Source organism: Roseateles sp. AC306 (assembly GCF_979253795.1).
This window is the reverse complement of the sequence record NZ_CEEDEB010000005.1, coordinates 1-115,343: the sequence shown is the minus strand read 5'-3', so window position 1 is coordinate 115,343 and position 115,343 is coordinate 1. Positions and strand designations below refer to the sequence as shown.

The window sequence follows — 115,343 nt, the reverse complement described above, 5'->3', positions numbered from 1 at the left end:
CGAACGATGAACCTGTACTCGGCACTGCGCGCCGGCTTCCCCGCTGACGTCGATTCGACCGCGATCGACCACGAAGGCGCGTTGTATTCCTGGCGTGACCTCGACTGCGGCAGCGCGATGCTGGCCAACTGGCTGGGCAGGCTGGACCTGCCGGCCGGCAGCCGCGTCGCCGTGCATGCGGACAAGAGCGTCGAAGGCTTGATGCTTTATCTCGCCGTGTTGCGTGCGGGTTTCGTCTATCTGCCGCTCAACCCGGCGTATCAGGCCAGCGAGCTTGAGCACTTCATCGCCGACGCGGCGCCGGGCGTGGTCGTCTGCGCGGGCCGCAACTTCGGCTGGGTCAGCAAGCTCGCCTTCCAACGCGGCGTGCGCTGGGTGTTCACGCTGAACGACGACCGCACCGGCACGCTGCTGGACCGCGCGGCACAGATGCCGCTGGCGCACGAACCGGCCAATCGCGGCAGCAACGACCTCGCCGCCATCCTCTACACCAGCGGCACGACCGGGCGCAGCAAGGGCGCGATGCTGAGCCACGGCAACCTGCTGAGCAACGCGCAGACGCTGAAGTCCTTCTGGGATTGGAGACGAGACGACGTGCTGCTGCACGCCTTGCCCATCTTCCACGTCCACGGCCTGTTCGTCGCCTCGCACGGCGCGCTGCTGAACGGCAGCCGCATGCTGTGGTTCAACAGGTTCGACGCCACGGCCGTGGCGCGCCGCCTGTCCGAGGCCACCGTCTTCATGGGCGTGCCCACGCTTTACGTGCGCCTGCTGCAGGAACGCACGCTGGACACGAAAAACATCCGCCTTTTCATCAGCGGGTCCGCGCCGCTGCTCATCGAAACCTGGCGCGAATGGCAGGCACGCACCGGCCACCTGATCCTGGAGCGCTATGGCATGAGCGAGACGCTGATGCTGACGTCCAACCCCTGCCGCCCCGAAGACGGTGAGCGCATCGGCGGCACGGTCGGGCCGGCCCTGCCCGGCGTCGGCCTGCGCATCCTGCGCGACGACGGCGAGCCGTGCGCCGCGGACGAGATCGGCCATGTGCAGGTGCGTGGTCCCAACGTCTTCAGCGGCTACTGGCAGATGCCAGAGAAGACGGCCGAAGAGTTCACGGCCGACGGCTGGTTCAGGACCGGCGACGTCGGTCGCGTCGATGCCCGCGGCTACCTGACGCTGATCGGCCGCAGCAAGGACCTCATCATCAGCGGCGGCTTCAACGTCTACCCGGCCGAGGTGGAGGGCTTTTTGAACGAGCTGCCCGGCGTGGGCGAGTCGGCCGTCATCGGCGTGCCGCACGCCGACTTCGGCGAGGCCGTCGTCGCCGTCATCACGCCGCTGGGCCAGCCCGACCCCGAGGCGCTGATCCGCGAACTGAAGGGCCGCATCGCCGGCTTCAAGGTGCCCAAGCGTGTCATCGTCGTGCCGGAGCTGCCGCGTAACGCGATGGGCAAGGTCCAGAAGAAATTGCTGCGCGAGCAGTACGGGGCGCTCTTCACGCCGTCCGGCTGAAACCCCTGGGCTGCCGCGAGGTCGCGCAGCGGCGTCAGGCGGTCACGTTCTTGATTTCACCCAGCGCCAGCTGCAGCACGCGTGCATCGCTGCTGGCACGGTGGCGGGTCAACTGCTGGCGCGCCCGCACCGCCTCTGTGACGCCCTTCCAGCGCTGCGCCTCGTCCTCGTTGAGCAGCTTGCGCAGGTCGTCGAGCTTGAAACTCATGCGCAGCTCGACCGCGTCGTAAAGACGTGCCAGCCAGGTGTAGTCGTGGCCCCAGCCGTCGCAGTAGACGACCTGGCCGCGCAGCCGCGCGTTGAGCTGCTCGGCCATCCAGCGCGCCGAGCGGCCGTGGGTGTGCAGCAGGTCGCGGCTGATGCCGTGCAGGGCCTCGGCGTTGGCGTCCCAGTGCAGCCAGTCGGCCTCAGGCAGGATGAGGCCGCAGAACAGCCCGCCCTGGCTATCGCTGAAGCCGATCTCGATGGGATAGCTGCCGCGCCCGAAGCCGGAGGCTTCGATGTCGAGGATGGTGGGCAACGCGTCCATCGGCCGGAGTGTGTCAAAGCCGGCGCGCAAGCTACACAGGGTTGTCGATCACCTGCTCGGCCTCGAAGAGCTGCAGCGCGGCGCGGCCGACCTGGCGGGTGTCCCACCAGGCATAGGCGCCGACACCGGCCGCGCCCACCAGCGGCACCCAGCGCGACAGCGCCTTTGTCGCCACCTTGCGGCCCAACTGCATGCCCACCGCGCCGGCCACCCGCTGGAGCACGACCTGGGCGGCCGGGCGCACGATGACGCGCTCGCCCACGCGCACGGTCAGGTCGCGCAGCGCCTGCGCCGCCGTGTGGCGGAACAGGCACCACATCATCTGCGTGGGGCCGAGCTGGGCGCTGCGGCCGTAGAGGGCGGCGATGTCGGCCACGAGCTGGCGCTGGATGTGCCAGACGGCCAGCATCTCCGGCGCGATGGTGGCCCACCCCAGCGGCCCCAGCGGCAGGGCCAGCGTGCCGGCGGCCAGCGCCGCCTTGGACGCCGCGCTCTCGATGGCCTTGGCCGCCGCTTCGGCCGGCCGCGGCACAGGCGTGAAGCGCGCCTGCGGCGGCTGGCTCACCAGCGCCAGAACCTTGTCACCCAGACCCGCATCGCTTGCCATGTCGGTATTCCTTGGCCTTTCAATGCACCATTAAGGCACAACGCGCCTTGCGTTGGATCAGCCCAATGGAACAGACTTGCAGAGGAGTACCCCGGCACGTCAGATGCCTGGGCCTCTCAGGGAGTGTCGCCCCAGCAGGAGACCAACCATGAACGTCCTTACGAGCATGCCCATCGGCCGGCGCCTCGGCCTCGCATTCGCCATCTCCATCACCTTCACCGTGCTGCTGGCCGCCTATGCCAGAACGGCGCTCATCGGCATCAATACGGAGCTTGAGCTGATGGTGGATGACCGCATGGTCAAGGTGGCACAGCTCGAACAGATCAAGGACAACGTCAACATCAACGCCCTGGCCGTGCGCAACGTGCTGCTGCTTGCCGACGCCGACAGCAAGCGCAAGCAGCTGGACAGTGTCGACGCCGCCGCCAAACGCACTGCCGAGCTGTTCGGCAAGCTCGATGCCAGCATGGCCGCAGGACCGGGACGCGAGATGCTGGCCGGCGTCGTGCAGGCGCGCGGGCTCTTCGTGGCTTCGGTGCGCAACGTGATCGACCTCGGCATGAAGGGCGAAACAGAGAAGGCCCGCAACCTGTTGCTCAGCGAGACCCATGACATGCAGGTCAGGTATTTCGAGAAGCTGGACGCGCTGGTCACCGCGCAGACGGCGTTGATGCACAGCTCGGCCAAGGACGCGGACAGGACAGTCGATTTCGCGGCCCTTGCTGTCGTCGTTGCGGCGGCTGTCGCGCTGGCCCTCGGCGCGGCCATGGCGTTGCTGATCACGCGCTCCGTGGTCGGCCCGATCCGCCAGGCCGTCACAGCGGCGGAGACGGTGGCAGCGGGGGATCTGCGTCTGCAACTGGCGACCGACCGCAAGGACGAGGCCGGCCAGTTGCTCAACGCGCTGCAGCGCATGAACGACTCCCTGGTGGGCATCGTGGGCGCGGTGCGCGGCAATGCCGACAGCGTCGCCACGGCCAGCGGGCAGATCGCCCAGGGCAACGCCGACCTGAGCCAGCGCACCGAGCAGCAGGCCAGCAACCTGCAAGAGACCGCCGCGTCCATGGAGGAGTTGAGCGCGACCGTCAAACACAACACCGACACCGCCCGGCAGGCCGCTCAGCTGGCCGGCAGTGCCGCCCGCGTGGCCGAGAGCGGTGGCCAGGTCATGGGCCAGATGGTCCACACGATGGACGAGATCACGACCAGCTCGAAGAAGATCGGCGACATCATCGGCGTCATCGACGGCATTGCCTTCCAGACCAACATCCTGGCGCTGAATGCGGCCGTCGAGGCGGCGCGCGCCGGCGAACAGGGTCGCGGCTTTGCCGTCGTGGCCGGCGAGGTGAGGGCATTGGCCCAGCGCAGCGCCCAGGCCGCACGGGAGATCAAGGCGCTGATCGGCGCCAGCGTCGAGCGCGTGGAGGCCGGCAACACGCTGGTGGGCGAGGCCGGCCGCACGATGGACGAGGTGGTGGGCCAGGTCAGGCGCGTCTCCGACCTGATCAGCGAGATCAGCGCCGCCAGCAGCGAGCAGAGCAAGGGCATCGGCCAGATCGGCGACGCCGTCAACCAGCTGGACCAGGTGACGCAGCAGAATGCCGCCCTCGTCGAGGAGAGCGCTGCGGCGGCCGAGAGCCTGCGCATCCAGGCCGGCCAGCTGGCCGAGACGATGGCCGCCTTCAAGCTTGATGCCGCAGCCTCGCCGACCGCCAGGCCGAAGGTCGCCAAGCCGAAGGCCGCCGCCGCACGCAAGGCTGCGCCGGCTCGACCGGTGCCCGCACACGCTGTCGCACCGAAGGCCGCCGCCGCCGCCTCTGGCGCCCAGGCGGAGTGGGCGTCCTTCTAGTTGAGCGAACATGGGGCTCCTTCAGCGCAGGAGCTCCAGCGATGCATCACACCCCCTGGCGCGGCGTCTTCCCTGCCGTCACCACGAAGTTCCATGCCGACGAGAGCCTGGACTTCGCCGGCACCGCGCGCCACATCGACTTCCAGATCCGCAACGGCATTCACGGCGTCGTCTGCTGCGGCTCGCTCGGCGAAGCCAGCACGCTGGCGCTGGACGAGAAACTGGCGGTGGCGCGCTGCGCGCTGGATGCAGCGAACGGCCGCGTGCCGGTGCTGGCCACCGTGTCGGAGAGCAGCACGCGCGAGGCGCTGCGCTTCATCGAGGGCGCCAACGCGCTGGGCGTGGCCGGCTACATGGTCATGCCCTCGGTCATCTACGTGGCCGACGCTCGCGAGGCCATGGCCAATGTGCGCGCCTACGCCAACGCGGCGCAGCGGCCGCTGATGGTCTACAACAACCCGGTGGCCTACCGCGTGGACTTGCGGCCCGAGCACTTTGCCGAAATGGCCCAGGGCCCGCACAGCGAGCACATCGCCGCCATCAAGGAGAGCAGCGGCGACGTGACGCGCATCACCGACCTGCGCAACCTGCTCGGCGACCGGTATCAGCTCTTCATGGGCGTGGACGACCTTGCCTTCGAGGGCCTGGCCCTGGGCTGCGACGGCCTGCTGGCCGGCGTGGGCTGCGCCTTTCCTCGCGAGACGGTGGCGCTGTTTGATCTGATGCAGGAGGGCCGCTGGCAGGAGGCACGCGACATCTACCGTTGGATGACGCCGCTGCTGCACCTGGACGTGTCGACCAAGCTGGTGCAGAACCTGAAACTCATCGACGCGCTGGTGGGCGTGGGCAGCGAGCACATGCGCCGGCCGCGGCTGCCGCTGGTGGGTGCGGAACGCGAGCGCGTCGAGGCGCTGGTGGCCACGGCGCTGGCGACGCGGCCGACCGAATGGCAATCGCAGCCATGAACTTCCTCCACGTCATCGATTCGCACACCGGCGGGGAGCCGACGCGTGTCGTCATCGACGGCTTTCCGGACCTCGGCGCGGGCCCGATGGCCGAGCGCCTGGAGCGACTGCGTCGCGAGCACGACCGCTACCGCCGCGCCACGCTGCTGGAGCCGCGCGGCAGCGACGTGCTTGTCGGCGCCCTGCTGTGCGCGCCGCTGAACCCGGCTCACACGGCCGGCGTCATCTTCTTCAACAACGCGGGTTATCTCGGCATGTGCGGCCACGGCACGATAGGCCTGGTCGCGACGCTGGCCCACCTGGGGCGCATCACGCCGGGCGAGCATGTCATCGAGACGCCGGTCGGCGACGTGCGCGCCACGCTGCACGGGGACGGCCGGGTCAGCGTGCGCAATGTGCCGGCCTGGCGGCTCGCGGGCGACGTGGCCGTCCACCTGCCCAAGGGCCAGACGGTCACCGGCGACATCGCCTGGGGCGGCAACTGGTTCTTCCTGTGCGCCGATCATGGCCAGGTCATTTCGTCCGAGCGCGTCGCCGCACTGACCGACTACGCCGCCCTGCTGGGCGAGGCGCTTCAGGCGCAAGGCCATTTCGGCGCCGGCGGTGCGGTCGTCGACCACATCGAGCTCTTTGCCAACGTTGACCCGGCGCTGGCCGACAGCCGCAACTTCGTGCTCTGCCCCGGCCGCCAGTACGACCGCTCGCCCTGCGGCACCGGCACCAGCGCCAAGCTGGCCTGCCTGGCCGCGACGGCGAAGTTGAAGCCGCGCGAGGTGTGGCGCCAGGCCAGCGTCATCGGCAGCGTGTTCGAGGGCTGGTACGAGACCGACCCTTCGACACCCGCAAGCGTTGTGCCGACCATCCGTGGCCAGGCCTTCATCACCGCCGAGGCGACGCTGATCATCGACCCGGCCGATCCTTTCGGCTGGGGCCTGCCCTGATCTATAGCGCCCGTCTAGGCTATTGAAGTTTGGGAATGCGGCATGGCGGCCGCACCGGCAAACTTGAGCCACGACGCCCACCCACGAGGCAGGCGTCGTTGCAAAGGAGTTGTCGAGCATGCAGGTGGAGCAAGCCACGCTGACCCGGCCGCAAGGCCCCCGACCCCGACCGGCGGCGCACCCGCCCGAAGCGCTGCGCGAGCTGCTGGCCCGCGCGGATGTGCAGATCAACGGCACGCGAGCCTGGGACATGCGCGTGAATGACGCGCGCGCCTACCGCCGCATCCTGACCCAATGGTCCCTGGGCGCCGGCGAGGCCTATGTGGATGGCGACTGGGACTGCGAGCGGCTGGACATGATGTTCGAGCGCCTGCTGCGCGCCGACCTGGACCGCACCGCCCCCGGCCCCGCCCGACTGAGGCTGCTGCTGGAGAGCCTGCGCCAGCGCCTCTTCAACCTGCAGACCGAAGAGCGCGCCCACCAGGTGGGTGAGCGCCACTACGACGCGGGCAACGATGTTTTCGAGGCCATGCTGGACTCCCGCATGGTCTATTCCTGCGGCTACTGGGCCCATGCGTCGGACCTGGAGCAGGCGCAGGAACACAAGCTGGCCATGATCTGCCACAAGCTGGAGCTCAGGCCCGGCGACACGCTGCTGGACATCGGCTGCGGTTGGGGTGGGCTGGCGCGCTTTGCGGCCGAGCGCTTCGGCGCCCGGGTGACCGGCATCACCATCAGCAGGGAGCAGCTCGCCGTGGCCAAGGCGCGCAGCGTGGGCCTGCCCGTCACGCTGCGGCTGCAGGATTACCGCTCCGTGCAGGGGCGCTTCGACAAGATCGTGTCGGTGGGCATGTTCGAGCATGTCGGGCTGAGGAACTACGCCACCTACTTCGACGCCGCACGCCGCCTGCTCGCGCCGGACGGCCTCTTCCTGCTGCACACCATCGGCGTGGACCGCCGCGCGCCGCACACCGACCCGTGGATAGAGCGCTACATCTTTCCCAACGGCAAGCTGCCCTCGCCGGCCGAGCTGGCCGAGGCGCTGGAGGGCCGATTCGTCCTGGAGGACTGGCACAACTTCGGGCCGGACTATGACCGCACGCTGATGTGCTGGGCCGAGCGCTTCGAGGCGGCATGGCCGCGGCTGGCGTCGCGCTATGAAGAGAGTTTCCGGCGCATGTTTCGCTACTACCTGCTCAGCTGCGCGGGCTTCTTCCGCTCGCGCCAGGGCCAGCTGTGGCAGCTGGTGTTGAGCGGGCCGGAGCGGCGCGGGGCTTACCGATCGGTGCGGCCCTAGTCGCCCCGGCCGATGTAGGCGCGGATGGCGGCGATGCGGCCCTGCGCATCGAAATCGAACACGTCGACGACGTAGAGGGTGTCACGCCCATCGACGACGATCTTCAGCTCCGCCGCCACGCCGCCGCCGCGTTCATAGGTGGCCAGTACATCGATCTGCAGCTGCTGCACGGACTCGAAGTTCTTGCGCGTTTCGGCCAGCGCCGCCGCCTTGCCGACGACGCGGATCTTCCAGTCGCGCAACGTGATGGCGTCTGCAAACAGGGTTTCGATGGCCGCGAGGTCGCGGGCGGCATAGGCGGCCAGGTAGGCGCGCACGAGGTCGAGTGGCGGAAGGCTCACGGGGGCTAGGAGACTGAAGATGGCGGCGATGCTAGCCGCGCGAACGCCGCAGTTGGGCCAAGCCTTGCCCGCCCTGCGGCACATGCGCGGCAAGCTCTGTCGGGGTAGGCTGCGCGCATGACTGCCACCTGCATCAGCCCGCGCGCCGCCCCGTCGCCGCCATGGCTGTCGCGTTGGCTTCGTTTCCCGGTCCTGGCCCTGCTCGCCGCCTTGCTGGCCAGCGCAGCCTCGGCCCAGGGCGAACCGGCACCCGGAGGCTCGCGGCGTGTCGTCTTCCTGGCGCAGGACTTCCGCAATGGCGGCATCACCGCCGTCTATCGCGGCTTCGAGCAGGCCTGCATCGAACTGGGCTGGACCTTGAGCGTCGTCAACGGCAAGGGCGACCGGGCGACCATCCGCCGCCTCTTCGACGAGGCCGTGGCGTCGGGCGCACACGGCGTGGTGCTGGGAGGCTTTGACGAGGCCGACATCGCCGACCGGTTGGCAGCCGCGGCGCCGCCGGTGCTGGTGGGTTGGCATGCCTCACCGATGAGCGGTGGTGCCTCCAGGCTGTTCGTCAACGTCAGCACCGACCCCGAGGTGGTGGCCGACATGGCCGCCGCGCTGGTGACCGGCGCCGGCGGCTCGCGCGCCGGCGTCGTCATCTTCAACGACAGCCGCTTCGACATCGCCAACATCAAGACCCTGCGCATGCGCAAGACGCTGTCGCGCTGCGCCCATTGCGAACTGCTGGCCGTCGAGGACATGCCGATCGGCAACGCCGCCAGGGAGATGCCGAGGGCGCTGGAGCAGTTGCAGCGTCGCTTCGGCACCCGCTGGACCCATGTGCTGGCGATCAACGACGTTTACCTGGATTCCATGCACTTTCCGCTGTCCGACCTGGGCCGGCGCGACATCGTCGGCATCGCCGCAGGCGACGGCTCGCGCACGGCGCTGAGCCGCATCCGCTCCGGCCGCTCCCAGCAGATCGCCACCATCGCCGAGCCGACCATGCTGCAGGGGTGGCAACTCGCTGACGAGCTGAGGCGGGCCTTCGCGAGACAGCCGCCCAGCGGCCGGGTGGCACGGCCGATTGCCGTCACCACGGAGCTGCTGGGCCGGCTCGGCAAGCAGGACATCGACGACGCTCTGCCCTACCGCGCCGAATACCGTCAGCAGTGGTTTGGCGGCACAGCCAGCGGCGTGAGAGCGCCGTAAACGGCTTGGCACCCGGGCCGCGGGGGTCCTGCCCCGACGGCCCGGTTCAGCGGATTCCGTGCCGCCGGCATGTAAGCGGCACAACGTCCTACAGCCATGCGCCTGCCGCAGAGGCATCGTTCAGAGGCGCAAAGGTTGCGCGGACCGAGGTTTCAGCATGAGAACCCCTTTCAGACTTGCGGTGCCCAACTGGTTCGTCAGCCTTGGCCCGGCACCGGCCTGCTCGCGCACCGCTGTCCGGCCACTGTGGCGCTGCCACTCCCAGCGCGTGCGGCGAGCCGCGAACGCCTTCCCCATCGCTGGTGGACTGACCCAACGCGCCACATCTCGACAGTGAAATGAGCTTCTGGATCTCCACGCCGTATTCCCAGGAGCCCAGGCTCACCCTGGTTCGCTGGCGGGCATGGGAGGTCCAAGTGCCCAACTACGACGCACCGAGCTGGCATCTGGTGGGCTATCTGGCCAACGACCACTGTGCAAAGGTGTCGTCGGCCGTAGCTTTCGTGCATCCAGACACCGAGGAAGTGACCACCAAGACCGGGCGTACCTACGCCCTCGACGGGCCGCCCGGTGTCGACGCCCATGTCGCCGAGCTCTGGGAGGCCTGGCAGAGGCAGCATCGGGTCACCGTGCTGCGGGAGGTGACGACCGACGTGCTCGACGGGCGCCAGCCGTTGCCCGTGAAGCTGATCACACCGCCTGGCTAGGCGGCGGGCCGCTTCGTCGTCAGCCGCACTGCCCCACATACCCACAGGCCGTGCAGAAATCGCAGCCGTCCTTGTGGATCATGGTCGCGTTGCCGCACTCGGGGCAAGGCTTGCCGGCCTGCACCTGCAATGCGCCGGTGGCAGCGGCAAGCTTCGGAGCCGGTGTCTGCAACAGGCCCATGTCGGTCAGCGGCTGGCCGGCTTCGTCGAGGATGCCGAGCATGGCGTAGCGGTGGATGACGAGGCGGGCCACATAGGCCACCGTCGACGGCCAGACCTGCTGGCGGCGCTCCCCATTCAGCGTCGGCACCGGCGCCATGAAATGGCCCAGCGGCTCGCCGACATTGAGCAGCTTGCGCAGCTTCATCGCGATCCAGCCGGGGTCCATGACACGCATGTCCAGCGACAGCAGGCGCGCCAGGCCGTCCAGCGCCTTGGGATAGTTGCCCGAGAAGCCCATCGCGCAGGGGCGCGTGACCGAGCCGCCGTCGGGGGTGGGCAACACCACCTCCTTCAGCGTCAGCGTGAATTGCTCGTTGGTGGCCGGGTTGTCCACGTCGACCGCCCACGCCAGCGTGCCCGAGGTGCCTGTACGCGGCTCGTTGCGGCTGAACATGGCGTCGACCACGGGCGTGGGGCCGCCCTCCTGCAAGGCGCCGAGCTGCTCGCAGCGCCAGCGGATGACCGCGGCCGTGGCGGCGACGACGCCGGGGAAGAGGCGCTTCTCGCCGCCGGGCGGCATGGGCATCTCGAAGGCGCGCTCCTCGGCCACCGTGGCCAGCGCATCGAGCTTGAGGCGCAGCCAGGCGGCGTCGTTGGTGCGCAGGTCCATCGACAGCGTCTTGGCCAGCGCCGACAGGCCACGCGGCTGCTCGGCACCGTTGACCCAGACTTCGAAGGGCAGGTTGCGACCGAACAGGCCGCCGTCCGGCCCTTCCAGCGGCAGCTCGCCGATGAACAGGGCGAAGTCGCCGTGCGGATGCTGGATCAGATAGCTCCAGGCCGGGTTGCCGCCGGGCATGTCGGGGCGGCTGGGCCAGCGCAGCGAGGCGACGACGGCGGTGGGCAGGCGCTCGACCTTGAGGCGCTGGTTGGTGCCGTCCACGTCCGCTCGCAGCGGCTCGGGCTGTTTGACCTCCGGTGTCACGCTCAACACCGACCCCAGCACGCTGTTGGGCCGGTAGGTGGCCAGGCCCTTGAGCTTGGCTTCCCAGGCCTGGATGTAGAGGTTCTGGAAGTCTTCGTACGGATAGTCCGCCGGCACGTTGACCGTCTTGCTGATCGACGTGTCGATGTAGGGCGCGACGGCCGCAACCATGGACGCGTGATCGGCCGCACTCAGCTCCAGCGCCGTGACGAAGGCGTCGCTCAACGGCGCGTCGGCACCGAAGAGATGCCTGTACAGGCGCCAGGCATGGTCCTCGACCGCGTACTCCTTGAAGCCCCCGCCCTCGGCCTGGCCGAGACGCTTCTTGCGCGTGTAGGTCCATGAGAACGCCGGCTCGATGCCGTTGCTGGCGTTGTCCGCAAAAGCCAGGCTGATGGTGCCGGTGGGGGCGATGGACAGCAGGTGGGAGTTGCGCAGGCCCTGGGCGCGGATCTTGTCCTTCAGGCCCTGCGGCAGGCGAGACGCAAAGCTGCCCCCTGACAGGTACAGGTCGGCATTGAACAGCGGGAAGCTGCCGCGCTCGGCGGCGATGTCGCTGGAGGCCGCGTAGGCCGCGTCGCGCATGACCTCGCTGATGCGGCTGGCCATGTCGCGCGCGGCGGGTGTGTCGTAGCGCAGGTTCAGCATGACGAGGGCGTCGCCCAGGCCGGTGAAGCCCAGGCCGACGCGGCGCTTGTTGGCGGCCTCCTGCCGCTGGGCGGGCAGCGGCCAGGGCGTCACGTCGAGCACGTTGTCCAGCATGCGCGTGGCCACGGCCACGACTTCGCCAAAACCCACCTCGTCAAAGGCCGGCTTGGCACTGAACGGGTCGCGCACGAAGCGCGTCAGGTCGATGGAGCCGAGGCAGCAGCAGCCGTAGGGCGGTAGTGGCTGCTCGGCACAGTTGTGTACGTACAAGCCGTTCGCATCGAAGGCATGGACATGCTCGACGGTCACGTCGTAGACCGCCTCGATGCCATCGGGCTCGACGGCATCGACCGTGGCCGTGAAGCGCTCGCGGTTCAGCTCGCGGCGATAGGCGCCGAGCAGTTCCTCCAGGCGCGACTGCTTGGCGCTGTCTTCGAAACCCACTTGCTCGGCATAGCGCCGCAGGTTGTCGCCGCTGATGACCAGCTCATGCACGGCACGGCGCTCGTAATCGGCCACGCCGCCACGGCCGTCGGGCATGCGCTGCACGCCCGCAGGATGGCGGTCGCGGTAGATCGCAGAGGCAATGCCCAACCGCGCCAGCATGCGTTGAGCGGCTTGCAGCTGCGCGAAATTGGCCTGCGTCAGGCGAACGCTGACACCCTTGTCCTGCGCGCCCTGCACGGAACCGTCGGCATCGAACAGACCGCGCAGCAAGCCTCGATGGAAGTCCGACGAAGTGGCTTCCATGGCCGGCGTGATGCACTTGTTGCCAGGCGTCGCGCCTAACACCTCCGCCAGATCACGCAAGCCAGTGGAGGCAAGTCGGAACTCGCCACGGCCGGCTATCGGTCGCTGCCAGCCTTTGAAATCAGCGCGACTGACGATAGCGAGCTGCATCGCCGTCTCGGCGGCGCGCATGACGCTGTCGACACTGGCCGGCCGGTGGCTCACATCACTGCCGACGGCCTTCAGCTCAGGCGCCCATACGGACAACACGGCCTTGTCGACCTTCAGCGTGCCGTCGCCGATCAGCAGACCCAGCAGATAGCCTTCGGCCTCGCTGCGCGGGCCGTCCCAGCCTTGCAGCGCACGGTGGTCGTGCAGCATCAGCTCGTCGCCGGAGCGCACATCGGCAGCAGGTACCCATTCGGCTTCGACGAGATAGCGCGTCTTGCGCGTGACGCGGCGTACCGGGTGGTCGCCGGTCAGGCGCAGCGCTTGGCCTTCGCGGGTGCACAGTTTCAACACCGGCTTCACGCCTGTGGCGAAGAAGCCGGCCGACTCCGTCGCATAGGCCTTGCCGTCGACGATGGCATGAAAGGGCTTGCCGATCAGCGCGCTCACCTGGCGCGGGCCTTCGCTGGTCATCGTCCACGTATCCGCGGTCACGCACGGATTCGTCGCCGCAATCGTCTCGCAGTAATGCAGGTTGTTGTCGGCATTGATGCGGTCCAGGAACAGCACGCCCGGCTCGGCGTGGTCGTAGGTGGAGCGCATGACCTGGTCCCACAGGTCCCGGGCGCGCACTTTGCGGTAGACCCATTGGCCGTCGCCGCGCTGGTAGGCCCCGGCTTCGATCTGGCCGGCGCTGGGCTGGGCCTTGTGCGCCAGCTCCACGGTGCCGTCGGCCTGCACCGCCTCCATGAAGGCATCGGTCACGCCGATGGAGATGTTGAAGTTGCGCAGGTCGCCCTGGTCCTTGGCGTGGATGAAGGCTTCGATGTCGGGGTGGTCGCAGCGCAGCACGCCCATCTGCGCGCCACGCCGGCTGCCGGCGCTTTCGACCGTTTCGCAGCTGCGGTCGAACACCCGCATGTAACTGATCGGGCCGGAAGCATGGCTGCGCGTGGAGCCGACCCACGCACCCATCGGGCGGATGCGGCTGAAGTCATAGCCGACACCGCCGCCACGGCGCATCGTCTCGGCCGCCTCGGTCAGCGCGGTGTAGATGCCGGGCACGCCGTCCTCGGTCGTGGCGATGGAGTCGCCCACGGGCTGCACGAAGCAGTTGATGAGGGTGGCCGACAGCTCGGTGCCTGCGGCCGACATGATGCGGCCGGCCGGCACGAAACCGCGCTTCTGTGCGTCGAGGAAGGCGGCCGCCCAGCGGGCGCGGTCGGCCGGTTTCTCGGCCTGGGCCAGGGCACGGGCGACGCGCTCGCGCAGCTCGTCGGGCGTCTGCTCGCCGCCCTTGGCGTACTTTTCGATCAGAACTTCGCTGGAAATGTCCTGCACGGGCAGGTCGGTGGTGGTACTCACAATCACCTCGCAATGCTGTATGGAAATACAGTCTACGCCCGCCTGTGGCGCGACTCAGCGGTCAGAACGGATTGATGCTTTTCTCACGCCGGTAGTGCAGATAGCCCACGCTGGCGCCAGCGCGCAGGCCCACGCCCAGGCGGATCGGTGCCAGCGTGATGCCGTTCAGGCGCTGGTAGTTGATGCCGGCGCCGCCGATGTAATAAAGGCTGCCGTCCACGCCGGGGAAGCGCTGGTAGATGGCGCTGGCCTTGGGCAGCTTGTAGACCAGCGTGAAGACCTTGGATGCATTGGCGCCCAGGTCGAAGCCGATGGACGGGCCGGCCCAGTAGACCTTGGAGGCGCCGCCGCCCTTCATCATCAGTTCGCCGTTGCCATAGCGCAGGCCGACGGTGATGGCGGCGCCCGCCTCCTCGCCCTTGATATAGGCATTCGGGCGGCCCTGCTCCTTGAAGGCCTTCTCGATGACCTTGGCCAGGCCCTCGGTCGTCTGGCCGAAGAAATCGGTGGCAGCCTTGACGATGGAGTCCTCGTCGTAGGTGCTGTCCATGTCGTCGGCGGCCATCGCAGGCAGGGCCGAGGCGGTGGCCAGGGCGGCGAGGTGTTGCAGGTGCTGGCGGCGGTCGAACATTCGGGAGCTCCTTAGGGCATTCCTTGAGCGGGCCAGCATAAACAAAGCAGCGTGAAGTCCGGCCGAGCGTTTCCGATAGACACGGCCTAGACTGGGCCTAGAAACGGCAATGGACCGCTCTCCAGCGCATGCAAGCTTTTGCCTCATCACCCGATTGGCCCCACGGCAGCGTTCACCATCCGGGTGACGACGCTGCACGCCCGCCTGGACTGCGCTGGCGCACGCTGGCTGCGTTGTTCCTTCTCGCGGGCACGCGCCTGCAGCGCCGTCACGCCTTGCCAGCGCGCCCCTTAGCAGCCCCTGCGGTCGCGCTCCACTGCCGTTTCTAGGCCCACCCATGTCACCCAACCCCGACCTCCAGCGCCTCTCGGCCGCCCTTGAATACGTCGACCTCGCTGCCGGCCTGTATCTGGCCGGCGGGGCGGACCAGGCGGCGCACCTGCTGGCTGCTGCGGCCGAGCAGCAGCTGGGCGACCTCGTGCGGCTGATCGACGCACCGAGCGCGACGGTGGACATGCGCGAGCTGTTGGCACGCATCGCGCGAGCGCACCGGCCCGCCGTCGTCGCGCCGCGCCAGACGCAGGCACGCGACTGGGACGAGGAGCCCGCCCCGGCCGACGCCACCCGCGAGGAGATCGTCGCCTACCTGCGTGCCGCCTGGTTCATGCTCGAAGCCATGGGGCTGGCCTCGCTGGCGCCCGACCGGCTGCAGCAGGCCGTGGAGCACAGCACCGTTTTTGGCGCGGCTGGCGCGCTGGAGCCATTTGTCTAGCATCGGCAGACCCGACGTCGGTCGCCCACCGGGAGAACATCATCAGCACCGAACGCCGCCAATTTGCCCGCGTCGCCTTTGCCGCCGGCGCCGAACTGATCACCACGCAGGCGCTGCTGCACTGCCAGGTCGTCGACATCTCACTCAAGGGCGTGCTGCTGCAGCTGCCTGATGGCGAGGCACCGCAGGCCGGCATGCCCTGTCTCGTCAAGCTGACGCTGGGCGCTGATGCCGGCGAGACCGGCGCGGACATCGTCATCGCCATGGCCGGCGAGCTGGCCCACGTGGAAGGCCACCACGCCGGTGTGCTCTGCCGCAGCATCGACCTGGAATCCATCACCCATCTGCGCCGCCTCATCGAGGTGAACCTCGCCGACCCGGCCGCGTCGGAGCGGGAACTCAAGGCGCTGATTGCCGCAGCGGGCGCCGCCTAAGCCCAGTCCGTCGCATCCCTCCCCGGGCGCCCGGCAGCCGCCGAGAATCGCCGGCATGGAGGACATGACCCCGCTGCAAGCCTTTCGCCGCGTCTGCAATCTGCGCATGCTGGCGGGGGTCTACTACTTCTGCCTGCTGTACGCCATCTCCCGTTCGTTGAGCTGGTTCGATGACGACGGCGCCGCGAATCTGAGCGGGGCGCTGTTCGACCTGGTGCGCTTCAGCCGCCAATGCCTGCTGACCGGGCTGTCGCTGATGCTGCTGGTCGCGCTGGCCGAAGCCCTGCTGGCCGGGCGGCGCTGGCCGCTGCCGGTCAAGCTGGCCGTGCAGGCCCTGGCCGTGGGCCTCGGCGCTGCCTTGGGCACCTGGCTGCGCTATGCGGTGTCAACCTTCGACGAAACCATGCCGGTCAAGCTGGGCTGGGCCGTTTCGACGATGTCCGTCTGGACGCTGCTGGGCGGCATGGCCTATGCGCTGTTGCTGGTCAGCCGGGCACAGCGACAGGGGCGCGATCAACTGGCCCAGCTCTTCCGCGAACGCGAGGCGCTCAAGACGCAGCAGACCGAGGCCCAGTTGTCGGCGCTGAACGCGCAGATCGAGCCGCACTTCCTGTTCAACACGCTGGCCAATGTCAAGCGCCTGTACGAAACCCGCCCCGAGCGCGGCCGCGACATGCTGGTGGCCCTCATCGCCTACCTGCGAGCCGCGTTGCCGGGCATGCGCCGGCACGAGTCCACGCTGGCCGACGAGCTGGAGCTGGTGCGCCACTACCTGGCCATCCTGCAGATGCGCATGGGCGAGCGCCTGACCTTCGACATCGCCGTGCCGCCCGAGCTGCTGCATGCCCACCTGCCCACGCTGGTGCTGCCTACGCTGGTGGAGAACGCGGTCAAACATGGCCTGTCGCCGCTGCCCGAGGGCGGGCGCATCGAGATCCGTGCGGCGCCTGCGGACGGCGGCGGCCTGACGGTGGAGGTGGCCGACAACGGCCAGGGTTTCGGCGCAGCCAGTGGCGGTGCCGGTGTGGGCCTGGCCAACACGCGGGCGCGGCTGGCCGCCCGCTTTGGCGACGCGGCCGCGCTGGAGCTGGAGGCCGCGCAGCCGCGCGGCGTGGTGGCCCGCGTGCGGCTGCCAGCGGAGGCCTTCCAGTGATCGGCCATGTGCTGCGCTCCTGGCGCTCGCTGCGCTTCCACGAGGCGCTGACCTTTGTGGCGGCAGCGCTGTTGTTCGGCGCCATCGACCTGACCTCGTTGGTCGAGGTCGACGTGGGCGACCGCCTGCCCCAGCTGCTCGGCCGCCACCTGGGCCTGCCCGTGGTGAGCTGTGCGGTGCTGCTGCTGTGCTGGCTGCCGGCGGCGCGCAGCAGCCCCATCCATCCGGCGCGGCGTGCGCGCCTCGTGGGCGCCACGCTGCTGGGCTCGGCGCTGACGATGGCCATCATCTACCCGCTGGCCGCCACGCTGCCCTGGCCCTCCATGTGCGACCTGTACGCCGCCAAGCATGGCAAGCCCAGCTGCAACTTCTTCCGCATCTCGGCCCTTGTCGGCGACACGCTGTGGGTCTTCATGCCGGCGCTGATGCTGGTAGGCATGCTGGAGTTCCGCACGTTGCGGCGCCGTCAGGACCAGGCCGCGCAGGACCTGCTGCGCGAGCACAGCCAGCTGCGCCGCCACGCGCTGGGCGCCCGGCTGGCGGCCCTGCAGGCGCAGATGGACCCGGCCCTGCTTTTCGACGCCCTCGTCTCGGTCGAGCAGGCCTATGCGCGTCAGGACCCGACCGCCAGCGCGAGGCTGGAACGCCTCATCCGCCACCTGCGCGTGGCCCTGCCGCGGCTGCGCGAATCGGGTGCCACGCTCGGCGGCGAGGCCGAGCTGATCGCCAGCTATCTCGATTTGCTGCGCGACCTGAACGGCCAGCCGCCGGACTTCGACTGTGAGCTGGGATCACGCGGCGCCACATCGCTGCCGCCCATGCTGCTGCTGCCGCTGGTGCAGCGCGCGCTGCGCCTGGGGCACCCGCAGCGCTGCTGGCTGAAGGGCGACGGCCGGGACATCACGCTGGGCTTCGACCAGGAAGGCCTGTGCAGCGACGATGCCGACCTCGCTTCGCTGCGCGAGCGCCTGACCGTGCTGGGCGCGAAACTCGTCTGCACCAGCGGCCAGGGCCGCACAGAATTCACACTTGAGTTGCCGTCATGAGCTTGTTCGCTCCCACCGCCGTGGTCGCCGAAGACGAAGCCGCGCTGCGCGGCGAACTGGTCGAGCAGCTCGACCGGCTGTGGCCTGAACTCAGCATCGTCGGCGAGGCGGCCGACGGCCTGGAGGCGCTCCGGCTCCTGGACCGGCATCAGCCCGACATCCTCTTCCTCGACATCGAGATGCCCGGCGCGACCGGCATCGACGTGGCCCGCCAGGTGGGCGGCCGCTGCCACGTCGTCTTCGTGACCGCGTATGACCAATACGCCGTCGCCGCCTTCGACCAGGGCGCGGTCGACTATCTGCTCAAGCCGTTGGCCGGCGCGCGGCTTTTCACGGCCATCACGCGGCTGAAGGCGCGGCTGGGCCAGGGCCAGCCCCCGGCGCCGCTGGGCGGCGTGCTGGAGCAGCTCAGTGCCCGCCCGGTGCCATCGGCGTCACGCGCGCCGCTGCGCTGGATCAACGCATCTGTGGGCCAGACCCTGCGCCTCATCACGGTCGACGAGGTGATGTTTTTCCAGAGCGACAACAAGTACACGCGACTGGCGCTGAAGGACGGCGAGGCCTTGATCCGCAAGCCGCTGAAGGAGCTCATCGATGAGCTGGATCCGCAGCAGTTCTGGCAGATCCATCGCTCAACACTGGTGAACGTGAATGCGATCGGCAGCGTGAGCCGCGACTTCCGGGGCCGCATGCAGATCAAGCTCAAGCACGGCAGCGAGATGCTGCTGGTGGCGGAGAGCTGCGCGCATCTGTTTCGGCAGATGTAGCGATCAGCGGCATGTCGAGCGGCTTTACAACATCCACTTACGAATAAAACCGGATTCCGACAAGCCGTTGATTCGCATGGCTTATCGGCGCCGGGCCTGGAACTTGCGCATGGACCGGAAACTTCAACCGAGAGCCGCCATGTTCGCCACACACCTTCTTCGCAACAGCTTCTCCGCCCTGGCGGTTTCGGTCGTGGTGGCGGCCAGCGCACACGCCGCGCCCATCCTCGGCCTGTTCGGCACGGGCCTGGATGCCGCCGGCAACCCGCAGGCCGGCGCCGGCGTCGATGCGCACTACTTCCTGCAGCCGACCGGCGGCCCCGTCATCGTGCGCACCGCCTTGCCCGGCAGCTACGCCGCCAACAATGCCAGCTCGCAGTGGGTCTGGGCGCAGGCCAACGGCCTACCGACCAGTACGACGCTGACCTTCCGCACCACGTTCGACCTCACAGGTCTGGACGAAACCTCTGCGCTGATCAACGGCCTCTGGGGCGCTGACAACACCGGCATCAACATCTTGCTGAACGGCAGCAGCACCGGCATTTCGCTGCCGGGCGTCTCGATCAGCAACTTCTCGTCGCTGCATGCCTTCAGCATCAGCAGCGGCTTCGTGGCCGGCATCAACACGCTGGAATTCGTCGTGCAGGACACGGGCAGCGTGGGCGCATTCCGCGCTCAGCTCAGCGGCACGGCCAACACCGTGCCCGAGCCCGCCAGCCTGGCCCTGGTCGGCCTGAGCCTGCTGGGCCTCGGCCTGGCGCGTCGTCGTCGCTGAGACAGCCTCCGCCCTGCTTGAAAAGCCCGGCACTGCCGGGCTTTTTTTTTGCCGCTGCAGACGCGCCCCTCGCGAGGCAGCCTCAGGCCATCAAGCCGCCTGCTCCACATGCGCATGCCGCGTGTACAGGAAGTCGATGACCTCCTTGCGCGCCGCGATGTAGCGCGGGTTCTCGGCCAGTTCGACGCGCAAGCGGGGGCGCGGAATGCCGACCTCCAGGATCTCGCCGATGGTCGCCGCCGGGCCGTTGGTCATCATGACGATGCGGTCCGACAGCAGCACGGCTTCGTCCACGTCGTGCGTGACCATGATCACCGTGCTCTGCGTGCGCGCCACGATCTTCAGCAGCTCGTCCTGCAGCTTCGCGCGTGTCAACGCGTCCAGCGCACCGAAGGGCTCGTCCATCAGCAGCACCTTGGGCTCCATGGCCAGCGCGCGGGCGATGCCGACGCGCTGCTTCATGCCGCCCGAGACCTCGTGCGGACGCTTGTGCAGCGCGTGGCTCATGCCCACCAGCTCCAGCGCAGCGCGGGCGCGCACCTTGAGCTGGGCGGCGCTTTCCTTGCCGCCGAAGACGGACTCGACCGCCAGCAGCACGTTGTCCAGACAAGACAGCCACGGCAGCAGCGAATGGTTCTGAAAGACCACGGCGCGCTCGGGCCCGGGCGCGGCGATCTCGCGGCCGTCGCAGAGCAGCACGCCGTCGGTGGCCTTCAGCAGGCCGGCGATCAGGTTGAGCAGCGTGGACTTGCCGCAGCCGGAGTGGCCGATCAGCGTGATGAACTCGCCGCGCTGCACATCGAGGTTGACGTGCTGCAACGCATGAAAGCGGCCCTTGCGGGTGGTGAACACCATCTCGGCGTCCTGCACTTGGATGAACGGCTTGGTCATGGCATCAATCCTCGAACGTGAAGTGCTTGGCAAGGGTCATCAGCGCCCATTCGAGCAGCAGCCCGACGGTGCCGATCACGAAGATGGCGATGATGATGTGGGCGACGTTGAGGTTGTTCCACTCGTCCCAGACCCAGAAGCCGATACCGACGCCGCCGGTCAGCATTTCAGCCGCGACGATGACGAGCCAGGCCGTGCCGACCGACAGGCGCACGCCGGTCAGCACATAGGGCAGCACCGCCGGCAGCAGGATGCGCGTGATGACCTTCCACTCGCTGAGCTTGAGCACGCGGGCAACGTTGAGGTAGTCCTCGGGCACGCGTTGCACGCCGACCGCCGTGTTGACGACCATGGGCCAGATCGAGCAGATGAAGATCGTCCAGATCGCGGCCGGGTTGGCGCTCTTGAACACCAGCAGGCCGATGGGCAGCCAGGCCAGCGGCGAGACCGGCTTGAGCAGCGCGATCAGCGGCGACACCATGCGGTTGGCGAACTCGAAGCGGCCGATGATGAAGCCCAGCGGAATGCCCACCAGCGCCGCCAGGCCGAAGCCCATGCCGACGCGACCCAGCGAGTTCAGGATGTTCCAGCCGATGCCCTGGTCGTTCGGGCCGTTGCTGTAGAACGGATCGGAGAACAGCTTCACGGCGGCGTCGAAGGTGGCGGCCGGGGTGGGAAAGCTGCCACCCTTCATCGTGGCGATGCCCCACAGGCCGATGAGCACGGCCATGCCGAGCACCGGTGGCAGCACGCGCAGCGCCAGGGCGCGCCAGTCGAACGGCGTGCGCTTGCGCGCCGCCTTGGGCGGCTCGGCCGCAGTGGCCACGGCCGGGCGGGTGATGGCAACGGGGTTGACCGGGGCGACTGCGTCGCCGGGGGAATGAAAGACTGCGGAGACCATGATTTACGCCTTGATCTTGAAACCGTCGGCGTACTTCGCCGGGTCCTTGCCATCCCAGACAACGCCGTCAATCAGCTTGCTGGTGCGGAAGTCGCTCTTGGGGATGCTGATGCCCAGGGCACCGGCCGCCTGCTTGTAGAGCGCTGTCTGGTTGATCTGCTTGGCTACGGCCAGGTAGTCGGGGTGGGCCTTGAGCAGGCCCCAGCGCTTGTGCTGGGTCAGGAACCACATGCCGTCGGACAGGTACGGATAGTTCACCGCGCCGTCGTTGAAGAACTTCATGTGGTTGGGGTCGTCCCAGGTCTTGCCCAGGCCGTTCTGGTAGCGGCCCAGGATGCGCTGGTTGATCGCGTCGACACCGGTGTTGATGTAGGCCTTCTGCGCCACCGTCTCGGCCATCTTCAGCTTGTTGGACAGGCTGGCGTCGATCCAGCGGCTGGCCTCGAGCACGGCCATCATGACGGCGCGCGTGGTGTTGGGGTACTTGGTTGCGAACTCGGCCGTCGTGCCCAGCACCTTCTCGGGGTGGTCTTTCCAGATGTCCTGCGTCGTGTTGGCCGTGATGCCGATGCCGTCCATGATGGCGCGGTGGTTCCAGGGCTCGCCGACGCAGAAGCCGTCCATGTTGCCCACGCGCATATTGGCCACCATCTGCGGCGGCGGCACGGTGATGAGCTTTGCGCCCGACAGCGGGTTGATGCCCGCAGCGGCCAGCCAGTAGTGCATCCACATCGCGTGGGTGCCGGTCGGGAAGGTGCCGGCAAACGTGTATTCACGCGGGTTGGCGGCCATCACCTTGGCCAGCGACGGGCCGTCGATGGCGCCCTTGTCGGCCAGGGCCTTGGACAGCGTGATGGCCTGGCCGTTGTTGTTGAGGTGCATCAGCACCGCCATGTCCTTCTTGGGGCCGGCCGTGCCCAGGTGCACGCCGTAGACCAGGCCGTAGAGCACGTGGGCCATGTCCAGCTCACCGTTGACGAGCTTGTCACGCACGCCGGCCCAGGAGGCTTCCTTGGTGGGGATGATCTTGACGCCGTACTTCTTGTCGAAGCCCAGCACGGAGGCCATGACGACGGAGGCGCAGTCGGTCAGCGGGATGAAGCCGATGCGGACTTCTTCCTTCTCGGGCTTGTCCGATCCTTGGGCCCAGGCACCACCGGCCAAACCGGCGAAGGGCAGTGCGGCGGCAGCGGCGAGCAGGCTGCGGCGTTGCGGGTGGGGCGTGGTGGTCGAGTTATCGAAGGCGGTCATCACAGGCTCCTGGGTCATGCAGGGTGCAACGGCGGCCACGCTCTCGCCGACGCAGCGGGTCGCGAAGACGAATAGGGGAGGTCGGACGTCGTTGTCCCGAAGTGCCAACCGATTCAAAGCCGGTCGGCCCGAGAGACCTGCGCCATTGCAGGTCTCAAGCCTCTTTCAGCAGGTTGCGTGCCAGCTTTTTCGGCTGGCCGACCGTGAGGATTTGCACGCGCACGGCGCACGGCTGGCGCTGCGGCGTGCCGTTTGCGTCGCGCCGGTGCGTGGTGCGGAAGTGCTTGTGGTGCGCCGCGCCCCAAGGCGGCGAGCTGAGCCCCAGCTCAGCGTGCGCGCAGCAGCTGGTCGGCGTCGATGAGGCGTGTGGCCACGTTGGCCATGGTCTGGCCGCCGGTCATGGCGAGCTGGCGCAGGCGCTGGAAGGCAGCCTCTTCATCCAGGCCCTGCTCGCGCATCAGGATGCCGCGCGCACGCTCGACGAGCTTGCGCTCGGCGAGCTGGGTCTGGGTCTGGCGCAGGTCCTGGTGCAGGGCCTGGTCGTGCTCGAAGCGTGCCAGGGCCAGCTGCATCAGCGCGCCCAGGCGCTGCGGCGGCAGGCCGGCAAGCTGCAGGGCGCTGGCACCGGCGCGCAGCGCGGCGCGCATCTGCTCGGGCGCCATCTGCTCGGCCACCAGCAGCACCGGGCGTGGGCGCTGCAGCTGGGCCAGGGCAAGCTGGGCGAGGAGCTCGGGCGCGGGCTGCTCACAGTCGATCAGCAGCAGTTCGGGCGCCATGCGTTGCAGGGCGTTGCCCAGCGCATGGGGCTCGGCGACGAGGTCGAGCACATCCACGAGCTGGCAGCGCAGCCGGATCAGCTCAAGGCGGATGACGGGGCTGCGGCGCTGGCCGGCGTCCGCCAGCAGCACGCGCAGGCCGGCCAAAGGGAACGGGGGCGTGTCCATGCCCCGGGCCAGTGCAAGTTGCGTGCCTCAATGGCGCCCCGCTGGGCCAGCTTCCGTCGCGGCACCACGGCGGTGCCGCTGGCCGCCATAACGGCACCGGCACGCGGCGCGTGCACTAGCGCGGCGCGACGAAGCTTGCCGCCTTGTAGGCGGCCGCGATGGTGGCCTGGCCCACGCGCGAGGCCATTTCCTGGTGGACGGGCATCAGCGCCTTCTTCCAGGCATTGGTCTCGGCCGGCGTCGGCGTGTGGATCTGCGTGCGCCCGCTGGCCTTGATGCCCTGCAGCGCCGCAGCGTTCTCGGTGCTGGCGATGGCATTGGCGTAGACGGCGGACTCCCGGACCGCCACCTCCAGCGCGCCGCGCACGTCGGTGGGCAGCCCGTCCCAGAACTTCTTGTTGACGATGACCGCATAGGCCAGGTGGCCGTGGTTGGACAGCGTCATGTGCTTCTGCACCTCGAAGATCTTCTGCGTGTAGAGGTTGCTCGGCACGTTCTCGGTGCCGTCCACCAGGCCGGTCTGCAGCGCCTGGTAGAGCTCGCTGAAGGCCATCACCTGCGGCACGGCGCCCAGGGCGCGCATCTGTGCATCCAGCACCTTGCTCGACTGGATGCGCATCTTCAGACCCTTGAAGTCGGCCACCTGGCGCAGCGGCCGGTTGGCGCTCATGATCTGGAAGCCGTTGTCCCAGTAGGCCAGGCCGCGTATGCCCTTGGGCTCCAGTTGCCGGAACAGCTCGGCGCCCAAAGGGCCGTCGGTGACGGCGCGGAAGGCCTCGGTGTCCCTGAACAGATAGGGCAGGTCGAACACCTCGAACGCCTTGACGCCGAGCGGCCCGAACTTGGCCAGTGACGGCGCCAGCATCTGCACGCTGCCCAGCTGCAGCGCCTCCATCTCTTCCTTGTCCTTGTAGAGCTGGCTGTTGGGGTAGAGCTCGATCCTGACGCGCCCGCCGGTCCTGGCCTCCGCCAGCTCCTTGAAGCGCTGCGCCGCCTTGCCCTTGGGGGTGTCGGGCGCCACGACGTGGCTGAACTTGATGACGATGGGGGTCTGGGCCAGCGCCGGGCCCAGGGGCAGGGCGAGCGCGGCGGCCAGCAGGAGGCGACGGGCGGAGGTCATGGCCGCATCTTCGCGCCCGCGCGTGACGCACGGCATGTGGAGTTCCACAACCTAGACTTTGCGCATGAAACCCATGATGCCGAGCCGCACCGTCGTCACCCTGCTTGTGGCGCTGACCGGCTTGTTGCCCGGCGCCGTCCATGCCCAGGCTGCCGCCGCGGTGGAGGCGCAGCTCGCCCGCATCCGCATGCTTCAGCAGCAGCGCCCTGGCGACGGCCTGCTCGTCCATTACGAAGCGATGACGCAGGCGCAGGCCGGTGACCGCAGCGGCGCCGTTGCCACGCTGCTGCGGCTGCAGGGTCGCGGCCTGGGGCTGCTGCCGCTGGCGGACCTGGGCTTCGACACGCTGGCCGATGAACCGGGCTTCAGCGAATTGCAGGCCAGGCTGCTGTCCGAGACGCCGCGCACGCCCAATGCGCCCGTCGTGCTGCGCCTGCCGGCGAACGCGGCGCGGCTGATCCCCGAGGGCGTCGCCTACGACGCCAGGCGCCGTAGTTACTACCTGGGCAGCATTGCCGAGCGGCGCGTGCTGGCGGTGGACATGAAGGGCCGCATGCGGGCGCTGTCGACACCGGCCGACGCGCTCGACGCCGTGCTCGGGCTGGCCGTCGACGCCCCGCGCGACCAGCTTTGCGCCGTCAGCACCAACGGCTTTGAAGACAGTGCCAAGCAGCAGCGCCGCAATGTCGTCGTGTGCTGGTCGCTGGCCAACGGCCGCCGCGTGCTGCGCGTGGCTGTGCCCGAGTCGCAGCAACTCAACGACCTGGCTTTCGCGCCCGACGGCAGCCTGCTCGTCACCGACTCGATGGCCGGCAGCCTGTGGCGCATCGGCAGCGACGGCGGCCTGCGTCGCGTCGGTGCTGACGGCGCCTTGCGCGGCGCCAACGGCGTGGCCCTCGCGCCTGACGGCAGCGCTGCCTATGTGACGGGCAGCACGGGCATCCTGCGCGTCGGCCTGCCGGGCGGCGACGTCACGCGCCTGCTGCAGCCGGATGACGTGGTCAGCGGCGGCCTCGACGGGCTCTACTGGGCGGACGGCGCGCTGGTGGGCATCCAGAACACCGTCAACCCCGGCCGCGTGCTGCGCTTCGAGCTGGCAGAAGGCGGCACGCGCATCGCCTCGGCCCGGGTGCTGCAGTCCCACCACCACCCCGACTTCGACGAGCCGACCACCGGCGTCGTCGTCGCGGGCGCGCTGCATGTGCTGGCGAACTCGCACGTCCGGCTCTGGCTGCCTGGCGGGCGCATCGACGCCGGTCGCCCGCCGCCGCGCCCGCCGGTCATCGTGGCGGTGCCCTTGCGGGGCTGACATCGCGCTCAGCCCGGGGTTGTGGAATTCCACAGTGAAGGCCGCCCCACCAGTCCATAGACTCCACGGATGAAGCCGCGCACGCTCCTGTCCCGCAGCCTGTGGCTGGCACCGCTGGTGCTGTCCCTCATCTTCGTGGGCGGCGTGCTGGCCTGGGTGCGGGCCAACGGCATCGAGGAGCAGGAGCTGCAGCGCCAGACGCTGATCTCCGATGCGCTCAGCACCGAGTCCCAGCTGCGCGCCCGCATCGACGACGAACAGGCCCATCTGCGCCAGCTCGCCGCCGGCCTGGCCGGCCAGGCGCCGGGCGAGGCCGTTCTGGCCGCCCATCCGGAGGTCAACGCCGGGCTGCGGCGGTTGTGGTTGTCGGTCACCTGGCTGGACGCGCGAAACCGCGTGCTGGCCGAGGTGCCGGCCGAGCCGGGCGCCAACCGCTACGAGGACGGACTGTCCCTGCACCTCACCGCGCGTGTCGCACCCGACGGCGTGCTGGTGGTGCGCTACGCACCGGCGCTGCTGCTCAAGCGCGGCGTGCCCTGGTGGCTGGCGCGCAAGTACGACCTGCAGCTGGTGGACAGCGCCGACCAGGTCATCGCCTCCAGCACCGAGTCGCCGCTGCGCGCCGCCCAGGGGCCGCGGCCCAGCTACCGCGTCGCGCTGACCGGCCCGCTGCGCGCCAGCCCGCTGGCCGACGAGACGCTGACCGATGCTGCGCTGGAACTGACGCTGCGCGAGCCGATGCCGGACGGCATACGGCCGCTGGCCCTGGTGCTGGTGGCCGGCTTTCTGCCGCTGATCGCCGTGGCCAGCTGGCTGCTGCGTCGCCAGATGCGCCAGGTCGAGCGTGCCGAGGTGGCCGGTCGCACGGAGGCCGCCTGGCGCCGCGCGATGGAGGACTCGGCCCTGGTGGCGCTGCGTGCGCGCGATTTCGACGGCCGGCTGCTCTACGTCAACCGCACCTTCTGCGACATGGTCGGCCAGCCTGCGGAGGCGCTGGTGGGGCTGCTGCCGCCCATGCCCTACTGGCCGCCCGATGCGCTGGACGAGCTGACCGAGCGCAACCGCCGCAACCTCGCCGGCCAGGCGCCGCGCGAGGGTTTCGAGGCGCGCTGGCAGCACGTGTCGGGCCGTCCGGTGGACGTGATGGTGTTCGAGTCGCCGCTGGTGGACGCCAGCGGCCGACAGATCGGCTGGATGGGCAGCATCGTCGACATCACCGAGCGCAAGCGGCTGGAAGAGCGCGAGCGCCGCGAGGTCGAGATGCTGGCCCACAACGCGCGGCTGACCATGCTGGGGGAGGTCGCGTCCACGCTGGCCCACGAGCTCAACCAGCCGCTGACGGCCATCGCCAGCTACAACGCCGGCATCACCAACTCGCTGGCCAAGCTCGGCGTGCAGGACGAACTGGTGCTCGGTGCCCTTCAGCGCCTGGGCCAGCAGGCCCAGCACGCCGGCCGCATCGTCGCCCGCATCCGCGAGTTCCTGACCCGGCGCGAGCCGCGCCACGAGCGCTGCGACCTCAACGACGTCATCAGCGCGGCGCTGGACCTGCTGCGGCGCGACCTGCAGCGCCGCGGCGTCACGCTGGACCTGCACCTTGCCGCCAGCGTGCCGCCGGTGCTGGCCGACGCCGTGCTGATCGAGCAGGTCGTCATCAACCTGGTGCGCAACGCCGCCGACGCGCTGCAGGCACGTGAGGCCGGCCGGCGCATCGCCGTCAGCAGCCATGTGGCGGGCGAATTCGTGCGCATCGACGTGCGCGACAACGGCCCGGGCCTGGCCGGCCGGCGCGTCGAGCAGCTGTGCGCGCCCTTCTATTCCACCAAGTCCGAAGGCATGGGCATGGGCCTGGCCATCTGCCGCTCCATCGTCGAGGCCCACCAGGGCTTGCTCGACGCCGATGAGGCGGCCGGCGGCGGCGCTCTGTTCTCCTTCAGCCTGCCTTTGAGCCGCGAATCCAGCCGGGAGCCCGCACATGCATGAGCCGCAGATGGGCACCGTCCACCTCGTCGACGACGACCCGGGCGTGCGCGACGCGCTGGCCTTCCTGCTGCGCTCGCGCGGCCTGGACGTGCGCACCTTCGCCAGCGGCCCGGCCTTGCTGGATACGCTGGCGCTTGAGCAGCGGCCGCCCAGAGGCGTCTTCCTGCTGGACGTGCGCATGGAACCCATGAGCGGCACGCGCCTGCACGACGAACTGCTGGCGCTCCGGCTGCGCAACCCCGTGCTCTTCCTGACCGGCCATGGCGACATTCCCATGGTCGTGGAGGCGCTGAAGAAGGGCGCCTTCGACTTCCTCGAGAAGCCCTACAGCGACAACGCGCTGGCCGACCGCATCGAGCAGGCACTGGCCGTGGACGCCGCCATGCAGGCCGAAGGTGCCCAGGCGGCGGAGCGCAGCGCGCGCCTGGCCAGCCTGACCGAGCGCGAACGCGAGGTCATGGCGCGTGTGGCGGCCGGCAAGCTCAACAAGATCATTGCGGACGAGCTGAACGTGTCCATCCGCACCGTGGAGGTCCACCGTGCGCGCGTCTTCGCCAAACTGGGCGTGCGCTCGGCGGCCGAGGTGGCGACGCTGATCGCCGGACGGTGAAATCTCGCCCCCCCACGAATCGCAGCCCCTCAAACATGGGATGCAGCGCCGGTCGCTGACACAAGGCGCTGTCAGCATTGGCAGCCTCGCCAAATAGAACAACCGCCGGAGACACACATGCGCATCCTCGCCTCCCTGCTGCTGGCCGCAGCCATCGGCCCTGCGACCGCTGCCGTCGTCACTTTCGATGACTACATGCCGCGCTACGACTACTCAATGACCAACGTCGAGACCGATGGCTTGAGCTTCACGGTGGCGTGCCAGAACTGCATGGGCATCGAGGACCGACCGCCGGAGGACATCAACGGCAACCCGCTGCCGGGTGCCTACAACGGCACGGCCTCGCTGCTGTACAGCGAGGACCCGCTGCGCATCACGGCCGTCGGTGGCGCTGCCTTCTACCTGGACCGGCTCGATCTGGGCCAGAGCTGGTATGTGCCGGACGCCGATGTCGGCGGTGTCATCACCGTGTCCTATCTGCTAGCCATGGGGGGCAGCGGCAGCATGGATGCGACGCTGGACCGCAGCTACAGCACGCTGGTGATTGGCCAGGATGTGCTCAGCGTCAGCATCTCTGGGGGCCGTGGCTTCGGCTACATCTCGCTGGACAACGTCGTCTTCAACAACCGCCTGCCCGAGCCGCAGTCGGCGGGCCTGGCCCTGGTCGCGCTGCTGGGCGCGGGCGGCGCGTCGCTGCGCCGCCGGGCGCCATCGCGAGGCATGACTCCCTAAGGCGGCGCAGCCCGACCCAGCGCTGGGGCAAGAATTGAGGATGAGGGCGGGTAAACACTGGTTTAAAAGCTGGCATGGGCTTTGCACTAGGGTTTGTGCCGAGGCGACTGGCCTCGGAGAACCCAAGGAGTACCCACACCATGAAGACCTGGACGAATCTGCGACCGCTCACCCTCTCGGCCGCTCTGCTCGCAACCCTCACGCTCACCGCGCCCGCGAGTGCCCAGGAACCCACCGTGCCCGCCGTGTCGGCCCGGTCCATGCTGCGCCTGGCCCAGGGCGAGTACCTGCTGGATGACGGCCGCACGCTGAAGGTCCACGTCGGCGCCAGCCGGCTTGGCATCGCTCTTGATGAGAGCCCGCTGGAAGCCTGGAAGGCCGAGAACAACGAGTTGCTCATCAGCCCCGACGGCCTGCGCCGCGTGCGCCTGTATCGCAACGTGGACGGCAGCGTCGACCGCATCGCGCTCGAGACCGACCGGGTTCGTTGAGTCGGGTCGCATGGCCAGTCGCGCTGCTCGATCAGGCGCGATCGGTCGTTCACCCTGGCGGCGCGAAACCCGCGCCCGCCACCTACTTGAAAAGCGAAGTGCCACCGCGCCAGGCCGGCGCCTCATGCTGGCCTGGCGGTGTTTCATACGTGCCATGACGTGAGTCGCCGCCCGGGAACCGGCCCGCCCGACAGCCGCACCTAGAGTGCGGCCCATGGACACACCCAACCCCCTCGCCCACGGCAACCGCTTCCAGCGCCGCTACTACCGCTGGGCGCTGCCGTACTACGAGCGCATGGGCGGCGACGACCCGTCGCTGCGCGAGCGCGTCGAGCTCACCGACATCTACCTCTACTCCCGCCAGGGCCTGGGCGCCTGGGCCGGCTGGCTGCTGTGCCTGGTTGGCGGCGCTGCCTGGCTGCACGGCCGGGGCATGGGCCTGGGCGCTGCCCTGGGCGTGGCCACGCTGATCATGCTCGGGCTGAGCATCGCGTTGCTGGGCGTCTGGCTGAAGCCGCAGCAAAAGCCCGGTCGCGTCGTCGGCGGCTTCATGTTCGGCATGGTGATAGGCGTGGGCGCCATGCTGCTGGGCCTGAGCTTCGGGCGCGGGCTCAGTGGCAAGAGCCTGGACATCGGCAGCGCGCTGACGGCCCTGCATTCATCGGCCTACACGGTGGTGCCGCTGGGCCTGAGCTTTTCGCTGCTGCTGGTGGGCGTGGCGCGGGCCGGGCAGTCTGCACGCGACCGCCAGCTCGCCCGTTTGAAGCTGGTCGCCGAGCGCGACGCCGCCGCGCGCGCCGCCGCGGAGGCCGACCTGCGCCTGCTGCAGGCACAGATACACCCGCACTTCGTCTTCAACACGCTGGCCACGCTGCAGCACTGGGTGGACCGCCGTGACGAGCGTGCCGGCCCGCTGCTGCGCGAGCTCACCGGCTTCCTGCGCCGCAGCACCGAACTGCTGGGCCGCAGCGTCGTGCCGCTGGCCGACGAGGCGCAAGCCGTGCGCCACTACCTCGCCATCCTGACCGCACGACTGGACGGACGCGTGCAGGGCGAGGTCCACATCGCGCCGGGCCTTGAAGCCGAGCCGCTGCCGCCGGGCCTGCTGCTGACGCTGGTGGAGAACGCCGTCGAGCACGGCCTGGAGCCCAAGATCGGCGGCGGCCGGCTGACGCTGGCTGCGGGCCGCGAGGCCGAGGGCCGCTGGTGGCTGCGCGTGGACGACGACGGCCTGGGCCTGGCGGACGACGCCGAGGACGACGTGGGCCTGGCCAACCTGCGCCTGAGGTTGAAGCACCATTTTGGCGAGCGTGCCCGCTTCACGCTGCAACGACGCACCGAAGGCGGCACCCGCGCCGAAATCCTCATTGAGGAGACGCCATGACCCGACTGCTGATTGCCGACGACGAGACGGCGCCACGCGAGCAACTGGCCGACGCGCTGGCCCAGGCCTGGCCCGAGGCCCGCATCGTCGCCAGCGCCGAGCACGGTGCCGACGCCTGGGACCAGTGGCTGGCCCACGAGCCCGACGCCTGCTTCCTCGACATCCGCATGCCCGGCCTGTCGGGCATCGACGTGGCGCGGCGCATCGCGGGCCGTTGCCCGGTCGTCTTTGTCACCGCGCATGGCGACCATGCGCTGCAGGCCTTCGATGCCGGCGCGGTGGACTACCTCGTCAAGCCGCTGGACCCGGCGCGCCTCGCGCAGACGGTGGCGCGGCTGCGGCAGGGCCTGCAGCGGCCCGCTGCGTCACCCGAGGCCTTGCAGCAGCTGCTGGCGCAACTGGCCACCCAGCAGCGCCGCCCCGCCTGGCCCGACACGCTGCAGGCCGGCGTGGGCAAGGAGGTGAGGCTGATCCGCGTCGAGGACGTGATCTATTGCGAGTCCGACAGCCGCTACACCCGCGTCGTCTACGCCGAGGCCGGCCGGCAGTGCGAGGCCTTGCTGCGCACGCCGTTGAAGGACCTGCTGGCCCAGCTCGACCCGACGCGCTTCCAGCAGGTGCACCGCTCCACCGTCGTCGCCAGCGCGCAGATCGCCAGCGCGCTGCGCGACGACGACGGCGGCATGCTGCTGCGCCTGCGCGGCTCGCCGGACACGCTGACCGTGTCGCGGCCGTTTCAGGGGCTGTTCAAGGGGCAGTGATCTCCACCGCCACGCCGCTCAGCACCGCGTTGCCGCTGAGCGGGTCGCGGGCCGCGTCGTCCAGCAGCGCATTCATGTTGACGCCCGGCCGCTCGCGGGCCACACCCAGCAGCACGCCGTCCAGGTCATGCCCCCAGCCATGCGGCAGGCTCACCACGCCTGGGCTCATGTCGGCGCTGCGTTCGACGCGCGCGATCAGTTCGCCCACGGCGCTCTTGACCTTGGCGAACTCGGCCAGGCCCAGGCGATCCGCATCGGCCGGGTTGACCAGCAGCGTGCAGCGCTCCGGCCCCTTGGCGAGCACGGGCAGGTTGTGCATCCAGCTGTTGCCCGAGCGCGTGTCGCGGCGGCCGATGAGGCTGAATTCGGGCGCGGGCTCGGCCTTCACCTGGGCCAGGTCGGCCAGGATGGACGGCGGCGCCAGCTCGATCCTGCCGCTCGGCGTGCGCAGCACCTCGGGGATGCGGGCGGTCAGCGCGCCCAGGTCCACGCCGCCGCCTTCGACGGTGCTGGCCGCCTTCACCTTGGCGAGGTTGAGACCGCCGGACTTGCGGCCGAACTGGTCACCGTAGGGCCCCACGCGCAGCTGCAGGTCGATGAGGCGCTCGGGGCCGCGCCAGGGCTCCAGCGCGGCGAGGATGGCGGGCGTGTTATCGCCGGCAAAGCGGCGCACGTCGGATTCGATGGCCTCGTCGTCCAGCTGGCCCACGTCCACCCCCAGGCCGCGGCCTTCCAGCAGCGCGCAGAGCTTGAGGATGGTCTGCCACTCCTGCGGCGTGCCGGCCGGCGCGGCCAACACCGGGCCGGAGAAGCGCGCATGGTTGCGGTGGCTGAGCTGCGGGAAGGCGACGTCGAAGTGCAAGTCTTCCAGCGGCGACAGGCCGGGCAGGATGACGTCGGCATGGCGGCTGGTCTCGTTGACGTAGATGTCCAGGCTGAGCATGAAGTCCAGGCCTTCCAGCGCCTGGGCGATGCGCGGGCCGTTCGGCGCCGACAGCACCGGGTTGCTGGCGATGGTGATCAGCGCCTTGATCTGGCCCTCACCCGGCGTTTGCATCTCCTCGGCCATCACCGTGATGGGCAGCTCGCCAAAGACCTCCGGCGCGCCGGACACGCGGCTCTTGCGCCGGCCGGTCGTGATGCCTTTTCCGCTGCCCGGCTTGCCCTGCGTGTTGGACGCAAATGCCGCCGCCTTGGCAAACATCGCGCCGCCCTCGCGGTCGAGGTTGCCCGTCAGCACGTTGATGAGGTCGACCAGCCAGGAGTTCACCGTGCCGAAGCGCGTCGTGCAGGTGCCGATGCGGCCGTAGACGGCGGCGCGCGGCGCAGCGGCCAGCTCGCGGGCAATGCGGCGCTGCGTCTCGGCCGGGATGCCGCAGCCAGCGGCGGTGAGCTCGGGCGGGAAGGGCAGCACGGCGGCGCGAGCTTCTTCCAGGCCGTTGACGTGTTCTGCCAGTCGGCCCAACTGCACCAGCCCTTCGTCGAACAGCGTGTGCGCAATGCCCAGCAGCAGCAGCGCATCGCCGCCGGGACGGATGGGCAGGTGCTCATCGGCGGCAGCAGCCGTCTCGCTGCGGCGCGGGTCCACCACGACGATGCGCCCGCCGCGCGCCCGCATCGCCTTGGCCTTGCCGCGGTAGTCGGGCACCGTCCACAGGCTGCCGTTGCTGATCATCGGGTTGCCGCCGAGGATGAGCAGGTAGTCGCAGCGCTCGATGTCGGGCAGCGGGATGGACAGCCAGTGGCCAAACATCAGGCCGGCGCTCAGCTGCTTGGGCATCTGGTCCAGCGTCGAGGCGCTGAAGACGTTGCGTGTGCCTAACGCGCGAACCAGACGGGGCGTGTAGGCCAGCAGGCTCACCTTGTGCGCGGCCGGGTTGCCGATGGTCAGCGCTATCGAGTCCGGCCCCTGCTCGCGCCAGACGGGCAGCAGGCGTTTTTCGATCTCGGCAAAGGCTTCGTCCCAGCTCGCCGCAACGAAGGCGCCATCGCGCTTGATCAGCGGCGTGCGCAGGCGGTCGGGGTCCTCGTGCAGGTCCTTGAGGCTCACGCCCTTGGGGCAGAGGTAGCCGTGGCTGAAGACGTCGTTCTCGGCACCGCGGATGGCGATGACCTTGGCGCCTTCGGTCTTCACCTCCAGCCCGCAGCAGGCCTCGCAGAGCGGGCAGATGCGGTAGTGGCTGTCGGGCATGGCGGTCTCCTGGCGTTCCTGTGCAGCCAGGCAGCTTAGTCGTCACCCCCGGGCGGGGTCCGTCGCGCAGGCGACGAACCGGGAGGCGCGGACGGCGGCCAGGCGAGGTCGCGGCCGTCGCGCCAGCGCAAGGTCCAGATGCCGCGGTCGACGCCGGCGCGCAGCTCGTCGGTGCCGGGGTGCTCGCGGGCGCGGCTCGCATCGCGGTCGACGACGCCGACCCAGAGGTCGCGGCCGCTGGCCTTGGCGACGTACAGGCATTGGTCGGCCAGGTCCACGGTGGCGTTCCAGTCTGCCGGCGGTTGTGCTGCGGCATCCCGCCGAAGCGGATGGCAGGCGTAGCCGATGGAGCAGGTCTTGCGCAGCACCTGGCCGTCGTCCAGCGTGAAGCCGTGCGTGGCGATGCTGGCGCGCAGGCGTTCGGCCAGCAGATGGCACTCCTTCGCGTTCGCCTGCCGGACGACGACGAGAAACTCCTCGCCACCCCAGCGCACGAGGGTGTCGGACTCGCGAAGCTGCCTTTGCAGCACGTCGGCGCACTGCTTCAGCACCGCGTCGCCGGCAGCATGGCCGTGCACGTCGTTGACCGCCTTGAAGTGGTCGATGTCGATCATCATGAAGACGATGTCCACGTTGGCGCTCGCGCGGCCGGCACCGACAGTCTCAAGCCGACGCCGGGCCAGCGCCAGGTCTTCGTGAATGGTGCTGACGAGGTGGCGGCGGTTGCGCAGGCCGGTCAGCGGATCGGAGAACGCCATGTCGCGCATGGCGCGATAGGCGCGCTTGACGTGGTGTCGACTGACGGCCGCAACCACCGCCGCGATCAGCCCTGCCGCCGCTGCCAGTGCCAGCATCCAGCGGAAGCGCTGCTGGTGCCGGTGCTCCTGCTCCAGCGCATCGATCTGGCGCTGGCGCCTGTCGGCCTCATAGGCCGCGTTGGCCTCGGCGATGCGCTTCTGGTCTGCGGCCTTGCGCACCTCGCCGGTGAGGCGATTGAACTCCATGGCAGCCGCGTAAGCCTGTGGGTAGTCATGCTTGAAGGCCAGCTCTTCCGCCAGCACGCCCTGGAATTCGGCCGCGCTGGTGGCCATGCCCGGTGTCGCGGCAAAGGCGGTGACGGCCCTGCGTATCCATTCGATGCCGCCGGGCTGCCCGAGCCGGTTCAGCGCAATGCCCTTGTTGATCCAGCTGACCCACAGCGACTCCTTGTCGCCGGTGCGCTCCACCAGCGGGATGGCCTCCTCGGCGTGGCTCAGGGCGCTGCGGTAGTCCTTCTTCTGCAGGGCGACGTCGGCCAGATTGGTCGCCGCGACCGCAAGGTTGTAGTTGTTCTGCTCCTCCTGCGCCGAGGCGCGGGCCTTCAGCAGCGCCTCGTACTGCTCGTCGGCGCGACCGAGCATGGCCAGGAAGTGCGCCTTGCGCAGGAAGTAGTTGGACAGGCTGGAGCGATCTCCTGCGGCTTCCGAGACGTCGATGGCCTTCTGCACGCTGCGCAGGGCTTCGTCGACGCGGCCGGACCGCGAATGCACGAGAGCCATGGCGGTCAGCGCATGCGCGAGCTCGTAGACAGCGTCGGGCCTCTCATCGAGGATGCGCAGCGCTCGCGTCAACAGCTCGGCGGCCTCAGGCAGACGGCCGAGCCGGGTCATCGCCATGCCGGCAAGGCGCCAGGCGTCCGCCGCAATCAGCCTGCCGGAGGTATCGGCGTTATCGCCGCCCAGCGCCGGCACCCGGCTTTCGATGCGCTGGTAGACCTTGAGCACCTCTGCCGGGTTGCCGGCTTCCGTCCATGCCGACATCTGCAGCCGCTCAAAGTGCAGGCGCTCGCGCTCTTCGGGCGCCTCCCGCTGGCCGAGGACTGCATGGGCGATGGCCTCGTCGGTGCGCTGAACGCGAATCAGGTCCCGTACCAGGCGCGTGCGCAGCCAGGTCCGATCTTCGGGTTTCAGAGCGGTGGCCGAGAGCGCCTGGCGGGCCAGGGCGATCGAGGCGACGGGCCGGCGGCGGTCGTCCGACGTGATCGCTGCCTTCACAGCCGCGATGTCCACGGCCGGGGCCTGGGTGCCAGGCCCGGTGGACGAGCTCGCTGCGGCGGACGGTGACTCTGCCAGCGCCGTCAGCGCTGACACCGTGAATGGCATGCCGAGCGCCGCGCACAACACCAGCCGCATGCCTGCCCGCGCTAGCGTTCCTTGATCTGTGAGGGGCCGGTCCGGCCCTTTTTCTGTCTGCGCCATACCTGCGGCGATGGAGTGCACTGGATGCCGGCATCGGCACGGCGACGCTCGTAAATGCGGCTGTCCCAGTCTATGGCTTGCCCACCTGATGGACTCGGGTGCGTCGGCGCAGGGCGGAACGGATGCGTGCAGCTTTGCGCGTTCGGTGGCGTCCTGGCTTCTGCGTGGCCCTGCCGGCGGTGAATCTCACGTCACCTGTGGCCTGAGCCCAGCCAGTCCTGTAGCTGCTTGAGCACGGCGGCATCGGTCTGCAGGCCGAGGTGGCCCAGGCCGGTGAAGACGGCGGTGTCAGTGAAGGCCAGCCGGCGCGCGGCCTCGCGGTGCTGGCCGAGCGCGCTGGACACGGGCACCAGGCCGTCGCCCAGCCAGCGGGCTGGCGGGCCGCTCGGCTTCTTGGCCGTCGTTGCGGCCACGGCATAACAGGCCACCCCAGCGGGCAGCGGAATGCGGCTCGCAACGCCCTCGTCCACTTCGAGCAGGCTGCCGTGGCGCAGGTCACGGATGCCGGCGCTGCGCCGCGCGGCCAGAGCGGCCAGCGGACGCGAATAGGCGCTGACGCCGAGCAGCTGCTGCACCTGCTGGCCGCCGCGCTCCAGCGGTGCGCCGAGGTGGGGGCTGCCCAGCGTGATGAGGCTTTGCAGGCGCTTGGGCCAGCGTTTGCGTTGTGCTTGCGCGATGGCGCTGCGGGCGACGAGGCCGCCCATGCTGTGGCCGAGCAGCGTGATGGGGCCGGGCACGCGGGTCAGGAGTTCGGCCAGCTCGGCGCCGTTGCGCCAGATGGCGCGGCCGGTGTTGTAGCGCAGGCCGAGAGGCTGGTAGCCGAGGGCGGCCAGCGCAGCGGGGAAGTCCGCACCGTCGCGCCGCCACTGCGCCTCGTTCATGCACAGGCCGTGCAGCAGCACGATGGCCGGGCCGGTCGCGCCGTCCACGAGCGGGTGCAGGCTCATGGCCGTGGCGAGCGGGTTGGCGGTGGCTTCGAGGTAGTCGCCGAGCACGCCGTTCAGCGCGGCCAGTGTGGCGTTGGCGCGGGCGGGTGTCGCCTGGCCGAGCAGCGGGGTCAGCGCAGCCAGGGCGAGATCCAGCCCGCCGCCGACCAGCCTCGTCACGCCGCGCACGCTGCGGTAGACGAGGCCGGTGATGCCGGAGGTACGGTCACGCGGCGCGGTCAGCGGCAGGCGCGTGATCTCGGCGTGCATGGCCTCGACGAGGTTGGTCACGCCCGTGACGGCGTCCGTCGCGAGGCGGCTGCTGCCGCGCAGGTGCTGGGCTTTGCTCATGGGGCGATCATGCGCCGTGGCGTTCATCCGCCCTGGAACACCACCTCCGCCCGCAACCCACCCGCCACGCGGTTGCTCAAGACCAGCACCGCCTCCCTGCCGCCGCACCAGTTGCTGGGGGATGTACAGCGGCTGCTGCCGGAGGACGACGATGAGCCGGTGGTGCCGTCGTCGCTGCTGCCGCCGCCACCACAGCCCGCCAGCGCCATGGCACCGGCGCCACCCAGCGACAGGGCGCCCGCGCTCATCAGCCAGCGCAGCGCTGCGCCGTTCCAGGGCCTGCTGCTGCAGGCGGGTCAGGTCATGGGCAAGGCCCAGGTCGTGGTCGTGCTGCATCGGGTCTCCATCGGGATGTCGGATGGAGGCATTGCATCGCTGCGATGTATCGGGCGAATCGGCAGATTGTGTCGGTGGACATATGGAGTGCGGTTTTCCAGAACCATCACTGAGCCGCAGACGTCTTCCTCGCAGCGGCGATGCCGAACACACTGCGGCGCTTGATAGACCGGAGGTCGTGCCATGGTGATCGTTGCGGGATGGGTGCTGGTGTTGCTGCTGCTGGCGGTGTGGTCAGCGCTGGTGTGGTCGGGCGAGGCGTTGCTGGCGGCGGCGCTGTCTCATGCCGGCACGTTGAGTACCGGCGACTGGAATCTGCCCGAGGCGTTGACCGCCTGGCTGCCGGTGCCGGTGGCCGAGTGGCTCGCGGGCACGCTGGAGACGCTGACGCCTCAGTTGCAGGCACTCGCGGGCACGCTGCCGTGGCTGTCGGGCGGCGTCACCGTTTTGGCCTGGGTGGTGTGGAGCGTGGGTGCGCTGTGCCTGCTCGGCATCGGCGTGGCCCTCCATGTGGGCGTGGCGCTGTACCGCAAGTCCAGGGACTCGACCGTGACGAACAGGCCCGGGGCGATGGTTTCCTAGAATTCGGCTGCCCCTAACCCTAGGGGGCGTTCAGGAGACCCCTTGAAGCCCGTGAATCTCGCTGCCGCCGGCAGCCTGGCCCTTGCCTTGGCCTTTTCGGCCGCCGCCCCCTTGCAGGCGCAGACCGCCGTCAACCCGTCTGTTCCCACGCTCGAACAGATCTTCCGCGCCGAACCCTATCGCGGCGAGAACGCCAAGGAGGCCGCCTTCAGCCGCAGCGGCCGTTATCTCGCCTACCTGTGGAGCCCCTTCGGCGAGCCGGGCAGCGATCTCTGGGTGCACGACACCCGGACCGGCAAGACGCAGCGGGTCACTTCACCCCAGGTCATGGCCGCGTTCGAGGCGCCGGAGGACCTGGAGCGCTTCGACAAAAAACTCAGGCAGCGCAACGACGAATATGCCGAGCGCCAGGCCCGCGAACTTGCACAACAGGCCTATCTGCGCGGCGACAAGGTCGACCTGTCGCAATGGGAAGCCGCCCAGCTGGCGGTGCTGAAGAAGGAACTGGCCGAGAAGAAGGCCAGGGACGATGCGCAGAAGGCGGCCGACAAGGCCGAAGCCGACGCCGAAAAGCAGGCCATGGCCGCGCTCGCCGCCCGGCGCGCCGGCAAGCCCGTGCCTGCCGCGGCGCCCGCATCTGCTGCGTCCGCCGCCGACAAGAAGGACGACAAGGAAAAGGAGCTGTGGGAACTGCGCGACGAGCTGAAGAAGAAGCTTGCCCGCGACAAGCTCAAGCCGGCGGACCTCTACCCCGGCCCATCGCAGTTCGCCTGGGCACGCAAGGCCGACGAACTGGTGTTCCAGTACCGGGGCGGCCTGTACCGCTGGAGGGCGGACGACAAGGCGCCTGCTGCGGTCGTCGCGACGCAGCGCGAGCTGCGCCTCGTGGGCTACACGGCCGACGACAGCGGCGTGCTGTTCTCCGACGACACCCGCGTGCTGCGCGCCAGCTTCAGGCAGCCGGGCGTGCAGGTGGTCAACCGCGAACTGATCCACCCGGACGACGAGCAGAAGAAATACAAGATCGCAGAAACCGCGATCAGCGAGGACGGCCGGTGGATGTCGCTGCTGGCCAAGGCGCCGCTCAAGGGCGCTGACGACAAGCCGGCGCCGCCGCCCAAGCAGGTCGAGATCATGAATTACAGCGAGCGCTGGGCCACGGCCAAGAAGGTCAACCGCGAGGTGTCCGACGACAAGCGCACGCAGCAGCCTCTCGCCCTCTACATCCGCCAACTGCCCACCGGCAACGAGGCGCCGCGCAAGCAGCCCGCGCCGGTGTTCACGCAGGCCGGCGGTGATGTGTGGTTCGAGATGAGCGACGTCGCCTGGGCGCGCGATGGCAGCCGCTACGCGTTCACGACCTGGGAGCGCGACAAGGAGCTGCTGCGGGTCTACATCGGCTCGGCCAATGAAGAGGCCAAGCCCGAGCTGGTGCTGGAGCGCCGAGGCGATGTCGGCCACGAAGTCGTCAACGTGATCAAGCCCCGCTTCACACCCGACGGCAAGACGCTGGTGCTGGCGCTCGACGAAGCCGGCTGGCGCCAGCCCTATGCCATCGACGTGGCCAGCAAGGCGCTACGGCCGCTGGTGAAGGGCGAGTTCGAGGCCCACCAGATCGTCGGCTTCACGGCCGACAGCCAGGCGGTGTTCGTGTTGGCCAATCAGGGCGACGCGGCGGCGATGAACCTCATGCGTGTCGACATGGCCAGTGGCGCCATGCAGGCGCTGGGCTCCGTCGGCGATTTCCACCGCAGCGCGGCGGCGTCGGAGGATGGCCGCTGGGTCAGCGCCAATGCCGGCAACTGGGCTCGTCGACCGGAACTCAAGCTGCTGGCCACTGACGGCAAGACCGCGCCGCGCACGCTGACCGACAGCAGCGACCCGGCCTGGGCCACGCTGAACCTGCTGCGCCCCGAGCGCTTCGCCTTCACCAACCGCCATGGTGACCGCATCGAGGCCTATGTCTTCAAGCCGGCCGGCTGGCAGGCGACGGACAAGCGCCCGGGCATCGTCTACGTCTACGGCGGCCCGCTGAACGACCGCCACATCGTCGAGGTCGACAGCTTCCAGAACACGGCCTACCTGTTCGGCCAGTACTTGGCGGCGAAGCATGGCTACGTCACCGTCGCCGTCGACCCACGCGGCCACAGCAACTACGGCCGCAAGTTCTCCGACGCCAACTGGGAGCGCCCTGGCGAGCCGCAGGCCGAGGACCTGGAAGACCTCGTCAAGCTGCTGCCCGCCTACGGCGTGGACCCGGCCCGCATCGGCCTGAACGGCTGGAGCTTCGGCGGCTTTCAGACCCAGTACACGATGTACACGCGGCCCGATCTGTTCGCCGCCGGCATCGCCGGTGCCGGCCCGACCGAATGGGAGAACTACAACAGCTGGTACAGCGGCCGCACCATCGGCAAGGCCACCGACCGCAGCAAGCCCGTGCTGCGCAAGTATTCGCTGCTGCCGCTGGCCCGAGGCCTGCGCAAGCCGCTGATGCTGGTGCACGGCATGCAGGACCCCAACGTGCTCTACCAGGACACGGTCAATGTCTACCGCGAACTGCTGGACTCGGGCAAGGAGTCCCTGGTCGAACTCTTCCTCGACCCGGACGGCGTGCATGCCATGGGCGGCGTCGTCAAGCCCGCTGGCTGGCACCGCAAGTACGAGGCCTTCTGGCTGCGCAACCTGGGCCGCGCGAACCCTTAAGGCAGGGGCCGCAACTGCGTCGCCAGCACTTCCTCGGCCACCTTCTGGCCCAGGCGATAGCCCACGTCGACGGAGTTGCGGAAGTGCACGCCGCTCCAGACGCGTGAGTTGGCCAGCTCCAGGCCCATGGCCTCGGGCGTGGGCCAGCTGCGCGTCATCGACAGCGCGCTGTTGACCCAGACCAGCGGCGCCTGGCTGTCGCCACGGAAGGCCGTCATCAGCGTCGCCAGCGTGCCGCCGCCGACAGCGCCGCCCGACGGGTAGTCGCTGTTGGGCGGCGTGTGGATCAATGGCTCCCAAGCCGCGTCGCGCAGCTTGGCATCGGCAAAGGCGCCGCGCAGCGCGTTGTAGGGCCGCCAGTGGCGGTACTTGGTCTTGATACCGGTGTAGACGATGCGCGAGTCCAGATCGGCCATGTCCATCAGCGCCAGCATGCGGGCGAACTCGAGCGGCGTGGCCTTGTTGTGCTCGGCCAGCTTCTTGAGCATGGCCACGGCGTCCTCGCCCTCGCCGGAGTTCCAGAACAGCGCGATGACCGACTGCTCGCCCGTGCGCTGGGTGCTGACGCGCCCGCCCAGAGCCTTGACCTCGGCGAGGTCGCGCTGGGCGACGGCGCTGCCCACGGCCGGCGGCGGGCCGGGGTCGAAGGCGGCCGTGTCCTTGATGCCGAAGGGCTTCATGCGCGCCGAGCCGACGCCGGACTCCTGCTTGTGCTCGGGTGTCAGCACGTGCACGCCCGGCGCGGGCTCGATCTTGGGCGGATCGACGCGGCTGAAGCTGTCGTCCGAGCGAGCACTCAGCAGCGCCAGCGCCACGCGCCGGCCCAGTGCAACGCCCTTGCTGCGCGCGGCGGCATCGGTCACGCCCTTCAGCGAGGCTTCGTAGGTCTTCTCGATAAAGGCCTGGTCCGCGCCCGGCACGCTGCCCAGCACGACGCGAGCGGCGGAGGCCACGGCCGCTTCGGGCGAGGCGTCGGGCACCGGTGCGGGCGCCACGCCATAGGCCTGGTAGCGCGGCGTGATGGCGTTCAGCGCATTGAACATCGCCAGGTCGGTCAGCAGCGTCGTGTGCAGCAGCTGCGAGCGCGGCGACTTCGCCAGCACCTTGGGCGTGGCCTCGGCCCAGTCGCTGACGATGTCGGCACGTGCCGGCATGGCCGCCAGCAGGGCCAGGAGCAGGGCGCCCGTGGCGCGAAGGATTCTGGACATGGGGCTCCCCGGAGTGAAGCCGGGACGCTAGCCATGTCGCTGCGGGGCCGCAACCCCAACCGGAATGACGCGGCTCAGCTGCTGCGGCGGCGCCGCGCCATCAGGCCGACGCCGGCCAGCCCCGCCAGCATCAGCGCGTAGGTGCCCGGCTCCGGCACGGGCGCCAGCGCGAACAGCGCAGTGCCGGCGCCCACGCCATCGGCGCCTTCGGCCGACACGGCCAGGTAGTACATGCCGTCCATGGCAAAGCCCTTCAGGCCCTCGGGCGCGATCTGGCCGTTCATCGTCAGCATGCGCACGAAGCTGGTCTTGCTCGGGTCGTTGGCGTCGATCTCGAACACCGCCACCGCGCCGGTCGTCGTGCGCTCCAGGCCGATGAAGGCGAAGGTCTTGCCGCCGATCTCCATCAGCTCCACGCCCTCGGGCTCAACGCCCTTATCACGGCTGCGGCCATCGTTGTAGATGCCGGCCAGGTTGGCCTGCACGTCCAGGATGTTGCCGCTGTCATAGACCAGGTTGCCGTCGGCGTCGCGGATGGAGAAGGAGCGCGCACCCGCGGCAAACAGGTTGCCGGCCGACGAGTCGGTGTTGGAGATGCGCAGCGTGCTCGTCGGGCCGGTCGCGCCGACGCTGGTGGCGGCGGAGCGGTCGGCGTCGTCCTCGCGGTAGTCGCCTTCGTTGGCCATCACCACATAGGTCTTGCTGCCGTGGCTGAAGCTGGCCATGCCGTCGGGCATGTACAGGCCCTTGGCCGCCACGGCCTGGAAGCTCACCTGGCCGTCGTTGTAGACGGCGTCGATGGCGTTGCCGGCCTGCGAGAAGTCCTTCGCGCCCAGGCCGACCACCTTGGTGAACTGGCCGCTCTGCAGGTCCAGCACGCCCATGGCGTTGGCTTCCTGCAGGCTCACATAGGCCTGCGTGCCGGCCTTGTTGACGGCGATGTATTCCGGCTCGAAGTCCATGCCGGTGTTGGTGCGGATGTTGTTGCCGCTTTGCGCAACGCCGGCCAGGGTCGCTGTCGAGACGACCGCGCGGCTGGCCACGTCGATGATGCTCACGCTGCCGACGGGATCGGCGGCGCCCACACCATAGTTGCGCGGCACGGTCGTGCCGATGCGGGCGCCGTAGCCGCCCGCGTTCGGCGTGGCCTCGTTGGCGACGAGCAGGCGGCTGCCGTCCGGCGTGAAGGTCAGCATGTCGGGCAGCGAGCCCACCGCGATGGTGTTGGTGCCGGCCAGCAGCGAGCGGCTGGTCGTGTCGTAGAGCTGCACGACGCCGGGCAGCTTGCGGTCGCTGGCCTCGATGGCGAAGGCGGCGACGCCGTTGTGGATGGCCACGCTGTTGATGGCGCCCCAGGCGCTGACGTCGATGAAGCTCAGCGAGGCGCCGGTCTTCGCGTCCAGCACGGCGACGCCCTTGACGCCGGCCACCCACAGCGTCTTGCTGGCTGCGTCGAAGGCGACGATCTCGGACAGGAAGCCGCTGGGAGTGCCGGCATGGGCGTTGGCCCAGACCTGGCTGGCGCCGTCCAGCACGCTGGCGGCATGGGCTGCGCTCATGGTCACCACGCTCAGGGCAAAGGTGGCGGCAAGGGCCTGGATCAGTCGAGTGCGCTTCATGGGGGGCCGTTTGGTAAAGCCGCAGATGCTGTGCCGGCGGCGTGACAAGGTCATGACGACGATGACCGTACGCCGCAAATCGGGCGATGAACAGGCCCTAAGCTGGCGCCCATGTGGACCGCCGCCTCCTTGCCGCCCGACGAAGACCGCCGCCTGGCCCGACTGGCCGCGCTGGCGGTCATGGACAGCGAGCCCGAGCCGCTGTTCGACCACCTCACCGCGCTGGCCGCGCAGATCTGCGGCACGCCCGTGGCCCTGCTGGGCCTGCTGGACGACGAGCGCCAGTGGTTCAAGGCAGCCATCGGCTTTGGCCGCAGCGAGACGCCCCGGGGACAGACCTTCTGCGCGCACACGCTGCTGGCCGACGGCATGTTCGAGGTGTGCGATGCGCGCCTGGACGAGCGCTTCGCCGATCACCCCGACGTGCTGGCCGACCCGCCGCTGCGTTTCTATGCCGGCGTGCCCATCCGCCTGGACGACGGCAGCCACCCGGGCACGCTGTGCGTGGTGGATTTCCGCCCGCGCGAGCTCAACGATGCCCAGAGAGAGGCGCTGACGCGTCTGGCCGGCGCGGCCGCAGAGGCGCTGATGATGCGCGAGCGGGCCCAGGGGCGTGGCGACGAAGGCGCGGGCGAGCAGCCCTTCCGGCTGCTGGCCGAGACGGCGCCGCTGGGCATCTTTCGCGCCGACGCGGCGGGCCTTTGGGTCTACACCAATCCCGTCTCGCAACGCATCTTCGGCATCAGCGCGCGCGACGCCCTCGGCGAAGGCTGGTCCGCCGCGCTGGCGCCGGAGGACGCTGCCTCCGTGCTGGCCCACTGGCAGCGCTGCGTGGAACGGCGCCAGCCCTTCGAAATGCGTTACCGCGTGCACCGCTCCGGCGGCGAGCCGCGGCAGGTGTGGGCGCGCGCGCAGCCGCTGCTGGCGCCTGGCGGCGGCCTGGCCGGCTATGTCGGCATTGCCGAGGACGTGACCGACAGGCTCAGCGCCGAGCGCGAGCTGCGTGAAAGCAAGGCCCTGCTGGACCGCACCGGCCGCGTCGCCGGCGTGGGCGGCTGGACGCTGGACCTGCAGACCCAGGAGCTGATCTGGAGCGACCAGACCTGCCGCATCCACGACCTCCCGCCCGGCCACCGGCCGACGCTGGAGGAGGCCATCGCCTTCTACCGGCCCGAGGCGCGCGCGGCCATCGAAGCGGCCGTGCACCGCGGCATCAGCCAGGGCGAGCCGTGGAGCCTGGAGCTGCCGCTGGTGACGGCCGCCGGCCGCGAGGTCTGGGTGCTCGCCCAGGGCCAGGTGGACTGGCAGGACGGCACGCCGGTGCGGCTGGTGGGCGCCATGCAGGACGTCACCGAGCACCACCGCGCCGCCGTCGAGCTGGAGCACAGCCGGCAGCGCCTGCGGGCGCTGTATGAGTCGACCCCGGCGCTGATGCACTCGGTCGACGCAGCCGGGCGGGTGCTGAGCGTGTCGGACCGCTGGCTGGAGCGGCTGGGCTACCGGCGCGAGGAGGTCATCGGCCGCATGCTGGACGACTTCCTGACGCCCGAGGCCAGCCGCCAGGTCCGCGACGTCTACCGCCCGGCGATGTGGCGCGACGGCCATGTCGACGCTTGCCCGGTGCAGTTCATCTGCGCCGACGGCCGGCTGCGCGACGTGCTTGTCTCGGCCGTGGCCGAGTTCGACGCGCTGGGCCGCCCGCTGCGCGCCCAGGCGCTGGTGGACGACATCACCGAGGAACTGCAGCGCCGCGCCGAGCTGGCCCAGGAGCAGCAGATGCGCCGCCAGACCGAACGTCATGTGCAGGAGCTGGACCAGTTGCTGCGCGAGCGCTCCGAGATGCTGGACGTGCTCGCCCACGAGGTGCGCCAGCCGCTCAACAACGCCAGCGCCGCGCTGCAGAGCGCCACCGCCAGCCTCGCCGGCCGCGGCGAGCGCCAGGCCCAGGAGCGGCTGACGCGTGCCCAGGCGGTGCTCGGCCAGGTGCTTGCCGGCGTCGACAACACGCTGGCCGCCGCCACCCTGCTGGCCGGCGGCGGCCGCATCGCGCGGCTGGACACCGACATCGACACGCTGATCGCCGTGACCATTGCCGACCTGCCGCGCGACCAGCGTGACCGCGTCGTCGTGCAACGCCACACGGCCACGCGCACGGCCATGATGGACATGAGCCTGATGCGGCTGGCGCTGCGCAACCTGATGTCCAACGCGCTCAAGTACGCGCCCGGCGTCAGCCCGGTCACGCTGCACGTGATGGACTTCGACGAGCCGGCCGTGCTTCAGTTCGAGGTGGCCGACGCCGGCCCCGGTATCCCGCGCGAGCTTCAGCCGCGCCTGTTTACGCGCGGCGCGCGCGGCGGCGGGGCGGAATCGGCCCACGGCCTAGGGCTGTACATCGTGCGCCGCGTGATGGATTTGCATGGAGGCGCTGCCGAGCTGCGGCGCACCGGGCCGCTGGGTACCGTCATGCGGCTGACACTACCTCAAGCCCTAGACTGACCGCCTCCTGGCCTAGCCTTTTAGATGTCCGACACCCCAGCCGACACGCCGGTCCAACCGACCAAGCCCACTCGCCGCCTGCCCAGCCTGCGCGGCCAACTCACCCTGGTGCTGGGGGGGCTTGCATTGGCCATCCTGACCCTGGTGGGCGGCTACCTCGGCAGCGTGGCGACCGACGAGATCTTCCTGGCCCAGCAGGCCGCCGTGCGAGCCACGGCCCAGTCGGCCGCGGAGCTGCTGGCCACGCAGCTGCGTGACCGCGAGCGTGAGATCGAGTTGCTCAGCGTCGCACCGCATCTCGTGGATGGCCCGCTGGACTCGCCTCGGGTGCGCGACGCGCTGGAGCGCCGCCAGGCCTTGCACGACGAGTTCGCCTGGCTGGGCGTGGCCGCGCCCGACGGCACTGTGCTGCAGGCCAGCGGCGGCATGCTGGCCGGCCGCTCCGTTGCACAGCGCGAATGGTTCATCGCCGCGCGGGAGCACCTCTATCTGGGTGACGTGCACGAAGCCAAGCTGCTGGCCACGATGCTGCCGGCCCAGCCCAATGGCGAGCCGACGCGCTTCATCGACTTCGCGGCTCCCATCCGTGATGCCGAGGGCCAACTGCGTGGCGTCGTTGGTGCCCATGCGCACTGGCGCTGGGTCACGGGCGTGGTGGAAGGCGTCACGCGGCGCCAGAACCCCGGCAGCGGCATCGACGCCCTCATCATCGACCGCCAGGGCCGCGTGCTCTACCCCGAGGCCTTGAAGGTGGCGCAGGCCAAGGGAACCGAGGTGCTGCCCAAGCTGGTCAATGGGAGGTTCGAGGGCGAGCTGATGTTCGACGGCAAGGCCTATCTCACCAGCGAAGCGCCGCTGCAGGCGCGCACGAGCGTCGAGCTGGGCTGGCGCATCGTCGCCCGCCAGCCGATGGAGCTGGCCATGCGCCCGGTGCGCGACCTGCGCCGCGAACTGGTGCTGCTTGGTCTGACGGCGGCCGCCGTGCTGGCGCTGGCCGCATGGCTTCTGGCCCGACGCATCAGCCGGCCGGTGGAGCAGCTGGCGAGCATTGCGGTGCGAGTCGAAAGCGAGCGCCGCATGCCCGAGTTCCCCAACCAGCCGGCCGCCCATGAGCTGGCGAAGTTGAGCGAGGCCATGCAGTCCATGGCTCGGTCCCTGCTTGCCACCGAGCAGGAGCTGCAGCAGGCCAACGTGACGCTCGAAGCCCAGGTGCAGCAGCGCACGTCCGAGCTGCAGGCCGCCAACGCCGCGCTGGAGCACCTGGCCACGCGCGACCCGCTGACCGGCCTGCACAACCGCCGCAGCCTGGACGCCCGCCTGGCCGAGGCCCACGCGCTGGACCGGCGCTACGGCAGCGCGAACGGCCGCGTGCACGGCCTGCTGCTGGTCGACGTGGACCATTTCAAGCGCGTCAACGACGAATTCGGCCATCCGGCCGGAGACGAGGTGCTGCGCCAGCTCGCGCGACTGCTGCAGGCGTCGGTGCGCGTCACCGACGTGGCGGCCCGCTTCGGTGGCGAGGAGTTCGCCGTGCTCCTGCCCGAACTGGCCGGGCCGCTCGACGCCGTCATGGCGGCCGAGAAGATCCGTACCGCGGTCGAGGCGGCTGTCTTCCCCGCCGTGGGCAAGTTGACGGTCAGCATCGGCGTCAGCCTGGCCTCGCCGGACGACGTGGAACTGCGACCGCTGATCGCACGCACCGACGCTGCGCTCTACGAGGCCAAGCGCGGTGGCCGCAATGCCGTGGTGCTGAAGGCGTCTGACGCGCCGGCGTAGGGCAGGTCGCGACCTGCCCTGACCGTGGATCAGATCAGCTGCAGCGGCGCGCGGAACACATAGCCGACGCGCGACTTGCTCTGCAGCGGCACCAGCGTCGGCGTGGCGCGCTCGATGCGGCGGCGCAGGCGGTAGATGGTGGCGGACAAGCCGTCGTCGGTCTCGCCCTCGGGCAACTCGCGGCCGAGCTTGTTGAGCAGGGCCTCGCGCGTGACCGGCTCGCCGCCGGCCGCCGCGAAGCATTCGAGCAGTTGGCGGTCCGCTTCGCTGAGCTGGATGCGGGTACCGTCCGGCACGATGAGTTCGCCACTGGTGCGGTCCAGCTTCCAGGCAGCGTCGGCTGCGGCGGGCTTGGCGACGCGGCGCTGCACGGCAGCGATGGCCAGCGCCACCTGTTCGAACTGCACCGGCTTGACGAGGTACATGTCGGCGCCGGCCGTGATGACCTCGCGGAACACCTCGGGCCCCAGGCGGCCCGACACGACGACGATGCCGGCATCGGTGCGGCGGCGCAGGATCTTGATCAGCTCGACGCCATTGACGCCAGGCAGCATCAGGTCGACGAGATAGAACTCGAAGGAGAAGGCCTCGGGCGCTGCCAGCAGGGCGTTGCTGTCGTCGTAGCGGCTGACCGCAATGCCCTGCTCCAGCAGGAACTGGGTCAGGAACTCCGAGTACTCGGCGTCGTCGTCGATCAGGGCGAGGGTCTTGGGTTGCATGGCGTCGGGGGCACGGAAGCAGCGGGCGAGTTTGCCGCATGACTGAGGCGTCAGGGCGCATTGAACGGCCGGTAGCGTGCCGATTTGCGCAGTGTCATAGGCGATAAATGATTGACAGCGGGCGTCCGTCGTGAGAAATCTCGGGCACAAGAAGGAGACAAGCCATGGACGATGCCGCGCAAGACGAAGGCACTGGCGACCGCGCCGACGGGTTGGACTGGCTGCTGCCCGGCCACCGCCCCGCGCCGGCCGAGGCGCTGACGCGCATCCAGGCACTGTGCGCCGCCTGGCCCGACCTGCACGCGGCGATGTTCGCCGTGCTGGCCACGCACCAGGAGCTGCCGCGCGACATGCTGGCTGCGGCCATCAAGCAGTTCCGCCCCGATCTGGAGCCCTACACGCGCGAGGACGTCGTCGGCCTGCTGACGGCGCTGTGGAACGGCGGCAAGAGCGGCTTTGATGCCGTGCTGCGTACGCGGGCGAATGCGCCGAAGAAAGTCGGCGGCTTCTCCTGGGTCAAGGAATGAACAGAGCCCCTCGTCCGGTCTCGCCACGCTGAACGCGGGCGAGCCCAACCGGTCCCCCAAGGGAACGGCGATGCTTGCGGCATTGAGCCGCAAGCTCATCGCCAGGCGGGCCGGCTTGGGAGCGGCCCGGCGCTCGGCCCGAACGCGCCATGCCCCACGGGGCTCTTCAGCGCTTGAGTCGCAGCGCGGCCCAGCCCTCATGGCCCAGCCGCGTCAGCGTGTCGAGGTTGTTCTCGTAGATGGACGCGGTGTCCGGCATTGACTCGACAGCGCGCTCGACGCTCTCCTCGCGCAGGATGTGCAGCGTGGGGTAGGGCGAGCGGTTGGTGTAGTTGGCCACGTCGCCGGGCGTGCTGTCACCGAACTGGTAGTCGGGATGGAAGTCGGCGATCTGCAGGATGCCGTCGAGCTTGAGCTCTTCCACCAGCGCGTCGGCGGCGTCGAGGAAGTCGTTGAAGTCGAGGAAGTCGGTCAGCACCTGCGGGTGGATCACCAGCGTCGTGTCCACCTCTTCCGGGTCGGCCCGGTTCAGCGCCAGCAGCTCGCGAGCCAGGTCCTTCAGCAGCGCCTCGGGGTCGGTCGCGTCGCTGACGACATAACGGATCCGTTCATTGACGTGCACCGCCTTCGCGAACGGGCAGAGGTTGAGGCCGATGACGGCCTTGACGACCCAGTCGCGGGTGTCGTTGACGATCTGTTCGTGGTTCATCGCTTGTTGTTCAGCCACTGTTCGGCGAGGCGCACCCACATCGAGCCGCCGAGCGGAATCAGTTCGTCGTTGAAGTCGTAGCTGGGGTTGTGCAGCATGCAGGGCCCCATGCCGTGGCCGCCGATGCGGTGCTCGCCGTCGCCGTTGCCGATGAGGAAGTAGCAGCCAGGCTTGTCCAGCAGGTAGTAGCTGAAATCCTCCGCGCCCATCGTCGGCTCGAAGTCCTGCACGTTGTCGGCGCCGACCATGTCGGTCAGCACGCCGTGCACGAACGCGGTCTCCTGCGGGTGGTTGATCGTCGGCGGGTAGTTGCGACGGAACTCGAACTCGGCCGTCAGCTCGAAGGCGCCGGCCAGTTGCTCCGTCATGTCCTTCATGCGGCGCTCCAGCAGGTCGAGCAGCTCCAGCGTGAAGGTGCGCACCGTGCCCTCCATGACGACGGTGTCGGGCACGACGTTGGTGGCCTCGCCGGCATGGATCATGGTCACGGAGATGACGCCGGGGTCGATGGGCCGCTTGTTGCGGCTGATGATGGTCTGGAAGGCGGTGACGAGCTGGCAGGCCGCCGGCACGGGGTCGACGCCCAGATGCGGCATGGCGGCGTGCGAGCCCTTGCCCTTGAGCGTGATCTTGAACTCGTTGCTGCTGGCGAACACCGGGCCGGTCCTCAGCGCGAACTGGCCGGCCTTCATGCCGGGCCAGTTGTGGGCGCCGAACATGGCTTCCATCGGGAACTTCTCGAACAGGCCGTCCTTGATCATCTCGCGCGCGCCGCCGCCGCCTTCTTCCGCCGGCTGGAAGACCAGGTAGACGGTGCCGTCGAAGTTGCGGTTGGTCGCCAGATGCTTTGCGGCGGCCAGCAGCATGGCCGTGTGGCCGTCGTGGCCGCAGGCATGCATGCGGCCGCGGATGGAGCTGGCGTGCGGAAACTCGTTGCGCTCGGTCATCGGCAGCGCGTCGATGTCGGCGCGCAGGCCGACCGCGCGGTCCGACGTGCCGTTCTTGACGATGCCGACGACGCCGGTCTTGCCCAGGCCGCGGTGGATGGGAATCCCCCAGCCGGTCAACGCCTGCGCGATGACGTCGGCGGTGCGCTCCTCGTGGAAGCAGAGTTCGGGGTGCTTGTGCAGGTCGCGGCGGATGGCCGTGATCTCGGCCGCGTCGGCCAGGATGGTGTCGATGAGCTTCATGAGGGTGACTTCAGGCTCTGTAAGGGCCCGAGTTTAGGATTGCGCCCGTGAATCTGAGTCGCAACGTCCGCGGCTGGCTACTTTGGCTGGCATTGCTCCTGCCTATCGCGCAAGCGATGGCCGGGGTGCACGCGCTGTCGCACTTCGATGACCGGCAGGACGAGGGCATCGTCCACCTGGTCGATTGCGATCTCTGCCTGACCGCCGCGCACCTGGCCGGTGGCGCGCCTGCCGCAACGCCGGCCGCGCTGCCGGCTGGCCTTGCCACCCATGCCGCGCCGCAGCTGGCTCTTGCCGCTGTGCCGCGCGCCGTCAGCCACGGCCTGCCGCCCGCCCGGGGGCCGCCCGCTTCCGCCTGAACCTCAAGCCTTCCCGTGCCCCACTGTCTGGGGGCGCGGGTGTTTGCGTTTTCTCGTGGAAGTACCCCTCATGCGTTCCTTTGCTCTGGCGCCCGTCGCGGCCGCCTGCCTGTCGGTTTTCGTTGTCTCCGTTTCTCATGCCGCTCCGGCCGAATCCCTCGACAAGGTCGTCGTCACCGGCAACCCGCTGAAGAGCCAGGTGCTGGCCCAGCCCAGCGACTCCCTCTCCGGCGACCAGCTCGTGCTGACCCGTGCTGCGACCCTGGGTGACACGCTGCAAGGCCTGCCCGGCGTGGCGGCCACCAACTTCGGCCCCAATGCCAGCCGGCCCAGCATCCGCGGGCTGGACGGCGACCGGGTGCGCATCCTCAACAACTCGGGCGCGTCCGTGGACGCGTCCAACCTCAGCTTCGACCACGGCGTGGCCATCGACCCGCTGGTCATCGACAAGGTCGAGGTGCTGCGCGGCGCGGCGGCGCTGCTATATGGCGGCAACGCGGTGGGCGGCGTCGTCAACACGCTCGACAACCGCATCCCGCGGACGCTGATCCGGGGCCTGAGCGGTGCAGCCGAAGTTCGTTTGGGCGGTGCCAGCAACGACAAAAGCGGCGCCATCGTGCTGGACGGCGGCAGCGGCACGCTGCAGTCGGGCTATGGCTGGCATGTCGACCTGGCTGGCCGCGACGCCGGCGACCAGCGCGCGCCGCGTTTCGACAGCCCATCGGATGAAGGGGGCGAAAGCCGCAGCAGCGTCCGCAACTCCGCCGCCCGCAGCCACGGCGGCGCGGTGGGTGGCTCTGTGTTTTTCCAGGGCGGTTTTGCCGGCGTGTCGGTGGACGACTTTCACACCGACTACTGCACGACGGCCGAGGCCGACGTGACCATCCGCATGCAGCGCCAGCGCATTGCCACGGCGGGCGAATGGGCGACGGCCGACGGCCCCATCCACCGCATCAGCTGGCAGCTCAGCCGCAACCGCTACGAGCACGTCGAGATGGAGGGCGACGAGGTGGGCACGACCTTCAAGAGCCGCGGGACGGACGGCCGGCTGGAGGTGGAGCACGCAGCGATCGGACCGGTGAAAGGGCTCATCGGCATGCAGACCGAAGCGCTGGACTTTTCGGCACTCGGCGAGGAAGCCTTTGTGCCCAGCACCCGCACGCGCAGCACCGGTGTTTTCCTGCTGGAGCAGGCCAGGCTGGCCGGCGTGGACTGGTCGGCCGGCGCGCGCACCGAGCGCGTGACGATAGCTTCCGACGGTGGCGACCGCTTCGGCCCCGCGCAGTCGCGGCGCTTCAGCCCGGTGAGCCTGGCCCTGAGCGGCGTGCTGCCCTTGAACAGCGCCTGGAGCCTGAGCGCCAACCTGAACCGCACCCAGCGCGCGCCGGCCTACTACGAGCTGTTCGCCAACGGCCTGCATGTGGCGAGCGCCGCCTTCGAGCGGGGCGACACGACGCTGGGCCTGGAGCGCTCCAAGGGCGCGGACATCGGGCTGAAGTGGGAGGGTGAGCAAAGCCACGTCCACGTCAATGTCTACGAGACGCGCTTTGCCAACTACATCGCCTTGCAGGCCACGGGCGAGATGACCGACGACGACGGCGAGGCGGTGCCGGTCTACAACTTCCAGGCCGTGCCTGCGCGCCTGCGCGGTGTGGAGCTGGAAGGGCGCTGGCAGGCCCATCCAGCTGTGGCGCTGCTGGCTCAGCTCGACGCCGTGCGCGGCGACAACCGCGCGACCGGCGAGCCGCTGCCCCGCCTGGCGCCGTTGCGCGCCATGTTGGGGCTGGAGGCCAGGCACGGCGACTGGTCGGGCAAGCTCGAGTGGCGCGGCGCTGCGCGGCAGACCCGCGTGGCCGAGTTCGACACGCCGACGCCGGGCTACGGCACGGTGCGCCTGTCCGTCGCGCGCCAGCTCCGCTGGGGCCAGACCGACGCGCTCTGGTACCTGAAGCTGGACAACCTCGGCAACAAGCTGGCCTACAACGCCACGGCCGTGCCGACCATCCGCGACTTGGCGCCGCAGGCGGGCCGTTCGGCGAGCACGGGGCTGCAACTCCGCTTCTGACTGTATAACCCTGGTGCCTTGGCGCCTCTGCGGCGGGCGCACTGCACCGCCGCAGTGCCCGCACGCACCAGAAACCGTAGCCTCGCGTGGCGCGGAATTTGCGTCGTTGGCTTTGAGAGGAGCAACGATGCAGACCGCCTTTGACGAAATGAACGCCGCGGACAGCAAGACCCGCGCGCATTACGAGAGCTACGCCCGCTGGCTGGCCGAGCAGCCCGAGTCCCTGATGCGCGAACGGCGCGAGCAGGCGGAGTTGATCTTCCGGCGCGTGGGCATCACGTTTGCCGTCTACGGTGACAAGGACAGCGGCGAGGGCACCGAGCGGCTGATCCCCTTCGACCTGATTCCGCGGGTCATTCCGGCCAGCGAATGGACGACGATGCAGGCCGGCCTGGCCCAGCGGGTAACGGCGTTGAACCGCTTCATCCACGACGTCTATCACGGCCAGGAGATCCTCAAGGCCGGCATCGTGCCTGCCGACGAGATCCTCAACAACGCCCAGTTCCGCCCCGAAATGATGGGCGTGGACGTGCCGGGCGGCGTCTACAGCCACATCGCCGGCGTGGACATCGTGCGCGCCGGCCACAGCGACGGCAGCGGCCAGTACTACGTGCTGGAAGACAACCTGCGCGTGCCCAGTGGCGTGAGCTACATGCTCGAGAACCGCAAGATGATGATGCGGCTCTTCCCCGAGCTGTTCACGGGGCACCGCGTCGCGCCGGTGGCGCATTACCCCGACCTGCTGCTCGACACGCTGCGCAGCGTCGCGCCCCAGGGCGTGTCGGACCCGACGGTCGTCGTGCTGACCCCGGGCATGTACAACTCGGCCTACTTCGAGCACGCCTTTCTCGCCCAGCAGATGGGCGTGGAGCTGGTCGAGGGTCAGGATTTGTTCGTCGACGGCGGTTTTGTGTACATGCGCACCACGCGCGGCCCGAAGCGGGTGGACGTCATCTACCGCCGCCTGGACGACGACTTCCTTGACCCCAAGGTCTTCCGCGCCGACTCACAGCTCGGCTGCGCCGGCCTGGTGGACGCCTACAAGGCCGGCAAGGTGACCCTGTCCAACGCCATCGGCACGGGCATCGCGGACGACAAGTCCATCTACCCCTATGTGCCGAAGATGATCGAGTTCTACCTCGGCGAGAAACCCATCCTGCAGAACGTGCCGACCTATGTCTGCCGCGACAAGGACGATCTGGCCTACACACTGGCTCACTTGAGCGAGCTGGTCGTCAAGGAGGTGCACGGCGCGGGCGGCTACGGGATGCTGGTCGGCCCGGCGGCCACCAAGGACGAGATCGAGAACTTCCGCGCGCGGTTGCTGGACAACCCGGGCAACTACATCGCCCAGCCGACGCTGTCCCTGTCCAGCTGCCCGACCTTTGTCGAGAGCGGCATCGCGCCACGTCACATCGACCTGCGACCCTTCGTGCTGTCCGGCGCATCCGTGCGCATGGTGCCCGGCGGGCTGACGCGGGTGGCGCTGAAGGAGGGCTCCCTGGTGGTGAACAGCAGCCAGGGCGGCGGCACCAAGGACACCTGGGTGCTGGAAGACTGAGGGAGACAACAAGATGCTTTCAAGAACCGCTGACCATCTCTTTTGGCTGAGCCGCGACATCGAGCGTGCCGGTCAAGCGCAAAGCGCTTGTGGCGGAGCCAGAACACGGCAGAGCGCGTCAGCGCGGGCGGTGTTCTCGGCCAACGAATGGGAGTCGAAGCATGCTGTCTAGGACCGCTGACCATCTGTTCTGGCTCAGCCGCTACATCGAGCGGGCCGAAAACACCGCGCGGATGCTGGACATCGTCTATCAGACTTCGCTGCAGCCGCAGTCGAGCGAGGAGTCCGAGCAGTCCTGGCGCAGCCTGGTATCCATTTCCGAGCTGAACAGCCTCTACAACACCAAGCACGCACGCATCGACAGCCGCAGCGTCATGGACTTCATGGTGGCCGACGAGAACAACCAGTCGTCCATCTTCAACTGTCTGCGTGCCGCCCGGGAGAACGCGCGGGCGGTGCGTGGCGCCTTGACGACCGAGGTCTGGGAGACGATGAACCAGACGTGGCTGGAGTTCCGCCGCCTGCTGCGTGACGGCCTGCTGGCGCGTGACCCGTCGGCGCTGTTCGAGTGGGTCAAGTACCGCAGCCATCTGTCGCGCGGCGTGACGGTGGGCACCATGCTGCAGGACGAGGCCTTCCACTTCATCCGCATCGGCTCCTTCCTGGAGCGGGCCGACAACACGGCGCGTCTGCTGGACGTCAAGTTCTATCGCCAGGAGCAGTCCCAGGGCGAGCACGACGCGGCGCGCGATTTCTACTACTGGTCGGCCGTGCTGCGGTCGGTGTCGGGCTTCGAGATCTACCGCAAGGTTTACAGCAACGTCATCCAGCCGGACAAGGTGGCCGAGCTGCTGATCCTGCGCCCGGACATGCCGCGGTCGATGTCGCACTGCGTCACGCGCATGCTGGCCAACCTGAAGCGGGTGGCGAATCCGCAGTCGGGCGAGACGCTGCGGCGGGTAGGGCGGCTGGAGGCCGAACTGGCGTTCGCGCGCATCGACGAGATCCAGGCGGGTGGGCTGCATCCGTTTTTGGACGGCTTCCTGGCGGAAGTGGCAGACCTGGGAGCCAGCATCAGCCGCGACTTCCTGGTGCCTTCGACTTGAGGGGTTGTGGGGATGACCAGTCTTTCGCGTTGTTTGTCGAAGGGTTGGTTTATGGCTAGGCCCAGCCGGGGTTTCGTCCCGGCGGCCGACTCACTTTTTGCGCCGCCAAAAAGTAAGCAAAAAGCTCTCCCCTGCAAAACCGGCCCTGCGGGCTTCCCTGTGATGCTCGAAGCCCAGGGCTCGCGCAGAACTCACTTCGCTACGCTCCGTTCAAACAACCGCGCGAAGTCAGTTGTCGAAGCGTGCTTTGCACGCGCCCTGGGCTTCTGCGCTTCTCGGCGGTTTAGAAGGGGAGGCCCCGGAACAGCCGAACAGCCAACAGCCAAACCCGAAGTCCGGGTGGTGGACGTATTTCTGTATGCCCCCTTTAGCCCCGCCGAGCAGCGGAAGGCCTTGAAGCCGCGAGCGAAGCTCGCCTCAAGAACTGACTCCGCGCGGTTGTCTGACCGCAGCGTAGCGAAGGGAGTTCTGCGCGGGGCTTCAAGGACTGAGCAGCGCAGGGCACCCCGAAGCGAAGCGCAGGGGCGGGGCGGTCGGGGGGAGCTCTTTGGTTACTTTCTGGCGGCCCAGAAAGTGACTCGCCCGCCGGGGCGAAATCCCGGCATGGGCCTAGCCGTACAACCAAATTCAACGAACGAGCAACCCGCACGCGCGGCGGAGTAAACCCACATGAGCATCCACGTCGCCCTCAAACACGTCACCCGCTACAAATACGACCGCCCGGTCAACCTGGCGCCGCAGGTCGTGCGCCTGCGCCCCGCGCCACATTGCCGCACCCCCGTGCTCAGCTACTCGCTACGCATCGAGCCGGCGGGCCACTTCCTGAACTGGCAGCAGGACCCGTTCGCCAACTACCTGGCGCGCTTGGTCTTCCCCGAGAAGACGACCGAGTTCACCGTCACCGTGGACCTGGTGGCCGAGATGGCGGTCTACAACCCCTTCGACTTCTTCCTCGAAGAGCACGCGCAGCAGTTCCCGTTCGAGTACGACGAGGCCCAGAAGATCGAGCTCGCGCCCTATCTGCAGGTCGAGCCCGCCACCCCGCTGCTGGCCGCCTTCGTGGCCGAGGTCTCGCGCACGCCCCGCGCAACCAATGATTTCCTGGTGGAGATCAACCGCAAGGTGCAGAACGGCGTCTCCTACCTGATCCGCATGGAGCCCGGCGTGCAGACGCCCGAGGAGACGCTGACCAAGGCCTCCGGCTCCTGCCGCGACTCCGGCTGGCTGCTGGTCGAGTTGCTGCGTCATCTGGGCCTGGCGGCACGCTTCGTGTCCGGCTACCTGATCCAGCTCAGCCCCGACGAGAAGGCGCTCGACGGCCCCAGCGGCACCGAGGTCGACTTCACCGACCTGCACGCCTGGTGCGAGGTCTACCTGCCCGGCGCCGGCTGGATCGGCCTGGACCCGACCTCGGGCCTGCTGGCTGGCGAAGGCCACATCCCGCTGGCCGCCACCCCCACGCCCGGCAGCGCGGCGCCCATCAGCGGCGCGGTGGACGAGAGCGAGGTGGAGTTCGAGCACGAGATGGGCGTCACGCGCATCTACGAGTCGCCGCGTGTCACCAAGCCCTACACCGAGGAGCAGTGGGCCGAGGTGCTCAAGCTCGGCGAACAGGTCGACCGCGAACTCGTCGCCGGCGACGTGCGGCTGACGATGGGCGGCGAGCCGACCTTCGTCGCCGTCGAGGACCGCGACGCCGCCGAATGGAACACCGACGCGCTCGGCCCCACGAAGCGCCTCTACGCCCAGCAGCTCACGCACCGCCTGCGCGACGAATATGGCCAGGGCGGCTTCCTGCATTTCGGCCAGGGCAAGTGGTACCCCGGCGAGCAGCTGCCGCGCTGGGCCCTGTCCATCTACTGGCGCGCCGACGGCCAGCCCTGCTGGCGCAACCCCGACTGGTTCGCCGACGAGCGCGAGACCCACGCCTACACCAGCGAGCACGCAAGGACCTTCATGGCCGCGCTCACCAAGCGCCTCGGGGTGACGGACGCCCATGTGCAGCCGGGCTATGAGGACACCTTCTACTACCTCTGGCGCGAGCGCCGCCTGCCGGTCAACGTCGACCCCTTCGACTCGCGACTGGACGACGAGATGGAGCGCGCGCGACTGCGCCGCATCTACGAGCAGGGCCTGGATCACGCCGTCGGCTACGCGCTGCCGCTGAGCCGCAGCGAGGAAGCACCGCCGCTGGGCGGTAACCGCTGGCAGACGGGGCCGTGGTACTTCCGTGGCGAGCGGCTCTACCTCTTCCCCGGCGACTCGCCGATGGGCTGGCGCCTGCCGCTGGATTCGCTGCCGTGGGTCAGCAAGAGCGACTTCCCGCACCTGATCGAACAGGACCCGTTCGCGCCGCGCGGCATGCTGCCCGCGGCGGCAGCCCTGCGTGCTCAGACCATGGGCGTCACCGCCGCCGGGCCGACGGCCGGGCTGCTGCGCGGCGGCCAGGCCGCGGGGGTGGCCGGCGCGTCTGCCGCTGGCACGGCAGCGGGCACGGGTCGCTCAACGGCCAGTCCTGATGCGGCCGCCGGCGCGCCGGGCCGTTTCGAAAGCGCTCGCGGCCTCACGCGCACGGCGCTCTGCGTCGAGGCGCGCGACCCGCGCCGCGCCAACGGCCCCAAGGCCGAGCGCAAAGGCAAGGCGAGCAGCGTGCTCTACGTCTTCATGCCGCCGCTCGAGAAGCTGGAGCACTACCTGGAACTGCTGGCCGCCCTCGAGACCGCCTGCGAGGACACCGGCCTCAAGATCGTGCTGGAGGGCTACCCGCCGCCGCGCGACCCGCGCCTCAAGCTGCTGCAGGTCACGCCCGACCCCGGCGTCATCGAGGTCAACATCCACCCCGCGCACAACTGGGGCGAGCTGGTGGCGCACACCGAGTTCCTCTACGAGGCGGCGCGCCTGACGCGGCTGTCCAGCGAGAAGTTCATGATGGACGGCCGCCACAGCGGCACCGGCGGCGGCAACCACTTCGTGCTGGGCGGCGCCACACCGGCCGACTCACCCTTCCTGCGCCGGCCCACGGTGCTGGCCTCGCTGCTGGCCTACTGGCACAACCACCCGTCGCTCAGCTACCTGTTCAGCGGCCTCTTCATCGGCCCCACCAGCCAGGCGCCGCGCGTGGACGAGGCGCGCAACGACCAGCTGCGCGAGCTGGAGATCGCACTGGGCGAGATCTTCAAGGCCAGCGACGAGTACGGCGACGTGATGCCACCCTGGGTCGTCGACCGCACGCTGCGCAACGTGCTGGTGGACGTGACCGGCAACACCCACCGCAGCGAGTTCTGCATCGACAAGCTTTACTCGCCCGACTCCGCCACCGGGCGCCTGGGCCTGCTGGAGCTGCGCGCCTTCGAGATGCCGCCGCATGCGCGGATGAGCATCGTGCAGCAACTGCTGCTGCGCGCCCTTGTCGCCCGCTTCTGGAAGGCGCCCTACCGAGCGCCGCTGGTGCGCTGGGGCACCGAACTGCACGACCGCTGGCTGCTGCCCCACTTCGTCCAGGACGACTTTGCCGACGTCATCGAGGACATGAAGGAGGCCGGCTACGCAATGGACGCCGCCTGGTTCGCGCCGCACTTCGAGTTCCGCTTCCCCAAGTACGGCGAGTTCGCGGCGCGCGGCGTGCATGTGACGCTGCGCAGCGCGCTGGAGCCCTGGCATGTGATGGGCGAGGAGGGCTCGTCCGGCGGCACGGCGCGTTATGTGGACTCGTCGCTGGAACGCCTGGAGGTGCTGGTGACCGGCCTGGTCGACACCCGCCACCGCGTGACCGTCAACGGCCTGCCGCTGCCCCTGCAGCCCACCGGCCGCGTCGGCGAATTCGTGGCCGGCGTGCGCTACCGCGCCTGGCTGCCGCCCTCGGCCCTGCACCCGACCATCGGCATCCACGCGCCGCTGACGGTGGACCTCGTCGACACCTGGCAGAACAAGAGCCTGGGCGGCTGCCGCTACTTTGTCACCCACCCGGGCGGCCGCAGCTACGAGACGCTGCCCATCAACGCCTACGAGGCTGAAAGCCGCCGCCTCGCGCGCTTTGCCGCCATGGGGCACACGCCGGGCAAGGTCGAGGCGGGCGAACCTCAGCGCAGCCTGGAGTTCCCGTTCACGCTGGATATGCGCAAAATAGGGTGATGGACGAGGCCGTCAAGCCGTCGGACCGCCGTGAGCTGGACAACATCGGGGACGCCGAATTGACGGCCAAAGTGGGGGGGCAGCCCGTGGCACGGCCGGTCGTGCGCGAGATCCTGTTTGCGCAAGCTCGCGAAGAGTTGCGCTCATCCAGGCGCGGCTGATCTGTCCATGCACATCGAAATCCAACCCGGCGTCCGCCTCTTCGTCGACATCGAAGGACTGGGTCATGTGCCCGATGGCCGCAGCCTGCGCGAGAAGCCGACGCTGGTCCTTATCCACGGCGGACCGGGCTTCGACCACACCGCCTTCCGGCCCTTCTTCAGCCGCTTTGTCGATCTCTGCCAGATCGTCTATTTCGACCAGCGCGGCCACGGCCGCAGCGACACCAGGCCCGCCGAGGAATGGCGGCTGGACGTGTTTGCCGATGACGTCGTGCGGCTCTGCGATGCGCTCGGCATCGTCAAACCCATCGTGCTCGGCCAGAGCTTCGGCGGCTTCGTCGCGCAGCGCTACCTGGCCCGCCACCCGGCGCATCCGGCCAAGGTGGTGCTGTCGAGCACGTCCCACCATTTCGGCCTGGCACGCAAGATCGAGCGCTTCGGCCGCCTGGGTGGGTCCGACGCGGCGCAGGCCACGCGCGACTTCTGGGAGCGGCCCGGGCCGGACACCTGGGCGGCTTACGAGAGGCTCTGCCGCCATCTCTACAACACCAAGCCCAAGAAGCCCGATGCCGGTGGCTGGATGATCTTCAAGCCCGAGATCCTGTTCGAGCACACGCGCATGGAACTGCCCGGCATGGACCTGCGGCCGGGCCTGGCGCAGGTGCAGTGCCCGGTGCTCGTCATGGCCGGCGAAGACGACCCGGTCACGCCGGTGGAAGACGCCGAAGAGATCGTTGCCGCGCTGCCCGCGCCATGGGTTCAGTTCGAGCGTTTCTCCCGCGCAGGCCATGGCGCCTGGCGCGACGATCCGGCCGCCGCCGAGCGCGTGCTGCGCCGCTTCCTCAGCCAGTGAGCCAGAGCGCGTCGAGAAAAAGGGGCGGCCGGCAGCCCTGCCTGTCCAAAGGGGCCTGGACATTGCTTGACAATCCCGTTCCAACCCAAATCGCCCCCCATGTCCGAGCTCACGCCCAGCCAGTGGAGCCTGCTCCCCGATGAGCCGGACGAGCCCGCCGCGCCCGATCCCCTGGTACAGGCAGCCTCCGCCGCACTGCGCAGCCGCGATGGCCACTTCTACGAACTGACCGGCCAGGTCAATCGCGCCGGCGAGCCACAGGCCGGGCTGGCCGAGCGCTGGCAGCGCTTCTTCGCGGCCGGCGGTGCGGCCGGCTGGCAGGAGTTGTCGGCCAAGGCCCTGCGCGTGCAGCGCCGCGTGCTCGAAGACGGCGCCAGCTACAACGTCCACAGCGACGGCCCGCCCCTGCCCGGCGAGGACGGCCAGCAGAGCGCGCCGCTCGCCCGCCACTGGCCGCTGGAACTGCTGCCGATGCTCATTTCACCCGATGAGTGGCGCAGCATCGAGGCCGGCATCGCCCAGCGCGCGCGGCTGCTGGACGCCGTCATGGCCGACACCTACGGTGAGCGCAAGCTGCTGCGCGAGGGCCTGCTGCCGGCCTCCCTCGTGCTGGCCCACCCGCAATACCTGCGCGTGATGCATGGCGCCAAGCCGGCCGGCGGCGTGCACCTGCAGGTGCTGGCCTTCGACCTGACACGCGCCAACGATGGCAAGTGGTGGGTGGTCGGCCAGCGTACCCAGGCCGCCTCGGGCCTGGGCTATGTGCTGGAGAACCGCCTCATCATTGCTCAGCAGTTCCCCGAGGCCTTCCGGCAGATGGCCGTGCAGCGCCTGGCCGCGAGCTATCGCGACTTCATCCGCACGCTGATGAAGCTGTCTCCTGCTGGCGACCGCAGCCGCGTGGCGCTGCTGACGCCGGGGCCGCGCAACGAGACCTATTTCGAGCAGGCCTTCCTCGCGCGTTATCTCGGCATCACGCTGGTGGAGGGCGCCGACCTGACGGTGCGCGCCGACAAGGTCTACCTGAAGACGCTGGCCGGCCTGGAACGCGTGCATGTGCTGCTGCGCCGTGTTGACGACACTTGGCTGGACCCGCTGGAACTGCGCCCCGACTCCATCCTCGGCGTCCCCGGCCTGCTGCAGTCCGCGCGCGCGGGCGAGGTCGTCATCGCCAACTCACCCGGTGCCGGCTGGCTGGAAAGCCCCGGCCTCGCCGCCTTCTGGCCCGGCGTGGCCGAGAGCCTGCTGGGCGAGGAGCTGCTGCTGCCGGCCATCCAGAGCTGGTGGTGCGGCGAGGAAAGCGCCTGGCGCGCGCTGCGGCCGCGTCTGGCCGAGTTCGTCGTCGTGCCCACCTTCTCGGCCAGCAGCACGACCCAGCACTTTGCCCCCGTCGTCGCCGCTGAACTCGGTGAAGACGAACTGCGCGCCCTGGCCGCGCGCATCGACGCCAACCCCACGGCCTACACGCTGCAGGCGCGCGTCAAGCCCACCAAGCAGCCGGTCTGGGTGCGCGGCGCCCTGGAGCCGCGCGTCGCCGTGCTGCGCGTCTTCGCCATGACCGACGGCAAGGGCGGCTGGACCGTGCTGCCCGGCGGCCTCACCCGCGTGGCGCCCAGGCGCGACCCGCTGGCCGACGCCTGGCTGTCCATCCAGCGCGGCTCCCTGAGTGCCGACACCTGGGTCATGACCGACGGCGAGGTCGATTCCACCTCGCTGCTGTCCCAGCCCCTGCTCGCCACCGACCTGCGCGACGTGCACTGGACCGTCACCAGCCGCGCCGCCGAGAACCTGTTCTGGCTCGGCCGCTACACCGAGCGCGCCGAGAACAGCGCCCGCCTCGCGCGTCATGTCATCGAGGCCAGCGTCATGGTGCAGCGCGGCGCCATGCCGCCGCCCATGCTGCCGCTGCTGGATGTCCTCGCGCGTCGTCACGGCCTCGTTGGCGCCAGCGCGCCGCATGCCCAGGACGACCCGCGCGGCTTCGAGCGCGCACTGCTGGCGGCGCTGCTGCCCAGCTCGCCCGTCCACAGCGTCGGCTGGAACCTGCGTGCCCTGCTGGGCTGCGCCCAGTCGCTGCGCGAACGCCTGTCGCCCGAGGCCTGGCGCCTCATCCACGAGGCGGCGGCGCAGTTCGAGCAGCATCTGCGCGCCGTGCTCGACCGCCCCGGCACCGCCACCCCGGTGACCGATGTGCTCAACGTGCTGGCCCGCGCCGACACCCACCTCGCCGCCATCACCGGCGCCCAGACCGACCGCATGACGCGCGACGACGGCTGGCGGCTGCTGTCCATCGGCCGCCAGGTCGAGCGCCTGTCCTTCCATGCCGAGGTGTTGGCGGAGGTCTTCAAGCAGAACCTCGCCTTGACCGAGGACGGCTTCGCGCTGCTGCTCGGCGTGTTCGACTCCACCATCACCTACCGCGCCCAGTTCCAGGCGCGCCGTGAAGCACCACCGCTGCTGCATCTGCTCGTGCACAACACCGACAACCCGCGCTCGCTGGCCTGGGTGGCGCGCACGCTGCGCGACCGCTTCGCCAAGCTGGCCCGCCACGACCCGGGCTGGGCCGCAGACATCGCCGCCGAGCTGCCCGTGCCCGAGGCCTGGCCGCTGGCCGAGCTTGCCGCGCCCGGGCCGGCCCTCGTCGAGCACCTCAAGCGCGCCGCGCACCAGGCGGGCGAGCTGTCCAGCCTCATCAGCCAGCGCTACTTTGCCCATGTCATCGGCGACGAGCAGAGAGTTTGGCAATGACGGTTCAGCTCGCGGTCCATCACATCACCGAATACACCTACGACGATTCGGTGGAATGGGCGCACCACGCCGCCTGCCTGGCGCCGCAGAACACTGCCTGGCAGGCCATTCACGGCTGGCGGCTCAACATCGACCCGCTGCCGGACGGCTGGGGCGTGGAGGGCCTGGAGCTTGACGCCGGCGAACTGGCGCGCCACCTGCGCCGCGACCCCTGGGGCAACCGCCACCTGAGCTTCGGCCATGCACGTGTGCATGAAAAGCTCGTCGTCGACAGCCGCTTCGTGGCCGAGCTCGAGGAGCGGGCCGCGCCCGACCCCGTGCGTGGCCCCGCCTGGGAGGCCGTGGCGCGCAGCCTGCGCTACCGCGCCGGGCGGGCACTGCAGGAGGCCGATGAGTTCGCGCTTGCCTCCACCTACGCCGCGCCCGACGAGACGCTGGCTGCCTACGGCCGCCGCGCCTTCTCCACCGGCCGCACGCTGGCTGCGGGCGGGCTGGCGCTGATGCATCAGATCCACACCGACCTGCGCTACCGGCCGCACAGCACGACGGTGGCCACGCGCGCCGCCGACGCACTCGCGCAGCGCAGCGGCGTCTGCCAGGACTTCGCCCACGTCTTCATCGCCGCCTGCCGCGCGCTGGGTCTGGCGGCGCGCTACGTGTCGGGCTATCTGCTGACGCGGCCGGCACCGGGCCAGACCAAGCTGGTCGGCGCCGATGCTTCGCATGCCTGGGCCGAGATCTGGTGCCCCGAGCAGGGCTGGCTGGCGCTGGACCCGACCAACGACGTGCCCGCAGGCCTGGACCACGTCACGCTCGCCTGGGGCCGCGACTACGGCGACGTGGCGCCGCTGCGCGGCGTGCTGCGGGGCGGGGGCGTGGCGACGTTGAAGGTCAGCGTCAGCGTGGAACCGGTGGCAGCACAGAGTTCGCCGGCGCAATCGCAGTCGCAATCGCAGTCGCAAGGAAGCTGACAGCCGGCCGCTGGCCGGCAACGGCGCATGCCGCGCCTGGCTCGCTTTCGAGGCTGGCCTGTCGCCTTGCCGGCTAGCGCGTCAGCACCCGCGAGCGCCCGGCCCGTTTGTTGGCGAACATGGCCTCGTCGGCATGGCGCATCAGCTCATCGGGCGTGCGGCCGTCGCCGGGGTAGTGGGCCAGGCCCAGGCTGCTGCCCACGCTCACCTGAGCGCCGCCGCTCAGCGTGATGGGTTGGGCCAGCGCGTCCAGCAGGCGGTTCAGCACCGGCTCGGCCTCGGCCGGCGCCTGGGCGGGGGAGAGCAGCACGACGAACTCGTCGCCGCCCAGCCGGGCCACCGTGTCGCTGGCGCGCAGGCCGGCGTGCAGGCGGAAGGCCACGGCCTTGAGCACCTCGTCGCCGGCGTCGTGGCCGTGGTTGTCGTTGACCTGCTTGAAGCCGTTCAGGTCCAGATAGGCCAGCGCAAAGACATGGCCGCTGCGCTCGGCGCTGTGGATGGCCTGCTTGAGGCGGTCGGCCAGCAGCAGGCGGTTGGGCAGGCCGGTCAGTGCGTCGTGCAGGGCGGCATGCTCCATGCGAGCCTCGTGCGCCTTGCTCTGGGTGATGTCCACCATCATCCAAAGGGACTCGCCACCGCTGCCCGGCAGTTCCACGCCGGCCAGGTCCACCCAGATCAGCGCGCCGTCCTTGCGGCGCATCTGCAGCTGCGTGCGGAAGCGCCCGCCTGAGCGCATCTGCGGGTAGGCCAAAGCGCCCATCGTCTCGTAGCCGGCGGCGTCGATGTGAAGGTCGCGCACCGGTACGCCGAGCAGTTCGCCCTCGCTGAAGCCGAACATGCGCTCCAGCGCATGGTTGCGCCAGGAAATGCGCCGGTCCCTGAGCTTGGCGATGCCGACGAGGTCGCTCTCCAGCATGGCCTCCTGGTCGAGCGTGAGCTGGTGCAACTGCTGGCGGATGCGGTGGGTTTCGCTGACGTCGAACATCACCGAGCGGCTGCGTACATAGCTGCCATCGGCGGCGTAGACCGCTGTCGCCGACAGGCTGACGCGCCGCGCCTCGCCATGGCGACCCTTGATGTCGAACTCCAGCTCCGAGATGCGGCCCTCCCGTTTGAAGCGGGGAAAGGTGTCATCGAACAGCGCCTGGCTTTCGGGGCTGAAGAAGTCACGCGGGCTGGCGCTGCCGATCAGCTCGTCGGCCGTGCAGCCCAGCCACTTCAGGCCCAGGGCGTTGATCTGCAGGAAGCGGCCCTGGGCATCCAGCGCGTAGTAGGCGCAGGGGGCGTTGTCGTACAGGTCCAGCAGGCTCTGGCGCGCCTCGTCGGCCTGGGCCTGCAGGGTCTTGCGTGCGGTGATGTCGGAGGCGATGAAGAGGAAGCCGCTCAGCTCGCCGCTGTCGCCTTGCAGGGGCTGGGCCTCGATGTCGACCCAGTAGTCGCGGCCGTCCTTGGCGCGCTGCACCAGTTCCACCTGACAACCCAGGCCGACGTTCATCGCCTCGCTCATGCCTTGCACGGTGCCCTCGTCGGTCAGCTCGGAGTGCAGCAGTTCGCGGGGCCGCCGGCCGATGGCTTCGGCCGGCGTGTAGCCGCTGGTGCGCGTGAAGCCCTCGTTCACCCAGGTGATGCGTCGCTCGGGGTCGGTGATCATGACCGCGTTGGTGGTGTGGCTGGCCACCGCAGCCAGCCGGGTGAGGTCGGCCGTCATGCCGCGTGCCATCTGCTCGGCGCGCGCGCGGCCCGCGGCCAGCAGATAGACCGTCAGGGCCAGCAGCAGGCTCAGCAGCGCGCCGCCCAGCTCCATGCCGATGCCGGACAGGCCCAGCAGCCGCATGCTCGCCTCCTGCGTCAATGCGGAATCGAGGCGGAACTCCCGGCCGGCGACCGTGAAGTGGACGGATTCGGCGGTGGCGGACTCGGCCAGCGTGTCCTGCTCCGCATCGGCCGGCGTCAACGCCTTGCCGTCGCGCGTGACCAGCAAGGGACCGAACGCGCCGTCGGGCATGCGCACCGACAGCTTGAGGTCGAGTTGCGACGACACCGGCTCGGCCACGTCGCGCAGCAGGTCGTTGACCACGAGCGGTGCGTAGAGCAGGCCTTGCAAGGATGCGCGGCGCTGGTCCGGCGAGCCTGGGTCATGCCCCTCCCGGTAGACCGGCACCAGCAGCACGAAGCCCGGGCCCTTCAGCGGGTCCTGCACCAGGCGCACGATGCTGGAGAGCGTCGGCTCGCCGCTGTCGACGGCCTGCTCGATGGCCTGGCGGCGTATCGGGTCGGCGCCCGAATCCTGGCCCCAGGCCGCAAAGTTGCGCGAGAACGGCGAGACCTGCGTGACGACGTAGAGGGTCGAGTCCTGGCCCGTGTGATGCACCCGGAACTCGGTCGCGCCTTCGCGCTGGCGCTCGGCGACGAAGCGGTCCAGGTTGCGGCGCTCCACCCGCTCGATGAAGCCGAAGCCGCGCACGCCGGGGAACTCTTTGGCCAGGTCACGCGACTCGACATAGGCGTCAAAGGCCTGACGGCTGAACTTGCCCTCCAGCGCGGCCAGCGTGCCGCGGGCGCCCTTGAGGCCATAGACGGGCATGGTCAGCCGCTTGACGAGGTCGGACTGCAGGCGCTCCACCTGACGTTCCTGCTGGGCATGTGCCTCGGTGCCGGCCGCGCGCTGCTTCCATATGACCCCTGCTGCCGTCAGCGCCAGGCCGATGGACAGCACCACCGCCGCCGCGATCCAGGCGGTGGGGCTGGCCATCTCGGGCCCGGTATAGGCGTCTCCGATACGCAAGCGTTCTCTCGTTTCTTCGGCGTTGGGTGCTTGCTGATTGAAGCATGTCCGCGCGGCCACGTCAGCCCCGCGCGGTGCCCCGCCGCGCACAATCTCCAGCCATGAAGATGTTCCTGACCCAGGCGCGGGCCAACCGCCTCGCCAATCACCGCCTGCTGGGTGCGGTGGCAACGCTGTCGGATGTTGAATTCCACGCGCCGCGCACCAGCTTCTTTCCCAGCCTGGCGTTGACGTTGAACCATGTGCTGAATGTGGACCACTATTACATCGCCGCCCTGCAGGGCGACGAGCGCATGCGCCACGTCTGGGCGGGTTATGTGCCGGCCGGGACGGCGGCCGAGCTGGCCATGAGGCAGGACGAAAGCGATGAGCAGCTGATCGCCGTCTGCTCGGCCCTGCAGCCGGGTGACGAGGACCGCATCGTCGCCTTTGACCGCGGCGCCGGCATCGAGGCCGGCCCGCGCGAGCCCGTGTGGCGGGTGCTGGCCCACCTCTTCATGCACCAGACCCACCACCGCGGCCAGGCCCACGCCATGCTGGCCGGTACCGCGGTGAAGCCGCCGCAGCTGGATGACTTCATCATGCTGGGAGACAAGGTGCATCGCGGCGGGGACATGCTGGCGCTCGGATGGGACGAGCCTGTGTAATTTAGGGGTTAGGAGGCGTTGATCATGCAGAAGGTCGAACTGGTCAGCTGGAAGCCTGGCATGCAGAAAGTCAGTTGCACACGGGCATTGCAGGCCTCGTGCGAGCTCGGCCTCGCGGCCGCCCAGGCGAAGACGGACGCGCTGCTGGCGCGCAAGCGCCCGACTGTCAGCGCCGCTTCCGCCCCCGCAGCCAGACGGCTGATCCTTCAGCTGGCGTCGCTCGGTGTTGTCGCGCGTTTTGCTGAAGGACCGAACTACGCGCCGCAGCAGCGATTCGACGCTGTCTTCGCCCTGGTGGCGCCCCTGCTCCCGGCTGCGACAGCCACTGCCGTCCAGGCACTCAGCGCCCAAGGCGAATGGGAGCTCGCGCTCTCGCATTGCATGGCCCGCCTGAGCTCGCAAGCGCCACCGCCCGAGACCGAACGGTTGTTGTCCGATGTGCTGATCGAGTTCGGTCTCGCGCTGCCGGACGATGCCTGGGTGGCAGAGATAGAACGGCATCTGGCGGCCGCTGATCGCGGCGAGGCGCTAACCCCTTCGGCGAACGGGGTGTTTGGCAGAGGCGCCTTGACCCGCTGACGTCCTCCGTCAGGGGCGCAGGTTGCCGATCTCGCCGTCGTCGAACTGCTTGCCCAGGGCGGCGCCGATCAGCATCTTCACGCCGGCCACGGCGTCGCCGTGCTTGTTGTCCCAGTACTGGCCCTGCGTGGGCCGCACGCGGATGACGCTGATGCAGGGATCGTCCTTGCCCTCATGGAACCACACGCGGGCCAGCGGCGTCCAGAGCTTCTCGATGAGGGCCTTGTCATGCAGCACGATGGCGTGGCCCGTGAGGTGCAGGAAGCCCGAATGCTCGGAGGCCTGGAAGTAGAGCTCGACTTCGCCATCGGCTTCGATCTGCGCGTTCTTGTGGCTGTGCTTGTCGCTGAGGAACCAGAGCACGCCGTCCTCGTCGCACTGGCGCACGCCCATGGGCCGCACGCCGCCGTGGGTCACGAGGAAGCAGGTTTCAGCCTTGTCGACGACATCGCGGATCTTCTCGACCGCATCGCCGCCGGCCAGATCGTGGCGGGTGTCGGCGTTGTGGGCATCGGGGTGGGTGGGGGTGAGGTCTTGAGCAGGGGTGTTCAGGATGGGGTTCATGGCGGGCTCCTGGTCGGGGGAGTGGCCAAGATATGGGGCGGGCGGCGCAGCGCGTGTCAGCCCAGGCGCCGCCGGCACGCAGGACTCAGCTCCAGGTCCTCCTTGTACGAGCGGGCTTAGCACAGGCGCTCCCCGTAAACGAGGGGGCGGCGTCAATCGAAAAGTGCGCAACGGCTCGCAAATTCGTGCGGACAATCGTGCGCCGGTTGCAGTAGGAACCGGAATGGACAACAAAACAGGGAGGTATCTATGCAAGCTAATTTCGTTCGATCGTGGGTCGCAGGTGCCAGTCTTGCCTGCACCGCATGTTTCGCGGGCGCGACCACCTATGACGTTTCGTTTTACCCGTTTTCCTACATGGGCGTCACGGGGGCCTCGGTCGCGATCTCTACGTCTGTCACTGGCACGTTCACGACGCCGACGGCCATTGCGCAGTTCCTGAATGGCACAAGCTTCAGCGCCGTGTTGACCAACGCTAGCGGCGTGCTCGTCACACTGGACAGCAGCAATGCAAGTTGGTCATTGAACCTGACCGGAACGGGGGCTTCCGCCGTGTTCGATGCGGATAGCGGTAGGTTGAAGCTAGGGCTGTTCACACCCGACGAGTTCAGCGGCGTCGCGCTGATCCTGAAATCGTTTGATGGACGATCCGTCTTCCAGATGCGCAAGGAAAACAACATCACTGACTATGCATTCGTGAACTTCACGCGTGATGCGATGTTTGGCGCTCACGCACCTCAGAGCTACAACGAGGCGTTTGCATTCCGCGCGGTTGCTGCACCGGTCCCCGAACTGCCAACTGGCATGCTGTTGATTGGCAGCCTTCCACTGATTGCGGCAGCCGCGCGTCGACGTCGGCGTTGAGTAATGCGGTGGGCGCGGGCATTGGCCCCGCCCTTTTCATAGCTCCGCCACACCCTTGACGCGCACCGGCATCGCCACAGGTCGCGCCGTCACCGCCGCCGCGCGGCCATGGAACTGGTCAAGCAGCGTGTGCCATTGCTTCTTCACGGCCACGACATTGGCGTGCTTCACATGCCCGTAGCCGCGGATTTTCTCGGGCAGGCGGGCCAGCTCGACGGCGGTGTTCAGGTTGTCGGCCGTCAGTGAAGCGAGGATGTCGCTTATCAATGCCTCGTAGTCGGCAATCAACTGCCGCTCCATGCGACGTTCCTCGGTCTTGCCGAAGATGTCCAACGCCGTGCCGCGAAGGCCCTTGAACCTGGCCAGCCACTTGAACGCGGTGAAGGTCCAGCTGCCCAGTTCGATCTTCTTCGCACGACCATCGGCGCCCGGGCGCGAGATCAGCGGCGGGGCGAGGTGGAAGGACAGGCGCTCCCAGTTCTCGAACTGATCCTTCATGGCCGCCTCGAAGCGGCCATCGGTGTAGAGCCGGGCAACCTCGTATTCGTCCTTGATGGCCAGCAGCTTGGCGTAGTAGCGGGCCACGGCCTGCGTCAGGCGCTGGCCTTTGCCGAGCCCGGACTCCGCCGCTCGCACACGGTCGACCAGCGCGCGGTAGCGAGCCGCGTAGGCCGCATCCTGGTAGTCGGTCAGGAAGCTTGCGCGCCGCTCGATCAGCCCTTCAGGGCCGTCGAGCTGGTCGAAATTCAAGAGCCTGACGACGTTGACGTCGCCGGCCAGTCTCGCAATGGCGTCGGGCGCAGCGATGGCCAGGCGCCCCAGCGCGAAGGCGGTCTTGTTGGCTTCGACGGCCACGCCGTTCAGCTCGATGGCACGCATCAGCGCCGCTTCGGTGACGGGGATGAGGCCGCGCTGCCAGCAGGCGCCGAGCATGATGATGTTGCTGGGCAGCGTGTCGCCCATCAGGCGCTGCGAGATGTCCTGCGCGTCGATGGTGGCCAGCTCGCCCTGCTCGCCGACGGCGAACTTCATCTTGGCCAGCAGCGAGCCGCCTTGCAGCGATGCATCGGGGTTGCGCACGAAGCTGGCGGTCGGCAGCTCATGCGTGTTGGCGAGGATGACGGTGCGGCCCGCCTTCACTGTGCCCAGCGCATCGGGCGAGGCGCCGACGACCATGTCGCAGGCCAGCAGCACGTCGGCCTGCTGGGTGTCGATGCGCACCTGGTTGAGCAGGTCCAGCGTGGGCGCCACGCGCACGAAGCTCAGCACCGCGCCGCCCTTCTGCGCAAAGCCCATGAAATCCAGCACCGAGGCCTGCTTGCCTTCGAGGTGGGCGGCCATGGTCACCAGCGCACCGACCGTGACGACGCCGGTGCCACCGACGCCGGTGACGAGCATGTCGAATGGCCCGGTCCACTGCCAGCTCGCAGGTGGCTGGATGGCGGCCATCTCGCGCGCCAGGTCCTGCGCCGTGTAGCTGGCACCGGCCTTCTTCCTCAACACCGGCTCGTGCACGGACACGAAGCTCGGGCAGAAGCCGTTCACGCAGCTGAAGTCCTTGTTGCAGCTGGATTGCTCGATGGCGCGCTTGCGGCCCCAGTCGGTCTCGACCGGCACGACGCTCAGGCAGTTGCTGGCCACACCGCAGTCGCCGCAGCCTTCGCAGACGGCCTCGTTGATGAAGATGCGCTTGGGAGGGTCAGCGAATTCCTTCTTCTTGCGGCGGCGGCGCTTCTCGGCGGCGCAGGTCTGGTCGTAGATCAGCACCGTCACGCCTTCGATCTCGCGCAGCTCGCGCTGCACCGCGTCCATCGCGCTGCGGTCGTGGAAGGTCGTGCCGGTGGGGAAGAGGCCGTGATGGCCGTCGTATTTGCCGATCTCGTCGGACACCACGACGAGGCGCTTGACGCCTTCGGCTTCGACCTGTCGGGCGATCTGCGGCACGCTGGTCTGGCCGTCCACCGGCTGGCCACCGGTCATCGCAACCGCGTCGTTATACAAAATCTTGTAGGTGATATTGGTCTTGGCCGCGATGGCCTGACGGATGGCCAGATAGCCCGAGTGGTAGTAGGTGCCGTCGCCCAGGTTCTGGAAGACATGCTTCTCGGTCGTGAAGCGCGAGTGCGCCGCCCAGTCCACGCCTTCGGCGCCCATCTGGATGAGGCCGGACGTGCCGCGCTCCATCCAGCTCGCCATGAAGTGGCAGCCGATGCCGGCCAGCGCTCGCGAGCCTTCGGGCAGTTTCGTCGACGTGTTGTGCGGGCAGCCCGAGCAGAAGTAGGGCTGGCGGCGCACGCCATCGGCCGCGTTGCTGAGCAGGCAGGGTGTGAGGAAGTCGACAACGAGATGGCGCCGGTCCAGCGCGGGATTGAGCCGCGCCAGCCAGTCGGCCACCGTGCCCATGATGCGGCTGGGGCGCAGCTCGCCCAGGGCGCTCAGCACGGCCGCGCCGTTTTCATCCGTCTTGCCGACGACGCGCGGGCGCTGGAAGTCGGGCAGGTGGTAGAGCAGCTCCTTGATCTGTCGCTCGACGACCGGGCCCTTCTCCTCGATGACCAGCACGTCGGTGAGGTTGCTGCAGAACTCGACGATGCGCGTCGGCTCCAGCGGGAAGACCAGGCCCACCTTGTAGACGCGCACGCCGGCCGCAGCCAGCGCGTTGGGGTCCAGGTCGAGCCGGCGCAACACTTCCATGAAGTCGTAGTGCGCCTTGCCCACGGTGACGATGCCCAGCGTGGCGGCCGGGCTGGTGACGATGTGCTTGTCGATGCTATTGACCTTGGCGAAGGCCTTCACCGCGTCGAGCTTGTGCGCCAAACGCGACTCCAGCTCCAGCGACGGCAGGTCAACTGAGCGGATGTGCAGGTCGGTCGGTGCCTCGAAATCGACGGCGTGCTCGAAGTCCAGCGCCACGGCGTCCAGGTCCACCGTCATGCCGCTCTCGACAACCTCCGAAATAGCCTTGAAGCCGACCCATGCGCCCGAGAAGCGGGACAGCGCCCAGCCGTAGAGGCCGAACTCCAGGTACTCCGCCACATTCGCCGGGTGCACCAGCGGAATGCTCCAGGCCTGCAGGGCCTGGTCGCTCTGGTGCGGCGTGCTGCTGGACACGCAGCCGTGGTCGTCCCCGCAGACGACCAGCACGCCACCTTGCTTGCTGGTGCCGTAGACATTGCCGTGCTTGAGCGCGTCGCCCGAGCGGTCAACACCTGGCCCCTTGCCGTACCACATCGCGAACACGCCATCGACGGTGCGCTGCGGGTCCAGCGCCACGCGCTGCACGCCCAGGCAGGCCGTGGCGGCCAGGTCTTCGTTGATCGCCGGCAGGAACTCGACGTGGGCGGCGGCCAGGAACTTCTTGGCCTTCCACAGCTGCTGGTCCACCATGCCCAGCGGCGAGCCGCGGTAGCCCGAGACGAAGCCGGCCGTCTTCAGGCCGGCGCGTTCGTCCTGCTTCTTCTGTGCGAGCAGCAGCCGCACCAGGGCCTGCGTGCCGGTCAGGAAGACCGCGCCGCTGTCCGCCGCGAGGTTGTCGCTGAGCTGGTAGGAACGAAGCGTTGGGGTGTCTGACATCGGAGCCTCCTGGGGCGGAAATTCTTTCTCCGCATGGCCGGAAGAACTTGCCTCAATGCCGGTTTGTGGCCGGGCGAATGAGATGATTCTTCTCCAAAGGTACTGCATATGGAAATAAACGACTTCGACCGCGTCAGCCTGCAGATCCTCGAAGCTCTGCAGGCCGACGCCCGCCTGTCCACCCAGGCCCTGGCCGAGAAGGTGGGCCTGTCGGCCACGCCGGTGTGGCGGCGTGTGAAGGAGCTGGAGGACCGCGGCGTCATCCGGGGTCAGGTCGTGCTGGTGGACCGCGAAAAGGTCGGCTTGTCCATCCTCGTGCTGGCCAACGTCAGCCTGTTGCGGCACACCGAAGGCGCGGTTGAACAGTTCGAGCGCTTGGTGAGCACGCGGCGCGAGATCATCGAATGCCATGCCATCACCGGCGAGGCCGACTACGTCATCAAAGTCGTGGCGGCCGACATGAAGGCTTACGACCTTTTCCTGCAGCAGCACATCTTCAAGCTGCCCGGCGTCAGCAGCGTGCGCAGCAACGTGGTGTTGCGCGAGGTCAAGTACGAAACCGCGCTGCCGGTGGGCTAACCTCGCGCGGTCGCATTGCCGCCCGCTGCCCATGGACTCCTTCTTCGCCCAGCTCTCGGATTCCGTCAATCACGCCCGCACGTTGGAGGACCTGGCCCGGCCGCTGCTGGAGATGCTGGAGGCCGTGACCGGTCTGGAGTCGACCTACCTGACCACTGTCGACCTGGCCGAGGGCCTGCAGCGCGTCATGTATGCCCGCAACTCGCGCGACCTGCAGATCCCCGAGGGCTTGTCAGTTCCCTGGGGCGACACGCTGTGCAAGCGCGCGCTGGACGAGAACCGGCCTTTCACCGACGACGTCGGCGCCATCTGGGGCGACTCCGGTGCGGCGCGCGACCTGGGCATCCAGACCTATGTCAGCACGCCGGTGCGTACCGACGATGGCGCTCTCTACGGCACGCTGTGCGCAGCCAGTTCGCAGCGCCGGCCCATGACGCCCGAGGCCGGGCATGTGCTGCGCCTGTTCGCCCGCCTCATCGAGCAGCACGTCGCGCGTGAACGCCTGGTCGAACAGTTGCAGCAGGCCAATGCCGAACTCAAGACGCAGGCCATGACCGACCCGCTGACGGGCCTCATGAACCGCCGCGCGCTGATGGAGGAGTTGGCCCGCCTGAACTCGCTCGCCCACCGGACCGGCAGCTGGCTGCTGGCCGGCGCCATCGACCTGGATGGCTTCAAGCAGGTCAATGACAGCCATGGCCACGATGCCGGCGACGAGTTCCTGCGCACCATCGCCCACCGGCTGCAGGCTGGCCTGCGCACGGGTGACGTGCTGGCCCGCATGGGTGGCGACGAGTTCGTCGTCGTCGGCCTCGGCCCCAGGCTCGGGGACGATGGCGCCAGCGCCGCTCGGCTGATGCGCCAGCGGCTGGCGGCCGCCACCGTCGGCAGTTATGCGGCCGGTTCGGCGACGGTGGACTATGAAGGCGCCAGCGTCGGCGTGGCCTGCCTGGACCCGCAGTGCGCCAGCCTCGAGGAGGTGCTGCGCCAGTCAGACGCGGCGATGTATCGCGTCAAGCTGGAGCGCCGGAAGGCGGCGCAGCACTGAACCGGGTTAAAGCTCCCCGTAGCTGTGTAGCCCGCTGAGGAACATGTTGACGCCGAGGAAGGCGAAGGTCGTGACCAGCAGGCCCACCAGCGCCCACCAGGCCGAGACGGTGCCGCGCAGGCCCTTCATCAGCCGCATGTGCAGCCAGGCCGCGTAGTTGAGCCAGACGATCAGCGCCCAGGTTTCCTTGGGGTCCCAGCTCCAGTAGCCGCCCCAGGCCTCGGCGGCCCAGAAGGCGCCCAGGATGGTGGCGATGGTGAAGAAGGCAAAGCCCAGCGCGATGGCCTTGTACATCAGGTCGTCGAGCTGCGGCAGGTCGGGCAGGCGGGCCGTCAGGCGCGGCCGTAGCGCCACGGCAATGGCCAGGAACACGGCCACACCGGCAATCTTGCGCGCCCAGCCGTCCAGGCCGGTGAGGGTGGCGGCGCTCACGTCGGCGCCCAAGCGCACGGCGAGGATGAGCAGGATGATGCCAACCGGCATGGCGACGAGACCGATCCACAGCGAGCGCGTCGTGGCTGTCTTCAGCAGGTAGGCGAGGGCCACCATGGCGGCCAAAGCGAAAGCGCCGTAGCCGACGAAGTTGGCCGGCACGTGGATCTTCATCCACCAGCTCTGCAGGGCCGGCACCAGCGGCTGGATCTCCTGCGCGCCACGCTCGACCGTGTACCAGAGCAGGAAGGCGACCGCCGCGCTGACCACCAGCATCACGTAGGCGCCCAGCGAGCGCGTGGCGAAGCGCTGCTCGTAGTAGAGGTGGAAAAGCGTCGTCATCCAGCAGAACAGCACGAAGACTTCGTAGAGGTTGCTGACAGGGATGTGGCCGATGTCGGCGCCGATCTGGTGGCTCTCGTACCAGCGCACCAATGTGCCGACGAGGGCCATGAAGACGCCGCCCCAGGCCAGCTTGGAGCCGACGGTCTCGGCCACGCTGTTGCGCCCGGCGCCGGTGAAGAAGCCGCCCCAGTAGAAGAGCGTGCTCATCGTGAACAGCAGGCTCATCCAAAGGATGGCGCTCTGGCTGGACAGCATGTACTTCAGGAAGAAGGTGCTCTCGCCTGCGGCCAGGTCGGCGCCGAAGCCGTCGGTCTGCCGCGCATACAGCGCGATGGCCAGCAGCGTGGCGGCGCCCACGGCGACGCTCAATAAGCGCAGCGGCTTCCAGAACCAGCCCAGCGCGATCAGCGCCGGCATCGCAAAGGCCAGGATGCCCTTCTCGTAGCCGTCCATGCTGGCGTGATAGCGGCTGAAGGCATAGGCGCCGCCCAGCAGCACCAGGGCGGCGAAGACCCAGTCCAGCGCATCGCGTCGCTGCAGCGCGTGGCGTCGCGGCAGATCGAAGGTGGTGGTGTTCATGAGTGATCCTTCAGTACGGCGGCCTTGAGCTGCGCGAACAGCGTGGCGTTGTCGGGTGACTCGCGGGTGCTGGACATGGCCATGCGCACCTGGGAGCTGGCGGGGTCTGCGCTCGGCGCGATCCAGATCCAGAGCCTACGCTCCTTGATGTAGAGCATGGCGAATACACCGACGATGAGCAGGATGGCGCCGAGGTAGACCAGCTTCTGGCCCGGCGCGCGTGCGACCTGGAAGACGCTGGCCTGCACCTGCTCGAAGCCGTCCAGCTGCAACAAGGCGGGCGCGGGGTAGTAAAGGCTGTCGGACAGCGACAGCACGGCCTGGGTCATGAAGGCCTGCGTGGCCGCGTCGACCACGGCAGGCTTCAGCCGGTCTCGAGCGCGGGCGAGCTGGTGCAGCTCGAACAGGCTGCCGTTGAGGATGCGCAGCAGCACCTCGGAGACGCGCGGGCGCTCGCTTTCGGGCACGTCGCGCTCGATGAACTGCGACAGTGCCGGCAGGCCACCCTTGACCTCGTCGCCGGGCTTGGCGGCGGCACCGGAGAACAGCGTCAGCGCGCGCTGGGCGGTGAGTTCGAGCTGGGAGCGCATCTGCGGCTGCGCGGTCGGCGTGGCCGACACGGCATAGGCGCGCGCCGCCGCGTCGCGCAGCTGCGGGTCGGCCAGGGCCTGGCGCAGGCGCAGCCAGCCGTCCAGCGAGTCGTTTTCGTCGGCGGGCATGCGCAGGTAGCGGAAGTTCTCGGCCGCCGTCTCGCGCATGCCGGCCAGGAAGAGGCGCTGGCCGTCCAGCGCCACCGGCACCATGTAGTTGTTGAACTCGCGCGCCTGGCCGGCCGCGTCGCGCAGCTTGTAGCTGAAGCTCGGGCCGACGTTGTGCAACGTTTTGTCCTTGTCGCCCTTGGCGCCGCTGCCGAGGTGCTTGCTCAGGCGTTCGCCGAGGTCGACCTTGCGCACGTCGGCGCCGCTGGCGTTGGCTCCAGCGCCGTCATTGGCCATGTTCTCGACGTTGATGACGCGCAAGCCGTCCAGCTCCAGCGTCTGCCCGCCCAGGGGCATCTTGGTGCCGACGCGGCCCTCCATCGTCAACGCCGTTCCTCCCGCCAGCGGCAGGGCCTTGAGCTGCAGCTTGCTGCCGCCGTCCTCAAAGCTGCTCTGGTAGATGGCCAGGCCCTTGTGGATGACGGGCTCGTTGACCTTGACCGTCGCCTCGCGCCGCGTGCCGCCGTCGTGGATGACGATGTCGCTGGCGAAACTCTTCGGCATGCCGGTCGGGTAGTACTCGACGTTGAACTTCTTCAGCTCGATGTCGAAGGGCAGGTCCTGCAGCACGACGCCGCTGGGCAGGCTGAGCACGGCAATGCCCTGGCGCTGTTTCTCGGTCACCGAGACATTGCCGCGAAAGCTCGGGTTGCCGGTGCTGAGGCGGTGCTCGGGGCGGATGTCGGCAATGAAGCCGGAGCCGGTGTAGAGCTGCTTGCCCTGAGCCCACATCGCCAGCTTGACCATCGCGTTGCCGTCCAGCACGCCGCCGATCAGGACGAGCACGATGGCGGAGTGGGCGGACAGATAGCCGATCTTGTTGGCCGCGCCGCGGCGCGCCGCAATCATGATGCCGTTGTCGCGCCGCTGCACGCGGGCTTTCCAGCCGAGCGCCGCCAGCGTGTTGCCGATCTCCGCCAGCGCCATCGACGGGTTGCTGGGCAGCTCGCCGATGGCCTTGTGGTGGTGGGCGGCCAGCGACTGCTCGCGCACGCCTTCCTTGTAGCTGCGCAGGTCGACCAGGATCTTGGGCGCGTTGCGGGCGATGCACAGGCTGGTCGACAGCACGAGAAAGGCCAGGATGACGAGGAACCACGGCGCGCTGTAGACCGTGTAGAGGCCCAGCTTGCCGAACACCTCCGCCCAGAACGGGCCGAACTGGTTGATGTAGTTGCCCAGGGGCTCGCTCTGGCGCAGCACCGTGCCGATGACCGACGAGATGCAGATCACGCTGAGCAGCGTGATGGCGAAGCGCATGGACGCGAGCAGGTCCAGCAGCTCGCGGGCGGCGGATTGGCGGGGGGCGGGGACGGCGGACATCAGGGAATTTGGAAATGAAAAAGGCCGGTGGAGATCACCGGCCTTCGTTCGCGAGGCGTGCGCGACAGGTCAGCGCAGGCCGGCGACGTAGTCGGACACGGCCTTGATTTCCTTGTCGTTCATCTTCGCGGCCACGGCGGTCATCTGCGCAGAGTTGACGCGGGCACCGCTGCGGAAGGCCACCATCTGCGCCTCGACGTAGTCGCCATGCTGGCCGCCGATGCGCGGGTACTGGGCCGGCAGGCCCGAGCCGGTCGGGCCGTGGCAGGCCGCGCAGGCCGGCACGCTACGCTCGGCAATGCCGCCGCGCCAGATCTTCTCGCCCAGGGCGACGGTGTCCTTGTTCTTCGCGAAGCCCGGCTTGGCGGTCTTGGACGCGTAGAAGGCCGACACGTTGCGGATGTCTTCTTCCGACAGCGGCGCGGCCATGGCGTTCATGACGGCGCTCTTGCGCTTGTTGGTCTTGAATTCGATCAGCTGCTTGGCCAGGTATTCGGGATGCTGGCCGGCAATGATGGGATTGGCCGGGGCACCACGCGAACCGTCGGCGGTGTGGCAGGCGGCGCAGACCTGGGTCGAGAGCGCGCCACCCTTGGCGAGGTCAGGCTTTGCCGGCGCCGCGGCGGGCTCGTTCGCCTGGGCCAGCGTGGCCAGCAGCAGACTCGACAGGAGGGTGGCGACAGTCTTCATGGATTTATATGGTTTCGTTGGGCGCAACTTTCGAATTTTACAATGCCCAATCCAAGCGTCCCAACCTGCCATGACCAACGAAATCCCTGAGGCAGCGACTGCCGAGCCGATCACCGAGAAGATCGCCTTGGCCTGGACGCACACCACGCGCTTCCTGACCACCGCCAGCCAGCTCATCCACCTGCCCGCCACCGAGCTGCCGGAGATCGCCTTCGTCGGCCGCTCGAACGCCGGCAAGTCGACGGCCATCAACACGCTGGCCCAGCAGAAGCGCCTGGCCTTCGCGTCCAAGACGCCGGGCCGCACTCAGCACATCAACCTGTTCGAGCTGGGCCCGAAGGACGCCGCCGACGCGCTGTTCGCCGACCTGCCCGGTTACGGCTATGCCGCCGTCGCGAAGGCCGCCAAGGTGCGCTGGCAGAAGGTGATGGCCGACTACCTGGAGGTGCGCCGCAGCCTGTCCGGCGTCGTGCTGATGGTCGATTCGCGCCTCGGCCTGACCGACCTGGACAAGCAGTTGCTGGACTTCGTCGCCGCCCGAGTCGCCACCGGCGAGATCAAGCTGCTGGTGCTGCTGACCAAGTCGGACAAGCTCAACCGCAAGGAGGCCGACGCCATCCTGCGCGCGACGACCGAATACCTCGGTGGCCTGTCGACCGAGAACTCCGACGTGGCCGTGACGCTGTTCTCGGCGCTGAAGAAGAGCGGCGTCGGTGACGTCGCGATGGCGCTGCGTGAATGGGTGCTGGCGCATCGGGCGGCCGACCCGGTGCCGGACTCGGTCCTGGCTGCGGAGCCGGCCGTCCAGCCCGAAGACTGACGCTCAGCGGCCGTCGAGGTCGCTCATCAGCGTGTCGACGGCGCGCTGGACGACGCTGTCGTCCTCGAGCGCCGTGATCAGGCCATTCGCCAGCAGCGCTTCCAGCGCGCGGCGCGTCAGCGGCAGGCGCTCGTCGGACTCGCGGCCAACGAACAGCATGAACTGGCGGCCCTCGCTGATCCAGGCGATCTGGCTGGTGTGCCAGTCGCCCTGGATGAACAGGTGGAACCAGCGGCCGATCTGCAGGCCGTCGATCCAGCGCTGCAGTGCCGCGCGGGCGTCGGGCGAGTCGTGCTCGTTGTAGAGCTGCACGGGCACCGTCGGCAGCTCGCCGCGGTCGACGTCGGCGCTGAGCCAGTGCGACGGCACCTGCGAATCGCGCTCGTCCATCAGCCGCTTGACGATCTCGTCGGCCGAGGCCGGCGCGGCGGTGCTGGGCGTTGCCGGGCGCGGGGCCTGAGGCCGGCGTTCGCCTGGGTCCTGGGCGGGCAGGCCGCGCAGCAGGCGGGCATGCTGGGCCATCAGCTCGTTCAGCGGCGGCTCGCGCTTGTCTTCGGGCAACTGGGTGCTGTCGCAGCCGGCGACGAGACGTTCGATGAGCACCGGCAGGCGCATGCGCAAAGCGTCGCGGTCGGCCGTGTCGCGCGGCGTCGTGAGGCTGTCGATGACGGCATCGACGAGTTCCATCGCCGCCAGCGCCTCCTGCGAGTCGCGACCGTGGCGCACCATGGCCGTGACGATGACCTCCACCCAGGCGGTCTGCAGGAAGCGATGCATGCGCGGGCCCAGCGGTGCGCCGGCCACCTGGTGGTCGATCTGCTCGCGGATCAGCTCGCGCCACTCGCTGCGCTGCTGCTCGCGCTCCAGCGCGGCCAGCGCCACGGCATTGAGTTCGCTGCTCTGGCGGGCCTGCTGGTCGATCTGCGCGTCCACACGGGCCAGCACCTGCTGGAAGAGGGTGGCAGTGGGCGTCGGCGCGTCCACCAGCAACTGCGCCTCGCCCTCCATGAAGCGCAGGAAGTCGACGAAGCGCCGATCGTCCACGCGCTCGAAGCCCATGCCGTGGGCGGCGACGCGGTTCAGCAGCGCCCAGGTGGGGTGGTCCTGGCGGCGCAGCAGCATGGCGTCGCTGCGCGCCAGCCGCACGACGGCGATCTGAAGCCGCGCCAGCAAGGCCTTCAGTGGCGGCAGCAGGCGCGGGTCGGCCAGGATCTGGTCGTAGAGCCGGCTCAGCATGTCCGGCCCGGTCGTGCGCACAAAGGGCGCGGGGGCGAGCGGGTCGCGTTGCGTGGCGCCACCAAAGGCGCTCAGCCCCTGCGGCCGTGAGTTGACCGCGTCGACACGGCGCGACAGGCCGTCCAGCGTGCCGCCTGCGGGCGGCCGTGCACCGATGCCGCGTGCGGCGGCCAGGCGCTGGTGGGCCAGCGGGTCGGTCTGGGCATGGCCGTGGGAGGCCACCATGTCGCCGATGTCTGCGGCTTTCAGCGCGGCGCTGGCCTCGACGTACTGGCGGTGCAAGGCCTTGGCCAGCGGCATGGCCGCCACGCGCATCAGCTCGTACCGGGCCTCGGCACCGACCGGGCTGGCGGCCAGCGCGTGGTGCAGTGCATGGGCGTAGAGGGCAGGGCGCAGCGGGTTGTCGCGCTCGCGCGCCCGGGCGGTGCCGCGCAGCGCGGCATAGAAGTTGCCGATCTGGTGCAGCTCGGCGCGGCTGAGTTCTTCGGCCGTGTGAGCGACGTGGGCAATGGCCACGTCCTGCAGGGCCTGGTTCTCGTCGACAAGGCTGAGGCCTTCGATGCCGCCGGCTTGCACGGAGCGGTGCAGAGGGTCCTCGCCACGGCGGCCGGCCTGCAGCAGTTCGATGAGCTTGCCCTCGAAGTCGGCCGCAAAGTGCGCCCGCACCTTGCGCCAGCCATCCCGCAGCGGGAAGTGCTGGGGCTTGGCGTCGAGTTCGTCCTGCACGACGTTCAACAGCTCCCGGGCCAGCGGACCGGCTTCGGTCAACGCATGGTCGAGCAGGTGGTGGGGATGCAGGCTGGCGGACATGGAGGCGGAGTTGCGGCGGAATGAGATTATCTGGCGCCTGATTGGTGCGTCTTGCGCTGTTGCCGCCATTTACCTCCCCCTGAATCACATGGCAAACGCCGCACTTCATTACCTATTCACGCTTTTCCAGCAGGGTCGTCATGTCGAGATGGCGGCGCAGGCCCGCGAGCTCTTGACGGAGACGCCGAACGAGGGTGATTTGTGGAAAGCGTTGTCAGTGGCTCAGCAGCTGTTGGGTGAGGACGCGCTGCCGGCGCTTGAGCGCGCGATGCAGCTGCTGCCGGGCGATGCCGAGCTGCCCGCCAACCTGGGTGCCCTGCTGGCCGCGCGGGGCCGCTGGCCGGAGGCACTTGCGGCCTATGAGCAGGCGTTGCGCCTGCAGCCGAGGCTGGCGGGGGCGCACAACAACCTGGGCAATGCGCTGCTGGCGCTGGGCCGACCGGCAGAGGCGCTGACGGCCTTTGAGCGCGCCCTGAACCTGCTGCCGGGCCTGGTCGCCGCTTTGGGCAACCGCGGTCTGGCGCTGCTGGCGCTGGCGCGCCACGACGACGCGGCCGAGGCCTTGCTGCGGGCGGTGGCGGCGCAGCCGCGCGATGTCGGCCTGCGTCTGCACGCCGCGACGGCGCTGGCGGCTGCGGGTCGCGCGGCCGATGCCATCGCCAGCCTGCGTGAGGCCGTGAGCCTGGCGCCGCAGCGTGTCGATGCCTGGTTCACGCTGGGCCAGCACCTGCAGGCCAACGGCAATGACGCCGCCGACGCCTGGGAGCATGTGCTGGCGCTGGACCCCGGCCATGCGGAGGCGGCCTGCAACCTCGCGCTGCTGCGGCAGGAGCGCGGCGAAGCGGTGCTGGTTGCGGCGTTGGCTGCCGGCGTGGCGGGTGAGCGGCGCGCGGCCGTGCTGGGCAATCTCGGCGGGTTGAAGTTGGCCGATGGGCGGCATGCGGAGGCGGTGTCGGCCTACCGCGAGGCCTTGGCCCTGGCACCGTCATCGCCTCAGGTCCTGAGCAATCTGGCCCAGGCGCTGAAGCGCCAGGGTGCGCTGGACGAAGCGGACGCCGTGCTGAGCCGGCTGATCGATCTGGACCCCGCGCTGCTGACCGCACGCAGCGACCGGCTGCTGCTGCGTGCCTATCGGGGCCTGGACTGCGCCGCCGAGGCGGCCGACTTTAGCCGCGCGGTGCGTGCACCGGCGATGGCGCGGCCGGATCGGGCGGTGGCGCCGTTGCGCGTCGGCCTGGTGTCGGCGGACCTGCGCGGCCATCCCGTCGGGCGCCTGGCCCAGGCCTGGCTGCCCGCGCTTGCCGATCGTTGCGAGCTGTTCGTCTACGCCGTTGCGCGTGGCGAGGACGCGCTGACGCAGCAACTGCGTGCCGTCGCGCCGCGCTGGCTGGATGTCGCAGGGCTGAGCGATGCCGCGCTGGCCGAGCGCATTGCCGCCGACGGTGTCGACGTCCTTGTCGACCTCAACGGCCACACCGGCGGCCACCGCCTGGGCGTGTTCGCTCGCCGGCCCGCGCCGCGGCAGTTCAGCTGGCTGGGTTATGCCGGCAGCACCGGCCTGGCCGAGATCGACGGCTTCATCGGCGACCGCTGGCTGCTGCCTGTGGGCGCGGAAGACGGCTTTGTCGAGCCGCTGCGGCGCCTGCCGCACAGCTTCACCGTCTATTCGCCGCCTGCCGACGCGCCGGCCGTCACATCGTTGGGCGAGGCGCCGCGCTTTGGCAGCTTCAATGCGCTGCACAAGCTGGGCGACGACGTGCTGGCGCTGTGGGCGCGTGTGCTCGCGGCAACGCCCGGCAGCCGCCTGCTCATCAAGGCGCCAGGCCTGCAGCATGAGGCCGAGCGTGCGGCGCTGCGGGCGCGCTGGCCGGGCGACTCGGCGCGGCTGGACCTGGAAGGGCCGGGGTCGCTGGCCGACTACCTCGCCGCCTTCGGCCGTGTCGACATCGCGCTGGACCCCTTCCCGCACGGCGGCGGCATGACGACGCTGGACGGGCTGTGGATGGGCGTGCCGGTGCTGACGCTGCCGGGCCCGGCGCCGATCTCGCGCCAGGGCTTGAGCTTTCTGCAGACGCTGCGGTTGGCGCAGGACTGGGTGGCGGCGGACGAGGACGACTTCGTGCGCCGGGGGCAGCTACAGATGCAGGACCGCGCGGGCCTGGCGGCGTTGCGTGCCGGGCTGCGCGGACGCATGGCCTCCAGCCCCTTGTGCGACGCCGCGCGCTTCGCCGACGACCTGCTGGCCCAACTGACGGCATGATGCGCGGCGTCCCAACTCCCGCATCGTCCATGAAGCGCTTCCTTCTTCTCTTCAGTCTAGTCGGCGCCGCTGCTCAGGCCGATGAGCCCGCGCCCCGACGTGTGGATCTGCCGCTGTGGGAGCTCGGCATCGCGGCGGCCGGTGTCTCGCAGCAGGCGTATCCGGGATCGGACCAGCAGGCTCGTCGAGCGTTGGCCCTGCCTTATCTGATCTACCGCGGCAAGGTGCTGCGTGCGGACGGCGACGGCGCTGGCCTGCGCGCGGTGCGCACTGACAGCTTCGAGCTGGACGTGTCGTTCGCGGGCTCGCTGAGCTCGGGCTCCGAGTCGCTGCGGGCGCGTGAGGGCATGGCGCGCTTGGGCACCCTGGTGGAGGCGGGGCCGGTGGCGCGCTGGTTCGTCAATGGACGCGGCGCGCGGGACCGCATCACGGCGGAATTGCCGCTGCGCGGTGTCTTCGAGGCGCGCAACCCGAGCCGGCATCGCGGCATGAGCCTGGAGCCCAAGGTGAGCTGGCAGCGCCGCCCCGGCGCTGAGGGCTGGGGCTACGGGCTCAGCGTGGCCGCGTTGATCGGCGACCGCCGGCTGGGGTCGACGTTCTACGGCGTCGCACCCGGCGAGGTCACGGCGGACCGGCCCGCCTTCGAGGCGCGCGCGGGCCTGATCGCGTGGCGACTGGGCGGCAGCGTCGCCACCCAGCTGACTCCTGATCTGCGCTTTTTCGCCTTCGGTCGGCTCGACAGCCTGGCGGGCGCCGCCAACCGCGCAAGCCCGCTGGTACGCCAGATGACGGGCGGCAGCGTCGGCATCGGGCTGACCTACACGCTGACCCGTTCAGCGGCGCGCGCGAACGACTGATGTCGCCGACCGGCCAATGAAAAAGGGGCTGCTCGCGCAGCCCCTTCGTTTGTCAGCGACGGGTGTGTCGCCGGCCGTGGACTTACATGTCCATGCCGCCCATGCCACCCATGCCGCCCATGCCACCAGGCATGCCGCCGCCGGCAGCTTCTTCCTTCGGCGACTCGGCGACCATGCACTCGGTCGTCAGCATCAGCGACGAGACCGAAGCGGCGTTCTGCAGGGCAGTGCGCGTGACCTTGGTCGGGTCCAGGATGCCCATTTCGATCATGTCGCCATAGGTGTCGTTGGCGGCGTTGAAGCCGTAGTTGCCCGAACCGGCCAGCACGGCGGCCACGACGACGGAGGCTTCGCCACCGGCGTTGTAGACGATCTCGCGCAGCGGCGCTTCGATGGCCTTGAGCACCAGCTTGATGCCGGCGTCCTGGTCGGCGTTGTCGCCCTTGATGGCGCCAGCAGCTTGCTTGGCGCGCAGCAGCGCAACGCCGCCACCAGCCACGATGCCTTCTTCAACGGCTGCGCGCGTGGCGTGCAGCGCGTCTTCGACGCGGGCCTTCTTTTCCTTCATCTCGACTTCGGTAGCCGCACCGACCTTGATGACGGCAACACCGCCGGCCAGCTTGGCCACGCGTTCTTGCAGCTTCTCGCGGTCGTAGTCGCTGGTGGCTTCCTCGATCTGGATGCGCACTTGCTTGACGCGGGCTTCGATGTCAGCGGCAGCGCCGGCGCCGTCGATGATGGTGGTGTTTTCCTTGCCCACTTCGACGCGCTTGGCCTGGCCCAGGTCGGCCAGCGTGACCTTCTCGAGCGTCAGGCCGACTTCTTCGGCGATGACCTTGCCGCCCGTCAGGATGGCGATGTCTTCCAGCATGGCCTTGCGGCGGTCACCGAAGCCAGGCGCCTTGACGGCGACAACCTTCAGGATGCCGCGGATGGTGTTGACCACCAGCGTCGCCAGCGCTTCGCCGTCGACTTCTTCAGCAACAATCAGCAGCGGGCGGCCGGCCTTGGCCACTTGCTCCAGCGTCGGCAGCAGGTCGCGGATGTTCGAGATCTTCTTGTCGAACAGCAGGACAAACGGGTTGTCCAGCAGCGCGGCTTGCTTCTCGGGGTTGTTGATGAAGTAGGGCGACAGGTAGCCGCGGTCGAACTGCATGCCCTCGACGACATCGAGTTCGCTGTCCAGGCTCTTGCCGTCTTCGACGGTGATGACGCCTTCCTTGCCAACCTTGTCCATCGCCTCGGCAATGATGCGGCCCACTTCCACGTCGCTGTTGGCCGAGATAGTGCCGACTTGAGCGATTTCCTTGGAGGTGGTGGTGGCCTTGGAGGCCTTCTTCAGCTCGGCGACCAGGGCGGTGACCGCCTTGTCGATGCCGCGCTTCAGGTCCATCGGGTTCATGCCGGCGGCCACGTACTTCATGCCTTCGCGGACGATGGCTTGGGCCAGCACCGTGGCGGTGGTCGTGCCGTCACCGGCGTTGTCAGACGTCTTGGAAGCAACTTCCTTGACCATCTGCGCGCCCATGTTCTGAAGCTTGTCCTTCAGCTCGATTTCCTTGGCCACGGACACACCGTCCTTGGTCACGGTGGGGGCGCCGAAGGAGCGCTCGAGCACCACGTTGCGGCCCTTGGGGCCGAGCGTCACCTTGACCGCATTGGCCAGGATGTTCACGCCTTCAACCATGCGAGCGCGGGCTTCGCCGCCAAAGATCACGTCTTTTGCTGCCATTTGGAATTCTCCGGAGTCTTAAATTGGGTCAGAGACAATTTCTCTGAGTCAGTTGGGGACAGAGCTCGCGCTGCGCGCTTCGGTCTGTCCCGCAAGACATTACTTTTGAACGATGGCGAAGAGGTCTTCTTCGCGCATGACCAGCAGCTCGTCGCCGTCAACCTTGACGGTCTGGCCGGAATACTTGCCGAACAGGACGCGGTCGCCGACGGCGACGTTCAAGGTGATGAAATCGCCCTTGTCATTGCGCTTGCCCGGGCCGACGGCCAGGACTTCGCCCTGGTCGGGCTTCTCGGCGGCGTTGTCGGGAATGAAGATGCCGGAGGCAGTCTTGGTTTCCTGTTCCAGGCGGCGAACGATCACGCGATCGTGCAGGGGGCGCAGCTTCATGGGGTCTCCTTCAGAGGTGGAACTGAAGCGGTCGCCGCGCCTTGACGCGGCGACCGCCAAAAAACGGGGCCGAAAGCTCGGCCCGATTTCGTTAGCACTCGAGCGTTGAGAGTGCTAGCAGACTCGCATTATAGGGACGCAAGATGGCGTTTCAAGAGGGTGGCCGGCTTCAGTTCGCCGTGCGCCGCCGGCGCTTTCAGGTCTTCGTCCGATCTGGCGCCTGCCAGGCCGACTTGGCCAGCCCGCGCGCGCATCGGTTTCAATAGCGCCCCATGTCGACCCGCCGCCTGCTCGCTCTGCTTGCCGTTGCGGGCGTTGCTGCGGTCTGGGGGGCGTGGCCTGAAGACAAGCCGGTGGTGGCGACCGTCGACGTGGCGCGGCCGGTCGAGCAAGCGGCCGTTCACCAGCCCAAGCCGGTGACGGCGGTCGTGCAGCCCGCGCTGGACTGCGCGCCCACGCCGCCGCTTCGCCCGCACGACCAGGCCATGGCGTTGCAGCGCGCGGTCGCCACGCTGGCCAGCGGCGCGGGTGGCGATGCGGTGCTGGCCCTGCTGATGCAAAAGCCCGCCGGCGAGGACGCGGCCTGGGCCGAGCAGGTGCGCCAGGCCGCCTTGCGTTCGCAGGACGCGCAGGCGCTGCGCTGGGCTGCGGAAGCCTGTGCCACATCAGCCTGCCGCCGTGAGCTGCTGCAGGAGCGCCTGCGCCTGGAGCCCGACAACGCAGTGCACTGGCTGGCCTGGCTGGACGAGAACCCCGCCGCTACCGACGACGCCTGGCAGGGCCTTGCCGCCGCGCGCTACTGGCGCGAGCAGCCAATGACTCTCGGCGAGCGCATTGGCCGTGCCTTGCCGCCGGAGCTGCTGCCGGCCCAGCGCGAGGCGCTGTTGCAGCCGCTGCGCGACCAGCCCTGGGCCGCGCCGCCTGCGCCGTCCATCACCCTGGCCAACGCCTGCGGACACTATGGCCCGACCCACCCCATCGGCGCGGCCTGCACGCATGCGGCGACGCTGCTCCTCACGCGCAGCGACTCACCCGCTGCCTGGCAGCAGGGCGCCGATCTGGCCCAGCAACTGGGCCGCAGCGACATACCGCCGCCGCCCGTGCAGCCAGCAGTTACCGGCTGTCGCTGAGCAATCAATCGGCTGAGCGAATGGCGTTTCTCGGTAGCGCGCCTGAGGCAGAGGGCTTGCATCGCTTCCTAGACTGGCCCTGACCGCACCGGCAGTACAGGGCGCGGCACCGCGGCGGCGTTGGCGCCAGCCTGCGGACCACAACGACTGGAGACTACCGATGAACTTCCCCCTGCGCGGGCGCCTGACGGCGCTCGGCCTGGCTGCGGCCGCCTGTACTTTCTTCACCTCGACGTCGGCGCTGGCCGCTTTCGGCGTCACCGACGCCAGTGGCGTGCTGACCGTCGACAGCGGTGCCGGCCTGGTGTTCAAGGTCAACAAGAGCAGTGGCGACATCACGTCCATCAAGCTCAATGCCGGCGCCGAGCTGCAGGGCCAGACCAAGTTCTCCCACATCAGCTCCGGCCTGGGCGCGCCGGCCACCTACGCGCTCTCGCCCTCGGGGACGACGGCCGTCATCACCATCACGGCGTCCACGCTGAAGCACTACCTCGTCGTGCGCCGCAACGAGAACGTCATCTACATGGCCACCCATGTCACGGCCGAGCCGGCGGTGGGCGAGCTGCGCTGGATCACGCGACTCAACGGCAGCGTGTTCACCGGCGTGCCGGCCGAGTCCAACCTGCGGAACAACACCGGCGCCATCGAGAGCAGCGACGTGTTCGGCATGAGCGACGGCACCTCGCGCTCCAAGTACTACGGCAACCAGCGCGCCAAGGATCTCGGCGTGCGCGGCGTGACCGGCAGCGGCGTGGGCGTGTTCATGGCCTACGGCAACCGGGAGTCGGCCTCGGGCGGGCCCTTCTTCCGCGACATCCAGAACCAGAGCGGCGGCGACACCGAGGTCTACAACTACATGAACTCGGGGCACAACCAGACCGAGGCCCACCGCATGGGCCTGCACGGCCCGTATGCGCTGGTCTTCACGACGGGATCGACGCCGGCCGCGCCGGACATGAGCTGGATGTCCAGCCTGGGACTGCAGGGCTGGGTCAGCGGTCGCGGCAAGGTGGTGCTGAACGGCCTGTCGGGCATGGACACGGCCTACACCTACACGGTGGGCTTTGCCAACGGCACGGCGCAGCACTGGGGCACGGCGTCCAGCAGCGGCGCCGTCACGGTGGCCAACATGAAGCCGGGCACCTACACGATGACGGTCTACAAGGGCGAGCTGGGCGTGTTCACCGAGCAGGTGTCGGTGGCCAGCGGCGGCACGACGACGCTGAACACGCGCGCCATCACGGCCGACCCGTCGCAGAAGGCGGTGCTCTGGCGCGTGGGCAACTGGGACGGCACGCCGCTGGAGTTCCTGAACGGCCAGACCTTCACCGTGCGCCATCCGTCGGACTCGCGCAACCCGTCGTGGGGCCCGGTCACCTACGCCGTGGGCAGCGCGACGAACAAGTTCCCCGCTGCGATCTGGAAGGACAAGAACAGCGGCAGCAAGATCACCTTCAACCTGACCAGCGCCCAACTCGCGGCGCGCACGGTGCGCATCGGCATCTCGGCGGCCTATGCCAACGCCCGGCCACAGATCACGGTGAACGGCTGGACATCCGCCGTGCCCAGCCCGTCGACCCAGCCCGACTCGCGCTCGCTGACCATCGGCACCTACCGCGGCAACAACACGACGTTCACTTACAGCGTGCCGGCCAGCGCCTTCGTGGCGGGCACGAACACGCTGACGATCAACGCGGCCTCGGGCAGCGGCAGTGCCGCCTTCCTGAGCGCGGGGTTCGCGGTGGACTGCGTGGACATGTACTGACGACTCACTCGGGCGCGCGCCAGCCGCCGCCCAGTGACTGGATCAGCGCCACCGCAGTGGTCTGCCGGTCGGCCACCAACTGCACCAGAGCGCGTCGGGCGCTGAGCGCGGTGGCCTGCGCGGCCACCACCTCGCTGTACGACACCTGGCCCGCCTCGTAGCGTCGCTGCACCTGGGCCTGCACCTGCTCGGCGGACTCGGCGGCCTGGCGGCGCAGGGCCTCCTGCGCCTTCAGCACACGGGTGGCGGCGAGCTGGTCTTCGACGTCCTGGAAGGCCGACAGCACGGTCTGGCGGTAGCGCGCCACGGCCGCATCATTGGCCGCGCTGGCCGCATTGACACGCTCGCGCGTGGCGCCCGCGTCGAACAGGGTCTGCGCGGCCGACACGCCCAGCGACCACAGCAGGCTGGATGCGTTGGACAGCGCGCTGACCGCGCTGGCGCCCACGCCCACCGAGCCGTTGAGCCCCAGGCTCGGGTAGTAGGCCGACTGCGCAATGCCGACCTGGGCGTTGGCAGCCGCAACGCGGCGCTCGGCGGCGGCGATATCGGGGCGGCGCTGCAGCAGGGTTGACGGCAGGGCCAGTGGCACGTTGGGGACCTGCGGACTGCGGCCGGGCAGCCCGTCGCGCGCAACGATCTGGAACTCCGCCGGCGTCTTGCCCACCAGCACGGCGATGGCGTGTTCGAACTGTGCGCGTGAGCGCCCCAGGCCCAGCGCATCGGCCTGCGCGTTGGCCAGCTGCGTCTCGGCCTGCAGCACGTCCGTGCGGCCGACGACGCCGGCGTTGTAGCGGTTGCGCGCGATCTGCAGCGAGCGCTCGTAGCCGGCCAGCGTCTCGGCCAGCAAAGCGCGCTGGGCGTCGGTCTGGCGCAGGCCGAAATAGGCGATGGCCAGTTCGCCCTGGGCCGACAGCCGCGCCGACGCCAGGTCGGCCGCGCTGGCCTGTGCGCTGGCCGCCGCGCCTTCGCTGGCGGTGCGCAGCCGGCCCCAGACATCGGGCTCCCAGCTTGCGCCGATGGAGGCCTGGAAGTTGTTGCGCGCGCCGCTGTTTCCCTCGTTGCCGCCATTGCCCGAGCGACTGGCGCCGCCGCTCAGCGACACGACGGGGAACAGCGAGGCGCGTTGCACCGCGAGCAGCGCACGGGCCTGCGCGTAGGCCGCAGCAGCGGCGGCGACGTTCTGATTCGACACCTCGACCTGGGCCGCCAGCGCATCCAGTTCAGCGTCGCCGAACAAGGTCCACCACGCCCCGCGGTCCAGCGCGTCGGCCGGGGTCGCGACGACCCAGCCTTCGGCCTCCTTGTAGGCCAGCGGGGCGGTGAAGGCGGGGCGCTGATAGCTGGGGCCGACGGCGCAGGCGGTGAGGGCCAACAGCAGCAGCAAGGAGGCGCGGCGGGGGATGGCGTGCATGGGCTTTCCGGTCACAGCGGGGCAGGGGAGGCAGGAGGCTCGGACGACGCCACACGGGCCAGGCTTGCATCGCCCGGGCCTTTGCGGCGCAGCTTGTCCAGCAGCACGTAGACCACGGGCGTCGTGATGAGCGTCAACAACTGGCTGGCGATGAGCCCGCCGATGATGGTGATGCCCAGCGGCCGGCGCAGCTCGGCGCCTTCCCCGAAGCCAATCGCCAGCGGCAGCGCGCCCAAGGCAGCGGCCAATGTCGTCATCAGGATGGGCCGAAAGCGCAGCAGGCAGGCCTCGCGAACCGCGTCGACGGCGGACAGCCCCCGCGAGCGCTCGGCCTCCAGCGCGAAGTCGATGATGAGGATGGCGTTCTTCTTGACGATGCCCAGCAGCAGGAAGACGCCGATCAAAGCAATGACCGAGAAGTCCATGCGGAACAGCATCAGCGCAAGGACCGCGCCGATGCCGGCCGACGGCAGCGTCGACAGCACCGTGATCGGGTGCACCAGGCTTTCGTACAGCACGCCCAGCACGATGTAGATGACGACGATGGCGGCCAGGATCAGCAGCGGCTGTTCCTGCTGCGACTGCTGCGCGCTGCGGGCGCTGCCCTGGAAGCTGCCGCGCACATTGGTGGGCATGCGGATGCCGGCCTCCGCGCGTTTCACCGCAGCCTGCGCGTCGGCCAGGATCACGCCCTCCGGCAGGTTGAAGGACACGGTGGTCGCGAGTTCGCCGTCCTGGTGGTTGACGGAGGTCGGCGTGGCGCTCTCGGCAACGCTGGCAAGGGCCGTCAGGGGCACCATGCGCGTCATCGAATTGCTCACCGCCTGACCGGTGGACGAGTCGCGCAGCGCGGGGTTGATGGCGGTCGCCGTGGCTGCCGTGGTGGTCGCCGCCGCCGTGCCGGCCGGCCCGCGCGCGGGCACCTGCACATCGTTCAGCGCCAAGGGGCTGCGGGCATAGCGCGGCGCCACCTCCATGATGACGCGGTACTGGTTCAGCTCGTCGTAGACGGTGGCCACCTGGCGCTGGCCAAAGCCGTTGTAGAGCGCGTTGTCGATGTCGCGTGCCGTCAGGCCCAGCTTGGCGGCGCTGTCGCGGTCGACAGTCACATAGGTCTCGACACCGTTCTCCTGCTGGTCGGTGTCGACGTCGGTCAGCTCCGGTTGCTGCTTCATGGCCTCGGCCAGCCGCGTGGCCCACCGCTTCAGGTCGGCGGCGTTGTCGCTCTTCAGCGTGTACTGGTAGGTCGAATTGCTCTGTCGGCCGCCCATGCGCAGATCCTGCACCGGGTTCAGGAACAGCGCCACGCCGGTGACGGCCGCCAGCTTGGGCCGCAGCCGCGCGATGACCGCCTGGCCACCGTTGTTGCCCTCGCCGCGCTCCGCCACCGGCTTCAGGTTGACGAACATGAAGCCGCCGCCCGCCCGCCCGCCGCCGGTGAAGCCCACGACCGTGTCCACCGCCGGGTCGCGCCGGATGATGTCCACCAGCTGCTTGAGCTTGCCCTGCATGGCCTGGAAGGAAATGCTCTGGTCGGCGCGCATGCCGCCGTTGATCTGGCCGGTGTCCTGCTGCGGGAAGAAGCCCTTGGGCACGACGCTGAACAGGTAGGCGTTGAGGCCGATGACCGTCACCAGGATCAGCATGACCAGCGCCCGGCTCGCCAGCGCCCAGTCCAGGCTGGACGCGTACGTACGGTGCAGGTGGTCGAAGCCGCTTTCGAAGAAGCGGGCGATGCGGCCCGGCTTCTTCAGTGGGTCGACCGGCTTCAGCAGCCAGGCGCACATCATCGGCGTCGTCGTCAGCGAGATGATCAGCGAGATCATCACCGCCGCCGACAGCGTGACCGCGAACTCGCGGAACAGCCGGCCCACCTGCCCGCCCATGAACAGCAGCGGGATGAACACCGCGATCAGGCTCAGGCTGATGGACAGCACCGTGAAGCTGACCTCGCGCGCACCGAGCAGCGCGGCCTGCATGCGGCCCATGCCGGCCTCGACATGGCGCGCCGTGTTCTCCAGCACGACGATGGCGTCATCGACGACGAAGCCGGTGGCCACGGTCAGCGCCATCAGGCTCAGGTTGTTCAGGCTGAAGCCCAGGCCCAGCATGACGCCGAAGGTGCCCAGCAGCGACACCACCGTGGCCACCGCCGGGATGACGGTGGCGCGCGCGCTCCGCAGGAAGGCGCTCACCACCAGCACAACGAGGACGATGGCGATGATCAGCGTCACCTCCACCTCGTGCAGCGACGAGCGGATGGAGTTGGTGCTGTCGGACGCCACCTGCAGCTTCACGTCGGGCGGCAGCTGTGCCTGCAGTTCGGGCAGCAGGGCGCGGATGCCGTCGACTGTCTCGATGACGTTGGCGCCAGGCTGGCGCGTGATCAGCACGACCACGGCCGGCTGGCCGTTGAACAGGCCCAGCGTGCGCGTGTCCTCGACGCTGTCGATGACGTCGGCCACGTCGGTCAGGCGGATGGCGGCGCCGTCGCGCCAGGCCACCACCAGGTCGCGGTAGTCGGCCGCCTTGCGGCCGGTGCCAGCGGCGTTGGTGCTGTAGATCTGCAGCCGCCGGCCGTCGCCTTCGATGGCGCCCTTCGGCCGGTTGGCGGCGCTGGACTGCAGCGCCGCGCGCACGTCCTCGGCGCTCAGGCCATAACGGTTCAGTACGTAGGGGAGCAGCTCCACGCGCACGGCGGGCAGCGAGCCGCCGCCGAGTTCCACATCGCCCACGCCGTCGGCCTGGGCCAGCTTCTGCTGCACGACGTTGGACACCGCGTCGTAGATCTGCCCCGCGCTGCGCGTGTCCGAAGTCAGCGCCAGGATCATCACCGGCGCGTCGGACGGGTTGGCCTTGCGGTAGGTCGGGTTGCTGCGCAGTGTGGCTGGCAGGTCGGCGCGAGACGCGTTGATGGCCGCCTGCACCTCGCGCGCCGCCGAGTCGATCTTGCGGTTCAGCTCGAACTGCAGGCTGACGCGCGCCGAGCCGTTGCCGCTGTTGGACGTCATCTCCGTGACGCCGGCAATCGCGCCCAGGCGCCGCTCAAGCGGCGTGGCGACGCTGGTGGCCATGGTCTCGGGGCTGGCGCCCGGCAGCCGCGCACTGACCGAGATGGTCGGGTAGTCGACCTGCGGCAGCGGTGCCACCGGCAGCGCAAAGAAGGCGCCGATGCCGGCCATCGCCACGCCGGCCGTCAGCAGGACGGTGGCAATCGGCCGGCGGACGAAGAACTCCGAAAAAATCACGCCGACGCCTCCCGCGCCGCTTGCTTGCGCCGCCCCCACCGTCGGCCCAGCCTGTCGAAGCCCAGATAGATCACCGGCGTCGTGAACAGCGTCAGCAGCTGGCTGACGATCAGCCCGCCGAAGATGCTGATGCCCAGCGGCCGGCGCAGCTCGGCGCCTTCACCGAAGCCCAGCATCAGCGGCACGGCGGCGAACAGCGCCGCCAGCGTCGTCATCAGGATGGGCCGCAGCCGCAGCAGCGCGGCCTGGTGGATGGCCTCGCGGGGCGACTTGCCTTCCTGGCGCTCCGCTTCGATGGCGAAGTCGATCATCATGATCGCGTTCTTCTTGACGATGCCGATCAACAGGATGATGCCGATGATGCCGATGACGCCCAGGTCCTGGCCCGCCATCATCAGCGCCAGCAGCGCGCCCACGCCCGCCGAGGGAAGCGTCGACAGGATCGTCAGCGGGTGGATGTAGCTCTCGTACAGCACGCCCAGCACGATGTAGACGCACACCACCGCCGCCAGGATCAGCCACAGCTGGCTGCTCAGCGACTGCTGGTAGGCGCCGGCCGCGCCGAGGAAGGTGAGCGTCACGCTGGCCGGCAGCTTGGCGTCCACGGCGGCCTGCTTGATGGCATCGACCGCCTGGCCCAGCGACACGCCGGGGGCGGTGTCGAAGCCCAGCGTGGTGGCCGGGTACTGCGCCACATGCGTGACCTGAAGCGGCGCATGGCGCTCGGTGATCTTGGCGATGGCCGACAGCGGCGTCGTCGTGCCCGAGCTGGTCTTCAGGTGCAGCAGGCCCAGCGACTCCGGCGTCGTCAGCAGGTCGGGCCGGGCCTCCAGGATGACGCGGTACTGGTTGGTCTCGGTGAAGATGGTCGAGACGATGCGCTGGCCGAAGGCGCTGTAGAGCGCGTCGTCCACCGAGGCCGCGCTGATGCCCAGGCGCGATGCGGTGTCGCGGTCGATGTCGATGAAGGCGGCCAGGCCCGTGGCGCCGGCGTCGGACACGACATTGCGCACCTGCGGCACGCCTTGCAGCTGTTGCGCGAGGGTGCCTGCCCACCGCGTGACGGTGGCGTTGTCGGCACCTTCCATCGACACGCGGTACTGCGTCGGCCCGCTCTCGGCGTCGATGGTCAGGTCCTGCGTCGGCTGCAGGTAGACGGCCACGCCGGCCACCTGCTGGGCGCGATCGCGAAGGCGGGCGATGGTCTCCTGCTGGCTGCCGCTGCGCTCGCGTTTGAGGTTCACGAGCAGCCGGCCGGTGTGCAGCATGGTGTTGTTGGCCGCGTCGACGCCGGTCAGCGAGCTGAGGCTCTCGACATCGGGGTCGGCCAGCATGGCCCGGGCCGCCGCCTGCTGCAGCTCGGACATGCGGGCGTAGGAGACCGACTGCGCCGTCTCTATGCGGACCTGCAGCTGGCCGGTGTCCTGGGTCGGGAAGAGGCCTTTCGGAATCCACAGGTAGAGCGCCACGGTCAACGCCAGCGTGGCCAGCGCCACCAGTAGCGTCAGCGTCTCGTGCCGCAGCACGACCTGCAGCGCGCCGTCATAGCGGTGCACGACGCGGTCGAACACGCGCTGGAAGCGGGCGCTGAGTGAGTGCGGGTGCTCGGCGTCGCTGCTTTGCTTCAGCCAGCGCGCGGACATCATCGGCACCAGCGTCAAGGACACGACGGCCGAGATCAGGATGGTGATCGACAGCGTCACCGCGAACTCCCGGAACAGCCGGCCGACGACGTCGCCCATGAACAGCAGCGGGATCAGCACCGCAATCAGCGACACGGTCAGCGAGATGATGGTGAAGCCGATCTGCGACGCGCCCTTGAGCGCGGCGGCCATCGGCTTTTCGCCCTCCTCGATGTAGCGCGCGATGTTCTCGATCATGACGATAGCGTCGTCGACGACAAAGCCGGTGGCGATGGTCAGCGCCATCAGGCTCAGGTTGTTCAGGCTGTAGCCCAGCAGGTACATCGCGCCGCAGGTGCCGATCAGCGAGATCGGCACCGCCAGGCTGGCGATGACGGTGGCGCGCAGGTCGTGCAGGAAGGCAAAGATGACAAGCACCACCAGCGCCACGGCCAGCAGCAGCTCGATCTCGACATGCAGCACCGAGGCACGTATGCCCGTAGTGCGATCGCTCAGCACCTGCACGTTGACGTTGGCGGGCAGGCCGGCCTGCAGCTCAGGCAGCCGCGCCTTGATGGCGTCGACCGTGGCGATGACGTTCGCGCCCGGCTGGCGCTGCACGTTCAGCACGATGGCCGGTTTGAGTTGGCCTCCTTCGGCGTTCGTGCCGGCCCAGGCGCCCAGCTTGACGTTCTCGGCGCTGTCGACGATTCGCGCCACATCGGTCAGCCGCACTGGCGCGCCGTTGCGGAAGGCGACGATCAGCTGGGCGTATTCCTTGGCCGTCAGCAATTGGTCATTCGCGTTGATCGTGTAGGCGCGGGTCGGCCCGTCGAAGCTGCCCTTGGCGCTGTTGGCATTGGCCGCGCTGATGGCGCTGCGCACGGTGTCCAGCCCCAGGCCGTAGGAGGCCAGCGCCTGCGTGTCGGCCTGGATGCGCACGGCCGGGCGCTGCCCGCCGCTGAGCGAGACGAGGCCGACGCCGGCCACCTGGCTGATCTTCTGCGCCAGCCGCGTGTTGACGAGGTTCTGCACCTCGGTCAGCGGCAGGCTGTCGGACGTGATGGCGAGCGTGAGCACCGGCGCGTCGGCCGGGTTCACCTTGGCGTAGACGGGCGGCGCCGGCAGGTCGGCCGGCAGCAGCGAGCCGCCGGCGTTGATGGCGGCCTGCACCTCCTGCTCGGCCACGTCCAGCGTCTGGCCCAGGCCGAACTGCAGCGTGACGATGGACACGCCGGCGGCGCTGGTCGAGCTCATGCGCTGCAGGCCGGACATCTGGCCGAAGTTGCGCTCCAGCGGCGCGGTGACCGTCTGGCTCATCACCTCGGGGCTGGCGCCGGGGTAGAGCGTCTGCACCTGAATCGTCGGGTAGTCGACCTGCGGCAGCGCTGACAGCGGCAGGAAGCGAAAACCCAGGAAGCCGGCCAGCACGATGGCCAGCATCAGCAGCGACGTGGCGACCGGCCGCTCGATGAAGGGCCGCGACGGCCCGCTGATGGCGTCGTCCGCTTCGGCCGTCACGTCCGCCACGTCCGGCGGCACTGCGCTCATGGCGCGACCGCGTCAGAAGCGCGTCGGCGCGGGCCCGAGGCAGCGTCGCCGCCTGTCCTGGCACCGGAAGCGCCCGACGCGCCAGACGAAGGGCCGCGCCGCCCACCGCCTGCGCCCGACGCCGGCGCATCGCCCGGCAGCGTCACGCGGCCGCCGTCCTTCAGCCGGTCCGCGCCTTCGGTGATGACCTTCTCGCCCGCCTGCAGCCCGCTGGCGATGACCACCATCTCGTCGGTGGCCGGGCCACGCTTCACGGGCCTCGTGGCCACCGTGCGCGCCGCCTCGTCGAGCACATAGACGAACTCGCCCTTGCTGCTATTGCGCAGCGCGGCGACCGGCACGACAACGGCGCCTTCGAGCGTCTGCAGCAGCAGGCGCACATTGACGAACTGGTTGGGGAACAGCGCTTCCTTGGCATTGGCAAAGCGGGCCTTGGCACGCACAGTGCCGGTCTGGGTGTCGACCTGGTTGTCCAGCGTGGCGAAGCGGCCTTCGCCGACCACGGTGCTGCGGGTGCGGTCCAGCGCCGTCACCGGCAGCACGGCACCGCTGCCCACGCGCGCCTGCAGCTCGGGCACGCGGTCCTGCGGCAGCGAGAACTCGACATCGATGGGGGCGGTCTGCGTGATGACCGCGATGCCGTTGGCGTCGCCTGCGCTGACGACGTTGCCGATGTCCACCACGCGCAGGCCGACCCGCCCGGCGATCGGCGCCACGATGCGGCTGTAGCCCAGGTTCAGCCGCGCCGTGCCTTCATTGGCGCGGTTGGTAGTGGCCGTGCCTTCCAGCTGGCGCACCAGTGCCGCCTGGGTGTCGACGTCCTGGCGCGCGATGGAATCCTGCTGCAACAGCGTCTGGTAGCGCTGCAGCGTCAGGCGCGCGTTCTCCAGTTGCGCTTCGTCGCGCTGGCGCTGGCCGGTGGCCTGCATCAGCGCCATCTCGAACTGGCGCGGGTCGATGGTGGCCAGCAGCTGGCCCTTGCGCACCAGCTGCCCTTCCTTGAACAGCACTTGCTGCAGCACGCCCGACACCTGCGGCCGCACCGTGACCGTGGCCGCCGGCGTGACGGTGCCCAGCGCTTCCACCGTGATGGGCACGTCGGCCTTGCGCGCCGTGGCCACGCCGACCGTGGTGGCCTGCCCACCGCGCCCACCGGGCCGGGCGCCTGGTGCGGGATCCGCAGGTGCGCGGTGGGTCAGCCACCAGGCCAGTGCGACAAGACCCGCCAGCAACAGCACGGACAGCACGGTGGCCCAGGTGCGCGAACGCGGTTTGCGTACCGGTGACGCGGTGGGGCCGGCAGGCGTCGGTGTGTCGGGCAGGGGGTCGAGTGGGGGCATCGGGCTGTCCAGGGCGGCTGTTTTTCGGATTCGCGCACGGCGCGTCCGCGGGGCAAGCATCTCGCCCGCCGTCGTGCCGTTGGCTGATTAGACCCGCGGCATGTTGCTGCTCTGTAGCGCGACCGCCCGACACCGCAGCCGCCGCCTCCAGGCAGCGGCCCCTCAGAGGGCTGCCCTAGGCCTTGGCCGGCACCGCCGCCAGCTGCGCCAGCGTCGCGTTGCGGTAGGGCGCGCAGAGCTGCTCCACATAGGCCTGGTGCTGCGGCAGCCCGGCCACCGTGCGCGCGACCTTGAGGTGGATGTCGCCGAGGAAGGTGCTCAGCTCCTGCCGGCCCATCAGGTCGGCCACCGGGTGATGGCGCTCGGGCGTGATGCCCTGACCCAGCATGACCTGGACCCAGGAGTTCTCGGCAAACAGCTCGTCGCTGGTGCGGAAGACGCGGCCCGTCTCGCGGAAGAGGGCTATGCGGTGGCGCAGCGTGGCGGGCAGGTCCATCTCGCGCACATGCTTCCAGAGCTTGGAGTCGGTGCGCTCGTTGACGGTGTAGTGCAGGACGATGAAGTCGCGGATGTGCTCCAGCTCGCGCTTGGACTGCAGGTTGAACTCATCCACGTCGGCCTGCTGGATGCCGCCTTGCGGAAACATCTGCATCAGGCGGATGGCGGCGCGCTGGATGAGGTGGATGCTGGTGGACTCCAGCGGCTCGACGAAGCCGCTGGCCAGGCCCACGGCGATGCAGTTGCGGTGCCAGACCTTGTCGCGCTGTCCGGGCAGGAACTTGATGACGCGCGGCTGGATCAGCAGCTCGCCCTCGACGTTCTTCTTGATCACCTCGGGCGCGTCGGCGTCGCTCAGCTCCTTGCTGCTGTAGACCAGGCCGTTGCCGACGCGGTTCTGCAGCGGAATGCGCCATTGCCAGCCGAAGGGGTGGCAGATGGAGCGGGTGTAGGGCCAGGCTTCGCGCACGGAGGCGGTCTGCACGGCCACGGCGCGGTCGCAGGGCAGCCAGTAGGACCAGTCCTCGTAGCCCACGCCCAGGGCCTCGCCGATCAGCATGGAGCGAAAGCCGGTGCAGTCGATGAAGAGGTCGCCGTCGATGCGGCTGCCGTCCTGCATCTGCAGCGCGGTGATGTCGCCGTTGCGGCCGTGCGGGCCGTCCATCAGCACCGCGGCAATCTTGCCCTCGATGCGCTGCACACCGTAGCCTTCGCTCATCGCGCGCAGGTATTTGGCATAGCGGCCGGCGTCCATGTGATACGCGTAGTTCAGGCCGCTGCGTGGCAGGTGGGCAAAGCGGTTGGCGAAGGCGGCGACCGTCTCCGGGTTGTAGTCGGTGTAGGTCTTGGCGAGGCCTTCGGCGCGGCCCTTGAGCCAGAAGTGCTGGAAGCCGGCGCTCCAGTGGTCGTTGCCCGTCGAGCCGAAGGAGTGGAAGTAGTCTTCGCCGATGTTCTTCCAACCCTCGAAATTGATGCCGAGCTTGAAGGTGGCGTTGGTGGCCGCCATGAACTCGGCCTCGTTGATGCCGAGCAGGTTGTGATACGTGTGCAGCGCCGGGATGGTGGCTTCGCCGACGCCGACGGTGCCGATCTCCTCGGACTCGACCAGCTTGATGTCCAGCTGCTTGCCGAGCAGCTTGCTCATGAGCGCGGCCATCATCCAGCCGGCGGTGCCGCCGCCGGCGATGACGACGCGGCGGAACAAAGAGTTGGGCGTGTTCATCTTTTTAGATTCGTCAGGAGTTGCGCGCGGGCCTGGCGCGAAAGGGTGTCGTCGATGGGGCCGAGCAGGCCGCGGGCGGCCTCCGGAATGTGGGCCCAGGTGCTGTCATCGGCGCCGAAGACGAAATGCTGGAAGTGGTGCTGCCAGACGCGCCGTTCCTTCTCGGGCAGGTCGCGCAGCGTCATCAGGGCCAGGTGCAGCGTGCTCAGTGGCGAGTCGACGTAGTCGGGCGTCTGGCGCCACCAGGCGTTGATGAGCAGGTTGACCGGTGCCAGCCCCTCGATGTGGTGGAACCACATGCTGGGGATGAAGATGGCGTCGCCGGGCTCCAGCTCGGCCACCTCGCCAGCGTCCAGCGCACGAGCGAAGCGCGGGAAGCGCTCGAAGTCGGGCTTCTCGAAGTCGACCAGGCTGACGGGCTGGCCGGCCGGGGTCGGGTCCAGCGGGCCCATGTAGAGGTTGCCGATCTGCTCGGGCGGGAAGACCGTGAAGCGGCGCCGGCCGGCGGCGACGATGGCGAGGTTGTCGGGCAGGTCGTAGTGGGCGGCGATGCGCGTGCGGTTGCCCAGCCACAGGCTGACGAGGGCGTCGCGTGCGCCCAGGCCCAGGGCATTGACGTCGAGAAAGCCCGGCAGCACGGCCTCCACCGTTGTCGAGCCGACGTACAGGGCCGGCGGCTCGGGCGTTGCGCTGAGGCCGAGCAGCCCGGTCAGCACCTGATCCAGCGTGGCGGCATGGCGGCTGAAGTTGAAGCCGCTCAGCGTTTCGTCAGCGTAAAAGACACGGCCGCGCGCCTCGGGCGCCAGCTGGAAGAGGCCGATGCGCACGCCGTTGTAGAAGCCCATCAGATAGCGGGCCAGCGCCTCGTCGGACCGCCGGGCCGCCTGCACCACCGGCCAGTGCGCGAAGCCGCCGCGCACGACGTAGGGCCGGTCGCCGGTCAGGAGTTCGGCGGGCAGGTTGTCGGGGTCGAATGCCCCGGTCCAGGCCGGTACTTCTCTCATGATCAGAGGCGGCTTTGTCGCTCGACGAGGCTTTGCAGCTGCTGCAGTGAGGCGATCTGCATGTAGATGGGCAGCAGATGGCCTTCGCGTGCCAGGGCCTCCAGCGCGGCGCCGGGCAGGGCGGCCAGGCGCTCTTCGTGGATGGTGAACAGGCCCGACAGCCGGCCCTGCTCGCCGCCCGGCGTCTCGATGTCGATGACGAAGGGCTCCAGCAACTGGTGGCGGGTCAGCGCCTCGATGAAGAACGGCAGATGTTGGGCCTGGGCGTGGAGATGCTCCATCAGCTGCACGACATGGTCGAGGTGGTCGCTGAAGCCGCCATGCGGCATGAAGATGGCGGTGCCGACCTCGCCCTCCTCGGGCCGCACGATGCGCGGGCTGTCCATGTCGATGTGCAGCTGCAGCGTGTCGTCGGGGGCGCGGCCGATCATGAAGGGATCGCGCTGCAGCGCCATCGGCACGACGGGCGCATCCCAGCCCTTGTGGGTCATGAAGAGGTTCTGGCCTTCTTCCAGGCCGAACAAGGCGACGGGCTGGAAACCCGCGTCGCCTTCGACCAGCTGGAAGACGATGGGGAAATGGGCCTGCAGCTGGCGGAACTCGGCCGGCAGGGCCAGGGCCGACTGGCGGGCGTCGCCCAGCGCGGCGGAGCGCTCGGTGCGGACGCGCAGATGGCGGTGGGTGACGTTGTCGAGCAGGACGGGGCGGGTCATGACGCTTGGCTGTGGATGTGATTGATCAGGCTTCGGTGTCCGGGCAACGCGGGTACGAAGCGGCGGGCCTGGCGGGCGGCCTCGTCGAAGGCGGCCTGGGCTGCCTGCAGTTTGGTGGTGGACAGGGGCTGGGTGTCAGGGCGGAAACCCATGCCGTAGAGCACGTACTGGTAGCTGGCCGAAGGGAAGACCTCGTCGATGCGGCCGAAGTCATGGCGGGCCGGCGGGCGCAGCTTCCACATGGGCAGCAGCTCGCGCAGGCGCTCGGGCCAGGTGGCGGGGTCGCGGTGCGCGCGCCAATAGTCGCTGTCGTCGCGGCTGCTGAGCGCGTAGTGCAGCTTCAGGAAGTCGATGACGCGCGCCCAGCGGTAGCTGAAGTCGTCGTTGAAGCGGCGGGCGACGGCGTCCATGGAGGCGCGCGTCATCGGCAGTTCGTCGCACAGGCGCTGGGCCGAGAGTTCGACCAGGGCCAGCGCCGAGGCCTCCAGCGGCTCGATGAAGCCGGAGGACAGGCCGATGGCGACGCAGTTGCGCACCCAGAACTGCTGGCGGTAGCCGGGGTCGAAGCGGATGGAGCGCGGCGTGGGCCGCTCGGCTGGCGCGCCGGTGGCGTCGAGATAGGCCTGCAGGGCAGCGTGGGCCTCGTCCTCGCTGGCGTGGGCGCGCGAGTAGACGCAGCCGACGCCGCGCCGCGAGGGCAGGGCGATGTCCCAGATCCAGCCCTTGGCCCAGGCGGTGGCGACGGTGACCGAGGCCAGTGGCGCGTCGGCCTGTGCATAGGGCACCTGCAGCGGCAGGGCCGCATCGTTGAAGAGCACGTCGCGCTCGCTCTTCAGCGGCACGCCGAAGTGCTGGCCGATGAGGCGTGAGGTGAGGCCGGAGCAGTCGATGAAGAGGTCGGCCTTGAGCTCACCATGCTCGCGGGTCTGCAAGGCGGCGATGTCGCCGTTCTCATGGCTGAGTACGGCGTCGACGTGGTCTATGACATGGCGCACGCCGAGCGTGGCAACGGCATGCTCGCGCAGCATCTGGCCGAACAGGCCGGCGTCGAAGTGATAGGCGTAGTTGGCGACGGCGCCGAACTCGGGCGTCTGCACCTGCTTGGGCGCGCGGCCGGCTTCGCAGACCTGCACCGAGGGGCTGACGACGTCGGCAAACGGTCTGGCGCCCTGGGTGGCCAGCCAGGGCTGGACCAGGTCCACGTCGCCATAGCCGACGGGCAGCATGAAGGGGTGGTAGTAGCGGTCGCCTTGCGCGCCCGGCTTGCCTCGCGCCCAGCCGTCGAAGCGCGAGCCCTGCTTGAACGAGACCTGGCAGCGGCGGATGAACTCGGCCTCCGACAGGCCGATGCGGCGCAGCGTGTCGCGCATGGAGGGCCAGGTGCCCTCGCCGACGCCGATGGTCGGCACGTCGCTGGATTCGATCAGCGTGATCTTCAGCTCACCATGCTCGGCAGCCAGCAGCCCGGCCACCAGCCAGCCCGCCGAGCCGCCGCCCAGCACCACCACCTCACGCAGTCTGTCGTTCACGCACTGGCTCCCACAAACAAAAAGGGCCGCTCGCGCGGCCTCGCCCATCGGCGAACAAGGGCGGCACCCCTGAACGGAGCGCCGCCGAACCAGACGAGAGCTTAGAACTTGTAGCGTGCGCCGATCATCACGCGACGGCCCAGCTGGGTGACGGCACCCACCTGGTTCTCGTTGCGCATGTGCGTGCGGGTGTACGCATCCGTCAGGTTGATGGCCTCGAACTGCAGGCGCAGATGCTGGTTGACGTTGTAGCCCACGCTCCAGTCCAGTTGGCCGAAGGGTTCAACGTACAGCGGCTGGGCGCCTTCCACGCCATCGAAGTTGGCCGCCAGGAACTTGCCGCGCCAGTTGTAGGCCAGGCGGGTCGTCCAGTCCTCGTTCTCGAAGAAGCCCACCAGGTTGCCCGAGTCGCCCATGCCGACCAGCACGTCGGTCTGCCCACCACGCTTGTTGTTGTCGTAGGCCAGGTTGGACTTCACCTTCGTGAAGTTGGCCGACACGCCGAAGCCGCTGTTGCCGAAGATGTGCTGGGCGTTCAGCTCGATGCCGTTGATCTTGCTGGTGCGGGTGTTGTTGACGAATGAACCCACATTGAACATGAGCAGCGGGTCTGTCGGCTGGGCCGTGATGGTGCCCAGCGACGTGCCGGGCGCGCCCGGGCTGACGCCGGGGGCGGTCGGGAAGTTCGCGAAGATGTACTTGCGGATGCACTCGGAATCGGAGCCGCATGCCCCGGTCGTCTGAGCCTGGTTGTACATCGCGCTGCCCACTGGCGTGTGCAGGTCGAACAGGTTCTTGCGCTCGACGACGGCCTGGTTGTAGTCCTTGAGGGACTTGCGGAAGTAGCTCGCCGCGACGTAGCTGCTCTTGGCGTAGTAGTGCTCGGCGGAGAAGTCGATGTTGCTCGACTTCAGCGGTTTCAGGTCCGGGTTGCCCACCGAGGCCCCGCCACCGTCGACGCGGGCCAGGGGGTCGATCCGCTGTCCGCCCTGGATGGCATTCCAGCCTGGGCGGCCAATGGTCTGGCCGTAGCTGACGCGCAGCTTGGTGTCATTGGTCACATCCGCGCTCAAGTCGATGGACGGCAGGAAGTAGTCGTACTTGCCCTGTCGCGACGCCGAGCGCGTGCCACTGAAGGAGATGGGGATTTCGTTGTTGGCAACCCAGGCCACGGATACCGGGATCTTCTCCGTGGACGGCGAGCCGACCTTCGTGCGCTCGTAGCGGGCGCCAATGGCCGCTTCCATGGGCACGCCCCACTCCCAGGCCAGGTTGTACTGGCCGAAGGCGGCTTGCGACTTTTCCGTGGTGCGGAAATCGTCGTTCCAGTCGAACGAGGCCTTCAGCAGCGTGTCGGAACCCAGGGCCTTGATGGCCGAGGCGCGCAGGTCTTCGAAGTTGAAATAGAAGAATTTGTCGAACAGGCGCGGGTCGTTCGAGCCCGGGATGCGGGTGAAGTACTTGCTGATCGAGTCGGTCTTCCAGATGTCGTCCGGCATCGCGGCGGGGCCGCCCGCGGCACCTCCGCCCCAGGTGTCGCGCTGGACGTTTGCAAAGGCCGAGCGGTTCTTCACCTCGGTCAGGGTCAGACCGAAGTCCAGGCTGCTGTCTTCGTTGATCTTCCAATTGCCCTTGGTCTGCACCTGGCTGACCTGGTTCCTCTGGTAGCTGTTGCCGAACACCGAGCCCTGCAGTTCCTGCTTGGTCGGGTCGAGCCCGCCCAACATCGACAACACCGGGAACTTTTTGCTGAAGTCGACGAAGGTGTCGCCGCGGACCAGCGACGCAGTGCCCAGCGTCACGGAGGTGCCGAGCGGATCGTTGGCACCCGAGGTGGCGGTGGAGCGGTGGGCGTCGAGCTCAAAGCTCAGGGCGTCGGTGGCCTTCCACTTCAGGTTCAGGCCGAGTTGCTGATTCTTGTTCTTGGTGTTGATGCGCGAGGCACCCATGGCCAAGTCGGAGTTGGTCATGTGCTCGCCGTAGATGATGGGCGAGGAGGGCGAGCCGGTCTGGTATTCACCGAAATGGCCGCCGTAGTTGAACCAGGCGGAAATGTCGTTGCGGCGCTGGCGGAACTTCTGCTCCGACATGACGAAGTCCAGCGTGCCGACCAGGTCCTTCATCGGCTTGAACTGCAGGACCAGTTGGCCATTCAGGCGCTCGCGGTGCACGCCGGTGAACGAGTAGTTCAGGTTCTGCGGCACGCTGTAGATGGAGTTCACGGCCGGACGGTTCTTGATCTCGGTCGCTGCGCTGGCGGGCGGCAAGCCGCCCCAGACGGCGTTACCCCCGCCCCAGTCGGCGTTGTCCTGAATGCCGTTGAAGGTCTTCCAGCCGCTGCTGACGTTGGCCTGCGAATAGCCGGAATCACGCACCTGGTAGCTGCCGATCAGCGTGATGCCGAACATGCCGTCGTTGGACTGCGTGCTGTAGATGCCGCTCAGTTCAGGCGTGGCCTTCTTGCCCTGCTCTTCGCCAGGCAGGCGGCGAGCGGACTGGTCGGCCACCAGCTTCACGCCGACCTGGGCGATGGTTTCCTTGGTATCGAAGGGGCGGGGCGTGCGGACGTTGATCGTCGCGCCCATGCCGCCCGTCGGGCTGCTGGCGCGGCTGGTCTTGTAGACCTCCAGCGCCGACACACCGTCGGAGGCTAGGTTGGAGAAGTCGAAGGAGCGCGAGGCCGGCGCGCTGCCGTCAACGCTGGCGCCGGGCATCTGGCGGCCGTTGAGCAGCACCAGGTTGAAGTCGGGGCCCATGCCGCGCACGGTGATGCGTGTGCCTTCACCGTTGGCGCGGTCGATGGACACGCCGCTGATGCGGCTCAGCGACTCAGCGAGATTGGTGTCGGGGAACTTGCCGATGTCTTCCGCAACGATGCCGTCGACGAGGCCCGACGACGAACGCTTCAGATTGACCGAGGTCTCCAGCGACTTGCGGATGCCGGTCACGACGACCGTCTCCAGTTGCGTGGTGCTGGCCAGCGCCTGTGGCACCGAACTGGACGGCGTGGGGCCGGCGTTGGGGTTGCCGCCTTGCGCCAGCGCGGCGGTACCGGCGAACAGCAGGCCGCTGGCGGCGGCCAGGGCGGTGAGGCGAGGGGCGGTGTGGCGAGGGGCGGGGCGGGGTGTTCTCATACTTGTCTCCAGAGTTGTGGTCTTGTCGAGTGGGCTCGATGACAAACTGAAAGCGCTTTCAAGCGTACGTCAATGGCAGCGCTTTCAACCTAGGCAACACCCTCGGTCTGCGGCTTGGCGGCAACGCCGGGCCAGAAGGACCAAGGGAGTGTTGTTCCGGTGCCTCACCGTCGTGAAAGCCCCACCCCCATTGGGATTGGCGGCGTTCGGCGCGGCGGCTACGGGTAGTTCCGGGTTGAAAAGCGGCAGCCTGCTGAAACGACTGAAAGCGCTTTCATGCAATCATGCGACAGCGCATGGGGATCAGCCACATGGTTTTCCCGGGCGGAACAACAGTCGACGCAAGCAACCTGGAACTGGTCTTCGGGCCGAGCGCCGGGCCGCTCCCAAGCCGGCCCGCCTGGCGATGTGCGAGCGGGGCCGCCCCCGCGAGCATCGCCGTCCCCCCGGGGGACCGACCAGGCTTGGCCGCGTTCAGCGCGGCAAGGCTGGGCGAGGGGTCAACAGCTTCCAGCCGTGCGCCGGGCCGCTCCCAAGCCGGCCCGCCTGGCGATGTGCGAGCGGGGCACCCCCGCGAGCATCGCCGTCCCCCCGGGGGACCGACCAGGCTTGCCCCCGTTCAGCGCGGCAAGGCTGGGCGAGGGGTCAACGTCCCACTCGCCGCGTGCTCTCACGCACGACCAGCTCCGGCCCGGGCAGCGTCGCCTTGGGCTTGACGCCACGCAGCATGGCGAGCATGGCCTTGGCGGCCTCGATGCCGATCTCGTAGACGGACTGGCGCACCGTCGTCAGCGGCGGCATGGAATAGCGCGCCATGATGAGGTCGTCGAAGCCGACGAGGGAGACATCGTCGGGCACGCGCAGGTTGCGCCGGTGCAGGCCCAGGCAGGCGCCGATGGCCATCTGGTCGTTGGAGGCGAACAGCGCCGTGAAGCGCACGTCGCGCTCCAGCAGCCGGCTGACCGACAGCATGCCACCGGCCTCGGTGTAGTCGCTCTGCACGATGAGGTTGGGATCTTGCGCGATGCCGGCGGCTGCCAGCGCGTCGAAGTAGCCGTTCTGGCGCTCGACGGCGTCGTCGTGCATCAGGTCGCCGGCGATGAAGGCGATGCGGCGGTGGCCTTGCTCGAGCAGATGCTGCGTGGCCAGCCGGGCGCCCTCACGGTTGTCGAAGCTGAAGCTGAACAGTTGCGGCCCGCTCAGCTGGCGGCCGACGACGATGACGGGCAGGCTGTCGGACACCCGCGTCAGCTCGGCGTCGGCGATGCGGCCGGCCAGCACGATGACGCCGTCCACGCGACGCGACAGCAGGGTCTCGATGGCCTTGCGCTCGTCGTCCTCGTGCCAGTTGCCGGAGACGAAGAGCGGCACATAGCCGGCCTGCTCCAGCTCGCGCTCTATGCCGAGCAGCGCCTCGCCGTAGAAGGGGCTGGAGATGATCTGCGTGACGACGCCGACCGACAGCGTGCGCCCACCGGCCAGGCCGCGCGCCACCGGGTTCGGGCGAAAGCCCAGCTCCTGGATGGCGGCGTCCACCGCGTCCTTCTTGGCCTGGCTGACGGCGGCGGTGCCGTTCAGGATGCGCGACACCGTGCTGGGCGACACACCGGCCAGCTCCGCCACCTGGTCCAACGTGACCACGCCGTCCGGGCGGCTTGAAGGCGCTTTCTTGGCGGGAGGTTGCTTGTCGTTCATCGGTGGTCGAATAGGTGACCGAGTGTAGGCCGGGCGTTTGCCGCGCTTTCAGGCCGCGCGCCGGGCCGCTCTTGAGCCGACCCGCCTCGAGATGTGCTCACAGTTTGACGAACCTGATCCAGTTCAGGTTCCAGCCGCCCTGGGCCGCGAACACGCCGACGTTGTAGGTGCCGGCATTGATGTTTACCGTCTGCGAGATGGTGGTCCAGTTCTGCCAACCGCCGGTGGCGGGCACGCTCACCTGGCCAAGCGGGACGCTGCCGGCATTGAGATCCAGCGACAACGTGCCGCCGGCAGCGCTCGCGACGCGGTACTCGACGCGGTAGCTGCCGCTGGTGGGGAAGCTGATGCTGTTGTAGGCCATCCAGTCGCTGGTATCGATCCAGCCGACGTTCTGACCGCCCTCGGAGCAGGCCTCGAGCTGCACGCCCGCCTGGGCGCTGAACGCCTCGGCCTCGATCTGGCGCGACCAGGCCGGCGTGGTGACCTTGGCGACGATGACGGAGGTGGCCCGATCGTTGAAGGCCTGGTCCACGAGGCAGCCGCTGTCACCGACCCTGACCACGCTGGCACCGGTGAAGTTGTCACCGTCGAACAGCTGAACCTGGTAGCCCGCGTTCACGCGCAGCGACGACATGTCGTTGTCCCGCACGCCGCGGGCCTGCAGCTGGGCCAGTGTGTAGCTGCCTTCGGGCAGGGCCGCCGCATAGCCGGCGTAGTTGCAGTCCTGGTAGACCGTCGCCACGCCGCCGGCTGCGGGTGCGTACACGCGCACATAGTCCACATGCATCTTGGCGGGCAGGGCGGCGGTGTTGACGTTGAAGCCCGGCCAGTTGCCGCCGATGGCGAAGTTCAGCAGCAGGAAGAAATCGTTCTGGAATTCGCTGGTGCCGTTGACGCCGCCCGCGATGCTGGCCTCGTGATACTTGGTGCCGTCCACATACCAGCGGATGACGTTGGCGTCCCATTCCACGGCATAGACATGCCAGTCGGTCACGGTGGTGGCCACGTTGCCGCCGTACTGGGCGTACTGGCCGGTGTGGTCCTGCCAATGGATGGTGCCGTAGACCTTCTGCTCGTCGTTGATCTTCTCCATCACGTCGATCTCACCGGAGGCGGGCCAGCCGACCTGCGGCAGGTTGGCGCCCAGCATCCAGAACGCCGGCCAAGCGCCGAGGAATGAAGGCAGCTTCATGCGCGCCTCGATGCGACCGAACTTGAAGGACTTGAGCCCCTGCGTCTTCATGCGTGCCGAGGTGTAGGCCATGCCGCCGAAGTTCTCGCGCCTGGCGGTGATGACCAGCGCGTTGTTTTCGATGGTGGCGTTCTCGCGGCGGTAGTACTGGAGCTCGTTGTTGCCCCAGCCGCCCGCGCCGGTCTCGAAGACCCAGCTCGGGCCGATGCTGCCGTTGAACTCGTCGCTCCAGACGAGTTGCCACTGCGCGTGAGCCAGGCCGGTGGCCGCCAGAAGCAGCGCGGCAAACAGGCGCCGGATGAGGGAAAGCGGAAATCTCATGGATGTCTCCGGTAGTTTTTGTCCAAACTGAAAGCGCTTTCAGATGATGGCCAAAAGAAGCCCCGCGCAACCTAGGCAACACCCTGAGAGGCGCGAAGCTAGGGGGCCGGGGCCCGCCGTCGGCGTGTTCATGTCAGGCCGCCAGCCGGAAGAGCCCGGTCGGCGGCCTGCCGAGGGGCTCACTTCCAGGGTGCGTTCTGCAGCGCCGGGTCGTTCACCAGCCCGAGGCTGTTGGCGGCCTTCACACCGATGGATCCGGGCGACGCGAGCGGCGCGCTGCCGCAGCTGCCGGTGGCCGTCTTCAGGGCCTGCCACAGCATGGCGCCGTCACGCGGGTTCCTGTTGGCCAGCGTGCTGCTGGTCACCGCGTTCAGGTAGCGCTCCACCGAGTAGGCCTGGTTGATGTTGACGCCGTAGCTGTTCTGCAGGATGACCGAACCGGTGCATTGCGCATCGGCGTTGTTGACCACCAGCTGTGCGCCGGACCAGCCCTCGGGCGCCGTCTCGAAGCCGATGGACACGATGGTGCTGGCCGGGAACAGCTGGCGGTACTGCTTCCAGGATGTCACGCCGTCGAAGTGCTCGTAGCGCGCGTCGTAGGTCATGATGTTGACGAGGTTGAACGCCGTCTTCAGCGCCGGATAGCTGTTGACGAGCTGGCGCTCCAGCCCGGCCTTGCCACCCCAGTAGCTGACACCCACGCCCGCGCATTGCGGGTCGTTCTGCGTCGCGCCCGTGCAGTCAGCGCCGGTGGACCAGCCCGCCACGCTCAGGATGCGCCCGCCGCCGGCCAGGTCGACCGCCTTGCGCATCGCTTTCACGGCGCCGGCATAGGCATCGAGACCTTCGATCTCGAAGTCCACATCCAGGCCGTCGAAGCCCACGTCCTTCATGATGTTGGCCAGCGCCGTGATCGTCGACCCGCTGCCGGCATGGCCTTCGGCGGAGAGCGTGCCCCAGCTGTTGTAGGTCGCGCCGCCCACGGCCAGGATCACCTTGATGTTGCGGGCGTGCAGCACGTCGATGGCGGCCTTGATGTCCGACGGCCGGCCGTTGAAGTTGATGCCGGTGCCGGACCAGTTGTTGGCCGCCATGCCACCCCAGCTGAAGTTGGGCTGGGCGAACGCGGCCACCACATGCGTGTAGTTGGCGGGGATGCGCGCGAAGTTGCTGGCCTGGAAGACCTGGTTCATCGTCTTGCCGGTGGCATCGAACCAGTTGTCGCTCCAGGTCGGGTAGTAGACGGTGTACGCGCGGGCAGACTGCGTGGCCGACTTGGCAGCCGGGTCACTCAGCCCTGGGGCCGGTGCGGGGCCGGGCGCCGGGCCAGGGGCCGGGCCGGGTGCGGGGGCAGGGCCTGGCGCGGGACCCGGGGCTGGGGCTGGCCCCGCCGTGCAGGCGCCTTGCGACGTCCACGGCTGGCCGCTGCCGGCGGGGCCGCTGCTGGTCGCGGGGTCGTTGCCCTGGGTCCACCAGTTCGCCTTGTAGTTGGTGCCGCCCTTGCTGGCGATGGCGCCGCCGGTGTAGACGGCGGAGCTCGCCCACGCCGTCGCGCAGGCGGCTGCTTCGGCGGCCGTGGGCACTGCCAGCGTGGCAAACGCGGCCGCCGTGATGGCTGCAAGGCGCTGCAGCTGGTGAGCGGGGATATCGGTCGAAAGCGGGTTCATGAAACGTGTCCTGTTCAATGGCTTCAATCGCGGGAATGGGCTGTACCGCATTCCCGCACTTCACCTGGCCGAACTCCCCGGGCCTCAGCCGGCCCCCAGGCGTTGAGATTGTTCAACTGGTATTGAACCAGCTTGCGACAGCTACAACCTCTTGAATACCACTTTGCGAACCACCCCGACGACCGTCACGAGTGAAAACCCTTGTCTCTGGTGAGCAAACGTTGCGAAAAAGCTGGCCGGTGCCGCTTCTCATGGGAAAAGCACTTCGTCGGCGTATGGCCTAGGGTTTATGCGGTTCGGCCAAAAGAAGGCACGATGCACAATCTTGAAAGCGCTTTCAGACACCATGCCCGGCCTTTCTACTCCTCTCCCCACACGCCGCCGGCTGCTGACGGATTCGCTCGCCGGCGCACTGGTATCTGCCATCGGGCCTGCAGTGGCCGCTGCAAGGGGGCCGGAAAGCACGCTCACGGTGGCCGCCTTCCCGCTGGTCGACGTGATCGCCAAGGACCTGCTCAAGGGCTGGAGCCAGCGACATCCCGACGTGCGTGCCCAGGTCATCAGCCGGCAATACGACGACCATCACACGGCCATGACGACAGCGCTATCAACCTCGGGCCACCTGCCCGACGTCATTGCGCTGGAGACGAGCTACCTGGGCCGCTTCTCGCTGGGCTCGGGGCTGGAGGACTTGTCCGCGCCAGCTTTCGGTGCCGAGCGCTTCAAGGACAGGTTCGTGCCCTTCGCCATCGAGACGGCGCGCAACCGGCAGGGCGCCCTCGTCGCCATGCCCAGCGACATCGGCCCGGGTGCGCTGTTCTACCGCGTGGACCTGCTGGCCCAGGCCGGCCTGAAGGAGGCGGACCTGACGCGCTCCTGGGAGAGCTATGTCGAGGCCGGCGCCCAGCTGAAGGCCAGGACCGGCGCCTACCTGATTGGCGATGTGCGCCTGCTCAAGGACATCATCGTGCGTGCCGGCACGCCGCCGGGCGAGGGCCAGTTCGTCGACAACCAGGGTCGGGCACAGATCACCTCGGCGCGCTTCGTGCGGGCCTTCGAGCTGGCGAAGAAGGTGCGCCAGCAAGGCCTGGATGCCCGTGTCGAGGTCTGGCAGAACGACTGGGCCGAGATGCTCAAGCGTGGCCGCCTTGCCACCGAGATGTCCGGTTGCTGGATGGCCGGCCAGATGGCCAACTGGGTGGCGCCCGGCACGGCGGGCAAGTGGCGCGTGGCGCAGCTGCCCGAGAACGCTTATTGCTCCTACGGCGGCACCTATTACGCCATCCCGCGCCGCTCGGCGCCCGAGCGCAAGCAACTGGCCTGGCAGCTCATCCAGGAACTGACGATGGACCGCCAGCGCCAGCTCGACGCCTTCCGGTCGCAGGACGCCTTCCCGGCCCTGCTGGCCTCGCAGGAAGACGCCTTCTTCGACCAGCCCGTGCCCTTCCTCGGCGGCCAGCACGCCAGGCAGCTGTGGCGTGATGCGGCGCGGCGCATTCCTGTCGTCAAGATGCACAAGCAGCACAAGTTCGCCGACGAGGTCATCAACGCCGAGCTGGACAACGTGTTGGAGTACGGCAAGGCGATTCCGCAGGCGCTTGCCGACGCGCAGGCGTTGGTGGTGCATCGGGCGAATCGGTGATGGCAGGCTGTTCGAGCGTCGGTTTGCTGGCCAGGCCCAGCCGGGATTTCGTCCCGGCGGCCGACTCACTTTTTGCGCCGCCAAAAAGTAAGCAAAAAGCTCTACCCTGCGAAACCGCCCCTGTCGGGGTTCCCTGCGTGCCATGCCGCTTGCATGCGGCATGGCGTTCGTCAGGCGTCGCACAGCACGCAGGTGCTGTGCTCGGTCCTGCCTCACTGCATCGAAGCCCGGGGCCGCACCCAACTCACTTCGCTACGCTGCGTTCAAACAAAGGGGTGCGAAGTCAGAGCTTGAACC

Annotated in this window: 86 protein-coding genes; 46 read left to right on the top strand and 40 right to left on the bottom strand. The window is 68.9% G+C overall.

The window, feature by feature from the left end; all coding sequences use genetic code 11:
• Positions 1–6 precede the first annotated feature (6 nt).
• Entirely contained in the window at positions 7–1,515 is a 1,509-nt protein-coding gene (locus AC0IZJ_RS12700) for a malonate--CoA ligase (protein WP_471850198.1), read from the top strand.
• A gap of 34 nt (positions 1,516–1,549) precedes the next feature.
• Here AC0IZJ_RS12700 and AC0IZJ_RS12695 read toward each other — a convergent pair whose 3' ends face one another.
• Together AC0IZJ_RS12695 and AC0IZJ_RS12690 are read right to left on the bottom strand one after the other, a co-directional pair.
• On the bottom strand, positions 1,550–2,044 hold the full coding sequence (locus tag AC0IZJ_RS12695; protein WP_471850196.1) for a hypothetical protein: 495 nt from the start codon (positions 2,042–2,044) through the stop codon (positions 1,550–1,552).
• A 31-nt stretch (positions 2,045–2,075) separates the two neighbouring features.
• Positions 2,076–2,651 (bottom strand): hypothetical protein, encoded by a 576-nt coding sequence (locus tag AC0IZJ_RS12690; protein WP_471850194.1) that lies wholly within the window; start codon positions 2,649–2,651, stop codon positions 2,076–2,078.
• A 148-nt stretch (positions 2,652–2,799) separates the two neighbouring features.
• Here AC0IZJ_RS12690 and AC0IZJ_RS12685 point away from each other — a divergent pair, with 148 nt between their 5' ends.
• From AC0IZJ_RS12685 to cfa, 4 genes are all read left to right on the top strand, one after another.
• Positions 2,800–4,500: a methyl-accepting chemotaxis protein gene (locus AC0IZJ_RS12685; RefSeq protein ID WP_471850192.1), complete on the top strand. Its 1,701-nt coding sequence runs from the start codon at positions 2,800–2,802 to the stop codon at positions 4,498–4,500.
• Positions 4,501–4,541: 41 nt separating this feature from the next.
• On the top strand, positions 4,542–5,465 hold the full coding sequence (locus AC0IZJ_RS12680) for a dihydrodipicolinate synthase family protein (protein WP_471850189.1): 924 nt from the start codon (positions 4,542–4,544) through the stop codon (positions 5,463–5,465).
• On the top strand, positions 5,462–6,406 hold the full coding sequence (locus tag AC0IZJ_RS12675; protein WP_471850186.1) for a 4-hydroxyproline epimerase: 945 nt from the start codon (positions 5,462–5,464) through the stop codon (positions 6,404–6,406). The genes AC0IZJ_RS12680 and AC0IZJ_RS12675 overlap by 4 nt, the downstream gene beginning before the upstream one ends.
• Before the next feature lie 118 nt (positions 6,407–6,524).
• Positions 6,525–7,703: a cyclopropane fatty acyl phospholipid synthase gene (gene cfa / locus AC0IZJ_RS12670; protein WP_471850184.1), complete on the top strand. Its 1,179-nt coding sequence runs from the start codon at positions 6,525–6,527 to the stop codon at positions 7,701–7,703.
• On the opposite strand, the gene AC0IZJ_RS12665 is transcribed toward cfa, so the two are convergent.
• Positions 7,700–8,044 carry a nuclear transport factor 2 family protein gene (locus AC0IZJ_RS12665; protein WP_471850182.1) on the bottom strand — a complete coding sequence of 115 codons (345 nt, stop codon included), beginning with the start codon at positions 8,042–8,044 and terminating at the stop codon, positions 7,700–7,702. The two genes, cfa and AC0IZJ_RS12665, sit on opposite strands and share 4 nt — an antisense overlap.
• 117 nt (positions 8,045–8,161) lie before the next feature.
• Here AC0IZJ_RS12665 and AC0IZJ_RS12660 point away from each other — a divergent pair, with 117 nt between their 5' ends.
• Both AC0IZJ_RS12660 and AC0IZJ_RS12655 read left to right on the top strand, forming a co-directional pair.
• Positions 8,162–9,241 (top strand): substrate-binding domain-containing protein, encoded by a 1,080-nt coding sequence (locus tag AC0IZJ_RS12660; protein ID WP_471850180.1) that lies wholly within the window; start codon positions 8,162–8,164, stop codon positions 9,239–9,241.
• 338 nt (positions 9,242–9,579) lie between these two features.
• A complete protein-coding gene (locus tag AC0IZJ_RS12655) occupies positions 9,580–9,948 on the top strand; it encodes a hypothetical protein (protein ID WP_471850178.1) in 369 nt (122 codons plus the stop codon).
• A 19-nt stretch (positions 9,949–9,967) separates the two neighbouring features.
• On the opposite strand, the gene AC0IZJ_RS12650 is transcribed toward AC0IZJ_RS12655, so the two are convergent.
• Positions 9,968–14,005 (bottom strand): LAGLIDADG family homing endonuclease, encoded by a 4,038-nt coding sequence (locus AC0IZJ_RS12650; RefSeq protein WP_471850175.1) that lies wholly within the window; start codon positions 14,003–14,005, stop codon positions 9,968–9,970.
• 61 nt (positions 14,006–14,066) lie between these two features.
• Entirely contained in the window at positions 14,067–14,636 is a 570-nt protein-coding gene (locus AC0IZJ_RS12645) for a DUF1134 domain-containing protein (protein WP_471850172.1), read from the bottom strand.
• A 337-nt stretch (positions 14,637–14,973) separates the two neighbouring features.
• On the opposite strand from AC0IZJ_RS12645, the gene AC0IZJ_RS12640 reads away from it, so the two are divergent.
• The 6 genes from AC0IZJ_RS12640 to AC0IZJ_RS12615 all read left to right on the top strand — a co-directional run bounded on the left by AC0IZJ_RS12640 (position 14,974) and on the right by AC0IZJ_RS12615 (position 19,583).
• Positions 14,974–15,408 (top strand): hypothetical protein, encoded by a 435-nt coding sequence (locus tag AC0IZJ_RS12640; protein WP_471850170.1) that lies wholly within the window; start codon positions 14,974–14,976, stop codon positions 15,406–15,408.
• The gene (locus AC0IZJ_RS12635; RefSeq protein ID WP_471850605.1) at positions 15,294–15,842 is read left to right on the top strand and encodes a PilZ domain-containing protein; all 549 of its coding nucleotides are present in this window, start codon (positions 15,294–15,296) and stop codon (positions 15,840–15,842) included. The genes AC0IZJ_RS12640 and AC0IZJ_RS12635 overlap by 115 nt, the downstream gene beginning before the upstream one ends.
• Positions 15,843–15,897: 55 nt before the next feature.
• Positions 15,898–16,995 (top strand): sensor histidine kinase, encoded by a 1,098-nt coding sequence (locus AC0IZJ_RS12630; RefSeq protein WP_471850168.1) that lies wholly within the window; start codon positions 15,898–15,900, stop codon positions 16,993–16,995.
• Positions 16,992–18,041, top strand: a complete 1,050-nt coding sequence (locus tag AC0IZJ_RS12625; protein ID WP_471850166.1) for a sensor histidine kinase — start codon at positions 16,992–16,994, stop codon at positions 18,039–18,041. Before AC0IZJ_RS12630 ends, AC0IZJ_RS12625 begins: the two co-directional genes overlap by 4 nt.
• On the top strand, positions 18,038–18,808 hold the full coding sequence (locus AC0IZJ_RS12620) for a LytR/AlgR family response regulator transcription factor (protein WP_471850164.1): 771 nt from the start codon (positions 18,038–18,040) through the stop codon (positions 18,806–18,808). The genes AC0IZJ_RS12625 and AC0IZJ_RS12620 overlap by 4 nt, the downstream gene beginning before the upstream one ends.
• A 139-nt stretch (positions 18,809–18,947) precedes the next feature.
• Positions 18,948–19,583, top strand: a complete 636-nt coding sequence (locus tag AC0IZJ_RS12615; protein WP_471850162.1) for a PEP-CTERM sorting domain-containing protein — start codon at positions 18,948–18,950, stop codon at positions 19,581–19,583.
• A 90-nt stretch (positions 19,584–19,673) separates the two neighbouring features.
• On the opposite strand, the gene AC0IZJ_RS12610 is transcribed toward AC0IZJ_RS12615, so the two are convergent.
• From AC0IZJ_RS12610 to AC0IZJ_RS12590, 5 genes are all read right to left on the bottom strand, one after another.
• Positions 19,674–20,474, bottom strand: a complete 801-nt coding sequence (locus tag AC0IZJ_RS12610) for an ABC transporter ATP-binding protein (RefSeq protein WP_471850160.1) — start codon at positions 20,472–20,474, stop codon at positions 19,674–19,676.
• Between the two features lie 4 nt (positions 20,475–20,478).
• Complete coding sequence (gene ntrB, locus AC0IZJ_RS12605) at positions 20,479–21,375, bottom strand: nitrate ABC transporter permease (RefSeq protein ID WP_471850158.1); 897 nt, start codon at positions 21,373–21,375, stop codon at positions 20,479–20,481.
• A gap of 3 nt (positions 21,376–21,378) precedes the next feature.
• A complete protein-coding gene (locus AC0IZJ_RS12600; protein ID WP_471850156.1) occupies positions 21,379–22,626 on the bottom strand; it encodes a CmpA/NrtA family ABC transporter substrate-binding protein in 1,248 nt (415 codons plus the stop codon).
• 326 nt (positions 22,627–22,952) lie between these two features.
• Positions 22,953–23,570 (bottom strand): ANTAR domain-containing response regulator, encoded by a 618-nt coding sequence (locus AC0IZJ_RS12595; RefSeq protein WP_471850154.1) that lies wholly within the window; start codon positions 23,568–23,570, stop codon positions 22,953–22,955.
• A 115-nt stretch (positions 23,571–23,685) separates the two neighbouring features.
• Complete coding sequence (locus AC0IZJ_RS12590; protein ID WP_471850152.1) at positions 23,686–24,690, bottom strand: TRAP transporter substrate-binding protein; 1,005 nt, start codon at positions 24,688–24,690, stop codon at positions 23,686–23,688.
• 64 nt (positions 24,691–24,754) lie between these two features.
• Between AC0IZJ_RS12590 and AC0IZJ_RS12585 the strand changes: the two genes are divergently transcribed.
• The 7 genes from AC0IZJ_RS12585 (at position 24,755) to AC0IZJ_RS12555 (ending at position 31,960) form a co-directional block, all read left to right on the top strand.
• Positions 24,755–25,999 carry an SMP-30/gluconolactonase/LRE family protein gene (locus AC0IZJ_RS12585; protein WP_471850150.1) on the top strand — a complete coding sequence of 415 codons (1,245 nt, stop codon included), beginning with the start codon at positions 24,755–24,757 and terminating at the stop codon, positions 25,997–25,999.
• A 69-nt stretch (positions 26,000–26,068) separates the two neighbouring features.
• The gene (locus AC0IZJ_RS12580) at positions 26,069–27,982 is read left to right on the top strand and encodes a sensor histidine kinase (RefSeq protein ID WP_471850148.1); all 1,914 of its coding nucleotides are present in this window, start codon (positions 26,069–26,071) and stop codon (positions 27,980–27,982) included.
• Positions 27,975–28,592 carry a response regulator transcription factor gene (locus AC0IZJ_RS12575; protein ID WP_471850146.1) on the top strand — a complete coding sequence of 206 codons (618 nt, stop codon included), beginning with the start codon at positions 27,975–27,977 and terminating at the stop codon, positions 28,590–28,592. Before AC0IZJ_RS12580 ends, AC0IZJ_RS12575 begins: the two co-directional genes overlap by 8 nt.
• A gap of 117 nt (positions 28,593–28,709) precedes the next feature.
• Complete coding sequence (locus tag AC0IZJ_RS12570; protein WP_471850144.1) at positions 28,710–29,324, top strand: hypothetical protein; 615 nt, start codon at positions 28,710–28,712, stop codon at positions 29,322–29,324.
• Between the two features lie 140 nt (positions 29,325–29,464).
• Positions 29,465–29,815 carry a hypothetical protein gene (locus AC0IZJ_RS12565; RefSeq protein ID WP_471850142.1) on the top strand — a complete coding sequence of 117 codons (351 nt, stop codon included), beginning with the start codon at positions 29,465–29,467 and terminating at the stop codon, positions 29,813–29,815.
• A gap of 214 nt (positions 29,816–30,029) precedes the next feature.
• Positions 30,030–31,199: a sensor histidine kinase gene (locus AC0IZJ_RS12560; RefSeq protein WP_471850140.1), complete on the top strand. Its 1,170-nt coding sequence runs from the start codon at positions 30,030–30,032 to the stop codon at positions 31,197–31,199.
• The gene (locus AC0IZJ_RS12555) at positions 31,196–31,960 is read left to right on the top strand and encodes a LytR/AlgR family response regulator transcription factor (RefSeq protein WP_471850138.1); all 765 of its coding nucleotides are present in this window, start codon (positions 31,196–31,198) and stop codon (positions 31,958–31,960) included. Before AC0IZJ_RS12560 ends, AC0IZJ_RS12555 begins: the two co-directional genes overlap by 4 nt.
• On the opposite strand, the gene AC0IZJ_RS12550 is transcribed toward AC0IZJ_RS12555, so the two are convergent.
• From AC0IZJ_RS12550 to AC0IZJ_RS12535, 4 genes are all read right to left on the bottom strand, one after another.
• Positions 31,947–34,151, bottom strand: coding sequence for a molybdopterin-dependent oxidoreductase (locus AC0IZJ_RS12550; RefSeq protein WP_471850136.1), 2,205 nt, complete (start codon positions 34,149–34,151; stop codon positions 31,947–31,949). The genes AC0IZJ_RS12555 and AC0IZJ_RS12550 overlap by 14 nt on opposite strands.
• A 35-nt stretch (positions 34,152–34,186) precedes the next feature.
• Positions 34,187–36,292: a diguanylate cyclase gene (locus tag AC0IZJ_RS12545; RefSeq protein ID WP_471850134.1), complete on the bottom strand. Its 2,106-nt coding sequence runs from the start codon at positions 36,290–36,292 to the stop codon at positions 34,187–34,189.
• 287 nt (positions 36,293–36,579) lie between these two features.
• Positions 36,580–37,665, bottom strand: a complete 1,086-nt coding sequence (locus AC0IZJ_RS12540) for an esterase/lipase family protein (protein ID WP_471850132.1) — start codon at positions 37,663–37,665, stop codon at positions 36,580–36,582.
• 23 nt (positions 37,666–37,688) lie between these two features.
• Positions 37,689–37,913: a hypothetical protein gene (locus AC0IZJ_RS12535; RefSeq protein WP_471850131.1), complete on the bottom strand. Its 225-nt coding sequence runs from the start codon at positions 37,911–37,913 to the stop codon at positions 37,689–37,691.
• Positions 37,914–38,184: 271 nt separating this feature from the next.
• Between AC0IZJ_RS12535 and AC0IZJ_RS12530 the strand changes: the two genes are divergently transcribed.
• Positions 38,185–38,583, top strand: a complete 399-nt coding sequence (locus AC0IZJ_RS12530) for a hypothetical protein (protein ID WP_471850129.1) — start codon at positions 38,185–38,187, stop codon at positions 38,581–38,583.
• 51 nt (positions 38,584–38,634) lie between these two features.
• The gene (locus AC0IZJ_RS12525) at positions 38,635–41,286 is read left to right on the top strand and encodes a prolyl oligopeptidase family serine peptidase (RefSeq protein ID WP_471850603.1); all 2,652 of its coding nucleotides are present in this window, start codon (positions 38,635–38,637) and stop codon (positions 41,284–41,286) included.
• Here the strand turns inward: AC0IZJ_RS12525 and AC0IZJ_RS12520 are convergent.
• Positions 41,283–42,494, bottom strand: a complete 1,212-nt coding sequence (locus tag AC0IZJ_RS12520; protein WP_471850127.1) for a vanadium-dependent haloperoxidase — start codon at positions 42,492–42,494, stop codon at positions 41,283–41,285. The two genes, AC0IZJ_RS12525 and AC0IZJ_RS12520, sit on opposite strands and share 4 nt — an antisense overlap.
• A 74-nt stretch (positions 42,495–42,568) precedes the next feature.
• A complete protein-coding gene (locus AC0IZJ_RS12515) occupies positions 42,569–44,113 on the bottom strand; it encodes a choice-of-anchor I family protein (RefSeq protein ID WP_471850125.1) in 1,545 nt (514 codons plus the stop codon).
• A gap of 111 nt (positions 44,114–44,224) precedes the next feature.
• Between AC0IZJ_RS12515 and AC0IZJ_RS12510 the strand changes: the two genes are divergently transcribed.
• On the top strand, positions 44,225–46,612 hold the full coding sequence (locus AC0IZJ_RS12510; protein WP_471850123.1) for a sensor histidine kinase: 2,388 nt from the start codon (positions 44,225–44,227) through the stop codon (positions 46,610–46,612).
• 24 nt (positions 46,613–46,636) lie between these two features.
• Complete coding sequence (locus AC0IZJ_RS12505; protein ID WP_471850121.1) at positions 46,637–48,388, top strand: sensor domain-containing diguanylate cyclase; 1,752 nt, start codon at positions 46,637–46,639, stop codon at positions 48,386–48,388.
• A gap of 29 nt (positions 48,389–48,417) precedes the next feature.
• On the opposite strand, the gene AC0IZJ_RS12500 is transcribed toward AC0IZJ_RS12505, so the two are convergent.
• A complete protein-coding gene (locus tag AC0IZJ_RS12500; RefSeq protein WP_471850119.1) occupies positions 48,418–49,107 on the bottom strand; it encodes a response regulator transcription factor in 690 nt (229 codons plus the stop codon).
• Between the two features lie 164 nt (positions 49,108–49,271).
• Between AC0IZJ_RS12500 and AC0IZJ_RS12495 the strand changes: the two genes are divergently transcribed.
• Complete coding sequence (locus tag AC0IZJ_RS12495) at positions 49,272–49,634, top strand: hypothetical protein (RefSeq protein WP_471850117.1); 363 nt, start codon at positions 49,272–49,274, stop codon at positions 49,632–49,634.
• 166 nt (positions 49,635–49,800) lie between these two features.
• On the opposite strand, the gene AC0IZJ_RS12490 is transcribed toward AC0IZJ_RS12495, so the two are convergent.
• Both AC0IZJ_RS12490 and AC0IZJ_RS12485 read right to left on the bottom strand, forming a co-directional pair.
• Complete coding sequence (locus AC0IZJ_RS12490) at positions 49,801–50,361, bottom strand: DUF1415 domain-containing protein (protein WP_471850115.1); 561 nt, start codon at positions 50,359–50,361, stop codon at positions 49,801–49,803.
• Positions 50,340–51,533, bottom strand: a complete 1,194-nt coding sequence (locus AC0IZJ_RS12485) for a M20 aminoacylase family protein (RefSeq protein ID WP_471850113.1) — start codon at positions 51,531–51,533, stop codon at positions 50,340–50,342. The genes AC0IZJ_RS12490 and AC0IZJ_RS12485 overlap by 22 nt, the downstream gene beginning before the upstream one ends.
• A 47-nt stretch (positions 51,534–51,580) precedes the next feature.
• Between AC0IZJ_RS12485 and AC0IZJ_RS12480 the strand changes: the two genes are divergently transcribed.
• The 10 genes from AC0IZJ_RS12480 to AC0IZJ_RS12435 all read left to right on the top strand — a co-directional run bounded on the left by AC0IZJ_RS12480 (position 51,581) and on the right by AC0IZJ_RS12435 (position 65,488).
• A complete protein-coding gene (locus AC0IZJ_RS12480; RefSeq protein ID WP_471850111.1) occupies positions 51,581–51,892 on the top strand; it encodes a hypothetical protein in 312 nt (103 codons plus the stop codon).
• A gap of 70 nt (positions 51,893–51,962) precedes the next feature.
• The gene (locus AC0IZJ_RS12475) at positions 51,963–53,957 is read left to right on the top strand and encodes a TonB-dependent receptor (protein ID WP_471850109.1); all 1,995 of its coding nucleotides are present in this window, start codon (positions 51,963–51,965) and stop codon (positions 53,955–53,957) included.
• 127 nt (positions 53,958–54,084) lie between these two features.
• On the top strand, positions 54,085–55,518 hold the full coding sequence (locus tag AC0IZJ_RS12470; RefSeq protein WP_471850107.1) for a circularly permuted type 2 ATP-grasp protein: 1,434 nt from the start codon (positions 54,085–54,087) through the stop codon (positions 55,516–55,518).
• A 13-nt stretch (positions 55,519–55,531) separates the two neighbouring features.
• Entirely contained in the window at positions 55,532–55,690 is a 159-nt protein-coding gene (locus AC0IZJ_RS12465) for an alpha-E domain-containing protein (RefSeq protein ID WP_471850105.1), read from the top strand.
• A complete protein-coding gene (locus AC0IZJ_RS12460) occupies positions 55,680–56,624 on the top strand; it encodes an alpha-E domain-containing protein (protein ID WP_471850103.1) in 945 nt (314 codons plus the stop codon). Before AC0IZJ_RS12465 ends, AC0IZJ_RS12460 begins: the two co-directional genes overlap by 11 nt.
• Positions 56,625–57,293: 669 nt before the next feature.
• Positions 57,294–60,755 carry a transglutaminase family protein gene (locus AC0IZJ_RS12455; RefSeq protein ID WP_471850101.1) on the top strand — a complete coding sequence of 1,154 codons (3,462 nt, stop codon included), beginning with the start codon at positions 57,294–57,296 and terminating at the stop codon, positions 60,753–60,755.
• The gene (locus AC0IZJ_RS12450) at positions 60,755–60,916 is read left to right on the top strand and encodes a hypothetical protein (RefSeq protein ID WP_471850099.1); all 162 of its coding nucleotides are present in this window, start codon (positions 60,755–60,757) and stop codon (positions 60,914–60,916) included. The genes AC0IZJ_RS12455 and AC0IZJ_RS12450 overlap by 1 nt, the downstream gene beginning before the upstream one ends.
• 7 nt (positions 60,917–60,923) lie before the next feature.
• On the top strand, positions 60,924–61,769 hold the full coding sequence (locus tag AC0IZJ_RS12445) for an alpha/beta fold hydrolase (protein ID WP_471850097.1): 846 nt from the start codon (positions 60,924–60,926) through the stop codon (positions 61,767–61,769).
• A 99-nt stretch (positions 61,770–61,868) separates the two neighbouring features.
• Positions 61,869–64,517, top strand: a complete 2,649-nt coding sequence (locus tag AC0IZJ_RS12440) for a circularly permuted type 2 ATP-grasp protein (protein WP_471850095.1) — start codon at positions 61,869–61,871, stop codon at positions 64,515–64,517.
• Positions 64,514–65,488: a transglutaminase family protein gene (locus AC0IZJ_RS12435; protein WP_471850093.1), complete on the top strand. Its 975-nt coding sequence runs from the start codon at positions 64,514–64,516 to the stop codon at positions 65,486–65,488. Before AC0IZJ_RS12440 ends, AC0IZJ_RS12435 begins: the two co-directional genes overlap by 4 nt.
• A 73-nt stretch (positions 65,489–65,561) precedes the next feature.
• Here the strand turns inward: AC0IZJ_RS12435 and AC0IZJ_RS12430 are convergent, their stop codons facing one another.
• Positions 65,562–68,240 (bottom strand): sensor domain-containing diguanylate cyclase, encoded by a 2,679-nt coding sequence (locus AC0IZJ_RS12430; protein WP_471850091.1) that lies wholly within the window; start codon positions 68,238–68,240, stop codon positions 65,562–65,564.
• A gap of 134 nt (positions 68,241–68,374) precedes the next feature.
• Between AC0IZJ_RS12430 and AC0IZJ_RS12425 the strand changes: the two genes are divergently transcribed.
• Positions 68,375–68,920 (top strand): DinB family protein, encoded by a 546-nt coding sequence (locus AC0IZJ_RS12425; protein ID WP_471850089.1) that lies wholly within the window; start codon positions 68,375–68,377, stop codon positions 68,918–68,920.
• Positions 68,921–68,944: 24 nt separating this feature from the next.
• Complete coding sequence (locus tag AC0IZJ_RS12420) at positions 68,945–69,499, top strand: hypothetical protein (protein WP_471850087.1); 555 nt, start codon at positions 68,945–68,947, stop codon at positions 69,497–69,499.
• A gap of 9 nt (positions 69,500–69,508) precedes the next feature.
• On the opposite strand, the gene AC0IZJ_RS12415 is transcribed toward AC0IZJ_RS12420, so the two are convergent.
• Positions 69,509–70,063, bottom strand: a complete 555-nt coding sequence (locus AC0IZJ_RS12415) for a pyridoxamine 5'-phosphate oxidase family protein (protein WP_471850085.1) — start codon at positions 70,061–70,063, stop codon at positions 69,509–69,511.
• A 249-nt stretch (positions 70,064–70,312) separates the two neighbouring features.
• On the opposite strand from AC0IZJ_RS12415, the gene AC0IZJ_RS12410 reads away from it, so the two are divergent.
• Positions 70,313–70,927, top strand: a complete 615-nt coding sequence (locus tag AC0IZJ_RS12410) for a hypothetical protein (RefSeq protein ID WP_471850083.1) — start codon at positions 70,313–70,315, stop codon at positions 70,925–70,927.
• Positions 70,928–70,963: 36 nt separating this feature from the next.
• On the opposite strand, the gene AC0IZJ_RS12405 is transcribed toward AC0IZJ_RS12410, so the two are convergent.
• Complete coding sequence (locus tag AC0IZJ_RS12405; RefSeq protein ID WP_471850081.1) at positions 70,964–74,500, bottom strand: indolepyruvate ferredoxin oxidoreductase family protein; 3,537 nt, start codon at positions 74,498–74,500, stop codon at positions 70,964–70,966.
• A 108-nt stretch (positions 74,501–74,608) separates the two neighbouring features.
• On the opposite strand from AC0IZJ_RS12405, the gene AC0IZJ_RS12400 reads away from it, so the two are divergent.
• The gene (locus tag AC0IZJ_RS12400; protein ID WP_471850079.1) at positions 74,609–75,079 is read left to right on the top strand and encodes an Lrp/AsnC family transcriptional regulator; all 471 of its coding nucleotides are present in this window, start codon (positions 74,609–74,611) and stop codon (positions 75,077–75,079) included.
• Positions 75,080–75,110: 31 nt separating this feature from the next.
• On the top strand, positions 75,111–76,127 hold the full coding sequence (locus AC0IZJ_RS12395) for a sensor domain-containing diguanylate cyclase (RefSeq protein ID WP_471850077.1): 1,017 nt from the start codon (positions 75,111–75,113) through the stop codon (positions 76,125–76,127).
• Between the two features lie 6 nt (positions 76,128–76,133).
• Here AC0IZJ_RS12395 and ccsB read toward each other — a convergent pair whose 3' ends face one another.
• From ccsB to AC0IZJ_RS12380, 3 genes are all read right to left on the bottom strand, one after another.
• The gene (ccsB, locus tag AC0IZJ_RS12390; RefSeq protein WP_471850075.1) at positions 76,134–77,483 is read right to left on the bottom strand and encodes a c-type cytochrome biogenesis protein CcsB; all 1,350 of its coding nucleotides are present in this window, start codon (positions 77,481–77,483) and stop codon (positions 76,134–76,136) included.
• Positions 77,480–79,561 (bottom strand): cytochrome c biogenesis protein ResB, encoded by a 2,082-nt coding sequence (locus AC0IZJ_RS12385; protein ID WP_471850073.1) that lies wholly within the window; start codon positions 79,559–79,561, stop codon positions 77,480–77,482. The genes ccsB and AC0IZJ_RS12385 overlap by 4 nt, the downstream gene beginning before the upstream one ends.
• Positions 79,562–79,630: 69 nt before the next feature.
• Positions 79,631–80,251: a c-type cytochrome gene (locus tag AC0IZJ_RS12380; RefSeq protein WP_471850071.1), complete on the bottom strand. Its 621-nt coding sequence runs from the start codon at positions 80,249–80,251 to the stop codon at positions 79,631–79,633.
• A 70-nt stretch (positions 80,252–80,321) separates the two neighbouring features.
• On the opposite strand from AC0IZJ_RS12380, the gene yihA reads away from it, so the two are divergent.
• On the top strand, positions 80,322–81,071 hold the full coding sequence (gene yihA, locus AC0IZJ_RS12375; RefSeq protein ID WP_471850069.1) for a ribosome biogenesis GTP-binding protein YihA/YsxC: 750 nt from the start codon (positions 80,322–80,324) through the stop codon (positions 81,069–81,071).
• A 3-nt stretch (positions 81,072–81,074) separates the two neighbouring features.
• On the opposite strand, the gene AC0IZJ_RS12370 is transcribed toward yihA, so the two are convergent.
• Entirely contained in the window at positions 81,075–83,117 is a 2,043-nt protein-coding gene (locus AC0IZJ_RS12370; protein ID WP_471850067.1) for a DUF1631 family protein, read from the bottom strand.
• A gap of 88 nt (positions 83,118–83,205) precedes the next feature.
• Between AC0IZJ_RS12370 and AC0IZJ_RS12365 the strand changes: the two genes are divergently transcribed.
• The gene (locus AC0IZJ_RS12365) at positions 83,206–85,377 is read left to right on the top strand and encodes an O-linked N-acetylglucosamine transferase, SPINDLY family protein (RefSeq protein WP_471850065.1); all 2,172 of its coding nucleotides are present in this window, start codon (positions 83,206–83,208) and stop codon (positions 85,375–85,377) included.
• 29 nt (positions 85,378–85,406) lie between these two features.
• Entirely contained in the window at positions 85,407–86,234 is an 828-nt protein-coding gene (locus AC0IZJ_RS12360; protein ID WP_471850063.1) for a MipA/OmpV family protein, read from the top strand.
• An 82-nt stretch (positions 86,235–86,316) separates the two neighbouring features.
• Here AC0IZJ_RS12360 and groL read toward each other — a convergent pair whose 3' ends face one another.
• Entirely contained in the window at positions 86,317–87,966 is a 1,650-nt protein-coding gene (groL, locus tag AC0IZJ_RS12355) for a chaperonin GroEL (RefSeq protein ID WP_471850061.1), read from the bottom strand.
• A 99-nt stretch (positions 87,967–88,065) separates the two neighbouring features.
• On the bottom strand, positions 88,066–88,356 hold the full coding sequence (locus AC0IZJ_RS12350) for a co-chaperone GroES (protein ID WP_457424684.1): 291 nt from the start codon (positions 88,354–88,356) through the stop codon (positions 88,066–88,068).
• Between the two features lie 272 nt (positions 88,357–88,628).
• On the opposite strand from AC0IZJ_RS12350, the gene AC0IZJ_RS12345 reads away from it, so the two are divergent.
• Together AC0IZJ_RS12345 and AC0IZJ_RS12340 are read left to right on the top strand one after the other, a co-directional pair.
• Positions 88,629–89,486 carry a hypothetical protein gene (locus AC0IZJ_RS12345; RefSeq protein ID WP_471850059.1) on the top strand — a complete coding sequence of 286 codons (858 nt, stop codon included), beginning with the start codon at positions 88,629–88,631 and terminating at the stop codon, positions 89,484–89,486.
• A gap of 160 nt (positions 89,487–89,646) precedes the next feature.
• Complete coding sequence (locus tag AC0IZJ_RS12340) at positions 89,647–91,251, top strand: rhamnogalacturonan lyase B N-terminal domain-containing protein (protein WP_471850057.1); 1,605 nt, start codon at positions 89,647–89,649, stop codon at positions 91,249–91,251.
• A gap of 4 nt (positions 91,252–91,255) precedes the next feature.
• Here the strand turns inward: AC0IZJ_RS12340 and AC0IZJ_RS12335 are convergent, their stop codons facing one another.
• The 12 genes from AC0IZJ_RS12335 to AC0IZJ_RS12280 form a co-directional block, all read right to left on the bottom strand.
• Positions 91,256–92,665, bottom strand: coding sequence for an efflux transporter outer membrane subunit (locus AC0IZJ_RS12335; RefSeq protein ID WP_471850055.1), 1,410 nt, complete (start codon positions 92,663–92,665; stop codon positions 91,256–91,258).
• A gap of 11 nt (positions 92,666–92,676) precedes the next feature.
• The gene (locus tag AC0IZJ_RS12330; RefSeq protein WP_471850053.1) at positions 92,677–95,913 is read right to left on the bottom strand and encodes an efflux RND transporter permease subunit; all 3,237 of its coding nucleotides are present in this window, start codon (positions 95,911–95,913) and stop codon (positions 92,677–92,679) included.
• Positions 95,910–99,086 carry an efflux RND transporter permease subunit gene (locus AC0IZJ_RS12325; protein ID WP_471850051.1) on the bottom strand — a complete coding sequence of 1,059 codons (3,177 nt, stop codon included), beginning with the start codon at positions 99,084–99,086 and terminating at the stop codon, positions 95,910–95,912. The genes AC0IZJ_RS12330 and AC0IZJ_RS12325 overlap by 4 nt, the downstream gene beginning before the upstream one ends.
• Positions 99,083–100,426 (bottom strand): efflux RND transporter periplasmic adaptor subunit, encoded by a 1,344-nt coding sequence (locus AC0IZJ_RS12320; protein WP_471850049.1) that lies wholly within the window; start codon positions 100,424–100,426, stop codon positions 99,083–99,085. Before AC0IZJ_RS12320 ends, AC0IZJ_RS12325 begins: the two co-directional genes overlap by 4 nt.
• 175 nt (positions 100,427–100,601) lie before the next feature.
• The gene (locus tag AC0IZJ_RS12315) at positions 100,602–102,146 is read right to left on the bottom strand and encodes a tryptophan halogenase family protein (RefSeq protein WP_471850047.1); all 1,545 of its coding nucleotides are present in this window, start codon (positions 102,144–102,146) and stop codon (positions 100,602–100,604) included.
• Positions 102,143–103,150, bottom strand: a complete 1,008-nt coding sequence (locus AC0IZJ_RS12310) for a cupin-like domain-containing protein (protein WP_471850045.1) — start codon at positions 103,148–103,150, stop codon at positions 102,143–102,145. The genes AC0IZJ_RS12315 and AC0IZJ_RS12310 overlap by 4 nt, the downstream gene beginning before the upstream one ends.
• 2 nt (positions 103,151–103,152) lie before the next feature.
• Positions 103,153–103,863: a SapC family protein gene (locus AC0IZJ_RS12305; RefSeq protein WP_471850043.1), complete on the bottom strand. Its 711-nt coding sequence runs from the start codon at positions 103,861–103,863 to the stop codon at positions 103,153–103,155.
• Positions 103,860–105,392, bottom strand: coding sequence for a tryptophan halogenase family protein (locus tag AC0IZJ_RS12300; RefSeq protein ID WP_471850041.1), 1,533 nt, complete (start codon positions 105,390–105,392; stop codon positions 103,860–103,862). The genes AC0IZJ_RS12305 and AC0IZJ_RS12300 overlap by 4 nt, the downstream gene beginning before the upstream one ends.
• 101 nt (positions 105,393–105,493) lie before the next feature.
• A complete protein-coding gene (locus AC0IZJ_RS12295; protein ID WP_471850039.1) occupies positions 105,494–108,526 on the bottom strand; it encodes a TonB-dependent receptor in 3,033 nt (1,010 codons plus the stop codon).
• Between the two features lie 645 nt (positions 108,527–109,171).
• Positions 109,172–110,221 carry a LacI family DNA-binding transcriptional regulator gene (locus AC0IZJ_RS12290; protein ID WP_471850037.1) on the bottom strand — a complete coding sequence of 350 codons (1,050 nt, stop codon included), beginning with the start codon at positions 110,219–110,221 and terminating at the stop codon, positions 109,172–109,174.
• Between the two features lie 97 nt (positions 110,222–110,318).
• Positions 110,319–111,737, bottom strand: a complete 1,419-nt coding sequence (locus AC0IZJ_RS12285) for a carbohydrate-binding protein (RefSeq protein ID WP_471850035.1) — start codon at positions 111,735–111,737, stop codon at positions 110,319–110,321.
• 179 nt (positions 111,738–111,916) lie between these two features.
• Positions 111,917–113,404, bottom strand: a complete 1,488-nt coding sequence (locus AC0IZJ_RS12280; RefSeq protein WP_471850033.1) for a glycosyl hydrolase family 18 protein — start codon at positions 113,402–113,404, stop codon at positions 111,917–111,919.
• A 325-nt stretch (positions 113,405–113,729) separates the two neighbouring features.
• Between AC0IZJ_RS12280 and AC0IZJ_RS12275 the strand changes: the two genes are divergently transcribed.
• Positions 113,730–115,046 (top strand): ABC transporter substrate-binding protein, encoded by a 1,317-nt coding sequence (locus AC0IZJ_RS12275; protein ID WP_471850031.1) that lies wholly within the window; start codon positions 113,730–113,732, stop codon positions 115,044–115,046.
• The last annotated feature ends 297 nt before the right edge of the window (positions 115,047–115,343 follow it).

Coding starts and splice junctions, on each gene's coding strand:
- AC0IZJ_RS12700 (WP_471850198.1), top strand. CDS start 7: ATGAACCTGTACTCGGCACTGCGCGCCGGCTTCCCCGCTGACGTCGAT.
- AC0IZJ_RS12695 (WP_471850196.1), bottom strand. CDS start 2,044: ATGGACGCGTTGCCCACCATCCTCGACATCGAAGCCTCCGGCTTCGGG.
- AC0IZJ_RS12690 (WP_471850194.1), bottom strand. CDS start 2,651: ATGGCAAGCGATGCGGGTCTGGGTGACAAGGTTCTGGCGCTGGTGAGC.
- AC0IZJ_RS12685 (WP_471850192.1), top strand. CDS start 2,800: ATGAACGTCCTTACGAGCATGCCCATCGGCCGGCGCCTCGGCCTCGCA.
- AC0IZJ_RS12680 (WP_471850189.1), top strand. CDS start 4,542: ATGCATCACACCCCCTGGCGCGGCGTCTTCCCTGCCGTCACCACGAAG.
- AC0IZJ_RS12675 (WP_471850186.1), top strand. CDS start 5,462: ATGAACTTCCTCCACGTCATCGATTCGCACACCGGCGGGGAGCCGACG.
- cfa (WP_471850184.1), top strand. CDS start 6,525: ATGCAGGTGGAGCAAGCCACGCTGACCCGGCCGCAAGGCCCCCGACCC.
- AC0IZJ_RS12660 (WP_471850180.1), top strand. CDS start 8,162: ATGACTGCCACCTGCATCAGCCCGCGCGCCGCCCCGTCGCCGCCATGG.
- AC0IZJ_RS12655 (WP_471850178.1), top strand. CDS start 9,580: ATGAGCTTCTGGATCTCCACGCCGTATTCCCAGGAGCCCAGGCTCACC.
- AC0IZJ_RS12645 (WP_471850172.1), bottom strand. CDS start 14,636: ATGTTCGACCGCCGCCAGCACCTGCAACACCTCGCCGCCCTGGCCACC.
- AC0IZJ_RS12640 (WP_471850170.1), top strand. CDS start 14,974: ATGTCACCCAACCCCGACCTCCAGCGCCTCTCGGCCGCCCTTGAATAC.
- AC0IZJ_RS12630 (WP_471850168.1), top strand. CDS start 15,898: ATGGAGGACATGACCCCGCTGCAAGCCTTTCGCCGCGTCTGCAATCTG.
- AC0IZJ_RS12620 (WP_471850164.1), top strand. CDS start 18,038: ATGAGCTTGTTCGCTCCCACCGCCGTGGTCGCCGAAGACGAAGCCGCG.
- AC0IZJ_RS12615 (WP_471850162.1), top strand. CDS start 18,948: ATGTTCGCCACACACCTTCTTCGCAACAGCTTCTCCGCCCTGGCGGTT.
- AC0IZJ_RS12610 (WP_471850160.1), bottom strand. CDS start 20,474: ATGACCAAGCCGTTCATCCAAGTGCAGGACGCCGAGATGGTGTTCACC.
- ntrB (WP_471850158.1), bottom strand. CDS start 21,375: ATGGTCTCCGCAGTCTTTCATTCCCCCGGCGACGCAGTCGCCCCGGTC.
- AC0IZJ_RS12600 (WP_471850156.1), bottom strand. CDS start 22,626: ATGACCGCCTTCGATAACTCGACCACCACGCCCCACCCGCAACGCCGC.
- AC0IZJ_RS12595 (WP_471850154.1), bottom strand. CDS start 23,570: ATGGACACGCCCCCGTTCCCTTTGGCCGGCCTGCGCGTGCTGCTGGCG.
- AC0IZJ_RS12590 (WP_471850152.1), bottom strand. CDS start 24,690: ATGACCTCCGCCCGTCGCCTCCTGCTGGCCGCCGCGCTCGCCCTGCCC.
- AC0IZJ_RS12585 (WP_471850150.1), top strand. CDS start 24,755: ATGAAACCCATGATGCCGAGCCGCACCGTCGTCACCCTGCTTGTGGCG.
- AC0IZJ_RS12580 (WP_471850148.1), top strand. CDS start 26,069: ATGAAGCCGCGCACGCTCCTGTCCCGCAGCCTGTGGCTGGCACCGCTG.
- AC0IZJ_RS12575 (WP_471850146.1), top strand. CDS start 27,975: ATGCATGAGCCGCAGATGGGCACCGTCCACCTCGTCGACGACGACCCG.
- AC0IZJ_RS12570 (WP_471850144.1), top strand. CDS start 28,710: ATGCGCATCCTCGCCTCCCTGCTGCTGGCCGCAGCCATCGGCCCTGCG.
- AC0IZJ_RS12565 (WP_471850142.1), top strand. CDS start 29,465: ATGAAGACCTGGACGAATCTGCGACCGCTCACCCTCTCGGCCGCTCTG.
- AC0IZJ_RS12560 (WP_471850140.1), top strand. CDS start 30,030: ATGGACACACCCAACCCCCTCGCCCACGGCAACCGCTTCCAGCGCCGC.
- AC0IZJ_RS12555 (WP_471850138.1), top strand. CDS start 31,196: ATGACCCGACTGCTGATTGCCGACGACGAGACGGCGCCACGCGAGCAA.
- AC0IZJ_RS12550 (WP_471850136.1), bottom strand. CDS start 34,151: ATGCCCGACAGCCACTACCGCATCTGCCCGCTCTGCGAGGCCTGCTGC.
- AC0IZJ_RS12545 (WP_471850134.1), bottom strand. CDS start 36,292: ATGCCATTCACGGTGTCAGCGCTGACGGCGCTGGCAGAGTCACCGTCC.
- AC0IZJ_RS12540 (WP_471850132.1), bottom strand. CDS start 37,665: ATGAGCAAAGCCCAGCACCTGCGCGGCAGCAGCCGCCTCGCGACGGAC.
- AC0IZJ_RS12535 (WP_471850131.1), bottom strand. CDS start 37,913: ATGAGCGCGGGCGCCCTGTCGCTGGGTGGCGCCGGTGCCATGGCGCTG.
- AC0IZJ_RS12530 (WP_471850129.1), top strand. CDS start 38,185: ATGGTGATCGTTGCGGGATGGGTGCTGGTGTTGCTGCTGCTGGCGGTG.
- AC0IZJ_RS12520 (WP_471850127.1), bottom strand. CDS start 42,494: ATGTCCAGAATCCTTCGCGCCACGGGCGCCCTGCTCCTGGCCCTGCTG.
- AC0IZJ_RS12515 (WP_471850125.1), bottom strand. CDS start 44,113: ATGAAGCGCACTCGACTGATCCAGGCCCTTGCCGCCACCTTTGCCCTG.
- AC0IZJ_RS12510 (WP_471850123.1), top strand. CDS start 44,225: ATGTGGACCGCCGCCTCCTTGCCGCCCGACGAAGACCGCCGCCTGGCC.
- AC0IZJ_RS12505 (WP_471850121.1), top strand. CDS start 46,637: ATGTCCGACACCCCAGCCGACACGCCGGTCCAACCGACCAAGCCCACT.
- AC0IZJ_RS12500 (WP_471850119.1), bottom strand. CDS start 49,107: ATGCAACCCAAGACCCTCGCCCTGATCGACGACGACGCCGAGTACTCG.
- AC0IZJ_RS12495 (WP_471850117.1), top strand. CDS start 49,272: ATGGACGATGCCGCGCAAGACGAAGGCACTGGCGACCGCGCCGACGGG.
- AC0IZJ_RS12485 (WP_471850113.1), bottom strand. CDS start 51,533: ATGAAGCTCATCGACACCATCCTGGCCGACGCGGCCGAGATCACGGCC.
- AC0IZJ_RS12475 (WP_471850109.1), top strand. CDS start 51,963: ATGCGTTCCTTTGCTCTGGCGCCCGTCGCGGCCGCCTGCCTGTCGGTT.
- AC0IZJ_RS12470 (WP_471850107.1), top strand. CDS start 54,085: ATGCAGACCGCCTTTGACGAAATGAACGCCGCGGACAGCAAGACCCGC.
- AC0IZJ_RS12465 (WP_471850105.1), top strand. CDS start 55,532: ATGCTTTCAAGAACCGCTGACCATCTCTTTTGGCTGAGCCGCGACATC.
- AC0IZJ_RS12460 (WP_471850103.1), top strand. CDS start 55,680: ATGCTGTCTAGGACCGCTGACCATCTGTTCTGGCTCAGCCGCTACATC.
- AC0IZJ_RS12455 (WP_471850101.1), top strand. CDS start 57,294: ATGAGCATCCACGTCGCCCTCAAACACGTCACCCGCTACAAATACGAC.
- AC0IZJ_RS12450 (WP_471850099.1), top strand. CDS start 60,755: ATGGACGAGGCCGTCAAGCCGTCGGACCGCCGTGAGCTGGACAACATC.
- AC0IZJ_RS12445 (WP_471850097.1), top strand. CDS start 60,924: ATGCACATCGAAATCCAACCCGGCGTCCGCCTCTTCGTCGACATCGAA.
- AC0IZJ_RS12440 (WP_471850095.1), top strand. CDS start 61,869: ATGTCCGAGCTCACGCCCAGCCAGTGGAGCCTGCTCCCCGATGAGCCG.
- AC0IZJ_RS12435 (WP_471850093.1), top strand. CDS start 64,514: ATGACGGTTCAGCTCGCGGTCCATCACATCACCGAATACACCTACGAC.
- AC0IZJ_RS12430 (WP_471850091.1), bottom strand. CDS start 68,240: ATGGCCAGCCCCACCGCCTGGATCGCGGCGGCGGTGGTGCTGTCCATC.
- AC0IZJ_RS12425 (WP_471850089.1), top strand. CDS start 68,375: ATGAAGATGTTCCTGACCCAGGCGCGGGCCAACCGCCTCGCCAATCAC.
- AC0IZJ_RS12420 (WP_471850087.1), top strand. CDS start 68,945: ATGCAGAAGGTCGAACTGGTCAGCTGGAAGCCTGGCATGCAGAAAGTC.
- AC0IZJ_RS12415 (WP_471850085.1), bottom strand. CDS start 70,063: ATGAACCCCATCCTGAACACCCCTGCTCAAGACCTCACCCCCACCCAC.
- AC0IZJ_RS12410 (WP_471850083.1), top strand. CDS start 70,313: ATGCAAGCTAATTTCGTTCGATCGTGGGTCGCAGGTGCCAGTCTTGCC.
- AC0IZJ_RS12405 (WP_471850081.1), bottom strand. CDS start 74,500: ATGTCAGACACCCCAACGCTTCGTTCCTACCAGCTCAGCGACAACCTC.
- AC0IZJ_RS12400 (WP_471850079.1), top strand. CDS start 74,609: ATGGAAATAAACGACTTCGACCGCGTCAGCCTGCAGATCCTCGAAGCT.
- AC0IZJ_RS12395 (WP_471850077.1), top strand. CDS start 75,111: ATGGACTCCTTCTTCGCCCAGCTCTCGGATTCCGTCAATCACGCCCGC.
- ccsB (WP_471850075.1), bottom strand. CDS start 77,483: ATGAACACCACCACCTTCGATCTGCCGCGACGCCACGCGCTGCAGCGA.
- AC0IZJ_RS12385 (WP_471850073.1), bottom strand. CDS start 79,561: ATGTCCGCCGTCCCCGCCCCCCGCCAATCCGCCGCCCGCGAGCTGCTG.
- AC0IZJ_RS12380 (WP_471850071.1), bottom strand. CDS start 80,251: ATGAAGACTGTCGCCACCCTCCTGTCGAGTCTGCTGCTGGCCACGCTG.
- yihA (WP_471850069.1), top strand. CDS start 80,322: ATGACCAACGAAATCCCTGAGGCAGCGACTGCCGAGCCGATCACCGAG.
- AC0IZJ_RS12370 (WP_471850067.1), bottom strand. CDS start 83,117: ATGTCCGCCAGCCTGCATCCCCACCACCTGCTCGACCATGCGTTGACC.
- AC0IZJ_RS12365 (WP_471850065.1), top strand. CDS start 83,206: ATGGCAAACGCCGCACTTCATTACCTATTCACGCTTTTCCAGCAGGGT.
- AC0IZJ_RS12360 (WP_471850063.1), top strand. CDS start 85,407: ATGAAGCGCTTCCTTCTTCTCTTCAGTCTAGTCGGCGCCGCTGCTCAG.
- groL (WP_471850061.1), bottom strand. CDS start 87,966: ATGGCAGCAAAAGACGTGATCTTTGGCGGCGAAGCCCGCGCTCGCATG.
- AC0IZJ_RS12350 (WP_457424684.1), bottom strand. CDS start 88,356: ATGAAGCTGCGCCCCCTGCACGATCGCGTGATCGTTCGCCGCCTGGAA.
- AC0IZJ_RS12345 (WP_471850059.1), top strand. CDS start 88,629: ATGTCGACCCGCCGCCTGCTCGCTCTGCTTGCCGTTGCGGGCGTTGCT.
- AC0IZJ_RS12340 (WP_471850057.1), top strand. CDS start 89,647: ATGAACTTCCCCCTGCGCGGGCGCCTGACGGCGCTCGGCCTGGCTGCG.
- AC0IZJ_RS12335 (WP_471850055.1), bottom strand. CDS start 92,665: ATGCACGCCATCCCCCGCCGCGCCTCCTTGCTGCTGCTGTTGGCCCTC.
- AC0IZJ_RS12325 (WP_471850051.1), bottom strand. CDS start 99,086: ATGAGCGCAGTGCCGCCGGACGTGGCGGACGTGACGGCCGAAGCGGAC.
- AC0IZJ_RS12320 (WP_471850049.1), bottom strand. CDS start 100,426: ATGCCCCCACTCGACCCCCTGCCCGACACACCGACGCCTGCCGGCCCC.
- AC0IZJ_RS12315 (WP_471850047.1), bottom strand. CDS start 102,146: ATGAACACGCCCAACTCTTTGTTCCGCCGCGTCGTCATCGCCGGCGGC.
- AC0IZJ_RS12310 (WP_471850045.1), bottom strand. CDS start 103,150: ATGAGAGAAGTACCGGCCTGGACCGGGGCATTCGACCCCGACAACCTG.
- AC0IZJ_RS12305 (WP_471850043.1), bottom strand. CDS start 103,863: ATGACCCGCCCCGTCCTGCTCGACAACGTCACCCACCGCCATCTGCGC.
- AC0IZJ_RS12295 (WP_471850039.1), bottom strand. CDS start 108,526: ATGAGAACACCCCGCCCCGCCCCTCGCCACACCGCCCCTCGCCTCACC.
- AC0IZJ_RS12290 (WP_471850037.1), bottom strand. CDS start 110,221: ATGAACGACAAGCAACCTCCCGCCAAGAAAGCGCCTTCAAGCCGCCCG.
- AC0IZJ_RS12285 (WP_471850035.1), bottom strand. CDS start 111,737: ATGAGATTTCCGCTTTCCCTCATCCGGCGCCTGTTTGCCGCGCTGCTT.
- AC0IZJ_RS12280 (WP_471850033.1), bottom strand. CDS start 113,404: ATGAACCCGCTTTCGACCGATATCCCCGCTCACCAGCTGCAGCGCCTT.